General features: G+C 34.3%; 105 protein-coding genes, 8 pseudogenes and 4 other annotated features (2 of these 117 only partly in view). Of the genes and pseudogenes, 37 read left to right on the top strand and 76 right to left on the bottom strand.

What is annotated here, in order from left to right; all coding sequences use genetic code 11:
- The 6 genes in view from AC3WVZ_RS12840 to AC3WVZ_RS12865 are tightly spaced (at most 52 nt apart) and all read left to right on the top strand, a layout consistent with a single transcriptional unit that may run on beyond the window.
- Positions 1–30 carry the end of a YrzI family small protein gene (locus tag AC3WVZ_RS12840; RefSeq protein WP_000142712.1) on the top strand. 114 nt of this gene lie to the left of the window's left edge, so the window shows 30 of its 144 coding nt (coding positions 115–144); the start codon falls outside the window, past its left edge; it ends in the stop codon at positions 28–30.
- Between the two features lie 28 nt (positions 31–58).
- Positions 59–202 carry a YrzI family small protein gene (locus AC3WVZ_RS12845; RefSeq protein ID WP_000668963.1) on the top strand — a complete coding sequence of 48 codons (144 nt, stop codon included), beginning with the start codon at positions 59–61 and terminating at the stop codon, positions 200–202.
- A gap of 26 nt (positions 203–228) precedes the next feature.
- On the top strand, positions 229–369 hold the full coding sequence (locus AC3WVZ_RS12850) for a YrzI family small protein (RefSeq protein ID WP_000669805.1): 141 nt from the start codon (positions 229–231) through the stop codon (positions 367–369).
- A 52-nt stretch (positions 370–421) separates the two neighbouring features.
- The gene (locus tag AC3WVZ_RS12855; protein WP_000669805.1) at positions 422–562 is read left to right on the top strand and encodes a YrzI family small protein; all 141 of its coding nucleotides are present in this window, start codon (positions 422–424) and stop codon (positions 560–562) included.
- Between the two features lie 52 nt (positions 563–614).
- Positions 615–755, top strand: a complete 141-nt coding sequence (locus AC3WVZ_RS12860) for a YrzI family small protein (protein WP_000669806.1) — start codon at positions 615–617, stop codon at positions 753–755.
- Positions 756–782: 27 nt separating this feature from the next.
- Positions 783–923: a YrzI family small protein gene (locus AC3WVZ_RS12865; RefSeq protein ID WP_000668498.1), complete on the top strand. Its 141-nt coding sequence runs from the start codon at positions 783–785 to the stop codon at positions 921–923.
- A 238-nt stretch (positions 924–1,161) separates the two neighbouring features.
- Here AC3WVZ_RS12865 and AC3WVZ_RS12870 read toward each other — a convergent pair whose 3' ends face one another.
- Complete coding sequence (locus AC3WVZ_RS12870; protein WP_000837892.1) at positions 1,162–2,247, bottom strand: AI-2E family transporter; 1,086 nt, start codon at positions 2,245–2,247, stop codon at positions 1,162–1,164.
- Between the two features lie 149 nt (positions 2,248–2,396).
- Here AC3WVZ_RS12870 and AC3WVZ_RS12875 point away from each other — a divergent pair, with 149 nt between their 5' ends.
- On the top strand, positions 2,397–3,218 hold the full coding sequence (locus AC3WVZ_RS12875) for an HNH endonuclease (protein ID WP_000189709.1): 822 nt from the start codon (positions 2,397–2,399) through the stop codon (positions 3,216–3,218).
- A gap of 228 nt (positions 3,219–3,446) precedes the next feature.
- Here AC3WVZ_RS12875 and AC3WVZ_RS12880 read toward each other — a convergent pair whose 3' ends face one another.
- The 22 genes from AC3WVZ_RS12880 to AC3WVZ_RS12985 form a co-directional block, all read right to left on the bottom strand.
- A complete protein-coding gene (locus AC3WVZ_RS12880) occupies positions 3,447–3,539 on the bottom strand; it encodes a putative holin-like toxin (RefSeq protein WP_001289320.1) in 93 nt (30 codons plus the stop codon).
- Between the two features lie 195 nt (positions 3,540–3,734).
- On the bottom strand, positions 3,735–4,847 hold the full coding sequence (gene ssuD / locus AC3WVZ_RS12885; protein WP_233936433.1) for an FMNH2-dependent alkanesulfonate monooxygenase: 1,113 nt from the start codon (positions 4,845–4,847) through the stop codon (positions 3,735–3,737).
- Between the two features lie 76 nt (positions 4,848–4,923).
- Positions 4,924–5,772: an ABC transporter permease gene (locus AC3WVZ_RS12890; RefSeq protein WP_000432128.1), complete on the bottom strand. Its 849-nt coding sequence runs from the start codon at positions 5,770–5,772 to the stop codon at positions 4,924–4,926.
- A 16-nt stretch (positions 5,773–5,788) separates the two neighbouring features.
- Positions 5,789–6,775, bottom strand: a complete 987-nt coding sequence (locus AC3WVZ_RS12895; protein ID WP_065212606.1) for an aliphatic sulfonate ABC transporter substrate-binding protein — start codon at positions 6,773–6,775, stop codon at positions 5,789–5,791.
- A gap of 17 nt (positions 6,776–6,792) precedes the next feature.
- Positions 6,793–7,548: an ABC transporter ATP-binding protein gene (locus tag AC3WVZ_RS12900; RefSeq protein ID WP_065212605.1), complete on the bottom strand. Its 756-nt coding sequence runs from the start codon at positions 7,546–7,548 to the stop codon at positions 6,793–6,795.
- Positions 7,549–7,788: 240 nt separating this feature from the next.
- The gene (locus AC3WVZ_RS12905) at positions 7,789–8,517 is read right to left on the bottom strand and encodes a hypothetical protein (RefSeq protein WP_000691336.1); all 729 of its coding nucleotides are present in this window, start codon (positions 8,515–8,517) and stop codon (positions 7,789–7,791) included.
- Positions 8,514–9,104 carry a TetR/AcrR family transcriptional regulator gene (locus tag AC3WVZ_RS12910; protein ID WP_000822620.1) on the bottom strand — a complete coding sequence of 197 codons (591 nt, stop codon included), beginning with the start codon at positions 9,102–9,104 and terminating at the stop codon, positions 8,514–8,516. Before AC3WVZ_RS12910 ends, AC3WVZ_RS12905 begins: the two co-directional genes overlap by 4 nt.
- A 239-nt stretch (positions 9,105–9,343) precedes the next feature.
- Positions 9,344–9,853, bottom strand: a complete 510-nt coding sequence (locus AC3WVZ_RS12915) for a ribonuclease FAU-1 family protein (RefSeq protein ID WP_001037883.1) — start codon at positions 9,851–9,853, stop codon at positions 9,344–9,346.
- Between the two features lie 205 nt (positions 9,854–10,058).
- Entirely contained in the window at positions 10,059–11,114 is a 1,056-nt protein-coding gene (locus tag AC3WVZ_RS12920) for a hypothetical protein (protein ID WP_065212604.1), read from the bottom strand.
- A gap of 12 nt (positions 11,115–11,126) precedes the next feature.
- Positions 11,127–11,597 carry a tetratricopeptide repeat protein gene (locus AC3WVZ_RS12925; protein WP_233936434.1) on the bottom strand — a complete coding sequence of 157 codons (471 nt, stop codon included), beginning with the start codon at positions 11,595–11,597 and terminating at the stop codon, positions 11,127–11,129.
- A gap of 141 nt (positions 11,598–11,738) precedes the next feature.
- Positions 11,739–12,428 (bottom strand): phosphopantothenoylcysteine decarboxylase domain-containing protein, encoded by a 690-nt coding sequence (locus AC3WVZ_RS12930; protein WP_000676726.1) that lies wholly within the window; start codon positions 12,426–12,428, stop codon positions 11,739–11,741.
- Positions 12,429–12,443: 15 nt separating this feature from the next.
- On the bottom strand, positions 12,444–13,247 hold the full coding sequence (locus tag AC3WVZ_RS12935) for an AAC(3) family N-acetyltransferase (protein ID WP_167316384.1): 804 nt from the start codon (positions 13,245–13,247) through the stop codon (positions 12,444–12,446).
- A 230-nt stretch (positions 13,248–13,477) separates the two neighbouring features.
- A complete protein-coding gene (locus AC3WVZ_RS12940; protein ID WP_001053116.1) occupies positions 13,478–13,879 on the bottom strand; it encodes a GNAT family N-acetyltransferase in 402 nt (133 codons plus the stop codon).
- Between the two features lie 56 nt (positions 13,880–13,935).
- Entirely contained in the window at positions 13,936–14,874 is a 939-nt protein-coding gene (locus AC3WVZ_RS12945; protein WP_065212603.1) for a DMT family transporter, read from the bottom strand.
- A 402-nt stretch (positions 14,875–15,276) separates the two neighbouring features.
- Positions 15,277–15,801, bottom strand: coding sequence for a DinB family protein (locus tag AC3WVZ_RS12950; protein ID WP_167316385.1), 525 nt, complete (start codon positions 15,799–15,801; stop codon positions 15,277–15,279).
- A gap of 15 nt (positions 15,802–15,816) precedes the next feature.
- Entirely contained in the window at positions 15,817–16,317 is a 501-nt protein-coding gene (locus tag AC3WVZ_RS12955; protein ID WP_000620314.1) for a GNAT family N-acetyltransferase, read from the bottom strand.
- Between the two features lie 43 nt (positions 16,318–16,360).
- On the bottom strand, positions 16,361–16,897 hold the full coding sequence (locus AC3WVZ_RS12960) for a GNAT family N-acetyltransferase (protein WP_167316386.1): 537 nt from the start codon (positions 16,895–16,897) through the stop codon (positions 16,361–16,363).
- A 15-nt stretch (positions 16,898–16,912) separates the two neighbouring features.
- A complete protein-coding gene (locus tag AC3WVZ_RS12965; RefSeq protein WP_167316387.1) occupies positions 16,913–17,614 on the bottom strand; it encodes a nucleotidyltransferase domain-containing protein in 702 nt (233 codons plus the stop codon).
- 16 nt (positions 17,615–17,630) lie between these two features.
- Complete coding sequence (locus tag AC3WVZ_RS12970; protein WP_233936449.1) at positions 17,631–18,314, bottom strand: DNA alkylation repair protein; 684 nt, start codon at positions 18,312–18,314, stop codon at positions 17,631–17,633.
- A 232-nt stretch (positions 18,315–18,546) separates the two neighbouring features.
- Positions 18,547–19,500 carry a PLP-dependent cysteine synthase family protein gene (locus AC3WVZ_RS12975; protein ID WP_233936450.1) on the bottom strand — a complete coding sequence of 318 codons (954 nt, stop codon included), beginning with the start codon at positions 19,498–19,500 and terminating at the stop codon, positions 18,547–18,549.
- 175 nt (positions 19,501–19,675) lie between these two features.
- Positions 19,676–20,065, bottom strand: coding sequence for a VOC family protein (locus tag AC3WVZ_RS12980; RefSeq protein WP_000800667.1), 390 nt, complete (start codon positions 20,063–20,065; stop codon positions 19,676–19,678).
- Positions 20,066–20,253: 188 nt separating this feature from the next.
- Positions 20,254–21,075, bottom strand: coding sequence for an MBL fold metallo-hydrolase (locus tag AC3WVZ_RS12985; RefSeq protein WP_000371021.1), 822 nt, complete (start codon positions 21,073–21,075; stop codon positions 20,254–20,256).
- A 292-nt stretch (positions 21,076–21,367) separates the two neighbouring features.
- On the opposite strand from AC3WVZ_RS12985, the gene AC3WVZ_RS12990 reads away from it, so the two are divergent.
- The 3 genes from AC3WVZ_RS12990 to AC3WVZ_RS13000 all read left to right on the top strand — a co-directional run bounded on the left by AC3WVZ_RS12990 (position 21,368) and on the right by AC3WVZ_RS13000 (position 23,800).
- Complete coding sequence (locus AC3WVZ_RS12990) at positions 21,368–22,195, top strand: peptidoglycan-N-acetylglucosamine deacetylase (protein WP_000551452.1); 828 nt, start codon at positions 21,368–21,370, stop codon at positions 22,193–22,195.
- A 157-nt stretch (positions 22,196–22,352) separates the two neighbouring features.
- Complete coding sequence (locus AC3WVZ_RS12995; protein ID WP_063220330.1) at positions 22,353–23,015, top strand: DUF3841 domain-containing protein; 663 nt, start codon at positions 22,353–22,355, stop codon at positions 23,013–23,015.
- Between the two features lie 110 nt (positions 23,016–23,125).
- On the top strand, positions 23,126–23,800 hold the full coding sequence (locus AC3WVZ_RS13000) for a TerC family protein (protein ID WP_233936451.1): 675 nt from the start codon (positions 23,126–23,128) through the stop codon (positions 23,798–23,800).
- Positions 23,801–23,856: 56 nt separating this feature from the next.
- On the opposite strand, the gene ltaS is transcribed toward AC3WVZ_RS13000, so the two are convergent.
- From ltaS to AC3WVZ_RS13060, 12 genes are all read right to left on the bottom strand, one after another.
- A complete protein-coding gene (ltaS, locus tag AC3WVZ_RS13005) occupies positions 23,857–25,830 on the bottom strand; it encodes a lipoteichoic acid synthase (RefSeq protein WP_000808770.1) in 1,974 nt (657 codons plus the stop codon).
- Positions 25,831–26,357: 527 nt separating this feature from the next.
- Entirely contained in the window at positions 26,358–27,983 is a 1,626-nt protein-coding gene (locus AC3WVZ_RS13010; RefSeq protein WP_000633864.1) for an ABC-F family ATP-binding cassette domain-containing protein, read from the bottom strand.
- A 377-nt stretch (positions 27,984–28,360) separates the two neighbouring features.
- Positions 28,361–29,209: a P-loop NTPase family protein gene (locus AC3WVZ_RS13015; RefSeq protein WP_233936452.1), complete on the bottom strand. Its 849-nt coding sequence runs from the start codon at positions 29,207–29,209 to the stop codon at positions 28,361–28,363.
- A gap of 471 nt (positions 29,210–29,680) precedes the next feature.
- Positions 29,681–32,797, bottom strand: coding sequence for an MMPL family transporter (locus AC3WVZ_RS13020; RefSeq protein WP_233936453.1), 3,117 nt, complete (start codon positions 32,795–32,797; stop codon positions 29,681–29,683).
- Between the two features lie 210 nt (positions 32,798–33,007).
- Positions 33,008–33,574, bottom strand: a complete 567-nt coding sequence (locus AC3WVZ_RS13025; protein WP_001107309.1) for a TetR/AcrR family transcriptional regulator — start codon at positions 33,572–33,574, stop codon at positions 33,008–33,010.
- Positions 33,575–33,803: 229 nt separating this feature from the next.
- Entirely contained in the window at positions 33,804–34,961 is a 1,158-nt protein-coding gene (locus AC3WVZ_RS13030) for a GNAT family N-acetyltransferase (protein WP_063220327.1), read from the bottom strand.
- A gap of 124 nt (positions 34,962–35,085) precedes the next feature.
- On the bottom strand, positions 35,086–36,375 hold the full coding sequence (gene aroA, locus AC3WVZ_RS13035; RefSeq protein ID WP_000664630.1) for a 3-phosphoshikimate 1-carboxyvinyltransferase: 1,290 nt from the start codon (positions 36,373–36,375) through the stop codon (positions 35,086–35,088).
- Between the two features lie 17 nt (positions 36,376–36,392).
- Complete coding sequence (tyrA, locus tag AC3WVZ_RS13040) at positions 36,393–37,493, bottom strand: prephenate dehydrogenase (protein ID WP_233936454.1); 1,101 nt, start codon at positions 37,491–37,493, stop codon at positions 36,393–36,395.
- Positions 37,486–38,586 carry a histidinol-phosphate transaminase gene (gene hisC, locus AC3WVZ_RS13045; protein WP_001197280.1) on the bottom strand — a complete coding sequence of 367 codons (1,101 nt, stop codon included), beginning with the start codon at positions 38,584–38,586 and terminating at the stop codon, positions 37,486–37,488. Before hisC ends, tyrA begins: the two co-directional genes overlap by 8 nt.
- A gap of 18 nt (positions 38,587–38,604) precedes the next feature.
- Positions 38,605–39,777 (bottom strand): chorismate synthase, encoded by a 1,173-nt coding sequence (gene aroC / locus AC3WVZ_RS13050; protein ID WP_001269425.1) that lies wholly within the window; start codon positions 39,775–39,777, stop codon positions 38,605–38,607.
- Between the two features lie 53 nt (positions 39,778–39,830).
- Positions 39,831–40,050, bottom strand: a binding site (T-box leader).
- A gap of 9 nt (positions 40,051–40,059) precedes the next feature.
- On the bottom strand, positions 40,060–41,136 hold the full coding sequence (locus tag AC3WVZ_RS13055; protein ID WP_001273575.1) for a bifunctional 3-deoxy-7-phosphoheptulonate synthase/chorismate mutase: 1,077 nt from the start codon (positions 41,134–41,136) through the stop codon (positions 40,060–40,062).
- A gap of 193 nt (positions 41,137–41,329) precedes the next feature.
- Positions 41,330–41,565, bottom strand: a binding site (T-box leader).
- A 54-nt stretch (positions 41,566–41,619) separates the two neighbouring features.
- Positions 41,620–41,855, bottom strand: a binding site (T-box leader).
- A 107-nt stretch (positions 41,856–41,962) separates the two neighbouring features.
- A complete protein-coding gene (locus tag AC3WVZ_RS13060; RefSeq protein WP_016124738.1) occupies positions 41,963–45,445 on the bottom strand; it encodes a DUF4020 domain-containing protein in 3,483 nt (1,160 codons plus the stop codon).
- 181 nt (positions 45,446–45,626) lie between these two features.
- Between AC3WVZ_RS13060 and AC3WVZ_RS13065 the strand changes: the two genes are divergently transcribed.
- Positions 45,627–46,064: a YndM family protein gene (locus AC3WVZ_RS13065; RefSeq protein WP_000997702.1), complete on the top strand. Its 438-nt coding sequence runs from the start codon at positions 45,627–45,629 to the stop codon at positions 46,062–46,064.
- 150 nt (positions 46,065–46,214) lie between these two features.
- Here the strand turns inward: AC3WVZ_RS13065 and AC3WVZ_RS13070 are convergent, their stop codons facing one another.
- The 4 genes and pseudogenes from AC3WVZ_RS13070 to AC3WVZ_RS13085 all read right to left on the bottom strand — a co-directional run.
- Positions 46,215–46,745, bottom strand: a complete 531-nt coding sequence (locus tag AC3WVZ_RS13070) for a cysteine hydrolase family protein (RefSeq protein ID WP_000709538.1) — start codon at positions 46,743–46,745, stop codon at positions 46,215–46,217.
- 34 nt (positions 46,746–46,779) lie between these two features.
- Complete coding sequence (locus AC3WVZ_RS13075) at positions 46,780–47,316, bottom strand: GNAT family N-acetyltransferase (RefSeq protein WP_233936455.1); 537 nt, start codon at positions 47,314–47,316, stop codon at positions 46,780–46,782.
- Positions 47,317–47,328: 12 nt separating this feature from the next.
- Positions 47,329–47,547 (bottom strand): annotated as a pseudogene (locus tag AC3WVZ_RS13080) (YfzA family protein); the annotation flags it as partial.
- 155 nt (positions 47,548–47,702) lie between these two features.
- Positions 47,703–47,786 (bottom strand): annotated as a pseudogene (locus AC3WVZ_RS13085) (YfzA family protein); the annotation flags it as partial.
- Between the two features lie 101 nt (positions 47,787–47,887).
- Between AC3WVZ_RS13085 and AC3WVZ_RS13090 the strand changes: the two are divergent.
- Entirely contained in the window at positions 47,888–48,412 is a 525-nt protein-coding gene (locus tag AC3WVZ_RS13090; protein WP_233936456.1) for a kinase, read from the top strand.
- Positions 48,413–48,430: 18 nt separating this feature from the next.
- Here the strand turns inward: AC3WVZ_RS13090 and AC3WVZ_RS13095 are convergent, their stop codons facing one another.
- The 4 genes and pseudogenes from AC3WVZ_RS13095 to AC3WVZ_RS13110 form a co-directional block, all read right to left on the bottom strand.
- A complete protein-coding gene (locus AC3WVZ_RS13095; protein WP_016124740.1) occupies positions 48,431–49,105 on the bottom strand; it encodes a hypothetical protein in 675 nt (224 codons plus the stop codon).
- Between the two features lie 52 nt (positions 49,106–49,157).
- Positions 49,158–49,581, bottom strand: a pseudogene (locus AC3WVZ_RS13100) (SMI1/KNR4 family protein).
- A gap of 313 nt (positions 49,582–49,894) precedes the next feature.
- Positions 49,895–51,532, bottom strand: a complete 1,638-nt coding sequence (gene entB / locus AC3WVZ_RS13105) for a cell wall-binding protein EntB (protein ID WP_233936457.1) — start codon at positions 51,530–51,532, stop codon at positions 49,895–49,897.
- A gap of 213 nt (positions 51,533–51,745) precedes the next feature.
- On the bottom strand, positions 51,746–52,237 hold the full coding sequence (locus AC3WVZ_RS13110; protein WP_233936458.1) for a nitroreductase: 492 nt from the start codon (positions 52,235–52,237) through the stop codon (positions 51,746–51,748).
- Between the two features lie 180 nt (positions 52,238–52,417).
- Between AC3WVZ_RS13110 and AC3WVZ_RS13115 the strand changes: the two genes are divergently transcribed.
- From AC3WVZ_RS13115 to AC3WVZ_RS13130, 4 genes and pseudogenes are all read left to right on the top strand, one after another.
- On the top strand, positions 52,418–52,798 hold the full coding sequence (locus tag AC3WVZ_RS13115; RefSeq protein ID WP_000687535.1) for a VOC family protein: 381 nt from the start codon (positions 52,418–52,420) through the stop codon (positions 52,796–52,798).
- Between the two features lie 4 nt (positions 52,799–52,802).
- Positions 52,803–53,147 (top strand): annotated as a pseudogene (locus AC3WVZ_RS13120) (BBE domain-containing protein); the annotation flags it as partial.
- 335 nt (positions 53,148–53,482) lie between these two features.
- Positions 53,483–53,965 carry a hypothetical protein gene (locus AC3WVZ_RS13125; RefSeq protein WP_001090913.1) on the top strand — a complete coding sequence of 161 codons (483 nt, stop codon included), beginning with the start codon at positions 53,483–53,485 and terminating at the stop codon, positions 53,963–53,965.
- A 138-nt stretch (positions 53,966–54,103) separates the two neighbouring features.
- Entirely contained in the window at positions 54,104–54,454 is a 351-nt protein-coding gene (locus tag AC3WVZ_RS13130) for a hypothetical protein (protein WP_001999997.1), read from the top strand.
- A 133-nt stretch (positions 54,455–54,587) separates the two neighbouring features.
- Here the strand turns inward: AC3WVZ_RS13130 and AC3WVZ_RS13135 are convergent, their stop codons facing one another.
- A complete protein-coding gene (locus AC3WVZ_RS13135) occupies positions 54,588–55,634 on the bottom strand; it encodes a DUF2332 domain-containing protein (protein WP_000337432.1) in 1,047 nt (348 codons plus the stop codon).
- A gap of 380 nt (positions 55,635–56,014) precedes the next feature.
- Here AC3WVZ_RS13135 and AC3WVZ_RS13140 point away from each other — a divergent pair, with 380 nt between their 5' ends.
- Complete coding sequence (locus tag AC3WVZ_RS13140) at positions 56,015–57,517, top strand: malate:quinone oxidoreductase (RefSeq protein ID WP_000069138.1); 1,503 nt, start codon at positions 56,015–56,017, stop codon at positions 57,515–57,517.
- 47 nt (positions 57,518–57,564) lie between these two features.
- Here the strand turns inward: AC3WVZ_RS13140 and lsrB are convergent, their stop codons facing one another.
- Genes lsrB through AC3WVZ_RS13160 form a run of 4 tightly spaced genes read right to left on the bottom strand, consistent with a single transcriptional unit; the run spans position 57,565 to position 62,022 of the window.
- Positions 57,565–58,608 carry an autoinducer 2 ABC transporter substrate-binding protein LsrB gene (lsrB, locus tag AC3WVZ_RS13145; RefSeq protein WP_000823660.1) on the bottom strand — a complete coding sequence of 348 codons (1,044 nt, stop codon included), beginning with the start codon at positions 58,606–58,608 and terminating at the stop codon, positions 57,565–57,567.
- Complete coding sequence (locus tag AC3WVZ_RS13150; protein ID WP_000878529.1) at positions 58,605–59,594, bottom strand: ABC transporter permease; 990 nt, start codon at positions 59,592–59,594, stop codon at positions 58,605–58,607. Before AC3WVZ_RS13150 ends, lsrB begins: the two co-directional genes overlap by 4 nt.
- On the bottom strand, positions 59,591–60,544 hold the full coding sequence (locus tag AC3WVZ_RS13155) for an ABC transporter permease subunit (protein ID WP_000682148.1): 954 nt from the start codon (positions 60,542–60,544) through the stop codon (positions 59,591–59,593). The genes AC3WVZ_RS13150 and AC3WVZ_RS13155 overlap by 4 nt, the downstream gene beginning before the upstream one ends.
- Positions 60,541–62,022 (bottom strand): sugar ABC transporter ATP-binding protein, encoded by a 1,482-nt coding sequence (locus tag AC3WVZ_RS13160; RefSeq protein WP_000432617.1) that lies wholly within the window; start codon positions 62,020–62,022, stop codon positions 60,541–60,543. Before AC3WVZ_RS13160 ends, AC3WVZ_RS13155 begins: the two co-directional genes overlap by 4 nt.
- 197 nt (positions 62,023–62,219) lie before the next feature.
- Here AC3WVZ_RS13160 and AC3WVZ_RS13165 point away from each other — a divergent pair, with 197 nt between their 5' ends.
- From AC3WVZ_RS13165 to lsrF, 4 genes are read left to right on the top strand one after another with little or no spacing between them, the layout of a single operon-like run.
- Positions 62,220–63,152 (top strand): sugar-binding transcriptional regulator, encoded by a 933-nt coding sequence (locus AC3WVZ_RS13165; RefSeq protein ID WP_233936460.1) that lies wholly within the window; start codon positions 62,220–62,222, stop codon positions 63,150–63,152.
- Entirely contained in the window at positions 63,152–64,714 is a 1,563-nt protein-coding gene (lsrK, locus tag AC3WVZ_RS13170; protein WP_000018817.1) for an autoinducer-2 kinase, read from the top strand. The genes AC3WVZ_RS13165 and lsrK overlap by 1 nt, the downstream gene beginning before the upstream one ends.
- 25 nt (positions 64,715–64,739) lie before the next feature.
- The gene (locus tag AC3WVZ_RS13175) at positions 64,740–65,102 is read left to right on the top strand and encodes a cupin domain-containing protein (protein ID WP_000909986.1); all 363 of its coding nucleotides are present in this window, start codon (positions 64,740–64,742) and stop codon (positions 65,100–65,102) included.
- Between the two features lie 6 nt (positions 65,103–65,108).
- Positions 65,109–65,891 carry a 3-hydroxy-5-phosphonooxypentane-2,4-dione thiolase gene (gene lsrF, locus AC3WVZ_RS13180; protein WP_000219765.1) on the top strand — a complete coding sequence of 261 codons (783 nt, stop codon included), beginning with the start codon at positions 65,109–65,111 and terminating at the stop codon, positions 65,889–65,891.
- A gap of 40 nt (positions 65,892–65,931) precedes the next feature.
- Here lsrF and AC3WVZ_RS13185 read toward each other — a convergent pair whose 3' ends face one another.
- From AC3WVZ_RS13185 to AC3WVZ_RS13200, 4 genes and pseudogenes are all read right to left on the bottom strand, one after another.
- Entirely contained in the window at positions 65,932–66,330 is a 399-nt protein-coding gene (locus AC3WVZ_RS13185; protein WP_000773074.1) for a VOC family protein, read from the bottom strand.
- A gap of 235 nt (positions 66,331–66,565) precedes the next feature.
- Entirely contained in the window at positions 66,566–66,892 is a 327-nt protein-coding gene (gene hmoA / locus AC3WVZ_RS13190; protein ID WP_000469498.1) for a heme-degrading monooxygenase HmoA, read from the bottom strand.
- 96 nt (positions 66,893–66,988) lie between these two features.
- A pseudogene (locus tag AC3WVZ_RS13195) lies at positions 66,989–68,166 on the bottom strand (MFS transporter).
- A gap of 93 nt (positions 68,167–68,259) precedes the next feature.
- Positions 68,260–69,303 carry an ArsR/SmtB family transcription factor gene (locus AC3WVZ_RS13200; protein WP_000454561.1) on the bottom strand — a complete coding sequence of 348 codons (1,044 nt, stop codon included), beginning with the start codon at positions 69,301–69,303 and terminating at the stop codon, positions 68,260–68,262.
- A 303-nt stretch (positions 69,304–69,606) separates the two neighbouring features.
- Between AC3WVZ_RS13200 and AC3WVZ_RS13205 the strand changes: the two genes are divergently transcribed.
- Together AC3WVZ_RS13205 and AC3WVZ_RS13210 are read left to right on the top strand one after the other, a co-directional pair.
- Positions 69,607–70,098 carry a DinB family protein gene (locus AC3WVZ_RS13205; RefSeq protein ID WP_000532733.1) on the top strand — a complete coding sequence of 164 codons (492 nt, stop codon included), beginning with the start codon at positions 69,607–69,609 and terminating at the stop codon, positions 70,096–70,098.
- A 332-nt stretch (positions 70,099–70,430) separates the two neighbouring features.
- Positions 70,431–71,624: a NupC/NupG family nucleoside CNT transporter gene (locus AC3WVZ_RS13210; protein WP_000545478.1), complete on the top strand. Its 1,194-nt coding sequence runs from the start codon at positions 70,431–70,433 to the stop codon at positions 71,622–71,624.
- A gap of 49 nt (positions 71,625–71,673) precedes the next feature.
- On the opposite strand, the gene AC3WVZ_RS13215 is transcribed toward AC3WVZ_RS13210, so the two are convergent.
- Both AC3WVZ_RS13215 and proB read right to left on the bottom strand, forming a co-directional pair.
- Positions 71,674–72,921 (bottom strand): glutamate-5-semialdehyde dehydrogenase, encoded by a 1,248-nt coding sequence (locus tag AC3WVZ_RS13215; protein WP_001006612.1) that lies wholly within the window; start codon positions 72,919–72,921, stop codon positions 71,674–71,676.
- A 16-nt stretch (positions 72,922–72,937) separates the two neighbouring features.
- Complete coding sequence (gene proB / locus AC3WVZ_RS13220; protein ID WP_000744808.1) at positions 72,938–74,041, bottom strand: glutamate 5-kinase; 1,104 nt, start codon at positions 74,039–74,041, stop codon at positions 72,938–72,940.
- 139 nt (positions 74,042–74,180) lie between these two features.
- Positions 74,181–74,391: a binding site (T-box leader), on the bottom strand.
- 340 nt (positions 74,392–74,731) lie between these two features.
- Here proB and proC point away from each other — a divergent pair.
- Positions 74,732–75,550, top strand: coding sequence for a pyrroline-5-carboxylate reductase (proC, locus tag AC3WVZ_RS13225; protein WP_000360723.1), 819 nt, complete (start codon positions 74,732–74,734; stop codon positions 75,548–75,550).
- Positions 75,551–75,728: 178 nt separating this feature from the next.
- Here proC and AC3WVZ_RS13230 read toward each other — a convergent pair whose 3' ends face one another.
- Positions 75,729–77,369, bottom strand: coding sequence for a M20/M25/M40 family metallo-hydrolase (locus AC3WVZ_RS13230; protein WP_000049571.1), 1,641 nt, complete (start codon positions 77,367–77,369; stop codon positions 75,729–75,731).
- Between the two features lie 74 nt (positions 77,370–77,443).
- On the bottom strand, positions 77,444–78,193 hold the full coding sequence (locus tag AC3WVZ_RS13235) for an IclR family transcriptional regulator (RefSeq protein WP_000250758.1): 750 nt from the start codon (positions 78,191–78,193) through the stop codon (positions 77,444–77,446).
- Between the two features lie 267 nt (positions 78,194–78,460).
- On the opposite strand from AC3WVZ_RS13235, the gene AC3WVZ_RS13240 reads away from it, so the two are divergent.
- Positions 78,461–79,885 carry an amino acid permease gene (locus AC3WVZ_RS13240; protein WP_233936461.1) on the top strand — a complete coding sequence of 475 codons (1,425 nt, stop codon included), beginning with the start codon at positions 78,461–78,463 and terminating at the stop codon, positions 79,883–79,885.
- A 309-nt stretch (positions 79,886–80,194) separates the two neighbouring features.
- A complete protein-coding gene (locus tag AC3WVZ_RS13245) occupies positions 80,195–80,653 on the top strand; it encodes a VOC family protein (protein ID WP_233936571.1) in 459 nt (152 codons plus the stop codon).
- A gap of 253 nt (positions 80,654–80,906) precedes the next feature.
- Here the strand turns inward: AC3WVZ_RS13245 and desA are convergent, their stop codons facing one another.
- The 4 genes from desA to AC3WVZ_RS13265 form a co-directional block, all read right to left on the bottom strand.
- On the bottom strand, positions 80,907–81,938 hold the full coding sequence (desA, locus tag AC3WVZ_RS13250) for a Delta(5) desaturase DesA (RefSeq protein WP_000171504.1): 1,032 nt from the start codon (positions 81,936–81,938) through the stop codon (positions 80,907–80,909).
- A gap of 307 nt (positions 81,939–82,245) precedes the next feature.
- Positions 82,246–84,633 (bottom strand): immune inhibitor A domain-containing protein, encoded by a 2,388-nt coding sequence (locus tag AC3WVZ_RS13255; RefSeq protein ID WP_000727440.1) that lies wholly within the window; start codon positions 84,631–84,633, stop codon positions 82,246–82,248.
- 233 nt (positions 84,634–84,866) lie between these two features.
- A complete protein-coding gene (locus AC3WVZ_RS13260) occupies positions 84,867–85,694 on the bottom strand; it encodes a VanW family protein (RefSeq protein ID WP_233936462.1) in 828 nt (275 codons plus the stop codon).
- Between the two features lie 473 nt (positions 85,695–86,167).
- Positions 86,168–87,841 carry an alkaline phosphatase gene (locus tag AC3WVZ_RS13265; protein ID WP_233936463.1) on the bottom strand — a complete coding sequence of 558 codons (1,674 nt, stop codon included), beginning with the start codon at positions 87,839–87,841 and terminating at the stop codon, positions 86,168–86,170.
- Positions 87,842–88,139: 298 nt separating this feature from the next.
- Between AC3WVZ_RS13265 and AC3WVZ_RS13270 the strand changes: the two genes are divergently transcribed.
- Both AC3WVZ_RS13270 and AC3WVZ_RS13275 read left to right on the top strand, forming a co-directional pair.
- Entirely contained in the window at positions 88,140–88,622 is a 483-nt protein-coding gene (locus AC3WVZ_RS13270; RefSeq protein ID WP_000809113.1) for a DUF2975 domain-containing protein, read from the top strand.
- 10 nt (positions 88,623–88,632) lie between these two features.
- The gene (locus tag AC3WVZ_RS13275) at positions 88,633–88,848 is read left to right on the top strand and encodes a helix-turn-helix domain-containing protein (RefSeq protein ID WP_000974619.1); all 216 of its coding nucleotides are present in this window, start codon (positions 88,633–88,635) and stop codon (positions 88,846–88,848) included.
- Between the two features lie 40 nt (positions 88,849–88,888).
- Here the strand turns inward: AC3WVZ_RS13275 and AC3WVZ_RS13280 are convergent, their stop codons facing one another.
- The 5 genes from AC3WVZ_RS13280 to AC3WVZ_RS13300 all read right to left on the bottom strand — a co-directional run bounded on the left by AC3WVZ_RS13280 (position 88,889) and on the right by AC3WVZ_RS13300 (position 91,681).
- Positions 88,889–89,200 (bottom strand): hypothetical protein, encoded by a 312-nt coding sequence (locus AC3WVZ_RS13280; protein WP_233936464.1) that lies wholly within the window; start codon positions 89,198–89,200, stop codon positions 88,889–88,891.
- Between the two features lie 357 nt (positions 89,201–89,557).
- Complete coding sequence (locus tag AC3WVZ_RS13285) at positions 89,558–90,136, bottom strand: HAD-IA family hydrolase (RefSeq protein WP_233936465.1); 579 nt, start codon at positions 90,134–90,136, stop codon at positions 89,558–89,560.
- A gap of 23 nt (positions 90,137–90,159) precedes the next feature.
- Positions 90,160–90,741 carry a kinase gene (locus tag AC3WVZ_RS13290; RefSeq protein ID WP_098584382.1) on the bottom strand — a complete coding sequence of 194 codons (582 nt, stop codon included), beginning with the start codon at positions 90,739–90,741 and terminating at the stop codon, positions 90,160–90,162.
- Complete coding sequence (locus tag AC3WVZ_RS13295; RefSeq protein WP_233936466.1) at positions 90,741–91,283, bottom strand: GNAT family N-acetyltransferase; 543 nt, start codon at positions 91,281–91,283, stop codon at positions 90,741–90,743. The genes AC3WVZ_RS13290 and AC3WVZ_RS13295 overlap by 1 nt, the downstream gene beginning before the upstream one ends.
- Positions 91,284–91,297: 14 nt before the next feature.
- Positions 91,298–91,681, bottom strand: coding sequence for a glyoxalase/bleomycin resistance/dioxygenase family protein (locus AC3WVZ_RS13300; protein WP_001049849.1), 384 nt, complete (start codon positions 91,679–91,681; stop codon positions 91,298–91,300).
- A gap of 281 nt (positions 91,682–91,962) precedes the next feature.
- Here AC3WVZ_RS13300 and AC3WVZ_RS13305 point away from each other — a divergent pair, with 281 nt between their 5' ends.
- The gene (locus AC3WVZ_RS13305; RefSeq protein WP_000433602.1) at positions 91,963–92,208 is read left to right on the top strand and encodes a hypothetical protein; all 246 of its coding nucleotides are present in this window, start codon (positions 91,963–91,965) and stop codon (positions 92,206–92,208) included.
- A 336-nt stretch (positions 92,209–92,544) separates the two neighbouring features.
- Here AC3WVZ_RS13305 and AC3WVZ_RS13310 read toward each other — a convergent pair whose 3' ends face one another.
- Together AC3WVZ_RS13310 and AC3WVZ_RS13315 are read right to left on the bottom strand one after the other, a co-directional pair.
- A complete protein-coding gene (locus tag AC3WVZ_RS13310) occupies positions 92,545–93,081 on the bottom strand; it encodes a DUF2812 domain-containing protein (RefSeq protein ID WP_233936467.1) in 537 nt (178 codons plus the stop codon).
- A gap of 7 nt (positions 93,082–93,088) precedes the next feature.
- Positions 93,089–93,406: a PadR family transcriptional regulator gene (locus AC3WVZ_RS13315; protein ID WP_000991883.1), complete on the bottom strand. Its 318-nt coding sequence runs from the start codon at positions 93,404–93,406 to the stop codon at positions 93,089–93,091.
- A 206-nt stretch (positions 93,407–93,612) separates the two neighbouring features.
- On the opposite strand from AC3WVZ_RS13315, the gene AC3WVZ_RS13320 reads away from it, so the two are divergent.
- The 3 genes from AC3WVZ_RS13320 to AC3WVZ_RS13330 are packed head-to-tail and all read left to right on the top strand — an operon-like array spanning position 93,613 to position 96,786.
- The gene (locus AC3WVZ_RS13320; RefSeq protein WP_233936468.1) at positions 93,613–94,542 is read left to right on the top strand and encodes an AAA family ATPase; all 930 of its coding nucleotides are present in this window, start codon (positions 93,613–93,615) and stop codon (positions 94,540–94,542) included.
- The gene (locus AC3WVZ_RS13325) at positions 94,539–95,705 is read left to right on the top strand and encodes a DUF58 domain-containing protein (RefSeq protein ID WP_001014395.1); all 1,167 of its coding nucleotides are present in this window, start codon (positions 94,539–94,541) and stop codon (positions 95,703–95,705) included. Before AC3WVZ_RS13320 ends, AC3WVZ_RS13325 begins: the two co-directional genes overlap by 4 nt.
- Positions 95,677–96,786 carry a DUF4018 domain-containing protein gene (locus tag AC3WVZ_RS13330; RefSeq protein ID WP_000860489.1) on the top strand — a complete coding sequence of 370 codons (1,110 nt, stop codon included), beginning with the start codon at positions 95,677–95,679 and terminating at the stop codon, positions 96,784–96,786. Before AC3WVZ_RS13325 ends, AC3WVZ_RS13330 begins: the two co-directional genes overlap by 29 nt.
- A 56-nt stretch (positions 96,787–96,842) precedes the next feature.
- Here AC3WVZ_RS13330 and AC3WVZ_RS13335 read toward each other — a convergent pair whose 3' ends face one another.
- Positions 96,843–98,300: an MFS transporter gene (locus AC3WVZ_RS13335; protein WP_001186926.1), complete on the bottom strand. Its 1,458-nt coding sequence runs from the start codon at positions 98,298–98,300 to the stop codon at positions 96,843–96,845.
- Positions 98,301–98,702: 402 nt separating this feature from the next.
- On the opposite strand from AC3WVZ_RS13335, the gene AC3WVZ_RS13340 reads away from it, so the two are divergent.
- The 3 genes and pseudogenes from AC3WVZ_RS13340 to AC3WVZ_RS13350 form a co-directional block, all read left to right on the top strand.
- Positions 98,703–98,963, top strand: coding sequence for a hypothetical protein (locus tag AC3WVZ_RS13340; RefSeq protein WP_000889737.1), 261 nt, complete (start codon positions 98,703–98,705; stop codon positions 98,961–98,963).
- 83 nt (positions 98,964–99,046) lie between these two features.
- A complete protein-coding gene (locus AC3WVZ_RS13345) occupies positions 99,047–100,543 on the top strand; it encodes a glycosyltransferase (protein WP_000335242.1) in 1,497 nt (498 codons plus the stop codon).
- 184 nt (positions 100,544–100,727) lie between these two features.
- Positions 100,728–102,097 (top strand): annotated as a pseudogene (locus AC3WVZ_RS13350) (IS1182-like element ISBth7 family transposase); the annotation flags it as partial.
- A 179-nt stretch (positions 102,098–102,276) separates the two neighbouring features.
- Here the strand turns inward: AC3WVZ_RS13350 and AC3WVZ_RS13355 are convergent.
- The 5 genes and pseudogenes from AC3WVZ_RS13355 to AC3WVZ_RS13375 all read right to left on the bottom strand — a co-directional run.
- Complete coding sequence (locus tag AC3WVZ_RS13355) at positions 102,277–102,519, bottom strand: hypothetical protein (RefSeq protein ID WP_000752474.1); 243 nt, start codon at positions 102,517–102,519, stop codon at positions 102,277–102,279.
- A 110-nt stretch (positions 102,520–102,629) separates the two neighbouring features.
- Positions 102,630–102,830, bottom strand: coding sequence for a hypothetical protein (locus AC3WVZ_RS13360; RefSeq protein ID WP_074555161.1), 201 nt, complete (start codon positions 102,828–102,830; stop codon positions 102,630–102,632).
- A 305-nt stretch (positions 102,831–103,135) separates the two neighbouring features.
- Positions 103,136–105,457, bottom strand: a complete 2,322-nt coding sequence (locus AC3WVZ_RS13365) for a glycosyltransferase (RefSeq protein ID WP_233936573.1) — start codon at positions 105,455–105,457, stop codon at positions 103,136–103,138.
- A gap of 52 nt (positions 105,458–105,509) precedes the next feature.
- Entirely contained in the window at positions 105,510–107,027 is a 1,518-nt protein-coding gene (locus AC3WVZ_RS13370) for a glycosyltransferase family 2 protein (protein ID WP_000839298.1), read from the bottom strand.
- A gap of 223 nt (positions 107,028–107,250) precedes the next feature.
- A pseudogene (locus AC3WVZ_RS13375) lies at positions 107,251–107,559 on the bottom strand (WD40/YVTN/BNR-like repeat-containing protein); the annotation flags it as partial.
- A 357-nt stretch (positions 107,560–107,916) separates the two neighbouring features.
- Between AC3WVZ_RS13375 and AC3WVZ_RS13380 the strand changes: the two are divergent.
- Positions 107,917–109,146, top strand: a complete 1,230-nt coding sequence (locus tag AC3WVZ_RS13380) for an IS110 family RNA-guided transposase (protein WP_103655522.1) — start codon at positions 107,917–107,919, stop codon at positions 109,144–109,146.
- Positions 109,147–109,291: 145 nt separating this feature from the next.
- Here AC3WVZ_RS13380 and AC3WVZ_RS13385 read toward each other — a convergent pair.
- From AC3WVZ_RS13385 to AC3WVZ_RS13395, 3 genes and pseudogenes are all read right to left on the bottom strand, one after another.
- Positions 109,292–110,008, bottom strand: a pseudogene (locus AC3WVZ_RS13385) (hypothetical protein); the annotation flags it as partial.
- A 177-nt stretch (positions 110,009–110,185) separates the two neighbouring features.
- Positions 110,186–112,006, bottom strand: a complete 1,821-nt coding sequence (locus tag AC3WVZ_RS13390) for a reverse transcriptase/maturase family protein (RefSeq protein ID WP_078186893.1) — start codon at positions 112,004–112,006, stop codon at positions 110,186–110,188.
- A gap of 820 nt (positions 112,007–112,826) precedes the next feature.
- Entirely contained in the window at positions 112,827–114,044 is a 1,218-nt protein-coding gene (locus tag AC3WVZ_RS13395) for an aspartate aminotransferase family protein (RefSeq protein WP_233936469.1), read from the bottom strand.
- Between the two features lie 301 nt (positions 114,045–114,345).
- Between AC3WVZ_RS13395 and AC3WVZ_RS13400 the strand changes: the two genes are divergently transcribed.
- On the top strand, positions 114,346–115,343 hold the 5' portion of the coding sequence (locus tag AC3WVZ_RS13400) for a catalase (protein WP_233936470.1). Its footprint extends 382 nt past the window's final position; 998 of the gene's 1,380 nt are visible here — the first part of the coding sequence; its start codon is at positions 114,346–114,348; the stop codon falls past the right edge of the window.

A 115,343-nucleotide genomic window follows, 5' to 3' on the forward strand; every position in this document is an offset into this window, starting at 1 on the left:
AAAAGTTCATACTACACTCAAATGTATTAAAAATATATTTTAAAGGGGTAATATATTCATGAAATTTAAAGCATTCTTTTTAACAATCACCATTCAAAAACGTAAGCTTTCACAGAAAGAGATTTTACGTGAACAACACATTCAAAACATTATGGACGAAGTAAAAGAGCGCCAATCTTCTTATTACACTCGTCTTTTCTAAATCACTTATAAAGGGGTAATTATTTTATGAAATTTAAAGTATTCTTTTTAACCATTACCATTCAAAAAAATAAATTTTCCGAGTCTGAAATGCTTCATGAGCGACAAATTAATCAGGCTATGGATTCTGTAAAAGAAAGACAAAGTCATTACTGTAGTCACCTGTAATTTCTTATTACACTCGTCTTTTCTAAATCACTTATAAAGGGGTAATTATTTTATGAAATTTAAAGTATTCTTTTTAACCATTACCATTCAAAAAAATAAATTTTCCGAGTCTGAAATGCTTCATGAGCGACAAATTAATCAGGCTATGGATTCTGTAAAAGAAAGACAAAGTCATTACTGTAGTCACCTGTAATTTCTTATTACACTCGTTTTTTCTAAATCACTTATAAAGGGGCAATTATTTTATGAAATTTAAAGTATTCTTTTTAACCATTACCATTCAAAAAAATAAATTTTCTGAGTCTGAAATGCTTCATGAACGTCAAATTAATCAGGCTATGAATTCTGTAAAAGAAAGACAAAGTCATTACTGTAGTCATCTGTAATTCCAATTCGAAAGGAGGAATTCACATATGAAGTTTCACCTTTTCTTTTTAACGATTACGATTCAAAAAGAAACAATATCTCAAAATGAATTAAAACAAGAAAGACAATATAAACAAGTTATTAATGAAATTCGAGATCGTAGAAGCAAATACTACACTCACCTTTAATCGTTTAACTATATGGAATTGAAAGGAGTCGATTATGATGTTGATAGCACGCTGTAAGGAAATGATTTGGATAGTTCAGAGGGATTCCACATAGTTTTATAGAGCTTATACCACACAAGTTTATCACTGAATTTGATGTATAAAAAATATATAATAAAATCAAATCAACCCACTTTTAATTATTTATAAACAAAAGAGATACACCACTTAAAAAGCGGTGTATCTTCCTCAGTTTTTACTATTTTCGGTTACTTCTCTTCGTCTTAAACAATCTCACTAAGTTCGAAACAACTGTTTTTGTTACTGCATAAACTGGTACTGCTAAAATCATTCCGATAATTCCCGCAAAGTTACCTACCCCTAAAATTAAAATAATAATTGTTAGTGGATGAATATTTAATTTCGAGCTCATAATACGTGGTGAAATAATATTACTTTCAAACTGTTGTACAATTGTTACGATAATAATTACGTATAAGGCTTGCATCGGAGATACGAACAGTCCTACAATAACAGCTGGTGCTGCCCCGATAAATGGACCTAAGTTAGGAATGATGTTTGTAAATGCTGCGATAATTCCTAAAACGAAAGCGTACGGTAAATCGATAATTAAATAACCGATAAAAGTAAACGCACCTACAAATATACAAACGAGCGCTTGCCCTTGAATATATGCAGATAATGTTTCGTTCGTTTCCTTAATGATACGAAGCCCCTCTTCACGGTAAGACTCTGGTAATAAACTTACCGCTTTTCCTGGAAAGGCATGTCCATCTTTAAACATGTAAAATAAAATGAACGGTACAGTAAATACAACTAATGCAACGTTCGTGATAATACCAAATAAAGCCGTTGCACTCGACGTAATTGTATTTGGTATATCTTTTAAGTATTCAATCGCATTTTTTTCAATTGTTTCAATGGAAACGTAGTTTTGTGTAGATAACCATTCAAACAACCTATGATGTGATAATTCTTGTATGTATACTTTTCCCTCTTTTATGTAGCCTGGCATATTTTTTACTAAGTCCATTAGCTGTTGTGAAATCGTAGGAACAACTACTCCAACGCCAACCGCAGTTAATGTTATGATAAAAAGATATAACAGCAATATCGCTAAATTTCTAGGTACTTTTTTATTCTCCAAAAAGATTAATACAGGATTAAATATGAAGTATAAAAAAAGCGCTATTAAGATTGGGAAAAATAATGTTGATATGAAGATACCAATCGGTTGAAATAAAAATGATATTTTTGTGCAAATAAATATGATTCCTACAACCATTAGCACTTCTAATGTCCAAAAGTGCACTTTTGATTTCAAAAAAACGGCCTCCTTTAAACTAGCACTTCTCTTCATTGTACCAAAATAAGTATGAATTTCACATAATATTTTCCTTTACAATATTCCAAAATACCGATAAATACACTACAATGAGATTACATACAAATTTGCAGGTAAAGGTGATAAAAATGACACAATGCATCATATGCAGAAAAGATACGAAAGAACTTAGTGAACAATATGTCATTCCAGAAATATTATGTGGATATTATTTCACAAACTCAATTTGTGATACTTGTCATGAACAAATGACAACAAATATTGATCGTCCTTTAATTAGGCATAAATTGAGTCAATTTAAGATTGAACAAATGAAAAGACAAATTGATTCCCCACTCTATACGAATGAGCACGGTGAGGAACTTGCGGCTGCTGAGACTGATGTTGTCGAAGTAAGCGACGAAATTCTTTATTCTAATGCATTAATTATGAAACTATGTAAAAAGCACGATATTTCCTTACATAATGAAATTTGGAAAGAGGAACGTGTAACGAAAGTAGCGAGTTCTATTCAACGGGAATTACTATTAGATAACCGTAAATATAAAATGAGTATATTAAAAATGGCTTATACATTCGCTGTACAAGCAGTTGATGGCTACTTTGAAGATCAAGATGCGATTGATATTTCTACCATTCTCTCAAATGCAGATTTCGTGGAACTAAAAGAAAAAAGTATTGTACGTGATTTAAGCAAAAGTTCTTTATGGAATACGTTAAATACAAGTAGTGAAAATCATTACTTTATTTTACTTAGCGATAAAGACGGTCTGTTTTGCTTCATTCGTTTGTTTGACATCTTTGATGTTGTCGTTCATTTATCAGAAAAAAGATTTGACCTTCCATCACCCATTGTCGGTGTAAATAATGTGAATACACAGAAATTTTATGTCCAAAGTTTAAAACAGTATATGGATGGGCTGTTCAAAGAAAAAGCACCTACTATATAATAGATGCCAGAACATACGGTCTCCTTTCTTGATGAAAAGACACTGTGTTATAATGAGTATGAAAAGAACAATACAATCACATAAACCAATTATAAATTGTATATAAATAAAAAAGACTAGTGTGCGGCTACACACTAGTCCACGTAACTTAGCAGATTGGATTGTTCATTTATCCTATTTGTTTCTTACAAACAAAACAACCCACATTCTATAGGCATAGGTGGGTTGTTATTTTTTGAGCTTGTCTATTAAAACGACGACGAACGTTAACAATGCAACGAGAAACAGTCCACCCTGCAGTAGCAACGCTATTTCACTCACGTATTATCACCCCCCTCCTACTCGGAGAAGTGATAATTGAACAACCAACCGCACCTTAAGTTACCCTTTGATTTTACCATATTTTCTAATAATTTACGATGAAAACCCGCAAGCGAATAACTTGCGGATTTTTTATACCCTATTAACAGGCAGTAAACAAAATGAAGCAATAAATAAGTGAAACTTTATTTCTCACTATTTTTTTAATGCATATGCACCAGCAATCATTTCACCAACAATTTTATTTTCTTCTTTCTTCTTGTCTTTCAATAATGGGAATAACAATTCTGCCACTTCATACGCTTCTTCTAAATGCGGATATCCTGATAAAACAAACGTATCAATTCCTAACGATTCATATTCTTTTATCCTTTCTGCTACTGTATGCGGATCGCCTACAAGTGCAGTACCTGCCCCACCTCTTACAAGTCCGATACCAGCCCATAAATTAGGGCTTATCTCTAACGACTCTCTCGTACCTTTATTTAAATGTGTCATCCGTTTTTGACCAACCGAATCATATCTTGCAAATGTCTTTTGAGCAAGCTCAATTGTTTCATTATCCACATATTGAATTAAACGTTCGGCCTCTTCCCATGCTTCTTCTTCTGTCTCTCTTACAATTACGTGTAATCTAATGCCAAATCGGACTGTACGCCCCTTCTCTTCTGCAAGTTTTCTTACTTCTTCTACTTTTTCTTTTACTTGCTCTGGCGGCTCTCCCCACGTTAAATATACATCACTATGTTCAGCTGCTACTTCTTTTCCAGCAGCTGATGATCCTCCGAAATATATAGGAGGATATGGCGTTTGAACTGGTGGGAATACAACTTTACTATCTGTAACTTGAATATGTTTTCCTTCTAAAGAGATCGTTTCACCTTGCAATGTCGATTTCCAAACTTTTAAAAATTCATCCGCTGCTTCATACCTTTCATCATGATTAAGATATAATCCATCTCCTTGTAGTTCAACTGGATCTCCTCCAGCTACTACATTAATAAGCAGTCTCCCATCTGAAATTCTATCAAATGTAGATGCCATCCTCGCTGCAACTGTAGGGGACATTAGTCCTGGTCTTACTGCTACTAAAAATTTTAGTTTTTCTGTTTCAGCAGCAAGAGCTGAAGCTAACACCCAAGGGTCTTCACATCCTTGACCAGTTGGAAGTAAAACACCCGTATATCCTAAATAATCAGCTGCCGCAGCAACTTGCTTATAATAACCATATTCAGCTGCTCTTCCTCGTTTTGTCGTTCCTAAATATCGACCATCTCCATAAGCCGGAATAAACCATAATAATTCCATGCCTTTACACACCCCTTATTTATTTTGAATCGTATACTAACACATTCTATATAAATTACCCCTAATAATTTATATGTTAATTCCCAGTCTCACCTTTAAAATTATCTCGCCATCTTAAAAACTTCGCTTCTAGTAAACGTACTAGAGAGTCAGAAAACTTCCCAACAAATGCAAAGATAATTATGCCGACAAATACGATATCTGTATTTGAAAATTGCCTTGCATCCATAATCATATAACCAATACCTTCTGTAGATCCCATAAGTTCTGCTACTACTAAACTCACCCATGCAACACCTAACGATAACCTTGCTCCTAGTAAAAGGTTAGGCAATGCAGATGGTAAAATGAGTTTCGTAATTAGTTTTCTTTTGCTAAACTCTAACACTCTCGCAACATCAAATAACTTTGAATCCACACCTCTAATACCTAAAAATGCGTTTACGTATAAAGGAAAAAATGCACCATCTGCAATTAATAACACTTTCGATGTTTCACCAAAACCGAACCATAATACGAAAAGTGGCGCAACAGCTAGATGAGGTACAGTTCTTAACATTTGCACAGATGGATCTAAATATTGCTCACTTCTCGTTGAAAATCCAACAATCGTTCCTAAAATGATTCCTAAGCCCCCACCAATAAAGAAACCAGCCGCAGCCCTGAATACACTAATACTTAAATGGCCGAATAACTCTCCTGTTTTAATAAGCTCTTGGAAAGCTAAAAAAATATCTAATGGTGTTGGTAAAACTGTTTTAGAAACAAGGCCGAATACGCCAGCTAACTGCCAAATTATTAATATAATAACCGGTATAGTAATCGCCCTTACTAAAACTTTTACATTTAACTTTCGCACATTCTTAACTCTGTTTTTCTCAATCGTTATACTCGCTGGTTTCATAACAGCTTTCGTATTTTCCACTTTACAAAACCTCTTTTCACTTCGCTTTCAATGCTTTTTCTACGAAAAAATTATCTACAACTTTTTCCGCCTTAATTTCTTTCTTTATAGAACCGAGCTTATATTGAAAATCCGCTGTCTTTTGTTGTTCTGCTATTATTTCCTTCGTTACCGGAACTAAAATTGGTTTGTCGTGATTAAACACTTCTTTTACGATCTCCGCATCTATCTTTTTTACAGAAGTATATACTTTTATTGCTTCATCTAAGTTAGCATCTTGCCATACACGTGCTTTCTCATAAACTTTGAGGAATTTCTCAACTAATTCTGGATGTTCTTTCGCAAATTTTGTTCTCGTAATTAAAAATTCTGGTGAAGAGACATTTAATGTTTCACCGTCTGCAATCACCTTCGCACCTTTATTTAACGTATGTAATGATATGAAAGGGTCCCAAATCGCCCATGCATCTACTGATCCTGATTCGAATGCAGGCTGCGCTTCATCTGGTTGTAATTGAATGACATTTACCTCTTTTGCATCAATCCCTTCTTTATCAAGTGCTCGATACAATAAATTAAAGGCACTACTTCCTTTTGCTACTGCAATTTTTTTACCTTTTAACTCTTTTACACTCGCAATCTTGCTATCTTTTTGAACGAGAATTCCAGTTCCTTTTCTCGCATAACTTGTATTGGCGATTTCGGTAAATCCAATACCTGCTGCTTGCGCTGAAATGACTGGAGAATTCCCTACTTCACCAAAGTCTAATCGGTTTGATGCGATTGCTTCAAAATAAGGAGGTCCACTTTGGAACTCTATCCATTTCACTTTAACTCCTTCTTTTTTAAACTCCTCTTCAAACCACCCCTTTTTCTTTGCTAGTAATAGCGGGCTTAACCCTTGCTGTATACCAATTTGTATTGTTACATCTTCTTTCTTACTACTTGCTGTACTTTTTTCACATCCTAATAAACATACTGATATAGCTAAAGCAAAAGAAAGAATTTTTAATTTTTTATACATATAAAATCACCCTTTTCCTATATACTTGTTTGAATCAACCCTCCATATTCAAACTGCTGTAATACTTTCGTTCGAAGTTGTTGGAACGATTGAGAAGTTTTATTTCGCGGATAAGGCAAATTATTTTCAATCACTTTATGTATTTTCCCTGGTTTTGCACTCATAATGATGATTCGGTTTGAAAGATATATCGCTTCGTCTATATCATGTGTAACGAATATCATTGTTGTTTTCTTCTGCTCCCAAATATTTAGCAATACTTCTTGTAAATGACTTCGAGTAAAAGCATCCAGCGCTCCAAAAGGTTCATCAAGTAATAATACATTTGGATCTCTTAATAACGCTCTCGCTATCGCAACACGTTGTGACATCCCGCCTGAAATTTCTTTCGGATACGATTTTTCAAAGCCATCTAACCGAACGATTTCAACCCATTCTCTCACCTTATCTTTCACATACTTATCTTTTAACGACAAATCTGCCGCTATATTTTCTTCAACTGTTAACCATGGAAAAAGCCTATGTTCTTGAAAAATAAAACCTTGTTTCTTGCTCGTTTTTAAGATAGGCTCCCCGTCAATAACAACTTCACCTTCAAAATCATTATCTAGACCTGCAACAATTTTTAGTAATGTACTTTTTCCGCACCCACTCGGACCAATTACTGTAACAAAATCCCCTTCCTCTAATTGAAAATTAATATTCTCTAGCACTTGAACCATACCAGTTTGTTTCAAAAAATATTTTGATACCCCATCAATTGAAACAGTCATTTCTTCCCCTCCTTAAAATGATTCATATAAATGAACAGATTCAGTATTTGTGCAATAAAAAAACCAAAGGCATTTTATCTGTTGATAAAATGCCTTTGGTTTCTCCAATCAGCAATACGTTATGGAATTAAGTACATATTATACAAATATTTCCGATAAGTCAACTAGGTTTTATTAAAACATACATATGATTTGTTTGAACATTTTACTTTTGTTTATTTAAACGATATCGTTTACTTACTATTTTTTCTGATCTTTAATCCACTGTAACCAATAAGAAAACTCACACGCTAAATGCATTTGATGGGATTTAATTAGACTATTAGGACAAAGGGCTGGGAACTCAACAACTAGACTTACTTCTATCCCTGTATCAGTATCTTTAAATTGATGTCGAACTCCACCAATAGTAGTACCATCTTTCATACGTGCAACACCTGTTGATTGGTATTGATAAGATTTATCTCTCGGTGTTTTCAATCCGGTTTCGTCACCAAAAACAATGAAAAATTGAACTGGAAACGGAGAATTACCAGTAGTTTCGATAACCTCTAATTCATTTTCCCCAAAGGGTCTTAGTACATAGTGATCAGGACAAGCAGATAAATTCACTTTGTTATTTTCACGTGATTGTTCAAGCATCAAACTATCAATTCCATGTATAGCTACTTCTGCTGTAATCCCGTCTAAATAAATACTAGTTTTTGAAAATTTTCGTCTATCGCCAGATAAAAGAGTACAGATACGCATACCTAATGCACTTAATCTAAGTTTTGATTTCAACTTTTCGTACATTTCATTGTATGTATATCGCAACTTTATTTCCGTTAGCTGTTTTATCATGACGTCTGTATCATTTATTTCAAGCTCTTTATGTCCTAATGTATATAATACTTTTTTTATCCGTTCTCTTTTCCATTTTATAAGTTGCTCTTGTGAGATATTATTTCCATCGATAATAATTTTCATAAACTTTCTCCTTCCTTTTGATTGTATCGTAGTGTAGTTAATACTAAATTAACCATTTCATGTTTTGTATCTAGATTCAACTTTACTTCTGAATGAGCAATACTGTTAAGACCGTATAAAATAAATCCAGAAGCTAATAATGAGTTATCAGTATAAAAAATCCCTGTTTTCACTCCCTCTTCAATTACTTGTCTAATTAACGGTTGCATACGTGCGAATAATTTCTGTTCCAGTTGAAAATGTTGTTCCGTCTGAAACGAACTCACATTTTTATAAGGTGCTAACTTTTCAATAAATGTCCAAAATATATCTAGTGAATCTTTCATCTTTTGCATGACAGACCGTTCATTTGAAACAAGTATTTCTTCAATTAACTCCATATTTTTCACAATACAGTCATTTAAAACTTCATCAACAAAATTCTCTTTAGACTTGAAGTAATAATAAAATAAGCCCGTTGCTACACCTGCATGATTCACAACATCTTTTATGCCAAATCCTTTCATACCATTTTTCATATATAGTTCAAAACCAATATCCATTAACTCTTGGCGTCTTACATCTGGTTCTTTTGATATTCTTTTCATACGTCATCTCCTACACTGTTTTCACCACGACTGAATCTGATTCAATCATAAACGACTGAACTTGATTCAGTCAATATTGTTTCATAAATTTAAAATCGATTTAATAACTAAGCGACGAAATTTCTACAAAAAAAGAGTAATCTCAAGAGATATGCTACTAACCTTAGATTGATCAAAAAAGTTAGATCATATAACTTGAGACTACTCATTTCCATTCAAAATATTTATGTAATTAAATTTTATTTCCTCCGCACCCTGGCTGTCTCCAAAACTATTGGTGGAAGCTCTTTTTGAATGATTTCTTTTAATTCATAAAGAGCTTTCTTCACATAACCACCTTCGAAATTTCCTAATGGTTCTGGTAATTCATCCTCATCCAATATGAAGTATTCTCCATTTGGAAGTACCATAATATCGATGATTAAATCTTCAAAGGAAACCACTTCATCTTTTATTTGTGTGTTTTTTACGATATTAAAATAGGAACCTAAATACTTTCCTTTTATATCTCTCCATACGTATAAATTGTACGGACGATCTCTCCAGTAATATGCGATTGTATAACTCCCTTTTGGGATTGTTAACTTAGTATCATTTGCAGTCATTGTAAATGAATACTGCACCTCGTGAAATAAAACGATACTTTGTGATTGCTTTTCAAGTAATAAGCAATTGTGATCTACTATTGTTGAGTTATACCGGATTTTTCTTTCTATAATTTCAATTTTCGATGTAAGTAACTTATTCATTATTTTGTTTCCCCTTATGCTAGTTCTATCCTCAATTATATCTATTTATGTAGTGATAAAGAAGTGTATAGTTTTTTATATAATGATTTATACAAGTACATAATAAAAACTCCTTCTTATTTAGAAAGAGTTTTTCACTATCCATGTTTCATATTTTTTCACTTCTAACGGAAACTCATTTGTTTTCATGCAACTAACAGTACTATTACTCATGTTTTAACTTTTCCTTAACCGCATCATAAAATTTTCGTTCTTCATCAACATTTAAGTAAACACGACTTACTGTTTTAGAAAAGCCGTATAACAACTGCGCTTTCACTGGCTCTTTTAATGTTATTTCAAAAGTAGCAGGTTCTTTTATGAACCCCATAACAGTTGCATCCAATACCTGCTTCCCTTCTTTTGCCGTTAGCAATTCACCCTTGTAGAACGCAATATTATCAATTTGTGTAAATGGCATAACAATTTTCTTTCCTAATCCGATTTGAATGATTACTTGTTCTTCTGTTACGACAAGTGGATTTTTGCGCATCGCTTGTATTTCAGCTATAAAATAAATCATCGCGTATACATTTAAAATAAGTAAAATCCATGCTATTACTGGATTCCACTGATGTAGTAAATAATGAAAACCAATGCTTTCAATTGCTGTTGCGTGAATAATCATGATATACACGCCTATAGCACCAGTCTTTTTATGATATGAGTATACAGATTTACCTGTTGGTACTTTTTCACGCCACGATAAAAACGCATAATAGATTAACTTACACTCTGTTAGAATGACATCTATTAACTTACCTCTTTTCATAGTAGTGTCAAACGCTGCATCAATTGCATAAGAAAAGGAATAATTTTCTCTTCTATATTCTTTATATTTTTTTATTATTTTAGGAAGCACTCTAACAATTTTATAGAGAAGGAATAATTCTAGACCTACAAATGCAATTTCAGCCGCAACAATAATATAAGAGATGAATGAAAAAGCTTGTAAATAATCACTTGGAATAATAAATCTTGCAAAAATATAACCAGCTATTACAACAGGAACTATATATGTTAACGAGTATCTTTTTCGAATAATGAAGAAATATGTGATGATTGGAATGACAAACAAGCAATCTAATAATGACCCAAGCACAACTTCTTTCGGCGCAACTGGTACAATTGGAAGGGCATACAATAAATAGTTTGATAGCATAATTAAAGAGACGAGTCCAATCCAAATACCTTTTCGCCTTCGTGATAGTGTAACCTTCATACGTTCACTCCTTTATTTAAAAACCTCATTTAAATGGTCTTTATAAAATGAAATGGCACGTTCAAATTCTTTTACTTCCTCTACTTTCACGACAGTTTCAAGTAATAATTTCATCGCTGATTCGTAATCGTTTACGTTATATTTTGCTAATGATAAAAATACTTTCATCGGAGCGTTCTCTGGAAATTTTTTCACCCCAGCTTCTAATACTGTAATTGCCTTTTCATATTCCCCTATACAACGATATGTACTTCCTAAACCAATATAAGCACCGCAAAGCGATTCGCCATCAAGTCCATTTGCGATTGCCTGCTCATAATACGGAACTGCTTCTGTTTCTAGCCCCATTACATCATGTATCCACGCACACTGATACAGTACTTCTGCATCCTTAAAGTTTGTTAATCCTATAAGCATCTCTTTAGACTGCGCATATTTCTTTTCATTTCTAAGTTTAATAGCTTGCTTTAATAAATGTTCCATAGAATCCACTCCTCACCAATTATTCTGTGTATAGCTCTTGATTGGTATACGCTTCACATTCGTGTAAAAGTAAAATTCCCACCAATTAAAGTTTCGCTTACTTATTACTATGCGGATTCATTCTCATCTAAAAACTTAATTTTAAAAAGCAGTGACACGATTACATAATACCTCTAAGCTTTTGACAATTTCTTTCGCTGTTTCATCTTTCCCATTACACAACTTCCCTTTACCATCCTGTCCAATTACATAATGCACAGCCCCGCGCGAATATAAAGAATGTGGTGAATTCGCAATCATTACATTCGCCCTTGCTTCTTTCATTCTATTTTTTGCTCTTTCAAACAGTTCTTCTTCATTTAAATCACTTTCAAGTTTAAAACCAACAAGTACTGTTTCTGGGTCCCATTCTTTTATTTGTTTTAATACCTTTGGAGCCTTTTGAAAGTGAATAATCGGTGCTATATCACTTGAAATTTTTCCGTTCATATTAAGAACATTACCATCTTGATCACAAATTTTCTCTACAATCCAATCTGATCCAGCCGCTGCCATAATGACTGCATCAACCTTTTCATGTGATATGATACTTTTCATTTTATCTTGTAAATCAACGATTCCTTCAAATGGATGTAATTCTAACCCTCTATGTACATCACTCGGTTTCTCCGCAAAATAACCGTGTAAATATATAACATGTGCCCCTTTAGCTAGAAGTTCTTCTGCGATTATCCTTCCGATTGTACCTTTGGCCATATTCGTATGCCCGCGTACTTGATCCCATTTTTCTAGACAACCACCGCTCGTAATTAATACCTTTTTCCCCTTCATTGTAACCATCCCTTACTAATTTTTCTTACGAAACCATTCTGTTCCAAAGTCAACTATATCACGCTGTTTCATTAGACGACACGTTGCATTCCCTATCTTCCCATTTTTTACAGTTCCTTTTCGCTCAAACTCCACACCAATTTCTACAAACTTCTCAGATTCGTAATCCATTTCAACAAACTCTTTCCACACTCTTTCACCGTTTTCTATAATAGGTGCTCCTACTTGTATTAACTCACATGCACCAGAACGCACCTCGGATAAATGAACAGACGTATTGGAATCATATCCAACACCAATTAATAATACGTACCCGTCTAAATCATATATTTTTCTTAATGGAGATTCTTCTCCAAAGCTCATTGATAACGAATGGTTCATTGTTATTTCTACTGCATGTTTTCCCCATGCAGCAAAACTTCCTAACGGATGATTACTACGTACTACATTCGGATATGTACGAAAACATTCAACTATTTCACCCATTCCCCTTGTTGGGGTTATACATGAATCAAATGCTGGGACGTTATCTCGGATAATTTGCCACCAGTCTTCCGGTACAGGTGGTCTTGACCAATGTTTCGGATCGGACAAATCCGAAGATTGCGTTGGCATTATTATCGTTCCTTCTTCCGTAACAACTTTCATTAATGCTTCTACTACAGCAACGGCACCACCAGATATCCACCCGATAGAACTTAGTGATGAATGAACGATAATTGTCATTCCTTTTTCGACTCCTAATGCTTTTAAATCTTTTGTTATTGTTTCGATTGTATTTGGAAATTGTGTACTTGCTACTATTTCATTCATTTTCATATTGGTTCCCCCACTAGCCACGTAAATTTAAACTTTTATATAAATATATTATCATATTTTTCTTAATTTTTAACTTAATCATATTCATTACTACAAAAATATGTATATTATTATACTGAAGCCTCAAAACTCTATTAAAATCGTAGATAATGATGAGCGAGAGTTTTTTTGAAATGAAGAAAAATGTAAATCCTATTTTTTCAAACTATACTCCATATGCATATTTTATACTATTTTTCCATGTAACAATGAAGTCTTTCTATCCCTGGATATTTTTCTCCTAAACTTTTAACTTGAAAACCAATTCTTTTATAAAATTCTACCGCCCCATCGTCTGTCTCCGCTTCTATATAAGTCAATTGATATATCCTTACCACTTCTTTAATCATTTGCAGTGCAATTCCTTTTTGACGATAATCTGGAGCCACTGCTATATGACATATGCGTGCTTTAGTTTCTCCGATTATTTCAATACCTAGACAAGCTTTTTCTTCATATTTGTACAAAGTCCCTTTATTACTTTGATAAAATATTACTGCCTTCTTTAAGCTTATTTCATTTGGACCGACGGCATATTGTAGCACATTTAATATTGAATCTTTCTCAATTTGTTTAACACACTGTAAATTCATACTTTCATCCCTTTCTATGAAAAAAGACTAGCTCTTAATAAAAAGAGCTAATCTCATTACGCCGTTATTTTTTCTTCTTTTTTTACAACGACAGCCACATAACTATGAAGTATCATTCCAATAATAACGAGACTCATACCAATCCAAGATAATGATGATGGGATTGGTGCAGATAACCAGATCAACTCTCCTACTAGCGCAAATAAAACTTCACCAGACTGCGTCGCTTCCACTGTTGCTAATTTTTGCGGATCATCTTTCACAAGATCTGTTGCAAAGAAAAATAATACTGTCGCGATTAACCCAGAGCTAACTGCTACAATAAAACATTGAAAAACTTGGCTATTTGACGGTAATCCGCCTGTTGATACTTCGTAACCAGATAATAAAAACCAAAATGGTAAACTTGCTAATGTCATACCGAGTACTCGCTGAAATACATCTAATTCCCCTTTACAAACTTGCATCATTTTTCTATTTCCAAGAGGATACGCAAATGCTGCAATAAGTACAGGAACTACACATAAAACGGTTTCACGAATACCTAATGAAGAAGCATGTTCTACTTGCATGAGAACGACACCGAATAAAATAATGCCCGACATTACTAATTCCTTCATCGGAAGTTTTTTATGTAGTGGATCCACCGCAAAAAATGGTGTTAACAAAATCCCTGCAACGATTGTAATTTGCCATGTTGATGCAACGAGCCAACCTGGTCCGAACGCTCCAGCAAAACTAAGCGGTGCATAAAAGAGACCAAATCCAACGATACTCCACACTAACCATTCTTTCGGATTGTTTTTCATATATTGAAAGAGTTGCTTTAAGTTCCCTCTATACATAACAATAAGTAATAGCATTGGAACCATAAAATAATACCGTAATGATGCACTCCAAATCCAGCTTCCACCTTCTAAGTCCATTGCCCTGTTTAAAACAAAAGTAAAGGCAAAGAAAAATGATGCCAGTATCCCTATAACAATTGCTTTCATTGTAAAACCCCTTGTATTTAATTTTTTATCTCTATGACCTATATTTTAGTATACGCGATGAAAAATCTACATTCAAACTTACATTTCACTTTAGGATGATGAAGGAATTGTAGTAGATTTACATGGGAATAAAGTGCATTGGTATGAAATCGAGGCCATTACATATCAAAACTTTCAAGGGTCAAAATCTACTTTAATCTCGACCCACTATACTCACCATGAAAATATACGCATCCGCTATAAAAGATGGCTACCAACTATTTCACATTCAATTTACTGGTTTTCTATTGAGAAACCAAAAGATTATCATAAAAATTTAATGATAGCTTGGGAAGAAAAGCGAACGAATAAAAACAAACGCCTCCTTTAATTATTATTTAGGGGCGTTCGTTCATTCAAAAATTAAAGAATATGTAGTTTATATTCTCTGTATAATTTCCTCAATCGACTTATATGAGCTTGATGATACCGATTATGATCTGCTATATGCCATATTCCCCATCTTATTGTCGCGTTTTCCCCTTTTTCATACAAAACTTCCCGCGTTAAATCAGTTTCTGTTAGTTTCATACATTCTTCATAAAACAATTTTTGCACTGCTTCATAATCTTGCATTAACTCTTGCAATGTGTTTTTTCTTAAACTTGGTAATTCTCCTACTTCATTTAACATAGGACCATATTTATTTTCAAATGCTGGCGGAACATCTTCTCCCTTGAAACGATACAACCAATGTAAATCAACAACTGCTAAATGCTGAAGTAACTGCCCAATACTATTTTCATTATTTTCAGACCCTTTATAGGATAGTTCGTTCTCTTCAGTACCTTCGACTAACCTTTGCAATCTATTAAACGTATCAGCAACCGTCGCATACAAAATCGCTACTTGAGGGTCCATTTTTCTTTCTAAATGGAGATCTTTCATACAAAACTTCCTCTCTTAGAAGAACAACACCATATGTTCATCATCACTATACACACCATTCATTTTTATAGCCCTTTTTTCAATTCCGTATGTTTTAAATCCCATTGACTCATATAATCGTTTGGCTGGTTCGTTCGTTGACACAACCCCTAAATTCAATTGCTCTAGCTTCATCTCTTTTGCCCTTTCAATTGCTTTACGTATTAAATCACGTGCAAGACCACTTCTTCGATTTTCAGTATCCACATACATTGCAACGATATGTCCTTTATGCTTATATGCGTCTTTTTCTTCTGTTAATAAAGTAACAACCCCAACTAAACGATTTTCATTATTAAAAGCACCAAATGTAAAACTACTGTTGGATGAAAGATTACTAGCAACTCGTTCAAGAGGGTTTTCTTGACGTACTGCTTCTTCATAAGTCGTTATAAATGCTTCTGGATTTACTTGTAGTGCTTGTAAACGCAACTCCCAATATTTTTTTGCATCCGCTTTTGTAAGTAATCGAATCATTTTATTTTCCCCTTTTTAATTTACATAATATTTTTATAGGTTATTATTTTTTTGATTCATACTCTTCTTTTAATATACTGTAACGATAGCGATGAATGAACTTTCCCTGTCTCAATCGATCATTTCTCATTAACCCTTCGCATACAAATCCGGCACTTTCATAACTCTTTTTAGCTTTTGTATTATCTTCATCTACACGTAACCAAATTTTCTCCAATTCAAACTGAGAAAAACCTATTTGTAACATGCTGTTTAGAGCTGCCATTCCAAATCCTTTACCCCAATAGTCTTTATTTCCAATCGCAATTCCTAGTTCAGCATTTTTATTTGTTTTATCAAAATTTTTAAGGTCTACCCATCCAATATGTATACCTGTCTCAGTAACGATTGCCCTTTGTTCATAACCATTTTTTCGGCTTATACAAGCTTCAATCCAGTTTCTCGTATCTCCACGAGTGAACGGAGGATATTGATCTGGTAAAACTAAATGCTTTGTTACATCTCTATCTAATGACCATTGATAGCGATCTTCTACATCATCTATTGTCAATTCTCTTAATTGAACATATGGTACATTCATTTTTTTCTCCTCTCTTTATTTACCAATAGAAAATCCTTCGAACACTCTTCCACCATACTGTTCTAACGTCTTTTCTATAAAATGAATTAATTCATTTTTCCCTCCCGTTTTATAAAAATGATCAAAAGCGGCTACAAATTTGTTTGCATATTGCTCATCATATCTTTTTAGCACTCTAATAAACCATTTTGAACTCCCAAGCCACTTACCATTTACTCTTAATACATATTCATGTACTAAATCGGCTAATAAATTAGCGATAAACAATTCTTCTTCTCTTTTTGTTGCACCAATAAAGTCATCTAAAGTATCCGTAATAAAATATCGCTTCTGCTTAATCGTTTCTTCGGTCCATTTAGCTGGTCCTTTATGTAGTAAATCATTCGCTTCTTTTTTTAATTTCCCAACAATTTCCTGTTCCCCTTTTAAGGCAATCCCTTCTGAAACTAATTGTGGTAACGACGGCCTCCCTCGATCACAATCCATTTTGAAAAAGGTTTTATATGTTTCGAAATTATGAACAAACACCTCAACAGGCCATCCATTACTATAGAAAGATTCTCTATAGCAAGAAGTTAAACTTTGATCGACTATTACAATGTCAAGGTCAGATGTTTTCGTCGCTTCTCCTCGTGCAACGCTTCCGCCGAGTAAAGCTACATCACAATTCGGAAATTGTAATGTAATTATGTTTTGTGCTGCTTCAATTGGTTTCATAACCGATCCTCTTTTCTTATTTCACTTTCTTTTTTTCAGCTCTTTCTCTCGCTTTTTTTATATAGCTTTCTGCATCTGGTGTTTTACATGATGTTGCACCATGATCAACCTCTATTTTTCCAATTTCACTTGCAATTTCAATCGCTTGTCGCTCTAAGTCTTCATTACGAATTCCTATTGCGATTAAAGCACTATTCATCGCTTCTTTTTTTCTATTTTTTTCATTATGTATATTTTCTTTAATCTCTTCTAAGTACGGAGAGAAGAAATCATAATGTAACGTTTTATTTTTAATCACTATATTTGCTAATAAAGACCAGCCAGCTCTTCCAATCCATTCATCATTAGACTTTATCCACTCTTCCATTCTTTCTATTGCAATTGGCGAAGTACATATAGATGTCATCAGAACATCCATTAAACAGTAATAATCAACATCCTGAATCCAACTATTAAGCTGTTCTGTCGTTATTTTTTTCGGGTCTAAAATATAAGTTGCTAATGTCATTGCGTCCATATTTTTCGTTTCCCACAATTCAACTGCTAAATCGTGATCTTTTTTTATCTTCTTTTTTAACAATTTTAAATTCGCAAAACTAACTCCAAATAACGGCTCTTTCGCTCCGTGGTTTTTATACGTTTTTCGATTTTGTTCTGTTCCATATTCCTCTAGTTGCTGCATTACTTCCTCAAGTAACATATACCCACCTCTTTATCTTTTATGTTGACTGTATATATGTATGTACGATATATTCTACATTACTTTTTGTTTTTCCTATATTTATTTTTAAAATACGGTATGTGAAATTTCTAAGCATTGCACAGCTATACCATCAAAAAACTGTACATGTTAAACATACAGTTTTTTGATGGTATCAATTTTGCGTAGAATAAAATATAAACTACGAAAGAACTTTTAATGGTCCTCTCAATCACCTATTTTTTTCAACTGAATTTTTTACATCTGCCCACTCTTCTATTGACCCTGCGTCCGGAAAAACTGTAACTACATTAAAATTCGCACCTTTTTCTTTCCCAATTTGTTTAGCTGCTAATAAATTCGCTGCCGCAGAAGTTCCTATTTTTATACCAGTATCTTTGTAAAAACGTGCCATTTCATACAGGGTATCTTCATATGAATAAGTCCATTGTTTTTCTATCAAATTTTCTTCCTGTTCTATGAAATGTTGTTTCCTTCCTAAGCCGAACCCACCTGATCCAGCATATTTCTTTAAATCATTTGGTGGTTGTTCCGAACCATAAGGCAATTCAGCAGGCATTACTAAATGTAGTTCAACATTTTTTGTATAATTCTTTATTGCTGTATAGACTCCCATTAGAGTTCCACCAGTACCAGCAGATGCTACCCATGCATGTATTGGTTTTCCAATCATTTGTGCAATAATTTCTCGCCCTGTACCTTCTATATGACTTACTAGATTTGCATTATTATAATGTTGGAATAAAAAATATAATTCTGGCTTTTGTTTGCTAATCTCTATTGTTTTCTCAATTACTGCGTAGAACCCTTTACATTTATCAACTAAGATTACGTTAGCACCATAACGATCAAGTTCATTTAATAGAGATTTATCGGTTCCAGAACTTAAAACTAACGTGCATTGAATCCCTAAATAATTACAAATACACCCAATTGGCCTCGCTAAGCTTCCACCACTATACTCTAAAATATTTTGTTTTTTGTCCGCTTCTTGTAAATATTTATTAATCATTCCAAGTGCTGCCCTATCCTTAATCGATCCTGTAGGGTTATGCCATTCACATTTAGCATAGATAGAAAGATCCTTCGTTTCTTTGCATTCTAATTTCACGAGCGGTGTATTTCCAACATGTTTAGAAAACGCTTCAAAATGGTTTACTATCATACTTTTATACCTCCTTCATAAATTATGTTTACTACATTTGTTCTTAGCCAAAATACTTTCTACATTTTAATAACTCTCTCAATAAAAATTTCTTATATAAAAATCCCTACAAACACTGTAGGGATTTATGTCTAAATCATTTTGTTACACTCTATTTCATATGAAAATAGTTTTCTTATTCAGATGCATTCATAAGCACAATTCTCCAACCGTCTGGATCCTCTATTGTGGTTCCTTTCTCTATCCAATACGGGTTTTCAGGTTCTACCTCATGATAGCCCATATTACTTAATCGATTCACTATCTTTTCAATTTCATCTTTAATAGGCATATAAAAAACTAGTAAATTATCTTTTGTCGGTGCCGGACATGGACTTCCATTAACATGTGTAGTAAACTCCAAATGATACTCTTCATCTGGTAAGCCAAACATAACCCCATCATATCCTTCATGATTGTGAAATTCCCCTATACGTTTTAAACCTAATCCTGTTTCATAAAAACTTATCACTTCTTCAAATTTATCTGTTGGTCTTGCAATTCTAAATTGAACCCAATTCTTCATGCAAATCTCCTCCTTTTCATTTTCCAAAGCTTTATAGTAATTAGTATAGGTTACATATATTCCCTTTAACATCCCTCATTAGTGTGAACTTCCTAAGTTGAAAGACCTATTAGTTAATAAACAATAGGACTTTAGTATAAAATTCATATAAAATTAGTTATATAAATATAGAGATGAATTACAAGCTATTACGTATGAAATAGTTCTCCTTGCAGGGCCTTTATATACCGATCAGCAGATCTTTGTACAGCTTTATTCGCATCTTCCACCACACCATGAAATGCATTATATAGTCGACTAAATTGGATATCTTTTACCTTCTCTGCCATATCTCTAACTTTATTCGCTGGTAATGGAATGAGATTGGGATAACTATACATAAAACTTACCCATTTCCGATCCGAAACTACTTGTATAATATCACCTGATAACAAAATACCTTTCCCTTCATTACCGTCTTTCCAATGTATAACAGTTCCACCCTTAAAATGGCCTCCTAAGCGATGCAATGTAAGTTCTTCCGATAATATCAGATGCTCCCCAGACCAAAATTTAATTTGCTTACTCGGACGAACCACCCACTCTTTATCATCTTCATGAATATAAATAGGTACATTGAATGTTTCCGCCCATTTAACTTGTGTAGAGTAATAATGTGGATGAGAAAGTGCTATTGCTTGAATACCACCTAAATCATATATACGTTGTATCGTTTTATCATCTAAATAACTAATGCAATCCCACATAACATTTAGAGTTTTACTTTGTATTAAAAATGCTGTTTGTCCAATCGCAAATTTAGGTTTAGTAGTAATGCTATACAAACCGCTTTCTTCTTTTATTATTTCGTTTTTGTATAAATTGCTATTTTGCATCGTTTCTAATGTTGTCCATGACTGCCCAATTGGATTAACATATTGTCTTTCCTCATTACAAATTTTACAGCGAGAAGGTGCTTCTTCATTTTCGGGATACTGTACTCCACATGTAGTGCAAATATAATTATCCATATTCCCACTCCTTTTTTCATGTAATTGTTTCTTTACCAATATTTTAATAAAAAACAAAAATATTCGAATCAATAATTGGAACGAAAATGAAATGATACGAAAGTATGATTTGGTGATTGAAAGTTTAAATAATAAAGTTTAAATTCACCCTATTTTTCAAAACTGCAATTGATATAAAATCTTGCATACTTTTGAATAAACTTTTTTACACTTGTAAAAAAGTTTTTTTGCATTTCCCTACCTATAATTGCTAATATAGTAGAGTAGAACTTTTATAGAGAGAAGGAAAATTATGCACAATGGAATTCGAATGACAACTTTAGTAAAAAGGGCTATGTTAGTTTGTGCGGGGGTATTATTCACATACGAAGTGGCTTTTGGATCAGTACATACTGCTCTAGCTAGTACAGAGGATGAAGCAAAATCTGTTCAACTTGTAAGTGAGATTCAAACATCTCTTGCTCCGAAAGAAGCTCCAAAACATTATAACGGGCAAGTTAGAAAAGTCGCTTATTTAACATTTGATGACGGTCCTGGAAAATACACAGCTGAGCTTTTAGATATGTTAAAGAAAGAAAATGCAAAAGCAACATTCTTCCTAATTGGTTCAAACGTAAAAGCTTTCCCTGATCTTGTAAAACGCGAAGATGCTGAAGGTCACTACGTTGGGATGCACAGTATGACTCATAACTACAAGAAACTTTACACTGAAGGTCATTACGTAGATGAAATGAAGGAAGACCAAGGCTTAATCGCTGGTGTTTTAGGTAAATCACCAGTATTAACTCGTCCATCTTACGGCTCTATGCCAGGATTAAACGAAGCTCTTCGCAACAAAGTTGTAGAAAATGGCTTAAAAGTTTGGGATTGGACAATTGATTCTTTAGACTGGAAATATAACAAAATGCAAGTTGATGCTGCATCTGCTAAAATTGTAGAAAACGTGTTACATGGTGCTACAAATCCAACAGAAGTTATCCTTATGCATGATATTCATCCACAATCAGTAAAAGCAGTTCCTGGAATTATTAAAGGACTGAAAGAAAAAGGATATGAATTAGAAGCATATAATGAGAACGAACACTTCCCATTAAACTTCTGGCATGATAATCGTATGTAATGAAAAGACTTGATTTCCTTTAGCTGGGAATCAAGTCTTTTTATCATTTTGGGAATTACTCCTCGTATATTCGACTCAAACTCCCCCTTCTCTAATATCAATAAAAATTCAAAATCACATGTTATACTATAATTTAGTTTAAATAAGTAGGTGCCATATGATCGTATATACAGTACAAACTGAAGAAGCATGGAAACAATTTAAGAAACTTGGTTATTTAGAAGGTAATAAAGAATTCATCGATCCAGACGATGTATATTCATATGACTGGATGGTGCGCGTCGCTAAAACAAGATTGCCTCATTACGAAGGTAACTATCCTATTTGGGTCTGGGAAGCAAATAATTACCCAAATCGAAATCATAAAGCTTGGGGTAGAACAAATTCAAAAATGGTAATTTTAACACTAGATGTACCGAAAGAATGGGTACTATGGAGCTATTTTGACTATTGGTGCTGTGCTATGACTGATGGATCAACATATTTACATACAAAAAATAAGTGTACTTTAGATGAATGGTATACATATATGGATAAAGAATACGGGATAATATTTGATTTCGACTATTTATTATCTCATCCTGATTGGTGTCTAGGTAAAGAGGATTCGTTAGAAAAACAAGGTGTTATCGGCAAAACACCCCTTTCCTTCGTGAAAAAAGTAAGACGTTTTCGTGCTAAGACAGATAAGTCTATTAGTAAAATTCGAAGTGATAACTGGGATAATAGAAAAGAAAACCGCATTAAAAAGATGAATCGAAAATTAAGAAAGCGAACCGATAAACAAAAAAGAATACAAAAGCGACTTATACGAAATTAAAACATATATCAAAATACAGTAAGAAATTATGGATTGAATATACAAATTCAATCCTATTTTTTATATTATCAACACTTTAGCACATATTACTCTTAAGGAGTGATGTGTATATGGATTTTCTTTCAGCCGAATATTTGTCCGCCCTACTTGCCATCATTGTAATTGATTTAGTGTTAGCCGGTGATAATGCCATTGTAATTGGATTAGCAGCAAGAAGATTACCGAAAGATCAGCAAAAGAAAGTTATTATATGGGGAACTATCGGGGCAATCGCGATTAGAGCCCTCGCTACCTTAGTTGTTGTTTGGTTGTTAAAAATACCAGGGCTACTTCTAATTAGTGGTGTACTCCTTATATGGATTGCTTATAAATTAATTGCTGAAGGCAAAGATCATGATATTAAGGCCGAAGAAGGATTTTGGTCTGCTATTAAAACCATTATTATTGCTGATGCGTTAATGGGCATCGATAATGTACTCGCTGTTGCAGGAGCTGCCCATGGTAACTTTTCTTTAGTAATCATCGGATTATTAGTGTCTATTCCAGTAGTCGTATGGGGCAGTACATTGATTTTAAAATGGGTAGATCGTTTTCCTGTCATCATTACGATTGGAGCAGCCGTTTTAGCTTATACTGCCGCGAAAATGATTGTAGATGAGAAATGGTTCGCTGGATTTTTCGAAAGTAACCCTTTCGTTAAATGGGCATTTATCATTATTATCATCATCGGTGTAGTTTTCTTCGGAAAGGCTAAACAAAAAGCAACAGCTGGTTCTGTCTCATAATGATGGTATATTTACAAATAAAAGGCGCTATCCATATGAATAGCGCCTTTTATTATTTATTTAGCTTCCCCTTCCGGAGTCGTTTTTACCTTCGTTTTGTTTTTATCGCGGTTGTTATAGTTATACTTCGAACGATCTACTGGAGTGAATCCTTCCGGTGTGTAGAATCGTAATAAGTCACCATTCACGACTTGGTCAGAGTATTTTAGTGAGTTTTGAACCATTTGTTCATTTTTCTTTATTTCATCTGTAAATTCTACAGGTTTTCCAGTAGTTGTATCATAGTATTTGCCGTTTAGTGCAGTAACTGTTGGGCTTACGTAGTTACCGTTACGGAACGCAACGACTTGTTTATGATCTGGTGATAATAAATCAGAACCGAATTGAACATAATTCTTTGTATCTGTACCTAGTAAGTGTAATAGCGTTGGAAGAACGTCAATTTCACCACCGTATTGATGTTGTACGCCACCTTTCACTCCTGGTACACGAACGATTAATGGTACACGTTGTAACTGTGCATTTTCAAATGAGTTCATTTCTTTACCCATTACTTTTGACATTGCTGCGTTATGATTATCTGAAATACCGTAATGGTCTCCGTACATAACAATAATTGAGTTATCATATAAACCAGATTGTTTCAAGTAATCGATGAAGCCTTTTACAGATTCATCTAAATAGCGTGCTGTTTGGAAGTACGTATCTACTGATGAATCACCTGTTGTTGCTGGTTCAATCGTTGCTTCTGCCTTATCGATTGGATAAGGGAAATGGTTCGATAACGTAATAAACTTCGTATAGAACGGTTGTTTCAACGTTTGTAATAACGGAATAGATTCATTAAAGAACGGTTTATCTTTTAACCCGTAGTTTACTACGTCTTTTTCATTCATATCGTAGTATGACGCATCAAAGAATTTATTAAAACCAAATGATTTATAAATATCGTCACGGTTCCAGAATGTTTTGTAGTTACCGTGGAATACTGCTGATGTGTATCCTTGTTGTCCTAAAATAGCTGGTGCTGATTGATACGTATTATGAGATTTCGTTGTAAAGACAGAACCTTGCGGTAAACCAAACATTGAATTCTCTAACATAAACTCCGCATCAGATGTTTTCCCTTGTCCTGTTTGATGGAAGAAGTTATCAAAATAAAGTGTATTCGCATCTTTTGTAAATGAGTTTAAGAACGGTGTAACTTCTTGACCATTTAATTTGTAATCAATTAAGAAGTTTTGGAATGACTCTAAATGAATGTAAATTACGTTCATTCCCTTTCCTTTACCGAAATACTCAGGATTTGGACTTGCATAAGTTGATGTTAAATAATTTCGTACTTCTGTCATATTATCGCCATCAGCTAATGCTCGTTCTGTCGATGCTTTCGCACTTTGAATTCCATCATAAATTGTGTAGTTGTATGCACCTAAATATTTCACAATATAATTACGGTCAAACGTTCTTGTTAATAATTCAGGACGGTCAGACTCTGCAAGACCTAAGTTAACACTGAATAATAAAATACCTGCTACAAATACTAGAGATAATTTATGCTTCGCAACACGAATTGGTTTTGGATTTGCAAATTTTGTTGCGACTAACACAATTAATATAATCGTGTCTAAGAAGTATAATGGATCATAAAGATGTAGCAACGCAAGAATACTACCACCTAAATCTCCAAAGTTATTCGTTTGTGTTAATGTCGGGAACGTAATAAAGTCACTGAAAAAGCGATAGTATACTACGTTTGCGTATAAAAGAATCGACAATAACAAATTAATGATAATTAACCAAATATAAGATCGTTTCCCTTTTGCAAATAATGCAAGTCCTAAAAATAGAACTGCTGAACTAAGCGGGTTAAAAAACAGCAAGAATTTTTGAATTGTGTTTGAAATTCCTAAATTGAATTCCGTTACATAAGCTGCATATGTTTTGAGCCACAATAAAATAACGGCAAACAGAAAGAATCCAAAATGATTGCTTAACACGCTTTTGCTCTTTAATAAGAACTGTTTCATTTCTCCACCTCTTTTGATCATCCAAGGCTTATTTTTTTATAAGTCTGTCTCTCTATTCAAATTTTCTTCTTCAAATAGATTATCTTTATTTAACTATATGAAGAATATTAGTAATTATAATTTGAAGCTAGTATTTATTCAACTATTTCTTTCTAGACATTTTGACCTTGGTTTCTATTTAACAAAATAAATTTGTAACATTTCCTGTTTTCCCCCAAGATTCATCCACTAATTATGACACCCCATACTATATACCTTTATAAACTCATTCGCAAACTATTCTATCTCCAAATTTGGTACATATTTCACATGACAAAATAATACGATTTGATTATATTACTCCACTTACATTTCCCTTCTTCAACTAACTCTTTAAATCTTAAAGTCATTACATCCCTTCATACATGAAAAAATTCTCCTGTTCATTAATATTATATTTGAATAATTATTCATTTGACCGACCAGCGATGTTACGTTTTCTCGACAAAAAAACTCGCTCTAAAAAGAGCGAGTTTTTTCATTATATATTATTGACCTTTGTACATTGCATCTACTTGTTTTTGAAGTTCCTCATTTTCTAAGAACTCATCATAAGTAGCCTCTTTATCGATTACGCCGTTTGGTGTTACTTCGATAATGCGGTTTGCAATTGTTTGCACGAACTGATGGTCATGAGATGTGAATAAGATTGTACCTTTGAATGCAATTAAACCGTTATTTAATGCTGTGATTGACTCAAGGTCTAAGTGGTTCGTTGGATCGTCAAGTGTGATTACGTTCGCACCACTTAACATCATTTTAGATAACATACAACGAACTTTTTCGCCTCCAGATAATACAGAAACGTTCTTCTTAACTTCTTCACCTGAGAATAACATACGGCCTAAGAAACCACGTAAGAAGCTTTCAGACTCATCTTGTGGAGAGAATTGACGTAACCATTCAACTAAGTTGTAATCACTGTTCTCAAAGTACTTAGAGTTATCTCTTGGGAAGTAAGATTGAGAGGTTGTAACACCCCATTTGAATGAACCGCTATCCGGCTCCATTTCACCCATAAGAATTTTAAATAATGTTGTCATCGCAATATCGTTACGGCCGATAAATGCAACTTTATCACCTTTATTTAAAGTGAAGTACACATTATCTAACACTTTTTCACCATCAATTGTTTTAGAAAGACCTTCAACAGTTAATAAGTCATTTCCTACTTCACGCTCAGGTGTGAAGCCAACGAATGGGTAACGACGTGATGACGGTCTAATATCATCTAATGTAATTTTGTCTAATAATTTTTTACGAGAAGTTGCTTGTTTCGCTTTAGAAGCGTTTGAACTAAAGCGTGCAATGAAGTTTTGTAACTCTTTTACTTTCTCTTCTTTTTTCTTATTAGCATCTTGTGTTAATTTTAAAGCTAATTGGCTTGACTCATACCAGAAGTCATAGTTACCAACATAAAGTTGAATTTTACCGAAATCAAGGTCAGCCATGTGCGTACATACTTTATTTAAGAAGTGACGGTCATGGGATACTACGATAACTGTGTTTTCAAAGTTCATTAAGAAGTTTTCTAACCATTGAATCGCTTTTAAGTCCAAGTGGTTGGTAGGCTCATCTAATAATAGAATGTCAGGTTGACCGAATAAAGCTTGAGCAAGTAATACTTTTACTTTCTCTGCCCCAGTTAATTCTGACAATTTCTTATCATGAAGATCTTCACCAATACCTAAACCTTTAAGAAGAATTGCAGCTTCTGACTCAGCTTCCCAACCGTTAAGCTCAGCGAACTCACCTTCAAGTTCAGCAGCGCGCATTCCATCTTCATCACTAAAGTCTTCTTTCATGTAAATAGCATTTTTCTCTTGCATTACTTTGTAAAGTTGCGTGTGACCCATAATTACTGTTTCTAATACTGGGAACTCTTCATATTCGAAATGGTTCTGTTTTAATACTGCTAGACGCTCACCTGGCGTAATATGTATGTCACCTGTTGATGGTTCAATTTCCCCAGATAAAATCTTTAGAAATGTAGATTTACCAGCACCGTTTGCTCCGATTAAACCGTAGCAGTTACCTGGCGTGAATTTTATGTTAACATCTTCAAATAATTTGCGATCCGCGAAACGCAAACTAACGTTACTTACTGTAATCATTTGTGTCCTCCTACTAATACCGCTTATTTCAGCGTTTTCTCACCGATTGTCTTAAAAAATCGCATATTACGACTCAATTATTATAGACTATAGCTATTATATAGTAGAAGCTGGATGAATAGCAACGGTTGATTGCTATTCCTTTCTTTCCAAACTCGAATAAAACCTTTGTTTTTAATTAGATTAAAGTTACATACACGTTTTAAAGAGGATTCATTTTGAAAAAACATTTATAATTGGAGCATTATGTTTATCAATTGAAATAACACAATAATTTGTATGCATTTCGCATTATAAATAGCAAACTAAAACGCTCAGAAAATATTCTGAGCGTTTTCATTTCCTTCTCCAACTAAAGCACCAGGTAGTGTAAAAAGCTATTTCACCATTTGTATTGTTAACTTATCTTTTAACATTGACCTATATGAGTCAATTTCATATTTTGTATTATTGATTTTTTCTTTTTTCATTTTTAACATATCGAATATTTCTAACTCTAAATTCCTTCTAGCTTCAAGAACTTTTATCGCTCCTTCTACCCCTGAATGGTTATGTTCTTTCCCATAGCCTTGGTTCGTGTAATAGTCGACAATTCCTGTGGACCATTCTGGATTTCTTTCTTTTAATGCCTTCCTAAATGAAAATTCAAGATCATCTTGTTCTACATAAAATAACATTGGATTTAAATTCTCTATGATTTTTGCAACTTTCATTACATAATTTATTATTTTTTCTTTTTGTTCACCGTATTTAATCATCCCAATTGTTAATGGATTTTGTATGAAACAACATTCAAAAATATAAACCTTATTATCTTCTAGAGCAATTTCAGCAAAGTCATTCCATTTGTCAGCAATTAATTCAACATTTTTATCGAATGGCAATTCATATATATCGTTTTTAAAAATATCATTACATAATTCGTCCGAAAACTGGTCACCAAACTCATTTTTTATCTTTCTGTATGGTAATAAATAATTGCTTCCTTTTTTTAAAACTCTTTTAAGAAGCACTTCTTTAAAATCTCCACTGTTAGATACTAATCTATCGAATTCAAATTTATTAAAACAAGATACACCATCATAGTCGGCGGGGTGATTCAAATTCCCCTCTAAAAATAGTTCAACTTCAATTTTATTTTGGCTTAGAATTTCATTTATTAGCTTTGCAGCGGTCGATTTTCCAAATCCAGGTAAACCTTCTACTATTATTAGTTTTGTATTCATATTTATAAATCCCTTCCTTCAAAGTATTTAACCAAGATTTAAAAAATTACTTACTCCACTGCAATCACTCCTTCAAAATACGATATTCAACATTTCCTTTGAAAAATCCTTCTTAAAGTAACCTGACCGTTAGTTTAAGAACATTTTTTTCACAATCTCTATCATTATTTCAACATAAATTCCCATTTACCTTTTAAAAAAGATAGTCCACCATTATTTGAGTGAACTATCTAAAGTAAATTATATCTTTTAAATCAAATACTTTGTCAGTAATCCCCAATCGTTGCGCTGGTGTTTTTACTGTTTTCTTTTTCTCTTCCTTTGCAATTTAACTAGATAAAAGTACTTAAACAATGCAATAACAATTAAAAAAGGGATGCTAAATCATATGTGATTTACATTCCTAATTTGTGTGTTATTTTATATGTTCTCTCCCATAACTGAAACAGTTACTTTTAAAAGGGGATTCTTTTATTTTCTTTCACTTAATTTCTTTGCATAATTCTTCATTTTACTCGTTAAACCTATTAAAGCAGGTAACAATATTGGCATCACAATGATAGCTAATAGTAACAACGCAACGCCAACTACGGATGCTACTTGTATAAGCGTTAATACACCTGAAGGGATTAATGCAGCAAATGTACCACCTAAAATAAGTGCCGCTGATAATACGACTCCTCCGATATGACGAGAAGCAGTTACAATTTTCGTCGCTGGGTCCCCTTCTAACTCATTGTATCTCATCATTACAAAAATACTATAATCCACTCCTAAAGCGACAATCATTATGAAACTAAAGAATGGAACATTCCAGCTTAATGAATCTACATGTAAAATATGCGTACTAATTTGTTCACTTATCCCTAATGATGCAAAGTAAGCTAATAGTAACGATCCAATAATAAAGATGGTGTTTAATAATGAACGTGTAATCACAATTAATACAATCGCGATTCCAATTAACATAATTGTAGCTGTACGTAAGAAATCTTGCCCAGTTACTTCTTTTAAATCAACGTTTCTAGCTGTCGTTCCTCCGATTGCTGTTTTCGCATGATTTAATTCCGACCCCTTCAAAGTACCATCTATTGTGTTATTGATTTCTTGAATAATTGGCATCGCTTCTTTTGAATACGGATTTACGTCTAAAATGATTGTCATTTTAGCAGTCTTTCTATCATGTGACATGTACGTATTCAAAGCTTTTTGGAAATCTTCTCTCTCCAAAACTTCTTTTGGAATATAGAATTTCTCAGAGCTTTTTGATTCGTTCAGTTCTCCTAAATATTTCTGAGCATCCCCTAGGCCATTACTTACCTTTTCAAGGCCTTCTGTACTTTTAGTTAGTCCGGATTGTAATTGACCCATCTGTTCTTGCAAGTCTTTCAGTCCGGTTAATAGCTGACCTTGCCCATCGTTTATTTTCGTTAATCCGGTTTGTAACTCAGATGACTTGTTCGCAATTTGTTTTGAACCTGAAGCACCTTCATTTAATCCATTTTTAAGATCAGCTGCTCCTTTTTGTAACTTAGTAACTCCATTGTTCATTTCTTTTAAGCCATTATCCACTTTCAATAACGATTGATTCGCTTCTTTAAATGATCCCATCGCCGCATTATGCTGCGCTTTCAATTTATTTAATTCATTTGAAAGCCCACCTAATTGCTTTTGAGCCTCTTTAGCAATTCCTATCGTCTGCAGAATGTTAGGATCATTTGCTAATTCTGGTTTCGTTTGAATGAAATTGGTCATTAACATTTCAATTTGTTCATAACCTTTCTTCGCACCGTCAATCGCTTGAGAAATACTTCCGAAGTATTGATCGTAAGAACTTAAACCTTTTTCTAACTGTGTATAGCCAGCATGAAGTTGTGAAGTTGCTTGAGATAATACACTTATATTTTCATTTACTGAAGTTAACCCACTCTCAATTTGCCGCGCACCTTGTGCTCCGTCATTTATGCCATTGGATAGTTGATTTAAAGCTGTTCCTAATGCTGATACACCACTTTTCGCTTCATTTGTTCCATCAATTAACTTTTGAACGTTCGCAAGACTATTTGAGTCCTTATTACCCATCTTATCTTTCGCAGTAGTTAATCCATCATTAATTTCCTTTATACCACCATTGGCATCTCCTAAACCTGTATTTAGTTCACCCGCTTGTTTATTTATATATAGTTCTTTAATCCTATCACCAGTTGGACGTGTCGGTGAATATACTTCTGAAACACCTTTTACTTTCAAAATCTTATCAGTTAGTTCATCTAAAGCTTGAAGCGAACTCGCCTCATCTAACTTGTTATTCGATTGAATGACTAACGTACTTGGTGAAGAAAAACCAGGTGGAAAATGTTCTTCTATTACGTTAATCCCCATTTTCGACTCATATTTATTGTCTACTTCAAATAAATCGTTGTAATTAAGTGTATTAGAATACTTTAATATGAAAGGAATTGATATCACGAATACAATAATTAAAGCTACAAATGGTCTCACTACTGAGTTTTTCGCAAAGAATCCCCATAGACGACTGTCTTCATGACCTTTAAATGTTTTAACGGGATAAAACATCCCTTTTCCTAAAAGCACCATAAAAAACGGATTTAACGTAGTTAATACTAGTAATAAAACTGCGACACCAATTGCTACCGCTGAAGTAGATTGATATAGTTTAAAACTCGCTAAAGCAAGAGATGCAAAACCAATTAGTACTGCTATCCCGCTATATAAAACGGTTTTCCCTGCCGATTTAAATGTTTCTTTCGTAGCCAAAAATGCGTTTTCTTGTTTACTTAATTCTTCTTTAAATCTCGTAAATAATAAAATGTTATAGTCTGTTCCAACCCCAAACAGGACAACAACGACAAACACTTGTGTAAAGTTAGAAAATGGAAAATTAAATTGATCTACTAAATGAGCAATAATCCCCATTGAAACTAAATATGATACCCCAACAGTAAGAAGAGAAACAATTGGAACAATAGGTGAACGGAATACAATGATTAATATTACAAGAATGAAAATGATTGAAATAACTTCAGTCTTTTTCACTCCCTCTTGAGAAGATGTAAGGAAATCTCCTGCTATTAAATCACTTCCTGTTAAGTACGTTGTTACCCCTTTCGTTTTCACTTTATTATGAAGCTTATTAGTAACTTTCGATATTTCACCATGCTTTTTATCTATCGATATTTGCGTTAAAATAGTCGTATTATCTTTAGAAACTAATTGTTTCTCTAATTCTTTATTATCTAAATGTGAAACAACTTCTTTAATTCCTAATTGTTCTTTTTCATTTTGCAAAGCGTTGATTGTTTTTATTATTTCCTCTTTTTGCTCAGTCGTTAAAGCTGTTTTACTGTCACTATTAAAAACAACTATAATGTCATACTTTTCTGTCCCGTCTTTATCCATTTCTTTTATCATTTTGTCAGCAATACTACTTTGTTCTGTATTAGGAATCGTAATGTGCCCTTTTTCTTTCACTAATTTATCCATATTAGGCATCGTTACGATCATTGTAATGGTAATAACTATCCATAATAGAAAAGATAAACTTCTCCAATTTTTCAGCTTACTCATTTGCATCATCTCCCGCGATTAAAATTTACGTTAGTTACGGAATGAATATTCATTCCTATTATTCTATTACATTATTTTGTACACTCTATTAAACCAGTCTTTCCGGAATGAATATTCATTCCTTTAGTTGCACAAATACCCTCTCCTACTCTCATTTTTTAATTCTATTTAGGAATGAATATTCATTCCTGTCCTTATAAAGCTATAGAATCAAATGATTCTAATAGCGTTCCAAGAGCTTTCTTCCAATTCTTTTACTAACTCTTTCGAGTATTCTAATTGCCCTGTTGCAATTACTTTCGTTAATTTTTCTAACGGTTGATATACAATAATAATTAAAGCAACTGGAGGCAATGGACGAAGCAAACCTTTTGCGATTCCATCTTCAATAATATTCATAAAGAAGCCTATAAAATCGTCAAATATTTTCTTACTCTGCTCATCAAGAAAATAACTATCACAGTGAGAATTTGTAAATAAAAAAGCATCCACATTGTTTCTCGCAAATTCAAATAAACGGTTATACGTATGACTAAACTGTTCACGAATATTTGCTTCAACAGGAAAATCCGTTTTTATCATTTCAGAAAGCTGTAACATACTTTTTGAAAATAATGAGTTAACAAGCGCCTCTTTATTTTCAAAATAGCGATAAATAGTACCCGCACCGACATTTGCTTTTTCAGCGATCATTGGAATTGTCGTACCATCGTAACCACGCTCTGCAAAAAGTTGCATCGCAGCATCAAAAATATCCTCTTGTTTGTTTTTAGCCATTTTTTCCACCTCTATTTTCAGGAATGAAAATTCATTCCGTTTTTAATTATAAATTACAGGGAATAAAAGTCAAGTGCGTGACAACGTATAGTTGCGATTCTATTCTCTTGTATGTGAATAAAATTATATCAGCGATTTTCAGGATATATCAACTTACCGACAAAAATTAATACAATGAGATGGAGCTATCCCAAAATTTTGTTCGAAACAACTCCATCTTATATGCAAATTAAAAGAAATCATAAATAAACGACTTGCGCACTGGTACTACATTCTCAAATGCCCGTATTTCCTCTTCGCTTCCGCTAATTAATTCTAATTCATTTAGTTCTAATGGGCGTTTGTATCCAAGCAGTATTGTAGATAGTGCATTTATATCTAGGTTGATCCCTTTATCCATTGGTTTTTCTATAATTGCTATTTCATAATTTGCAAGTCTCACCGATACATTATTCCACGGTGCAAATGAATCTGTAATATGTAAAATGACTTCTTGTTGTACATTGTTCCAGTTTAACTCATACTGTTTTAAGAACTGCTCTACATCTACAATTCTTCCCATAAAATATGGTTTTATTTCTGTTTTCACACGTGGTTCTTGCAATGTATATAACAACTGTTCGTTTTCACTTACTGTCATTTCAAGCTCTTTAATCATAGAATCATGCTGGCAAATAAAATTCCATAGACCATTTCGTGCTTCATTATGCAGTGGAACAAATTCATCTACTGTCATTTTATAGTTTTCTATTTTATATAACATATAGCCGGCTGCAGTTTTATTTTCATCGTAATAAATTGCTAATGTTAAATCCTCATAAACAGCTTGTAACCACCATTTTTCATTGCGAACTAGCATACCAGAAAAACGTTCTGCAAATGTTTCATAAAGCTTCTCGACCTCTTCTGGGTGATTTTCTTTATTGAAACGTTTCACAGTACCATTCACTTGTTTTTTCATAACTAAATCACTCTTTGTCAAATGACATACGAGAAGATTCGCACAAAGTTCCCAGCCGTATTTACGGTAAAATGTAACAGCAAATGGGTGTAACATAGAGACTGTAAAGCCATCTTTTTTCATTCTTTGAAGTGAATGTTGAAGTAGCTCTTTTACATACCCACTTCTTCTGTACTCTGGATACGTCGCTACTCCTGCAACGCCACCCATTTTAAATTTTTCTTTACCTATGTAAATATGAAACGGGATGAGGTGTAGTTTTGCAGCTAAGTCTTTCCCTTCCATAATGCCGTATATTTCATGACTTTCCTTCATTTTTGTAAGTTGCTGCTGTAATCGTTCCTCATCTACTTTATATTGAAAAGCGTATTCTGATAAACGTAATGCTTCTCTGAATTTATCTTCTTTTAATTGTATGACATTCATATAATTCTCCTCCATTCCCTTTTTGAATTGTATCATAATTCTCACTATTATAGTTCGGTAAGTGAAATTACAAGGACGTTTTAACAAAAAAGCAGATACATCACGTATCTGCTTTCCACCCTTTTTATTTAGCTAACTTTTGAAGTTCGTCAAAGAATGTAGGATATGATACACCTACTGCTTCTGCATCTTCAATAATTGTTTTTCCTTCTGCTAGGCAGCCAGCAATTGCAAGCATCATTCCGATACGGTGATCACCATAACTATTTACTGTATTGCCTTTTAGAGCTGATTTTCCGTAAATGATCATACCGTCATCAGTTGCTTCTATTCGAGCTCCTAGTTTCGTTAACTCAGCAACGACTGTATCAATACGGTTTGTTTCTTTTACTTTTAATTCGTGTGCATCTTTAATTACTGTAATTCCTTCTGCTTGCGTTGCCGCTAATGCGATTACAGGAATCTCATCGATTAATCTAGGGATAATATCTCCGCCAATTTCAATTCCTTTTAATGAAGATGTTTCGATTGTAATATTTGCAGCTGGTTCTGATGCCCCTTCGTTAATTAGGTCTACAGTGAACGTAGCACCCATTTTTTCTAAAACATCAATAATACCTGTACGGGTTGGATTCATTCCTACATTTTGTAATACTAGTTTACTATTTGGGATGATTGCACCTGCTACTAAGAAAAATGCTGCGGATGATACGTCACCGGGCACTTGAATGTCTGTTGCTGTTAATTTTTGTCCACCTGACAGCTTCACTGTTTTCCCTTCGCGAGTTACTTTAACACCAAATGCTTCGAGCATTCTTTCCGTATGGTCGCGTGAAATATGTGGTTCTGTAACAGCTGTTACACCTTCTGCACGAAGACCTGCAAGTAAAATAGCTGACTTTACTTGTGCACTTGCAACAGGAGAAATATATTCAATTGCTTTTAAATCTCCGCCACGTATTGTTAACGGTGTAAATGTTCCTTCTTCTCGGCCGTCTATGTTTGCGCCCATTTGTTTTAATGGGTTTGTTACACGCTTCATCGGTCTTTTTGCGATAGATTCATCACCTTGTACGCAAGAGAAAAATGGTGTGTTAGCTAATATACCTGACATTAATCGGATTGTTGTACCAGAATTACCAACATCTAATACAGCTTTCGGTTCTTGTAAACCTTCTAATCCTTTACCAACTACAGTAACCTCATCACCGTTTTGCGTAATTTCTACTCCCATTTCTTTAAAACATGAAATCGTACTTAAACAGTCTGCACCGGGCAAGAAACCTTTAATTGTTGTTTTCCCTTCTGCAATAGAACCGAACATAACAGCACGGTGTGAAATGGATTTATCACCTGGGATTGTAATATTGCCATTCAATCCGTTATTAACAGGTTGTATTGTTCTTTCTTTCACGTTTTTCACCTTCTCATTTAAATTGTTTCATAAGTTTGGTATTCTTCTTCTCCAAGCGCTAGTTTTGCTTTCATACGATCTTCTTCCCTTTGGAAGCTAATACGTAATACCCCAAGCAGTCCTTCACGCGCTTCTAATATTTGCAAGTTCGTAATACTAATTTCCTCGCGCGCCAAAATACTCGTAATATGAGCCAATGCCCCCACCTTATCTAATACATCGACGTATAAGTCGTGATAGGCAGGAATTGCCCCTCTCTTTCTTACTGGTAAAGAATCACGGTATTCTTTCGCATCTGCAAAATAGTTTTGAATCTCGCCTGCATCTCCGGTAGAAACTGTTTTATATAAATCTTCCATTTCAGAGATCCACTCTTTTAATAATACCATTAAATGCTCACGATTTTGCTTTACAATATCACTCCACATTTTCGGACTACTAGATGCGATACGTGTAATGTCTTTAAACCCTCCAGCAGCTAGCTGATGAATGAGCGGATTATCTCCTACATGTTTCTCTACTTGCTTCACTAAACCTGCTGCGATAAGGTGCGGGAAATGACTAACGATCCCTGTTACATAATCATGTTCTTCTGTATTTAAAACAAGGAAATGTGATCCCGTTCCTTTTAACCAATCTTTTAACTCTTCCACATGTTCATTTGGCACATGATGCATCGGTGTTAAAATGTAAAATGCATTTTCAAATAAATGCGCTTTTGCACTTTCAACTCCCGTTTTATGAGAACCTGCCATTGGATGTCCACCAATGAAAGATACTTCCTTTGAAAATAAAGTTTCTGCTTCATTCATAATCGTGCCTTTTGTACTACCAACATCAGTCACTATAACATCTTCTCGTAAACGGAATGACGCAAGTTTGTGTAATAGCTTCTTCGTTTCTTCAACTGGAGAAGCAAAAACAATTAAATGTGCCTTTTCACATGCAAGCTGTAAATCAACTGCTATTTCATCTACTACGTGTAATTCTTTTGCACGCTCTACTTGTTCTTGAAATATATCATAACCTGTTATCGTTACATCGTGCTCTTTCTTAATTGCTAATGCGAGAGAGCCTCCGATTAAACCAGTTCCAATTAATACTACCTTTTTACGCATTTTCCTCATCTCGAGACTTTCTTTTTTTATTTTCAAAGTGTTGTTGTAACACTGAAATCACCCCTTCATTTTGCTCCCTTGTTCCGACTGTAATACGGATACCATTCGGGAACGGACGAATAATAAATCCTGCGTGTGCACAAGCTTCATAAATCTCTCCAGCATTCTCAACTGGCAAGAAGATGAAATTTGTTTGCGATGGATAAAATGGAATATCATTTTCCCTACAAAAGCTCTCGTATTGTTGTAATCCTTCTGTATTCACACGAACTATTTCTTCAATAAACTCGTCATCACCAAAAGCAATCGTCGCTGCTTTTTGCGCTAATGAAGATACGTTAAATGGCAAACGAACGACATTTAATTTTTCGATTAACTCTTCCTGTCCAACCGCATATCCAACGCGGAAAGAAGCTAATCCGTACGCTTTAGAAAATGTTCTAAGTACAAGAATATTTTTATGTTTTTCTAAAAGCGGTAATGTCTCTGGGAAATCTTTTGCTGTTACGTATTCATAGTACGCTTCATCAATGACAATTAACGTATTTTCACTAATACCTTCAATGAATTGAGTCAATTTTCGGTCATTCACATATGTGCCTGTTGGATTGTTCGGGTTACAAATCCATACAATTTTTGTATCGTTATCTACTACTGAAGAAATTTCTTCTAAGTCGTATACACCGTTATTTAACGCAATTTCCTTCACTTCGCAACCTTCTATAATGGCATGATGACGATACTGTGGGAATGTTGCACCTGCTGTTACAATGTTATCTCCCGCTCGTAATACGGCGCGGCTTATTATTTGAATGATTTCATCTAAACCACTACCACAAAGTACTTGTTCCATTTTCACATGTAACTTATCTGCGATTGTTTGACGGAGCGTTGTAGCACCTCCGTCAGGATATAAAGCATGTTCCAACCACGATTTTTGCAACTCATCTAAAACACGTGACGAACAGCCGAATGGATTTTCATTCGATGCTAATTTCACAAACGAATGATCTCCGTACACTTCTTTCATTTGTTCTGGTGATTTACCTGGTTTATATGGTTGTAATGATGATAGTTGATCTTTTACTTGCACGTTAAACCCACCTTTTTATTAAAATTCTTTTGCGTAGTTATTGTGTTGCATAATGTTTTGTTTTAATAATTCCATACGATCTTTTCCGAATTGTTCGACTAGTGCATCTGCAAGTTCCCATGCCACAACAGATTCAGCTACTACACCCGCCGCTGGTACTGCGCAACTATCAGATCTTTCAATACTCGCTTGGAATGCTTCTTTCGTATCAATATCAACGCTTGCTAACGGTTTGTATAAAGTAGGAATTGGCTTCATCACGCCTCTTACGATAATTGGCATACCTGTTGTCATACCGCCTTCTAAACCGCCGGCATTATTCGTTCTTCTCGTGTATCCTTTTTCTTCATCCCACAGAATTTCATCATGCACTTTGCTTCCTGGTTGTCGTGCCGCTTCAAAACCTACGCCGATTTCAGCACCTTTAAATGCATTTATACTCATAATTGCACCAGCAAGTTTTGCATCTAATTTACGATCGTAATGGACGTAACTACCGACGCCAATCGGCATACCTTCTGCAATGACTTCCACAATACCACCGATTGAATCTCCACTACTTTTTGCGTTGTCAATCGCATTCATCATTTCTTGCTCTACTTCTTTATCTAAACATCGAACTGGTGAGTTTTCAGTAATTGTTTGAATTTCTTCAATTGATAAGTTTGAAATATGTTTTGCTTTTACTCCACCAATTTCAAGAACATGTCCTGCAATTTCCACGCCTAATTCGCTTAAAATTTGTTTTGCAACTGCACCAGCAGCTACACGAACTGTCGTTTCTCTTGCAGATGACCGCTCTAATACGTTTCTTATATCACGATGACCATATTTAATTGCTCCATTTAAATCTGCATGTCCGGGACGTGGTTTTGTAATTGTACGTTTCATGTCTTTACTTTCTTTTTCCGAAATTGGCTCTGCACCCATTACTTTCGTCCAATGTTTGAAATCATCATTTTTTACAATTAACGTAATCGGTGATCCAAGTGTCATCCCGTGACGAACACCACTTACAATTTCAACTGTATCTGTTTCAATTTGCATACGTCTTCCGCGTCCATGACCTTTTTGTCTTCTTAATAATTCTTTATTAATATGTTCCGCCGTAAGTGTCAAACCTGCTGGTACACCTTCTAAAATAACTGTTAACTGCGGTCCATGTGATTCTCCAGCTGTAATGTATCTCATTTCTCTTGCCCCTTTACTATTTTTTTGTACAAAAAAGTCCCTACTGAGCGCTCAGTAGGGACGATGTTTATCGCGGTACCACCCTAGTTGTAGACTTCTTTCGTCTACCTCTCTTCTTCTTTAACGATCGTTTGACCGTCTTCCCCTCCAAAAGTTGTCGGGAAAGATGCTCCAAGGCTGTAATTCATGCTTACCTTTGTACTGATTCACACCGACCATCAGCTCTCTTTAACAGTGAGATAAGCACTACTGTTTCCTCTTCAACGCATATATGATATGGAATTAAGATAATTTATTTTTGAAACCTTTTAACTCATCCATGAATCTATGGAATTCTGGAATGTCCATTTGTTGTGCAGAATCTGATAATGCAACTGCTGGATCTGGATGAACTTCAGCCATTACTGCATCTGCGCCAATTGCAAGTGCCGCTTTCGCTGTGGGTAATAATAAATCTCTGCGTCCAGTTGAATGTGTTACATCAACGATAACTGGTAAATGTGTTTCTTTCTTTAAAATTGGTACTGCAGAAATGTCTAATGTGTTACGTGTTGCTCTTTCGTATGTGCGGATACCGCGCTCACAAAGAATAATTTGATCGTTACCTTGCGCAATAATGTATTCCGCTGCGTTAATGAACTCATCAATTGTTGCTGCTAATCCACGTTTTAATAATACTGGTTTGTTAACTTTACCTACAGCTCGTAATAAATCGAAGTTTTGCATGTTACGTGCGCCAACTTGAATTACATCAACGTAGTCTAATGCCATTTCAACATCGTTCGGATTTAAAATTTCACTAATAATTGCTAAGTCAAACTCGTCTGCTACTTGACGTAAAATTTGAAGTCCTTCTACTCCTAAACCTTGGAAATCATATGGAGAAGTTCTCGGTTTGAATGCACCACCGCGCATTAATTTTAAGCCTTGGTCTTTCATCGCTTGCCCTACTTGACGAACTTGTTCTAAACTTTCTACTGCACAAGGTCCCATGATGAACGTTTGTGTTCCGTTTCCAATCAATTCACCTTTTACATCAACGATTGTATTTTCTTGTTTCTTTTTACGTGATACTAGTAACGCTTTACGGTTATCATCTTCTTGTAACTCTAAGCTTGCTTTGAAAATCGTTTTGAAAATATGTTGAACTGTTGATGTTTCGAATGGTCCTTCGTTATGCTCTGCGATCATATCAAGTACTTCACGCTCACGTACTGGATCAAAGCGTTTCGTGCCTTGTACTTGCTTTTGCTCTCCAATTTTTTGAACAATTTCACCACGTTTGTTTAAAAGGTGTAATAGTTGTAAATTAATTTCATCTACCTGTTTACGTAATTGATCTAATTCATGATTTGCCATTTGGAAATCCTCCTCTAATGTTTTAAAAGTATAGTAAGAGAATAAAAATTCTCTATTTTCTGAACTGACTAATTATACAAATTTATAGTGGAATCGATACCTCTTCTTATTTTAAACTAATAATTCTTACACAGACATAAACTACTAGTTAAAAATCCACTTTTTTGTACAAAAAAGCCCTACTGATCCAATCAGTAGGGACGATATTTATCGCGGTACCACCCTAGTTGTAGACTTCTTTCGTCTACCTCTCTTCATTGTTAACGATCATCTGACCGTCTTTCCCTTCATAAAGACAATACTATCTTTACTACGAAAAAGATGCTCTAGGACTGTAATTCGCTCTTGTTTATGTACTGGTTCGCACCAACCACCAGCTCTCTGTTACAGGGAAACAATAACTACTGCTTTTCCTTTCAATGCATGACTATTTAATTTTCAAGTTGGACCACTAAAATACAAAAAGTCCCTACTGAATAAATCAGTAGGGACGATATTTATCGCGGTACCACCCTAGTTGTAGACTAACTTTCCGTCTACCTCTCTTCACTGTTAACGATCAATTGACCGCTTTTTCCTCATAAAGAAAAACTATCTTTATTACGAAAAAGATGCTCCAAGACTGTAATTCATGATTATCCCTGTACTGGTTCACACCAACCACCAGCTCTCTGTTACAGTAAGACTAACCACTACTGTGATCTCTTCATTGCACTTTGTTTATTCAAATGTTTTTGAAATTGAATAAGTATGATTCGTATTATAGAACGCTTTTCAAAACACTGTCAACAACTTTTTATATATTTTTTAAAATTCCACTTTCGTCCTATAATTCTTTTTGTAAATCACCCATTACAATTCCTATGCGAATTATTTCATTTTCTAGTAAATGTAAAACATATTCCTCTACTTCATACTGAACTAATAATTCTTTTATTTGTATGATTTCTTTTTCGAATAACACGGCTTCGTGACATGTTTGTAGTAAAATAAAAAACACATTTGCAAACATTTCTTTATGCGCTTTCATACTTTCTTTTTTATGAAGCATTTCAATCAATAACCGCTTCATTTCCTCACCTGTACATTTACCATGTACACTTGAAAATGTACGAGACATAATACATAATCCTTTTTCTAATATTTCATCCATGTATAAAATAATACGTAAAAGCATTACATATTCTCTCGCAGTTATCTCACCCATTTTTGGTCGTTCTCGCAAAAATACACTGAGCCAAGCTGTCCAAAATTTTTGTTGTTCTTTTACGCTTAATGTTTTGACGTAATAGCATAAAAACTGCATAAACTTAATTTTATTTTCTTCATTTTCTAGTATGAGTAACGGGTATAACCAATCTGTTTTTTGCTCCCAATATAGTACACATTTAATAAATACAAAGCTAAGCCACTTCAAGAAAGCTTCTCTCGTATGCGGATGTAATACTTCCAAATGTTCTACCGCATACTTAATAAATCGCTTCATTTCTGTAAATAAAGGTAAATTTATTTGCGTGTAACATAAGCCGGCCCATGCATATTCCGTAATCTCATTTTGTTTTTTTAAATCTAAGTATGGTAACAAATATTTTCGGCACCATTGTTTTTCAATATGATATAGAAATGTAATATCTGCTATTAAACGAGCAAACATAAAGTTTGTTCGTTCCGAATTAACTCTTACTTGTTCTTCAAATAAAAATAAATATTCATATACATTACGATCGTATAAATGATCATATGATAACAACTTTAATAATACAGCTGTCATTTTTCCAACTGGATGCTGAATTGATTCATTGTAAAAATCTTGTTTCCCAAGCTTAAAGTCTGTATCACTCTTCATAACTTGAGGAAACACTGAAAAAGCAAATCGTTTTACAACACGTATACTATTCTCTTCTAACTCTTCTAGTCGATTACTAATTTCATATAGAAAACTACTAATTAGCCAATGAAAAGCAGTATTTCTAACAAATTTCTGCAATAGCGGAATAATTTTTTGGATTTGATCATTTGTCAATCCTCGATTATTTCGCCATTCTCTAATACAAACAAACCATACTTCATTACTTATTTCTTGCACTCCTACTAATTGGTATGCAAATGAAATACTCCACTCTGTGTTTAATTTACATGCTTTTGATAACATCTCTAAAAAATGGCGTTGTTCCAAAACACGATCTTGCGAAAATTGCTGAACTTGCTTCATAATTTCAACATCTTTCAGTTGCAATAATCCGTCAGCAGTTACATTACAAGTAATACTTTGCTCTGTATCCTCTTTCTTTTGTACACTGTATCGTTCGGAATGAAAATGAGGATGCTTTTGCTTCATTAACTCATACCCATTTGCCGTAGATGGACTATTTGAATCACACTTGAATAATAAGTCTAATACGAGACATGCATCAAATACCCTCTCTTCTGTAAGATGCTTTATTACAGTTCGAGTGACTTCTTCTTTTGTTTTTTCTAAACAATGTGCATAATGCCTTTTTAAAAGTTGAAAAACTTCGTGTTTATAAGTGAAATCTAAAAGAAGTCCTTCATGTAACAACCATTTCATTTTGTCATCTACACGAACAAAAATATTTTTATTCATCGCATCAATTGCAATTTGCTTTTGAAGTACACTATTTGCTTCTATCATTTCTGTAATATAATAATCCGCTTTTTTCTCATTGTTTTCGCATAAATAAGTTAGACACTCTTTTACAATTCGTATTAAAAATACAAGATCATTTTGATGAAACTCTTTCTCTATATTTTCCTTATTTCTTTTTTTCAGTGCCGTTTGTCTTAACGACAACATTCTCAATTTTTCTAATCCAATCATCATAATTGGAACAGCATAATAAGCGATATAAGGCCTCATCTTTTCGTTCCAAATTTGCTCCACATGAGAGAATGTAGATACTGGTAAGCGACTCGATTCCTCGAGTTCTATTGATTCTTGCGTATCATTTCCCCATTTTCTTACACGTTTTAACTTCAGTTTTCCGTCTAAAATAAAAGTTAGTATCAATAAGGCAATTTCCTTATGCTCAGGAAAAGAACATTTTTGCAGTAACTTAGAAATCTTTTCTATAGAGCTACTATCTTTTTCAGCTGTTTCTAATAAAAGGAGTGTCCACCTTGCAAACAACAACGGGTCCATCTTACTCTTCGTTTCGGTTAAGTAGTTACAAATTGTTCTCCATAATAACGGTGATATTTTAGAATAGTTTTTATAAATTAATTGAAATAATTCTTTCTGATGACTAAAAAGAAATTGTTCGACTAACCATTCTGCAAGTAATTCATCTACTTCATTATAGTTTGGCGTAAGCATAAACAAATTTTGTAATTTACCTTCTACTTCTAACCATTCGACCCATTCATAATCATGAGCAAATTCCACAAAGTAACGAACTGTTTCAATTTTTTTAATTGATTGCTTTATGTATGATAATTGTTCCTGTTCTACTGACGGGGGAACCGTTACAATATCCCGAATACGCATTCTTTTCGTAATATAATTATCACCCATTAATTCCGCCCAGCGTTTTACCGCTTTTACGAGAGATTGATGATTATTTACTTTATTCGGATACACAATTGGTCTTATCCCTAAATGTTCCCAGTGGTACGTATTTTCTCCTTGTGCGACAAAAGCAAATCGTCTTGTACTTGGTGGTAAACCAGTTGCTAAATATTTCATTACTGGGTCATTATGACTATATCCAACGAATAAAACGGTGTAATTTGAGAATAGATCAACTAAAAATCTTCTTGCCCACCCTTCTGTTAAGTAAGCCCTTCCAAAATCACCGTCTGTTAAAATTAAAGCCTCTTTCTCCTGTTCTACATTACCATGTATGTAAGCAAGACCTTTAAAAGCTCTCCCAGTCGGTAAAGCTGGAGCGTAATAAACATTGATATCTCTATTTATTTCTTTAATTGCAGTTGTAAAATGTTGATCAAAATTTGTTGTTACAATGCGGATATCTGTATCTAAAGGAAATAACCTTGGAATTGCATAATGCAATGGATTCGGTTTTGATTTCTCTATATGAACGAGATCTCTTGCGACTTGATGTACATCTTTTGTTTTCGCAATTTTACCAAGATAATAATCATGTGGCTCTGTTATTTCACGTTTTTCGACATATAACGTTTTTGCAATTTCATCAACTAAATCATCAAAATTCGGTAAGTTTGATTTCCCTTTCATAGAAACTCCCGCTCCAACAAATAACACTAACTTTCCTTGCTCAAGGTGATCAATTAACTCATCTGGAATTTCTACTTCTGAAGTAATCCACATTTTGGATTCCCCCTTACCTAAAAATGTCATACACTCTCATTTTACTATAACATTTTTTCGTTGTTTTTATAATATTTAGACTAAATTCCGAACATGAAAAAGTTTTATGTAAATAAATCCGTTACAATGTATGAACTCCAGAATTTATTGAAAAACTATGTATAAATCGGAGGTGTAAATTTTGAATGATTTCACAGTAGTGCTTATCAAGTTTATATCGTGCATTATCGCATTTAGTATTGGGCTTGCTTTATTTTTCCCTGCAACGTTTGTTCAAATTATTTCATTCAGTCTCTTTGTTACAATCGTATCCTACATGTTCGTTGATAAAATTATTTTAAATCGAATTGGCAATACTGGTGCCATTATGTCGGATTTCTTATTAACATATTTAAGCGTATGGATTTTCGGTAATATTTTATTAGACAACTATATGCAAATTGCATGGGGCAGTATCCTTTCTGCCATCGTCTTCACTTTATCTGAAGTAATCGTTCATCGCTTCTCTAACTCTCATACAAGGCACAACAATGATAACATTCGTATTAATCGCCGCTTTGCATATGGTACAGAGTTTGCTGAAGAACAAAATATATTGGATAAAGATAAGAAAAAGTAACGTTTTAATGCAGGAGCGCCCTTTTTAATTATGTGGTGCTCCTTTTTTGTATTTTTTCATTATGGTACGTGAAATTATATAAGTGATTATTTCAAAATACCGACTTACTAACAATATTTGACGCTATTTTTTCTAATAAAAAACTGCCTCTTATTTAGAGGCAGCCACTTTTAAGTCTTTTACTGCAACAACATCCGCAAACGCTCCCAATACTGCGTTATGATGTTTCACAATATCTTCAGCACGTAACACTTCTGTATTAAATGTACTATGCGCATCACTCACTAACGTTACTTTATACCCTTCACTACATGCTCTGCGCGTTGTCGTATCTACACAATACTCTGTTTGCATTCCCGAAAGAATAACGTGTTCAATTTCTTTCTCTTGTAACACTTCGCTTAAGTTTGTATTATGGAATGAATCTGGAGTCGTCTTTTCAACTATATTATCTCCTTCTTGCGGAGCGATGGCCGCATGGATTCGCCATCCATCCGTACCTTTTTCTAACGGATGGTCTTTAGGACCGTTATGTTGGATATAAATAACTGGAATATCATTTGAACGACATTCCCTAATAAGCTCTTGCAATGTTTGTAAAAACTTTCCCCCATTATGTACTGGCATTCCAGCTGTATACATACCCGCTTGCACATCAATTACGATTAATGCTTTTTTCATTTCACACATCCCCCTTTATTTGTATAAGCCATTATTATTGTTTATATTCCATCATCCAACAATCTTCTAATTTCCCCTCATGCAACTCATGTTCCTTTAAAATCTTTACTTTTTTAAATCCACTTTTTTCATAACACTTTATTGCTCGTTCATTATTTACTTTCGGATCCATTGCAATTGCTTCTGCTCCCATTTCACCCATAATATATGTAATTGCTGCCTGAACGAGTTTTGTTCCAATTCCCTTTCCCCAATAGGCTGGTTCACCGATAAATTGGTCCATACCCCATACATTTTGCGATTCTTTATAGCCATATAACGCTTTCCACTCTGAATCCACTGGGTACATTTGTATGTAACCAATCGGAATGGTATCAAATTCTATTAAATATCTTTTTTCATTACTGTTTGGACTATGTATAAAATGATCAAGCACCTTTTCTACAGATTGCGGATTATCTCGTCCTTCGTAATACCGCAGGACTGCTGGGTCCGTTAACCATTTAGAAATGATAGATGCATCATCTTCCATTACGTATCTAATCAATAAACCTTCTTTTTGAAAAAGCATATTATACCTCTATTATTTCTTTATATTTTTTCTTGCTGTTACATCTTTCATTGCACCTACTAATGCATATGGTAGTAATGTAATCGCAAAAAATGCTGTAAATACGTTAAATTGCGGGATTGTATAGAGTGTGAACCATTCAGTGAAAAATTGAGAATTTAATATTCTATTAAAAAACTCTCCGCCTGGCCTAAAGTTTGGCGCCCACGCAGTGATTTCACACAAAATAAAGTGAAACTTTAATCAGTAGGGGTTTTGTTCATCCCCCACTGATTATTAGTTGAACCAATCGGGCTTTTACGGGCAGTTGATCCCCCACCTAACTTCTTCGCTTTCGCTGAATTTTGAGGTGGGGGTCTTACTGCCCTTTAATGCGGGGTAAACAGTAACTGAACAATAAAAAATGCCCCTAGATAACGAAACCAAGTCCGTTTCCATATAGGTTGTGCATTTTTTAATATATCTCCCATCTTACCCCCTCCTTAAATATCCATCATATTAATTATACACTTTCCTCACTTTATTTGTTAAAATTTTCTATATAATTAATACTGTTGGGGGGAAATACATTATGTCTAATCCTATACTTACATCCACTTTAATCATTCTTAGAGGAAACTCCTCAAGTGGTAAAACAACGATTGCAAAACAACTACAAGAATATTTCGGACAAGGAACACTTTTAGTATCACAGGATGTTGTACGTAGAGATATGCTTAGAGTACACGACACAATGGGTAATTTATCACATGATTTACTATTTGAAATTACGAAGTACGGAAAAGGAAAATGTGAATTTGTTATTTTAGAAGGTATATTGAACAGTCATAGGTATGGTGAGATGTTAAAAGAATTAATTCGTTATTTTGATGAAAATGCATTTGCATATTACTTTGATTTATCATTAGAGGAAACTATTAGACGACATAACACAAGAGACAAACGACATGAATTTGGTGAGGATTCCCTACAAAAATGGTATAATCCGCACGATACTATTAAGGTTGCCACAGAAACTATTTTTACAGATAACTTTACGCAAAAAGATATATTTGATGCAATTCTTAATGATGTTGCGATACAAAAACAAGACTAATATAATATGTTAGTCTTGTTATGTACTTTGTGTTTCCGTTTTTATAATTGAACAATCTTTACATAAATAATAGTATATATTCATTTCCCCAAACTGGAAATCAACTACTGAAATAAGTTCACGTTCCTCGATATCTTGTGTAATTGTAGCAACATACTTCATCTCTTTAGAACAAGTTGGACACGCCAAATGCTCTGGAAGATCCGCATATAATGGTGCCCCTAATAATCTACATACATATTCAGAACCGAACAAGTCAAAAGCTTCCCAGTAACTATCTTCATCTGTAGGTATATCTTCATTTTTCATATTTATAAGCTTTACCGTTGTTTTTGGTAATGAAGCTGGTAACTTATCTTCCTCTTCCATTATCCATTCTTCTGTATTTTGCTGCTTTATGATTTGAACTGTTTTACCTCCATCACTTAACTGAAAATATTGCGGTTCCCACACCATCGCACAGTTCAAGCATGAAACGAATGGTAAAATATTTAGTTCATTACTTTTAAGTTCAGCAAGTCTCCCATCTTTTAAATCAAAACAGAGAATTTGATGCATCTTCTCACCGCATAACTTACATACTGGCAAATTACAATCTTGACCGCCAAAGTAATGATTATATGAACCTCTTCCTTCAATTACTCTATACCCTTTCCGCTCATTACAATGTGCGCCATATAATTCTATTGTCATATTCTATCCTCGCCTTTTATAAGAATGATTCACAAAATGATAATAATTAAGACTAAAAAACATCGTCTTCCTGAATAGTTTCCATAATAAATTCTTTTAAACTCGGAGATATTTCTTCCATTTCGTCATCCGCGTGATACCAAATATATATTTTATCATCCATTTTTCCATTATTTATTTTAAAGCACAATTTATCCCCTGAACCATCGTCACCAATTATGATAAGATTTTCTGGTATAGACTCATCTCTCATGTCAATATTTTGTCTAACAATATCATCCCAAGTTTTCGTTACATTTCTATTATCTTTTAATCGGATATAGTATCCATTCCCCTATTTCAGCATTATTAACTAATTTAATAAGATCCCTATATTGATTTGGGAAAGCAGCACCTAGCTTTTCTTCCGTTTCTTTTATTTGCAACTCCAATACACCTTGTTTCTTTGTTTCAATATATTCTCTTACTTCTTTCATGAAATACACCTATCCTTTGAACTTAATTACACTATTATGAGTGAAAGTGTTTAGTAAACGATTTGATCCGATTTATATATTTCATTATACGTTAACCCTTCGTTTTCAACATACTATTCTTCTCTACTTCTCAATAACCTTCTGTTCTACTTCCTTACCTCATTCTTAATAGTTTTTCTAAACATGAGACAATTTTTATGTTTTATTACAGGTTTATTAATAAGTCATTTAAAAATCCTATTATCCTTCTACTAAAAAAATAAAAGCCAGCCTCAATAAAGAGAACTGACTTCTATTTGGATAATTATTGTTATTATAAAATTTTCACTTTAACAGTTTGTCTTCCCCAATTCATAGCTTTACTTTTTGAACCCATTAAAACATCAATACGATTACCTTTAATTGCACTTCCAGTATCACCAGCGATCGCTTCTCCATAGCCTTCTACCCATACTTTAGATCCTAATGGGATTACTTTCGGGTCAACTGCGATAATTCTCATATTCGGATTTGCCGTTAAATCATGCCCCATCGCAGTTAAAACGCGTCCACCATATGTACCATTTTCACTTGGATCAGCAGTATACGCTGTCGCTACTACCGTTAATTCACGTTTAGCAGACTGTATGTTGTTTTTAGATGCTTCTTTCGCTCTCTCTTCTTCTTTAGCCTTTGCTATTTCTTGCGCTTTCTCTTCTTCTTTAGCTTTTGCTATTTCTCTTGCTTTCTCTTCTTCTTTAGCTTTTGCTATTTCTTGCGCTTTCTCTTCTTCTTTAGCTTTTGCTATTTCTTGCGCTTTCTCTTCTTCTTTAGCTTTTGCTATTTCTTGCGCTTTCTCTTCTTCTTTAGCTTTTGCTATTTCTTGCGCTTTCTCTTCTTCTTTAACTTTTGCTATTTCTTGCGCTTTCTCTTCTTCTTTAGCTTTTGCTATTTCTTGCGCTTTCTCTTCTTCTTTAGCTTTTGCTATTTCTTGCGCTTTCTCTTCTTCTTTAGCTTTTACTATTTCTCTTGCTTTCTCTTCTTCTTTAGCTTTTGCTATTTCTTGCGCTTTCTCTTCTTCTTTAGCTTTTACTATTTCTCTTGCTTTCTCTTCTTCTTTAGCTTTTGCTATTTCTTGCGCTTTTTCTTCTTCTTTAGCCTTTGCTATTTCTTGCACTTTCTCTTCTTCTTTAACTTTTACTTCTTCTTTGATTTTTGCCTCTTCTTTAGGCTTTACTATTTCTTGCGCTTTTTCTTCTTCTTTAACTTTTACTTCTTCTTTGACTTTTGCCTCTTCTTTAGGTTTTACTATTTCTTGCGCTTTCCCTTCTTCTTTAGGTTTTACTATTTCTTGCGCTTTCCCTTCTTCTTTAACTTTTACTACTTTTGCCTCTTCTTTAGGCTTTACTATTTCTTGTGCTTTCGTTGTTTCTTTTGCTTTTGCTACTTTCTGCGTCTTTACTTCTTTCTTTTCTTTAACTGATTTTTGTACTTTCGCTACTTGCTTCGTTTTCTCTTCAGTTTTCTTTTCAGTTGGTGCTGTACTTGATAGGAAAGAAACGTTTGCATAAGCAGTTTTTCCTTTATACTCAAATTGCAACCATCCGTCTTTTACTTGATGCGTTGATTCAATTACATCATCTTTTTTTAGTCTACCAAGAATTTCTGAATCTGTGTTTGCTTCAGTACGTACATTTAACAAATTCGCCGTTACATGATATACATCTTTTGTAAACTCCGAACTTACAAACACTTCTTTACCATTCAACTCAATTTTTGACCAGCCATCTTCGGTATTTATGACTTTTAACTCTTGCCCATTCTTTACTTTTTCGACCACTTTTGATTCTGTAGTCGGTTTTTCACGTACGTTAAGTACATCTGCTGTTACGATTGTTTCTGCGGTAGCAGTTGTGGTAAACGCTCCCAATCCAAAAACAGTTGCTGTTGCTGCGCCAATTACTTTTTTCATATTAGCCTCCATTAAATTTTTTTGAATTTTATCAAATGCCTCCGTAAAATTATATAATTTTACATAATATCAAAACATTTGCAACAGTATATTAATATTGTTTAATATACTGTTATTAAAACTCCTTACTCCAATACTATCAAATTCTCATTTCTAATTCTATATATTATAAATCTCCTTATCTTTTATAAAAGCTCCATGCCCTTCTTCACACTAAATAGTTGTGGCAATTCCCACCAAAAATAAACTTACGATTGCTAAAATTTGAGTAGCGACAATAGCCCCTCTTAAATGAAACTTATAATCTTTATATCCTTTCATACCTTCCGTACTAGGAATCACAACAAACCTTGGAGTAATCCAGCAAAAAATTAGCCAATCAATTATAAGTAAATCTACTAAATTGAAAATCATTAAAATACCAAAAGTGTGTAAATAGGCATCCATATACATTAACTTTTCATGCTTATGTAGTATATATGTAGAAACGGAAGGAGTACCGAAAAGAATAGTATTATATACAATATTAAAATAAATGGTTTGCTTTTTTTCATGAATCGATTTTGGAAAAACTACTTTTTGAATATCTTTCGGATAATCAGTTAACGAAAGTCGAGGATTATAATATAAGGACCCTAAAATCATTACGGATAGTACAATAGACATGATGACACCAACGTACATCATTTGCTCAAATTGATTCATATGCTTCATTCACCCTTTTCTGTAATTACTATGATGGTCATTCACTTAATTACATATTGTATGTACGTACATAATCAAAAATTAACAACTAGCTTTAATAGCGAAGCAAAATTGTTGCAATGCAAATGCAAATTTAATACAGTGGAAGCCTAATTGATACAGATAGGATTGGTGAAACCTATGAAAATTGAACATATTGCAATTTGGGTAAATGACTTAGAATGTATGCGTGATTTTTATATGAAATACTTTAATGGTAAAGCAAACTCTTTATATCATAATAAAACGAAACAATTTGAATCTTATTTTATTACGTTCGAATCTGGAGCAAGACTTGAACTTATGCGTAAAAAAGGGATTGAAAATAAGCCTAATTTAAACATAACCGGCTATACTCATATGGCTTTTTCTGTCGGTAGTGAAGAACGTGTGAATGAACTAACAAAGGTGATAAAAGATGCTGGTTATCCTTTATTAAATGGACCACGTTTTACTGGAGATGGCTATTATGAAAGTGTAATAGGCGATCCAGAAGGCAATCAAATAGAAATTACGATTTAACTTACCCTTTTCCACCACCTCCGTATTTTTCCACAGATTAGGCGGTGCTGTTGTTGAGGTGCCAAATGAGGCAACTGCTTACTTTTACCGAAAAGCACTATCAAACATGCCAATATTCGCTACTTGGGAACAGCCAGAAGGTGCTGGTGGAAGTATTCGATGAGTTGAAGACTTCCGCTTAGCAATGCTTCCATTTACAAAAGGTGTCTATGTTAATACTCCTGACCTATCCATTAAAAATTGGCCAGATGCATACTTCAGTTGCAACTTTGACCGATTAATGGAAGTAAAAGCGGAATACTTTGCGAAAAATGTCTTTAACTTTCCGCAAAGTATTCCGCTTTTTTAAACTATATACTCCACCTAATCTATCTAAATGCAAAACATCCATTTTAAAAAATGGATGTTTTGTAAAAGTAAGTTTACATAATATAATTATCAATTACTTATACCGAATAACTATTCAATCACCGAAAGTAAAACTTTCTCAAGCTCTTTTTTGGATAACATACTTTCGTTTATATAGCCATTCTTTTAATTGTACTTCATCCAAAGTTTCATTCCCCTCTCGTGATCTTTCACACTATATTCGCTCGTTTTTCACAAAAGGTTCATTTTACATGAAAATTTATTTATTACAATAAAAATATAAGGTGTATTTTTATGAAAAGGAGGAATTCAATAATGAATACAGAGGATAAAATTCACGCTGAAAAAGTGTTAAAAAATCTATTCATCGGATCCCAAGTTGATGGATTACAATTTGGTATTTCTCCAGGCGCTATAAAGATTCATTTCACAAACTTTCACGACTCAGTTGATTATGACGGACAATTATATATCAATATCGAATCCAAATGGTGTTTATTTAATAAACCTCAAAAAAGCTACCCATTAAATGAAGATGAATTTGAAGTTTATTCTGAGAAAGAAGAATATGAAAGAATATGTAAGATAAGAAGACAAAAAGTTACCGATATACAACTTGGCTTAGAAAGCCCTCATTTAATTATTACATTAGAGAGTGGACAAATTATTTTTTTAAATGGTTTTCATGATTATTATGAATGTTGGCAAGCTGGTGTCCTATGTGAGCAATGGCTTGTAGTCGCTGCACCTGGGAATGAAATCGCCACTTGGGCTCCCGATGAGTTTACCGATAAGTAAACTGTCTTCACGAAGAAGAAACGAAGATATTTTATGAAGTACTATACTAATGAACTACATAATCATTTCTATTACACGTAAACAAAATGACGATTTTACTTTAATAGAACTCACTTTATTAAAGTTGAAAGGATGATAATGATGGCATGTGTCCATGATTTTGGAATAATTGACGATTTTACTTCTCAAAAAAATTACGAAGATTATACACCAGAGAAATATCATTGTATATCTGTTGATGATGATATTATCAGTAGTTTAAATCAAAATTTATCAATTATGAAAACCTACTTCCATACAGTCAAAAATCAGAAATACGGTTTAGCTTATTGTGGTATTACAATTATCCCGCCTGAATCATTAGCAATTTTCTATGAAACAGTTACATCCTCAAAGTTCTTCAGAAAATCTGATGAGCTGAATGAGTTAGCTTCAAAAATTGTACAAGCTGCAGCAGAACAGAAGTACATGATCCATTATGGGGTTTAAATGTAATTCAAAAAATGCTTAGGATTTCTCCGAAGCATTTTTTGTATGTTACTAATACATTTATTCCTTAACCATTTAGTCAATGCTTGAGCCTATGGCCCCATCTTTTACAAGTGAGGGCGCCCCTATTAATCTAAATAAGCGTCTCATTTCCAATCTTCCAGCTAAACCATCTCCCGTGCCCTTCTGTTTCTCCAACCGTTTCACGATATTCGTTTCCGTTAATATAATAATCAATATGAAGGTCACGATCCCACATGTTGTTATACAGGTGGAATACATCACGTTTTGCTCCAATTTCTTGTATTTGTTTTTCTAACTTATGTTTTACTTGTTCTGGTATTTGATTTGCAACATGTGTATGGAAAATACAAATAATAGCTTCTTCACTTATTTGTTCAATAATAGATGATAATAGCTCTACACCGTCTCCTTCTATTAATTGGACAGATTCATTTTTCACTAAAGATGCAGCTTGATCAAACATCTCAAGCCTTTCTTTATGTTCTGGCCAAATTAAAGCACGTAACCATAAATAATCTTCCTCATTATGTAAATCATTCACATGTAAGTCCAGTCCGATTCTTTCTACGACAGATGGGCTTTCTTTTAGAAAATGCGGCACATTTTCCCCTCTTATTTCAGAAGTTACATGCACATTTGAATTTATATTCCCGTACATTTCATCCGTTCCGTACGAATAACGATATTGGTCCCAGAACAATTGCAACCCAGAACTTGTCCCAATTTCAATTAACGCTAACGGCTTCTTCACTTTCTTAAATATGTAGCAGAAACTTGGGTATAAGTATGCGCACCGTCTTACTTCATTCGTTTGAACAAGTTTTGTTTGTAACAAAGTAATGATTTCTTCTCGGTACTCTTTACAGAAATCTTTAAAATGATTAAAAGCTTTATCTAAATTTGTATCAGCATCTTCAACTAAACTACTATAATACGTTTTTAAATGATGTTCTTTCCCTGCTAACAATAAATAATGTACTGCACCTAATAGTAAGTTTGGGACTGGTTGACCTACCTGAGCATAGGACGATAGTGTAAGTACTTCCTCATCTTCAGCAATTTTCATTGATAAATATTCATATAAATCACTTGACCCTTTACATTCCTTTATTGAAAAGTTTCGAAATAAGTTTGAAATTTGTTCTTTTGTACACATTAGAGTCCCTCCTTTTTATTTTTCAGAATAATCTTACCATTACAGAAAGAATAATTCCATAAAAAGGTACTCGATTTAGTCCCTTAAGGATACGTAAGCTTTTTCGAGATAATTTCAAACTGTAATTTTTTTCTATTTATCACCTTAAAAGAGCTTGTTAAATAAGATTTTTAGCGAATAAAACGTTAAATAGTTTAAAATTATCAGATAACACTAGATATTTTAGTCTATTAATTATTATAATAGAGTATGAGATGGTTATATAATTGAGACAAAAAAGGTATACACCTAGGTGGGGCCTAGGCGGTGTTTCTCTTTTACGGCTTAGACATAGAAAACACCTACACTTTTTTGCCAATATAGGGGATGGAGAGATTATCATGAGCAACATGCAGCAAAAAACAGACGTTATCTTAATTGGTGCAGGAATTATGAGTGCAACGTTAGGCTCATTACTAAAAGAATTAGCACCAGAATGGGAAATTAAAGTTTTTGAAAAACTCGCAAGTGCCGGGGAAGAAAGCTCTAACGAATGGAATAATGCAGGTACAGGGCATTCTGCGCTATGCGAACTGAACTATACTTCCGAAAAAGCTGACGGATCTATAGATATTAGTAAGGCTGTAAAAGTGAATGAGCAATTCCAGCTTTCAAGACAATTTTGGGCATATCTTGTAAAGAGCAAATTAATTCGTAATCCACAAGATTTTATTATGCCACTACCTCATATGAGTTTAGTACAAGGGGAAAAAAATGTTGAGTTTCTAAAAAACCGTTTTGAAGCGCTTTCAAAAAATCCACTGTTTCAAGGAATGGAATTTTCTGATGCTCCTGAAACATTAAAAAAATGGCTTCCACTCATTATGGAAGGCCGCACATCTAATGAACCGATGGCGGCAACGAAGATTGACTCTGGAACAGATGTTAACTTCGGTGCATTAACACGTATGTTGTTTGATTACTTAAAAACAAAAAATGTCGAGCTAAACTACAAGCATAGTGTCGAAAATATTAAGCGCACGAAAAATGGTTTGTGGGAAGTAAAAGTACACGATATGAATAGTGGTAAAATTGAGCATCATACTGCTAAATTCGTCTTTATTGGCGGCGGTGGCGGTAGCCTACCTCTACTTCAAAAGACTGGTATCCCTGAATCAAAACATATCGGTGGATTCCCGGTAAGTGGACTATTTATGGTATGTAAAAACCAAAAAGTTGTAGAGCAACATCATGCGAAAGTGTACGGTAAAGCTAAGGTTGGTGCTCCGCCAATGTCTGTACCTCATCTAGATACGAGATATATAGACAATAAAAAAGCTTTACTGTTTGGACCATTCGCAGGCTTCTCACCTAAATTCTTAAAAACAGGTTCAAATCTTGACTTAATCGGTTCTGTAAAACCGAATAACGTCTTAACGATGTTAGCCGCTGGTGTAAAAGAAATGGGACTTACAAAATACTTAATTCAGCAAGTTATGTTATCACATGAAAAACGTATGGAAGAATTACGCGAATTCATTCCGAACGCGAAAAGTGAAGATTGGGATATTGTAGTTGCTGGGCAACGTGTACAAGTAATTAAAGATACTGATGCTGGTGGTAAAGGGACACTTCAATTTGGTACAGAAGTAGTAAGTGCAGCTGACGGCTCAATCGCCGCATTACTAGGCGCATCACCAGGTGCTTCTACTGCTGTTCACGTCATGCTTGAAGTATTAGAAAAATGTTTCCCAAGCCGCATGGTAGAATGGGAAGAAAAAATAAAAGAAATGATTCCTTCATATGGCATTTCACTAACTGAAAATCCAAGATTGTTCCAAGATCTTCACACTTCTACTGGTCGTACACTTGGATTAAACGAAAAAGAAACTGTTCATAATTAATGAAGAAATAAAAAAGCGTCCGATATATTCGGACGTTTTTTTGTCTACTAAAAATTATACTTATCAATATTATCTTTCGTAAATACAACTCGTTCTGGTAATACGATAATTCCATTCCCTTCTGCCTCATAATCATATCCTTGAATGGAGTTTGGCTCTACCTTCACTTTTCCAATTCCTTTTACTTCGAAGCTATCCCCTACTTTTAACTTCTTCCCTTTTACAACAATTTCATTTGCTACATACGTTGCGAGAGCACCTTGTTGTTTTACATCCCATAAACCAAATTGTGCTACTGTTCCTCGTTTTACGTAATCACGCATAACGTTTGGTGTAGAGAAGCCAGTTACGACAACCTTTTTATCCATTTTTAAATTTTCAGCTGCTTGTGCCATTGCCGGAAGTGCCGTTGCATCTGGACAAATGACTGCATTAATATCAGGATACGTTTTTAAAATATTCTCTCCTACTGACAAAGACTTTTGCGCATTATTTTCACCGTACTGCGTCGTTACAATTTCCCAGTTCGGATATTTCTTTTTAATAATTTCTTTCGCTTTCGTTACCCATTGGTTTTGATCCGTTACTGTCGGGCTAGAATAAAAGAAGGCTACTTTTCCTTTATCTCCAATTTGCTTTGAAGTCATTTCTATTAATAAATTAGCAAGTTGGTCTGGTGTTCCTTGGCTGATATAAAAGGAACGGTCTTTCGGATTCACATCAGAATCCCATGTTAACACCGTCATCCCTTTTTTCTTAGCACGTTGCAGTGATTGCGATAACCCATCCACTGACGTAGATGAAACCATAATCGCATCATAGTTTTGATTAATGAAATTGTTTATATATTTAACTTGCCCTGAAACACTCGCTTCAGACGGTCCATCATACTTCACTTGCACGCCTAACTTATCTCCCATCTCTTTTGCCCCTTCACCACCCGATGTGAAGAAACCAACTCCTGTTAATTTCGGAATAAATGCAAATTTCACATCATCAACCTTTTTCTTATCTGCCGTTTGGCTAGAACACGCAATTAAACCGATTAAACAAATACATACAATCAATACAATCCCCAGTTTTCTCTTCATGACATTTCCCCCTTATGCAAATTCTTTCTTTTCTCCGCTAAGAATTGATGTAATTTGAAATGTCTCATAATAATTGAAAGAATAAGGATAATACCTATTACTACATTGGATTGTTCATTTGTTAAACCCGTCATTTGCAAGCCATACTGCATGAGCCCAATGAAAATACTCGCCAGTACAGTACCAATAATACTTCCTTTTCCCCCCGTAATAAGTGTCCCGCCTAATACGACTGCTGTAATGATTGGTAAAATTGTTTCACTTCCCATATCAGCACGTGCGGAACCAAAATATGCGGTTAAGAAAGCACCTCCTAATCCACCTCCTAACCCGGAAAGTATGTAAGCGATAATGACTACTTTTTTCGTTTTAATCCCGGTGTATTTTGCTGTATTTTCGTTCGCACCTGTTAATTTTACATGGCGCCCGTATATAGTTCGGTGAAATAATACAGTACATAAAACTGTTAATACGATCAGTAGCCATAATAAATTCGGTATTCCTATAAAACTACCGTTTGCCAGTTGTACAAATGTGTCAGGTAAACCGCTTATTCCTTCGTACCCAGAAGCACCTGCCCCTCCTGAAATGACGAGGGCAATTCCCCCGTATAAAAACATCGTTCCGAGTGTAACGACGAGTGGTTCTACATCCGTCATTTTTATAATGAGTCCGTTTAAAGCGCCTGCTAAACAACTAATTATTAGGGCGATTATAACAGCAAACAAAATAGGTATTCCGTTCATCCAAAGTACACCGATTAAGATTGAAGTGAGCCCCATTATTGAGCCGATCGATACATCAATTCCTCCTGTTACTATAACAAAAGTCATTGGTATCGCCGCAATTGCGATAAATAGGAAATCATTTGTACTAAAAAGGAGATTACTAATATTTAAGAAATCACTATTCATTAAACTAAAAAGGATGAATTCTACAAGAAGTAATACAATTAGAACCCCTTCCCATCTATATACATACTTCATAGATTCATCCTCCTTTCTGCCTTCCACTTTTTCATAACACTATCTAATATGATGATAAGTAATAATAAAAAACCTGAAATAGCATTATTCCAAAATGCTGGTATTTTTAAAAAGACGAGTGAGCTACTTATTGTTTCTAAAAATAACGCTCCTAATGCAGCTCCAAATAAAGATCCTGTTCCTCCTTTTAAATGAATTCCTCCTAGTACAGCGGCTGCGATTACTTGTAATTCTAATCCTGTACCTGTTTGATTTGGCACGAAACCGATATTCATAACAAATATGCAACCAGCGAGCGCAGCGCTTATGCCTGAAATCATAAACGCATATATCTTCACTTTATTTACAGGTATACCAATAAGCCTCGCGCCATCTTCATTATCACCTACCGCATAAAAGTATCTTCCCAATGGCACTTTTCTTAAAAAGAAGTATAGTAGTAGTAAAATAATAAGAACGAACCATACAGTTATAGGTAAACCAAGAATGATGATAGATGACAGCTGCTTAAAATCGTTTGGAATATCTTCAATCCACTTCCCGCCTGTGAAAATTAACATTGTACCTCTAATAATTCCTAACATGCCTAATGTCATAATAATGGCTGGTACCCGAAACTTCGCAACTCCAATACCATTTACGAAACCAATAATGGCCCCAAGTATAATAGCTACAAATATCGACAAGAATGCACTATACCCATTCGTTAACATCATTCCGCAAACTGCTGCACTTAACCCCATGCTTGAACCAACTGATACATCTATATTTTTCGTAAATAAGACGAACGATTGACCGATTGCTAGCACGACTAAAATAACGCTTGATTTCATCAGTAAAGATAACGAGTTAAATTGAATAAAACTAGGGTTTATCATTCCTACAATAGCTATATACATTAGTAGTAACAGTATGATAGACGTTTCATGCATTTTTAACATATGTTTCATTCCGCTACACCTCCGTATGCAAGGCGTGTAACTTCATTCACACTCAGTTGTTCTTTTTCCATATGAGAAACAAATCGCCCATTTCTCATTACATATACACGGTTTACTAATTGGACAATTTCTTCAACATCTGAAGAGATTAATAAAATTGCGAGTCCTTCCCTTTTCATTTTTTTTATCGTCTCATACACTTCAAGCCTTGCTTTCGCATCAATTCCGCGAGTCGGCTCATCAAGAATAATAATTTTAGGATTACATGCAAGATACTTCGCAAGCACGACCTTCTGCTGATTACCTCCTGATAAAGATGCCAGTTCTTTATTCATATTCTGTACAACAATTCGGAACTGTTCTATAAATGAATTAACTAAAGCGCTTTCTTTTTCTTGATTTATAAAAAAGCGATTATTTTGATATAAACTTGCTGCTGCAATATTTTCTTTAACAGAAGCAATTGAGAAAATTCCATTCCTCGCCCTATCCTCTGGCACATAAACTAGTCCTTCGTCTAGCCTTTTATGCAAAGAACACGTATCAATTGATTTTCCACCCAATAAGATAGACCCTGATTTTATAGTTTTCAATCCAAATATTGCTTCTGCTAATTCCGTTCTGCCAGATCCTATAATGCCAGCAACACCTACAACCTCACCCGCATGTACAGTGAATGATATATTTTCGAATGCGTGACCATTTATATCAACCACTTCTAATATTTTTTTCGTCTTTACTGTCTCTTGAACTACTTCTATTTTCTCTTTCTGTTTATATCCTTTTGGCAATAGTCCCTCCATCAGCATGTCATATGTATAGTCACATACATCACCTTGGCTTACAACCATTCCATCACGTAGTATTGCTACTTTGTTGGCAATTTCAAAGATTTCTGGAAAACGATGCGTAATATAAATCATCCCAATTCCTTTTTCTTGTAAACTTTTCATCAACACAAAAAGACTCTTAATTTCGTGTGTTGTTAATGTCGATGTTGGCTCATCTAGAATAAGAATCTCAGCTTCTCTTATTAATCCTCTAACGATTTCTACTAACTGTTGTTGCGCAATCGATAATGTTCCTCCTAGTTTATTAAGGTCAATATCCCATCCTAAGCTGCTAATCAATTGCTGAATCTGTACTTTTAGTTTCTTTTTCTTTTCTTTTAACCCGATACATATATTTTCTTCAATAGTCATATGCGGAAAAATGAGTGGTTCTTGCGGTATTAAATAAATACCTTTTCGGTGTGCTTCTGATGGATTTGAAAACTGTTGCTTCCTTCCTTTTACATACATCTCTCCATCATCATACGAATATAACCCCGTTAATATTTTCATTAATGTTGATTTCCCGGCGCCATTTCCCCCCACTAAAGCGTATATATCTCCGCGCTCTACTTGTAAGTTCACTTCTTTTAATACAAGTTGATTTAAAAACGCCTTACTCATTTTCTTTACTTGTAATAAAGGTACGTTCTCCACATGATGTCACCTGCCTTTATCCAGAACATTTTTTGAGAAAATGATTATTTGTTCTACTTGTTTTGTAGCATTGTATATTCCTTTTTTTATATCTAGAACACTTTTTTCTACGTACTATTAATCGTTTCAACTGGAATAAACAAAATATATGGTACATATGTTTAAGCTGTGGTCAATTGTTGAAAGGGATGAAGAGTATGACTCAGCTGAACTTTGAAGAAAATTTATTAACTAAAGTAGCTTGGTACTATTATAAAGACCAATTAACACAACAGGAGATCGCGTCACTTCTTCATATTTCAAGAAATAAAGTCGTCCGGTTATTAGATAAAGCGCGAAGCGAAGGTATCGTTACATTTCACGTAAAAGGGACTGGTTTGCACTGTTTAAGTATTGAGCGTGACCTAATGAAAAAATTCCACTTAAAAGATGCTTTTATTATCCCTACCCCAGTAAACAATTATCACGCTTCTCTCGGAAAAGCTGCTGCACAATATTTAGAAACTCATCTCCAGCAAGGCGATTTACTCGGTATTGGCTGGGGAGAAACAATTAGCAAAATGCTAGAAAACATTCATTTTGAAAGTTCTATCAACCTTTCAATCGTAACGCTCACAGGCGGGGTAAATCACTATCTCCCGAGAAAACAAAACTATTTACACTACATGCAAGGCGAACTTCACATTATCCCTACGCCGTTTCTAGCGTCTACAACCGAAATGGCACAAAGTATTCTATCAGAACCGAGTGTAAAAGATATGCTTCAAGTCGCTTCACTTGCTCATACGGCTGTTGTCGGTATTGGGGGATTATCTCAAGACGCTACGATTGTAAAAGAAGAAAAATTAACACTACGTGAGATGGCATATATTCGTAGTCAAAACGGTGCTGGCGATATTTTAGGACAGTTTTATAATACAAATGGCGATTTATTAGAACTCTCGCATCACAATCGTCTAATTGGCACGCCCCTCTCTATTTTGCGCAATATGAAGCATGTCGTCGGTGTTGCTGGAGGTACTGAAAAGATAGATGCAATTTATGGTGCCTTAAAAGGAAAGTTTATTCATTCATTAATTACCGATGAGGAAACTGCCCTCTCCTTATTACGAAAGGATGGTGATTGTTAATGTCCCATTTATTAGCTTTCGATGCTGGTACAGGGAGCATTCGAGCAGTTCTTTTTGATTTACATGGTAATCAAATTGCAGTAAGTCAAAAAGAATGGATTCACAAATCTGACCTTCGTTATCCAGGCTCTATGAACTTTGATGTAGTAGAAAATTGGAAGCTAGTACAAGAATGTACGAAAGAGGTGCTTCAAAAAAGCAACACTCCTGCCTCTTCTATTCTTGCTATTAGCGCTACAAGTATGCGAGAAGGATTTGTTTTATATGATCAAGATGGGCAAGAAATATGGGCGTGTGCAAATGTTGATGGGCGCGCATCCGTCGAAGTTAGTGAATTAAAAGAAATTCGGTCACATCTTGAAAAAGATTTATATACAAAGTCTGGTCAAACTTTTTCATTAGGTGCTTTACCACGCCTACTCTGGATAAAAAAACATGAACCCGACGTCTATAATACTATTCACTCTTTTACAATGTTAAACGATTGGATCTTATATAAATTAAGCGGAGTGCTGCAAATCGATCCTTCAAACGGATGTACGTCAGGTATTTTTGACTTACAAAATAGAGTGTGGGATAACGATGTCGCTAAGGAGTGCGGTCTATCTTTGCCATTTTCACCAACAGTAAATGAAGCTGGTACAGTAATTGGCAACGTTACAAAAGAGTGTGCAGCATTAACTGGATTACGTGAAGGGATTCCTGTCGTCGCCGGGGGTGGAGATGCTCAAATGGCATCGCTCGGAACAGGAATCGTGAAACCAAATCAAACGTTAATATGCGGGGGTAGCTTTTGGCAACAAGAAGTGAATGTTACTGAGCCAATAACAGATCCACATGCTGCGATTCGAGTAAATTGTCACGTCGTTCCGAACCTATGGCAATATGAAACAATCGCCTTTTTCCCAGGTCTCGTTATGCGCTGGTTTCGAGACGCTTTTTGCCAAGAAGAAAAGAAACTTGCTGATAAACTTGGTGTAGATGCTTATGAATTACTAGAAGAACAAGCGAAAGACGTACCTGTCGGTTCACATGGCATTATCCCTACTTTTTCAAACGTTATGAACTACATTTCTTGGCGTCATGCCGCACCTTCATTCTTAAATTTAAGTTTAGACGCTGACAAATGCGGAAAAAAAGAACTGTTTCGTGCTATTGAAGAAAATGCAGCCTTCATTACACTTGGAAACTTAAAATTAATAAAAAATCTAACTGGCACATTCCCTTCTGAAGTTATTTTTGCTGGCGGTGCCGCTAAAGGAAAACTATGGCCACAAATTCTATCAGACGTACTCGGTATTCCTGTAAAAGTACCTGTTGTGAAAGAAGCAGCTGCTTTAGGAACTGCGATTGCTGCTGGAGTTGGTGCTGGCATATATTCATCTATGGAAGAAACTGCCGAAGAGTTTGTACAGTGGGAGCAAACATTCGAACCAGTTACTGAAAATCACGAACTATATAAAGAGTTCTATGAAACATGGAAAACTGTATATGACAGTCAGCTCGCTTTAGCTGATAAAGGGCTCACCTCACATATGTGGATTGCGCCTGGTGCACTGTAACACATTACATAAAGGAGTGAACTGTATGTTAAAAGCGAATGAAAATGACTTCTCCTATCGCTTCGGTGATAACGGGCCGAAATATTTAATACAAGGGCCAAATATTGATCTTGGCCTTGTTGTCATTCAACCGGGCCAGGAGTTTCAAAACCATTATCATACGACGTGCGAAGAGGTCTTTTATGCATTAGAAGGTGAAATAGACTTCTATGTAAATAACGAAAGAGTTCCGATTAAACAAGGTGATGTCCTGCAAGTTCGCCCTCATGAATCTCACTATCTGATTAACCATTCTGACAAACCTTTTAAAGCTGTTTTTATAAAGTCACCACATTTACCAAATAAAGATACGGTACAAACGGAAAATCCAACATTAACGAAGGAGTGATTTTGAATGACTTGGGGATTTAAAAATCGATTAAATACAATTTTACCTGATGGTAGAGCGGTTATGTTAGCAATAGATCACGGTTATTTCTTAGGACCAATTCACGGATTAGAACAACCACTTGAAACAGTTAAAAACTTACTTCCTTATACAGACTCCCTCTTTTTAACACGCGGTGTACTTAGCTCCTGCATTCCTGAAAACTGCAACACACCGATGGTTATGCGTGTATCTGGTGGCGCTACTGTCGTCGGTAAAGATTTAGCGAATGAAACAATTGTTACACCTGTGAAGGAAGCAGTGAAGCAAAACGCAATTGGCGTTGGCGTTTCTGTTTTTGTCGGATCAGACTATGAAACACAAACTGTTACAAATCTCGCAAATGTAGTTTCTGAAGCTCATGATTACGGCCTACCAGTACTCGGCATTACCGCAGTCGCAAAGGAATTACAAAAACGTGAAGCTCGCTTTCTAGCACTTGCTTCCCGCGTATGTGTTGAAATGGGTGCTGATATTATTAAAACGTATTACTGCGAAGGATTCGAAAAAATAACGAGCACATGCCCTGCCCCAGTCGTCATCGCGGGCGGCCCAAAACTAGATTCAATTGAAGACGCATTAAACATTACGTACAATGCATTGCAAGAAGGAGCAATTGGAGTAGACATGGGCCGAAACATATGGCAATCCGAGCACCCAGCTGCGATGATCCAAGCAATACATGGCATTGTGAAAAATGGATTGAATGTGAAAGAGGCACTTGAACTTTATGATGATGTGAAGAATTAATGTGAAAAGACAGACTATTTATTAGTCTGTCTTTTTTACTTTACAGTGAAACTTTCATACCTTCTCTATAATCAAGACAAGACACTTCAATTAATAAGCCATTAAATACTGTAAAATAAAAACCATAACTACTACCTCGCATCGAATAAGGTTCCTTATCTATTTCAATGCCGCCTGCTACTAAACGATTATACGCTTGATCAACTTCATTTGAAGTATCCACTAAAAAACCAATATGAAAAGCTTCAGGATACATCACTTCCTTATTCCCCTTAAATGCTTTGGGGTCGCTTAGCACCAGTATAAATCCACTCTCATCACTCATTACTAATAATGCCTTTCCCTTTTGCTCTAAAAATTGAAAATCAAAAAATGTTTCAAAGAAATGTCTCGCTTCTGATAAGTCATCAACACATAAATTTAAATGATTCAGCTTCATGTACTCATCTCCTTTTAAAAAGAAGGGATATAGACTCATTTTCATAACCCTTAAATATGTAAGGCAAGATATTCAAGCGTTCCATCTAAGACTATGCTTTATAAGTCTAATACTTTTCTCCATAGCCTAGAACGTTTTTTTAAATGAATGAAAGATTTCCTATCATTCCCATCCCCCCAGTCATAAAAAAGAGGATACATGATTGCTTCTACAACATGTATCCTCTACTTATATATTACGACTGTTGATAAGCCGATTTCGATGATTTCACATAATAAACTGCATGATCCACATTAATAATATGATCTGGCTTTGGTTTACCACGGCCCGCTCTATGTCCAGCTAAGTGTTCTTCACTTGTTTCCCAGTTTTTCCATGCTTCTTCAGATTCCCAGCGAATCATTACGACAACTTCTTCGTCGCCGCGTCTTACTTTTTTCACGAGAACACTTAAATCGATGAAGCCTTCAAATTTTTCAATAATACCTTCTCCAGTGAAACGTTCTACAACTATATTTGATGTACCTTCTTTTACTGTAAATGTTTTCGTTTCGATAAACATATATCCCACTCCCTCTTTGTTATACGAATACTAGTATTCTTCTATTATAATTGATTATGATAATTATTTTCAATTGTAAAGTTTTAATTTTTTGAATTATGCTGATTTCTTTTCTATCGCCTCATCTAAAAATTTGAAATATGGAAGTAACATCCCTATTAAAGATGTAACACATATAATTGCACCGATGATTACATATAGCGCTCTACTCCCCACATTTCACTCAATATCCCCCCTACTAACACACCTAATGGCATAGCGGATCGTATAAAAAATAAACGCACTGAAAATACTTGTCCTATCATATTATTTGGGACGGTTTGTTGGCATATTGTCGTGTTATGAACATTGAAAAATGCAATACAAATCCCTGCTATTACTTCAATTATTATTGCAATGATAATACTATGATTGAATCCTAATGAAATGTATGTGAGTCCCCCTATAAACAATCCTCCAAGCATCAGTATACGCCGGCTTTTATATGTTACTTTTCCGACTAATACTGAGCCAATTACGTAGCCAAGTGGAAAACCTGCCATGAAATAACCGTACTCTGCATATCCCGCTGACAGCTCGTCTTTTATATAAGGAAGATTTGTGACCATCGTTACCCCTACTCCAAACTGCACGAAAGTAAGAAATATACCGAGCCAAACGATGATTGGTTTTGTGAAAAAATATGTAAAACCGTGAAAAAACTGTTCTAGCCACGTTTTCCGAATAGGTTGCGACGTTCTATTTTCTTTTATATAAAATAAGAAAGTGCCACTAACAAATAAACATATGCATACGAAAGATAATGTAAGTTCTGTTCCAATCAAATGAATGACTACTCCGCCTAATACTGGCGCAAGAAACATCATAAGGCGAGTCATTCCATCAATGTACGCATTTGCATCTTGAAGTTGTTCTTTCCCTACAATGCTCGGTGTAATTGCTTGACTTGCAGGTGTATAAAGTGGTGTAATAAGTCCCACTACAATTTGAACAACATAAATGTGCCAAACTTCTATACTACCCGAAACTAGCATCACCAAAGGTAATAAAAATACGGACGCTCGTATCCATTGTGAAAATATCATAATCCACTTCCGGCTCCATTTATCAATAAATGGGCCACTTATTAATTGCAATATGAGTGATGGGATGAAATATAATAACCACATACTACTTAAAGCCATTTCTGATCCTGTTAACTCATATACTAGAATTGAATTACATAACGTTCCGAAAGCCCCTCCTAATTCAGAGATTGCACTACCAATCCACATAAAAAAGAACAAACGATTTTTCAATATATTTTTCAATTTCACACACCAACTTTTCTTTTATATTCCTCCCTTTATGTACATTCTCGTTGTTAATTATCTATTCAAAAACATATCTAATTCTTTCGCTAAAGACTGTACTGCTTTCTTTCTTAATACATATTTTCCGTCATGTATATCAACTAACTTCGCTGCACGTAACAATTTCAAATGATGGTGTACAGTCGATTTACCGAGTTGCAATCTTTCCGTTATTTCCTGTAATGTACGTTCTTTTTCAAACAACATTTTTACAATTCGCAATCTCGCTTCATCTCCAAGAGCCTTATGTTTTTGAACTAAAAAATAATTCGGTTCATACGGATCTTCAGGATGAATACTTTCATTCGCAACTGGATAATGAAATACTTTCGTATCATCAATATCTGCTTCAATATTCCACGGTCTGTACGTCATTTGCGGAATAAGAAGTACGTGATGAACACTTGGCTCTGGCATATAGTTCACTCCGCCAGTCGCCCACTCGACAAACTCTTCCGGCTTCATCTTTTTATTCATTTCATTTTTTGCTTCATAATCTCGTTTTAATATAGAAAGTATTTCTTCTTCCTCACTCTTAATTACACTCTCATACCACCCTGTCATTACAGCGATTAAATGAGATTTCAGCACTTGTACATCTACATCACATATAAAGCGAATGTACGTAGAGAAAAACTGATGATCATGTGTTAATTCCTTTAGTTCATGTATTGCAGTTCCATCTCTACTTGCGGCTAAACGTCTTTTTTTCTCATATTTCTCCCCTAAAAACGGTAAACATATATACTTCAAATCTTCTTCTAAAAGTGAATCGATTTTAACATGAAACTGTGATACATCCTGTATGTCTTCTTCATACAACAACTGAAGCAATGCTTTCCACGTATTATTTTCTTCGACAAATTGTAAGTGCTCTCTCATTTCTTCTGTTAATGATTTCTTAATTTCTTCCCATTCATTTTGACTCTTTTCAAGTGTATCAATTAACCTCTTATGAGTAATTGCTGCAATGCCAAGCGCACATTCGAAAAGTATCGAATATTTCACTTGAACGTTATACGTTTCCCTCTTTCTACTCGTTATGTGATAGACCTCCATTTTTATCCCCTCCTTGTTTGCTATATATCAAATTCTATTTTTATCGAATTTAACCTTCTATATTTTTAGAATTATTTTGCAACTTCAAAAAAACTCTAATCCATGAGCAAATAGAGAAAAGTTTATACTCTTTTTCATTCTGACTCAATTAAAGCCTTGATTATTAAGTATCATATTAAAAAGAAGTTTTTTAATGGCTCTGTTATAAGTTGTCTTTCACCCTCTTGTGCAACTATAGAAAAGGTTTATTGAAGAGAAAAGAGAATTGGTTTTATTAAGAAAAATGAACAGGAGGCTATACGAATGGGAAGAAAAGAAATGTTGCAAAATGGAGTCCAACAAGTTTTTTACGAAGAAGAATGGTACCCACCAATATCAGAAGCGTTAAAGAATCTTACGGTTGAACAAGCATGTTGGCAACCAGAAGGTGCTGCCAGTAATACGATTTGGGAAAATGTGAACCATTTATTAATCTTTAAAGAACGCCTACTTTCCCGTTTACATGAAGACGACACATTTGTTGCTCCACAAAATAATGATGAGACGTTTATCCAAGGTGGACCTAATGATGATGCCGCTTGGCAGCAAACCGTAAAGCGAACGCTTCAAGTACATGATGCCTTACAATCTTCATTAACCGCCCTTCAAGAAGCAGAACTAGATCAACTAAGTCCTTCTCTACCAGTTTGGCAACAATATATGAATATCCTTTTGCATGATGCTTATCATACAGGACAAATTATACAGCTTCGGAAACTTCAAGGTTCATGGCCAACTCACCGTTCTTATTTATAAAGTGAAATTTTAATCAGCTCTTACCAATCGGGATTTTGCGGGCAGCCCATCCCCACCTCACTTCTTTGTTTTCCTTGAATTTTGAGGTAAAAATCTTACTGTCCGTTAATCCGGAATAAACGATGTTTAAAATCGCATACGTTTAATATCCAACAAAACAATTGAAAACAGCTAATTGTTCGATAATTACTGCGATTGCTCAAAATAAAGCAAATTAAAATACATTGATTCCTAACATAACTTACATGCTTCATAACTTCTAATCATAATCCAAATTTGGAAGAATAGATGCTTTTTTATATACAAATAATAACTCTCAAGGAGTTGTTGACATGCATTTCATATTGAATATGTTAGGGATTTTCGTTGTCATATTAATCATTTTCTTATGTTCGCCTAATAAAAAACATATAAAATGGAGACCAATTGTAATTCTCATCCTATTGGAGCTTTTTATTACGTGGTTTATGTTAGGCACAAAGCTCGGCAGTATTATCATTAATAAAATTGCGTCATTTTTCAGTTGGCTACTAGCATGTGCGAATGAAGGTATTCGATTTGCATTTCCTTCAGCTATGGAAAGTCAGCACATTGATTTCTTCTTTAGTGCGTTACTTCCTATCATTTTTGTTATTACTTTTTTCGATATTCTTTCTTATTTCGGAATCTTAACTTGGATTATTGATAAAGTAGGTGCAGTTATTTCAAAGATTTCTCGTTTACCAAAGTTAGAAAGTTTCTTTTCGATTCAAATGATGTTTTTAGGAAACACCGAAGCACTTGCGGTTGTTCGTGATCAATTATCTGTTTTAAAAGAAAATCGATTATTAACTTTTGGAATTATGAGTATGAGTAGCGTTAGCGGATCCATTCTTGGTGCTTATTTATCAATGGTTCCAGCAACATATATTTTCAGCGCAATCCCATTAAACTGTATTAACGCATTAATTTTAGCCAATGTATTAAATCCTGTGGAAGTTTCGAAAGAAGAAGACATTGTTTACACACCTTCAAAACATGAAAAAAAGGATTTCTTTTCTACTATTTCAAACAGTATGTTAGTTGGGATGAATATGGTTATCGTTATTTTAGCTATGGTAATTGGTTATGTAGCTTTAACAGCATGTTTAAATGGGATTTTAGGATTTTTTGTAACGGGGTTAACAATTCAAAAAATCTTCTCCATTATCTTTAGTCCTTTTGCATTTTTACTCGGTTTATCAGGCAGTGATGCTATGTATGTAGCTGAATTAATGGGGATCAAAATAACGACGAATGAATTTGTTGCAATGATGGATTTAAAATCAAACTTAAAGTCGCTACAACCGCATACGGTTGCGGTTGCAACGACATTTCTAGCTTCTTTTGCTAACTTTAGTACAGTAGGTATGATTTACGGAACTTACAATTCATTATTTGGCGGAGAAAAATCATCAGTCATCGGTAAAAATGTTTGGAAGCTTCTTGTTAGCGGGATGGCTGTTTCTTTATTAAGTGCTATGCTCGTTGGGCTATTTGTATGGTAATTAATTTTAATAATAAAAGACACCCAAGCCAATTGAGTGTCTTTTATTATTATTTTCGAATTTGTCCATTTCCACGAATCACATATTTTGTAGAAGTTAATGCTGGAAGCCCCATTGGTCCTCTTACGTGTAACTTTTGTGTACTGATACCAATTTCCGCTCCGAATCCAAATTCGGATCCATCTGTAAAACGAGTCGATGCATTATGATAAAGTGCCGCGGCATCTACAGAAGTAAAAAACTTGCTGACGTTTTCCTCGTTTTCAGTAATAATTGCTTCAGAATGCATAGATCCATACGTATTTATATGATGAATCGCTTCTTCAACAGTGGAAACCACTTTCACTGCTAGTGTGAGAGATAAAAACTCAGTTTCCCAGTCTTCTTCTGTCGCAAGTAAGATAGAAGAATCAATCGCCACTGCTTTATTATCACCACGTAGCTCCACTCCTCTTTCATTCAAGGAAGAAAACAACTCGCTACCATATTGCTCTACCCAATTCTCATGAAGTACAATCGTCTCAATTGCATTACATACAGATGGACGCTGTGTTTTTGCATTTATAATAATATTAAACGCCATTTGTTTATCTGCTGTTTCATCAATGAATATATGACAATTTCCCGCACCTGTTTCAAGTACTGGAACAGACGCTTCTCTCACTACTGTATCAATTAATTGTTTACCGCCTCTTGGTATAAGAACATCCAAGTACTCGTTCAATGTAAACAACTGTTTTGCACTATCTCTCGTTGTATCTTCTATGAGCTGTACACTTTCTGAAGGCAAGCTAGTTTGCTTAAGCGCCCGGTGAATAACGCTAACGATGGCTTTGTTAGAATGGATAGCAGAAGAACTACCACGTAGTATTACTGCGTTTCCTGTTTTTAAACAAATTGTAGCAGCATCAACAGTTACATTCGGTCTTGCCTCATAAATCATCCCGACAACACCAAGTGGTACGCGCATCTCCTGAATAGATAGTCCATTTGGCCTTTCCCATGCACTTACACATTCTCCTACAGGATCACGTAATTCAATTAGCTGCTTAATCCCCTCTGTCATATCAATAATACGATTTTCAGTTAGCAGAAGACGATCAAGGAGTGAATCAGAAAATCCTTTTGCCTTACCTTCTTCAATATCCCTCTTGTTTTCTTCTAAAATATAAGCTGTTTCTAATATTAACTGATCAGCTATTGCGGAAAGTGCTTCGTTTTTTTGCTCTGTAGATTTAAGCACAAGCTCTCTAGCAACCTCTTTTGCTTTTATCCCCTTTGCCAACACTTCATTCATTTTTATTTCCTCCTTTTTAAAGTGAAACCCAATGATCCCTATGGATGACTTCATAACTATGTCTCTCGCCTCTTACTTGAATATCTTGGCTTTGCATACCTTTTACATCTATTAGTTCCTCTGCACTATATGTGCATTGTCCTTTTCCTATTACGCGCCCTTGTTGCGTTACAACCTCTACAACTTCACCCACTTGGAAAAATCCTGATACATTCGTAACACCAGCTGGAAGTAAACTCTTACCATGCTGAATGATGGCAGTAGCTGCCCCAGCATCTACTTCAATTTGTCCGCTAACAAGCGAATGTAAGGCAATCCATTGCTTGTTCATCTTCATTTCTTTTTGAGGAGCATTACCAACATACGTTCCATCACCCTTACCCTTCAAAACATCTACAAACTTTTCCTGTCCACGTCCTGTTCCGATAAATACACTCACACCAAGAGAGAGCGCTGTCTTTGCAGCGTCGATTTTTGATTTCATACCGCCAGTCCCAAGTTTTGAGCCAGCATCTCCTGCAAGAGAAGAAATTTCTTCCGTAACTTCAGGAAGAAAATAATATTTTTTTGCATCCGGATTTTTCTGAGGATTTTTGTCATATAACCCGTTCACATCCGTAAAGATCATAAGCATATCCGCCGAAACAAGCCCGCTTACTAAAGCTGACAGCATATCATTATCACCGAACGTCAGCTCCTCTAAAGAGATGGAATCATTTTCATTAATAATTGGAAGAGCGGAGCGGTTTAATAATTCTCCTAACGTAGCGTAAGCATTACTATATTGTTCTTTTCTAGAAAAATCACTCCTCGTCAGCAAAAGTTGCGCAGTAACGATGCCATATTTACGGAATTCCTCCGTGTACGCCTGCATTAACAAACTTTGTCCGACAGCTGCTGCAGCCTGTTTCCCTTTAATCGTTACAGGTCTGCTAGGATATCCTAGCGCTGAAAAACCTGCAGCGACGGCTCCAGATGTAATTAACACAACCTCGTGCCCCTCTTCTTTCAACCGAGCCAATGCGGCAACGTGATCTGAAAGCTGTTCTGTAGAGATGCCTCCGTGACTATCTGCCAAGGAACTACTCCCAATCTTTACAACAACTCGTTGTTTTTTCACTTTTTTATCCCCCAAGTCTAAAATCATAGTTTTTTATAAATTACACTTCATTCACTTTGTAACTATATCTATTCTCATCAATGCTGCAATGAGGTATTTAAGAGCAAAATAAAAATGACCGCTTCGCCCTTAATAAAATAAAAAGGACGAAACGGTCATTGTTCCGCGGTACCACCTTAATTGATATACATAGATATCCACTTGGTGCCTATAACGCAGGCGAACGCCTAAACTTTCATTTAAGACTCAGGGATAGGTTCGATATATTCTATACGAGGAATCTTTCAGCCGGTGAATTCCACTCTCTTTCGCAAGAAGACATATGTACTAATTCCCTTCAACGATTTTCAATCTAATTTTTTTATATTATGCGATATAGTTCGATTCGGTGTCAAGAGGTATTTTTAAAAATAAATAGAGCCGCAAGTTATTTGTATGAAATTATCGCCCTACTGAATGAAAATACAAAATGATATAAGTTTAACTCATATTCATAAACATAAAACCTTACATTATAGTGTATATATTTACATAATGTCGAATATAATTAATTTTTATCTTTTAGTGTTGCAAAAAGGAATATATTCTCTTAGAATGTTTCTTTATATTGCACAGGGATGTTATTCTTATTCTAAGAAAATAATATCAAACCGATATAATTGATTATAAAAGGAGCAAGATTGAGTTATTATGGATAAACAAATTGGATTCATCGGTTGCGGAAATATGGGAATGGCTATGATTGGCGGAATGATAAACAAAAATATAGTGTCTTCAAATCAAATTATTTGTTCAGATTTAAACACTGCTAATTTAAAAAATGCTAGTGAAAAATATGGGCTAACTACAACTACCGACAACAATGAAGTAGCTAAAAATGCTGATATTTTAATTTTATCAATCAAACCAGACCTATACGCGTCAATAATTAATGAAATAAAAGAAATAATCAAAAACGATGCTATCATCGTTACGATCGCTGCTGGGAAAAGTATTGAAAGTACTGAAAATGCCTTTAATAAAAAAGTAAAGGTTGTAAGGGTAATGCCTAATACTCCTGCTCTTGTTGGAGAAGGAATGTCTGCATTATGCCCGAATGAAATGGTGACAGAAAAAGATTTAGAAGATGTACTAAACATTTTCAATAGTTTTGGTCAAACAGAGATCGTAAGTGAAAAATTAATGGATGTTGTCACATCCGTAAGTGGTTCTTCACCAGCTTATGTATATATGATTATAGAAGCGATGGCAGATGCTGCTGTACTAGATGGTATGCCAAGAAATCAAGCATATAAATTCGCTGCTCAAGCTGTGTTAGGCTCTGCAAAAATGGTACTAGAAACAGGAATACATCCAGGTGAATTGAAAGATATGGTTTGTTCTCCTGGCGGAACGACAATAGAAGCTGTAGCAACATTGGAGGAAAAAGGACTGAGAACAGCGATTATTTCAGCTATGCAGCGTTGTACGCAAAAGTCTGTTGAACTATCTGGTCAAACTAAAAAGTAAAACTGTAAAAGAGATCGCGTTAGCTATGAATTCATATGAATTTAATTAGAAATTCACTACATGATAAACGGCCAAACTCATATATAATTGAGTTTGGCCGTTTCAGTTTTAATTATATTAAAATAATTTCATTCAAATCTTCTTTACAGGTTCTGTTTTATCCCTTACCTATTCCCTACTATGATTGTGTAATTTTATTAGAAACTAATAATTTTTCAATGCACTTCGGTAACATATCTAATAGCGTTTCAAATGCGTAGTTTACATCTAGACGTTCTGTCCATTGATGTGCATCTTTTCCTACCGGCCCCATATTTAATACTGGAACATCAAACTCTTCTAATTCCTGAAGCGGAATTGAATAACCTTTATCCCATAATGGCATATTGTCTACAAGCGAACTCATTGAATCCAGTGGATACTGCAAGCCTACATAACTTAAATCTGAAATCCCCCCAAAATAATTTTGGTTTTCAAATGTAATTTTATGATTGTAGTGTGCATACTTTTCCATTTCTACAACTACCTCTTTTATTAAAGGATTGTTGCGTGAACTCACAGCTGGATAGTACGGCGGAGCGAAGAAAAGTACAATCATCGGTGCCTTTTCTTTACATAAAATCGCTAATTTATCTACTAAATCAATGGTTACCGCACGATCATCTTTATCTCCTCTATTTTTTATAATATTAGATTGAATATGATTTATTTTTTCTCGTCCATGTTGCTCAATTGCATATGTGATAAGCTCTTCATAAGTTAATACATTTACTTTGAGATTAGGTGGTATAAATGGATTATATTTAGAAAAACGATATGCATGTTTTTCATACGACTCTTCTATTTTCTCTGCTACTTTCGTTACTTTTTGACGTAACAATGAAACTACATCTGTCATTGATTTTTCTAATAAAAACAAATTAAATAATGTAACTGCACGATGCGGAATTTGTACAGAATAATCCTCTTTTAAGTCCCTTTGAAGTAAGTTAGTTGGCGGAGGACTCGCTTCCCCTTCTACAATATCACAAAGGTCTGTGTTTAACTCTAATTCTGCTGTTATTAATGAAGCCATATAACTCCCATTTAACCCTGCAAAAGGTTCACCTACATGTGTCTCTTTTCCGTAGCAAAGAAAACCAGGTAACACTTTACCAATAGAGCCAGTGTAAATATACTTATTTTGGTCACCAGGATGTCTTGAAAACATAGGCTCTGAGTTTAGTACCGTTTTATACTCTAAATCATGTTCTCTTGCTAACTCTAGTAATCTTGGAACAGCAGCTCTCATCCCTACAGAGTTTACTTCTTCATCTGGTACAGCCAATAAAAGAACATTCCCATCAAATCTTTCTTCGCAAGCTTGCTCAATCATTGCCATTTGTAATGCGAGGCCGCATTTCATATCCATTGTTCCTCTACCAAACAGCCATTCTCCATGTTCTATATCTTCACGTACATGGTCTGGAAGTTCATCTTTATGAGAATAAAACATAGATGTTAACTTTTTAGGATTAAATGCATCTTCTTTCCACATTCCGTAATCTTGTACATCTACAACATCAAAGTGACTTACTAGAATTACAGTATTTTTTGTACTATCGCTTTTCTTTACTAGTGCTGTAACAAAATATCGTCCGTCCCCTGTCGGATTTTTTTGCAAATGGTGCGGGTTTTGTTTGAAATACTGTAAGTCAGATAATTGTTCCACAACAAAGTCTGGCAATATTACTTCAGCTTCTGAACCGGTAATACTAGGAATTTCAACAAGACTGCTTAATAATTGAACCAATTGTTCTTTTGATTGCCACTTTGACATATAAATCCCCCTATTTTCCGCATTATGAAAACTAATTCCAGTATATGAATAAAAAATGACGACAGCTATCAAAATTATAGTTCTGATGTACTGCCGATTTTTATTGATATTTCATGAGCCGCTTGTTTTACCTTGCTAATAAGAAAAGATAGTCGATCATCATTAATACGATGACTAATTAACCCAACACTTAATGCTCCTACTACTTTATGATTAAATCCGATAATAGGTGCAGCTACTGAAGCTGTCCCTTCTGTTTTTTCACCATAACTGACAGCATATCCTTCATTTTTTATTTGCTTTATTTGATTAAGAAGAATTTGCTTTTGTTCTGGTAATGAAGGAAGTAAATACTCTACAATATGTTCCATTTCATTCGTTTTCATATTGGCAAGCATCGTTTTATTTGCAGCACCAATTGAAAGTGGAATTTGTTCTCCTAGATTATCGATAACTCGAATTTTTAAAGGACTATCAATTCTTTCAATGATAATAGAATGTGTTCCGTTTGGAATATTCAAATAGACACTTTCTTCCACTTCAGAAGCCAAACGTTTCATCACTTCTCTTGCAACAGATCTATAGTCTACCTTCTCCAATTGACGCAACCCTATTTCCATCCACATTGGTCCAATTTTGTACTGTTTTGTCTCTGTAATTTGTGTAACTAACCCATGCTCCATTAGAGAGTTAAGTAATCTATGTACTGTACTAACCGGGAGATGTGTTCCATCAGCTATATCAGAAATAGCCCAATACTCTTTTTCATTTGTAGAATTCAATAATTTAATAATACTTATCGCTCGATCAATGGACTGTACCATAACTCGCCTCAACTTTACTCGTAATATGTTAGTACGCTTAATTAACTATCAATTTAGCAAACATTCGAAATGAAATCAATCTATTTATTTAATTTTCTAACAATAAAAACATATCACTAACAACGAATTGAAAACGCAAACAAAAAAATATTGACTTTTCTTTTTAATTATCTGAAAATTATAACAAGATTTCACATCACGGAATACATTCCATAATACGGAAAAACATCAAACGTTATTCTATCAACTACGAAAGTGAGGAAAACAATGGCGCAAATAAGCAATACAAACAATGAATTAAAACGTACGATGAAAAGTAGACACTTATTCATGATTGCACTCGGTGGTGTGATTGGAACCGGGTTATTTAACGGATCTGGCTTTATTATAAGTCAGGCTGGACCTGGTGGATCCGTACTTGCCTTTATTGCTGGTGGATTATTAATGTATTTCGTTATGCTATGTCTTGGTGAACTTGCTGTAGCCATGCCTGTTTCAGGTTCTTTTCAGGAATATGCTACTAAATTCATCAATCCTGCAACTGGCTTTACAATCGGATGGTTGTATTGGTTAAGCTGGGCGAATACGACCGGTCTTGAATTTACAACTGCCGGTATTACAATGCAGCGCTGGTTTCCTGATATTCCTGTTTGGGTTTGGTGTTTAATATTTGGCGTTACCATCTTCACTATTAACGCATTATCTGCTCGTAGTTATGCAGAAACAGAATTTTGGTTTTCAAGTATAAAAGTATCTGCCATTATAGCTTTTATAATTCTTGGTGGCGCCGCTATGTTCGGTTTTATTGATTTAAAAGGCGATGAACCAGCTCCACTTCTTTCAAATTTCGTAAATCATGGTGGTTTATTTCCGAATGGACTTGCAGCTATTCTATTAACAATGGTTACAGTCAATTATTCCTTCCAAGGTACAGAGCTTGTCGGAATCGCAGCAGGTGAAAGTGAAGATCCAGCAAAAACTTTACCTCGTTCTATTAGAAATATTATATGGCACACAATGTTTTTCTTCGTCTTAGCAATCTTTGTTCTTGTTGCTTTAATTCCTTGGGAAGAAGCTGGATTAACAAAGAGTCCATTCGTTGCTGTTTTTGATAATATCGGTATTCCATATGCAGCTGATATTATGAACTTTGTTATTCTTACTGCTGTTCTTTCTGTCGCAAACTCAGGACTATACGCTGCTACTCGAATGCTTTGGTCTTTATCAAAAAACGAAATGGCTCCAGCATTTTTAAAGAAATTATCATCACGTGGGATTCCTCTCAACGCTTTAATCATGACAATAGCTATTTCTGCTTTTTCTCTTTTGACAAGTGTAGTAGCTGCTGAAACTGTTTACTTGTGGCTCATTTCAATTTCCGGAGTCATTACCATTATTGTTTGGATGTCAATTTGTGTTTCTCAATTCTTTTTCCGCAAACATTATTTAGCAGACGGCGGAAAATTAGAAGACTTAAAATTTAAAACGCCACTTTATCCACTCGTACCAATTCTTGGTTTTGGATTGTATGGCATTATATTAATCAGTCTTATTTTTATCCCAGAACAACGACTTGGAATCTATTGCACTGTCCCATTTATCATCTTTTGCTACACTTACTATCACTTTAAAGTTAAGAAAAGAAATTCTACTAACACTCATAGTGAAACTAAAATTAGCGAGACTTCGTAATATTTGACTATACATAAAAGACTACACATGGCGTTTCACTTCATGTGTGGTCTTTTTTTATCATTTTTATATGATTTCATCCGAATTTAATGAATATATCCCCTTTCCTACAAAAGTAGTAGAGTGTTCATTTAAACACTTACTACCTCAGTGGGATTTATCACATTCCAATTTCAATATAATAGTAAATAGGAATATCGGATATAGATGTACATTACTAGGCTTATACATATTTCAACTTTAGAATTATATTCACTATTGAATTGGTAATTACCAATAAAGAAAGAAAGAAAGAAAGGAATGATCATAATAATACAGAACATATACGAAACTCATTTACATGTAAGAAATTTAGAGAAGGCAATAAATTTCTATCAAAACAAGCTAGGATTAACGTTAGCAAGAAAACTCTCCAAAAGAAGAGTGGCTTTCTTTTGGGTCGGAGAAAATAAACAACAAATGCTTGGACTATGGGAAGTACATAACATTGAAGACTTTGAGCCGAGACATTTTGCTTTTGGTGTAAATTTAGAGTTTTTAATGACTTCTAAAGCGTGGCTAGAGGAACGTGGAATAGCAGTGATAGGAAGTCAAGGAAAAGGAAATCAAAAGCCAATTGTCCAAAGGTGGATGCCTGCTGCAAGTGTATACTTTCTAGATTGTGATGGAAACAAATTAGAATTCATTTCTATATTACATGAGAATCCAGATGAATTAGAATATGCGTCCTATTTAAGTGTATGGAATGCGGAACACCAAGAAAAATGAATGGAATTTTCGTTCAAGTCTTTTCTTATTTTTGGATATAATGTTGTACGATCCCCCCTTTTACTATGAATTTGTTAACATAATGCATTTACTGTCATCTTATATTTGTACTTACGTACGAGCAATTCCTAATCTGCTTCAATTACAATTTGAATTATGTAAATTTCCCTCTTATCTGGTCTGGCATCTACTCTTTAAACACAAACTCCCCTTAAATCGAAAATGATTAAGGGGAGTTTTATATACGATGCAATTATAGTTCAGATTTCACTCGAACAGAAACATTATTTTTAATTATATTTTTGACATCTTTAAAGCTAACAAAATTGTTACTTTTCTCATCCCAAAGACGGAAACGTAGTGATTGTAAGCTTGTAGCAAGCGTAATCGTTGGTACATTTTTTAACGGAAGCGTATTATTGTGTGCCTCTTCTAGTTTATAGTTAGGTACCCTTGGGCTTAAATGGTGAACATGATGGAATCCAATATTACCAGTTAAGAATTGCAAAATTTTAGGAAGCTTATAAAAAGAACTTCCTTCCACTGCCGCTTTCACATATTCCCAATCTTTATCCTCTTCAAAATAAGAATCTTCAAATGTGTGCTGTACGTAAAACAGCCAAATCCCTACTGAACCTGCTATTAAGAATATAGTACCATGTACTAACAGAAACGATTGCCACCCAATTGCCCAGCAAAGTATAGCTACTACAGCAACAATTATAATATTCGTCAAATAAGTATTCATACGTTCTTTCTGCCTTGCACCTTTTCGGTTAAATCTATTTTTAAGCAAGAAAACATAAATCGGACCTAATCCAAACATAACGAATGGATTGCGATATAAGCGATATGCTAAACGAAGTCTAAATGGTGCAGCTACATATTCATCAACTGTAAGCGTCCAAATATCCCCTGTACCCCTCTTATCCAAATTACCACTCGTAGCGTGGTGAATAGAATGTTCATGCCCCCACTGATCAAATGGGAATAATGTTAAAACACCCATACACGTTCCAACTATTCTATTTGCACGTCGACTTTTAAAGAACGAATAATGGGTGCAATCATGAAAAATAATGAAAATTCTTGTCATAAATCCAGCGGCTAACAGTGCTGGAACTAATGTTAACCAATAAGAAACTGACAAACTTTTATAAGCAAGGTACCATAAAATAATAAATGGCACGATTGTGTTGATCAGTTGCCAAACACTTTTTTTAATCGTTGATTTTTCAAAAGGAGCAACTTGTTTTTTTAAATTTTTAGTATTTTCTAAGGTCATTGTTCTAATTCCTTTCCTTTTTGTTGCTAATTCATATTATAGCACACTATTAGTATCAGGTGTTAAAAGTAGCTATAATAAATATTATATACTATGAAAATCTCTTTTTTCTTACTCATTACTTACAAATTACTTACGCCCAAAATAGCTTCTATAATTGGACAGGCGGAGTATTTTATTTATAAAAGAAACTTCGAATTTTTCCAATAAGTACATAAAAAAACAGCAAGTTTTTTCACAAGAAGAAAAAAGCTGCGATAAGTCAGTTTCACCGACTTATCGCAGCTCCTCTTCGTTTTACCTTATTTTATCGATGAAGCCACACTGCACCTGCAGACTTGTCTTCAGCTTGGCCTACCACTTCAAACTTCAGTCCTAGTTTCGGTAACTTACGTCCTGCATCAGGAATAATGCTGTTGATGTATTGCTTAGAATCATCAAATTTTGCCACTCCTGGTAATCCTTTATAATCGAAGATACCGCGAGTTGGTGAATTTACTTTCCATGCTGGTGTTTGATCAAATGAGAATGCCGCATCGGCAATTTGGTAACGCGTACTGCTCTTCACAGTAGGTTGTCCGTTTAATGTCCCTACAATTGCCTCTGGATGAGAATCTACTACTCCTAAGAACCCTTCACCTGGATGAACGCCTACCCAGTTATCTGTAAAGCTTTGATCCGCATACCATACAACCATTCCCGTATTAAATACTGGGCCACGTGCATGTTGTAACGCAGTGTCAGAACCAGCGTAATTTCTCCACTCTACATAGTAATTATGTTTTTTCTGTTCAAATCCGTTAGACACAGTAAAGCCTTTTAACGTCATTGCTGGCTGACCTTCTGCATCATCAGAGAAAACAACTTTTCCATCTACAGTTAATGCTGCATTATCTAACGCAAACCCTTTATAAGCTACTGCAATATCTGTTAAGTACTCAAATTGCAGTTTTACTTTTTTTCCTTTGAATTGGCTTAAATCGTATGATTTATCAACCCACTTACCATCAGTTGTATCCGCGCCGCCTTTTACATCTTTTTCGCCCATTCTATCAATGCGTGTCTTCGTTCCATCTTCTGCAATCGCATATACGTCAAGGAAATCATACTTCGCTTCAAGTTCGTAAAATGCCTTATAATCGAACTTAGCATCCTTTGCATTTGTTAAGTCAAATACTGGTGTCTCAAGTGTTGTATGAATGTCATTTCCTTTTGTACTGTAATAGAACTTCTTACCAAACGCTGATTCGATATTTTTTATATCTTTGTCCGGCAAGTTAACACGAACGATTCCAGGTCGTTTAGATTTTGTAGTACTTTGATCTACATATGTCGCAACACCGATTCCTTTGCTAAGTTTGTCATAATCTACTTCAAGGATATTCGCCCAGTTCCCCTTCATATTCTTTTGGAAAAATTCTTTATTTTGTGGTGAGAAACTCGTTGGCTCTGTTCCTGCAATTTTTCCAGCCCAGCTACCACCACTCATAATAGACCATGACTCAACAGGTTCACCTTGTCCTGAGTACTTTGTATCATATTCATCTGGTAAGCCTAAATCATGGCCATACTCATGTGCAAACACACCAACTGCCCCGTCTTCAGGCTCGATTGTATAATCATATGCAGCCATCTTTCCGCCCCAGTTCGAAACAGAAGATTTCGTGCCATCAATTGCATATGGTTTTGAACCTAGTTTTGAACGATGTGACCAAATCGCATCATCTTTCAATTTACCGCCGCCAGCTTCTTGACCAACGCCAGCATGTACAACCATTAAATGATCAATAATGCCATCTGGCTCATTTTTATTTCCATCACCATCTTGATCGTATTGATCAAATTGGTCATAGTCTGCTAAATTGATTCCTTTTGCTACCGCTGCTTTTAATGCTTCTTTCACAAAATCTTTTGGTCCTAAAGGCCCCTTGTTATCATGCCCAGTACCCGCATCAGCACCATAATCTGATGCTTTTCCTGGAACAGTAAGCCATTCTGTTACAGTCCCATCAACTGTGTAGCTACCACCAGATTGTTCTTCATAATATTGCTTAAATGTGTTAATCTTCGATCCATCAAATAAAGTAAATGGTTCATCACCAAATAACATTTTTTGATAATGTTCACGATTAAAGTCTTTAGAATACATGTATCCTGGCTCTTGATCAATATTGTTATGCTTAAAATCGCTAAATTCTACAAGTAAAACAAGTACTTTATCTTTTCGAACAGCTCCATTGTATTCTTCTTGCTTCGCTGATGTAGTAGGTACTTTTCCATTTAATTTCCCAGGGTTCAATGCTGCACCTTGTCCAGCTACTGGGCCTACTTCAGGCTGCTGCGCCTGCTCATTTTCCTTCATTTTTGCATCTTTTACTTTTTTCATAAAATCAGAAGCTTCTTGCGTAAGACTATCTCCTGTTAAAATTTCTTTCCCAGGGTTTTCCCCTTTCTTTTTCTCAACATATTTTTCGACAGCCTTTGACGTCTCAGCTTGCGATGCAGATTGATCAATTACCCCCCGTTGTTTTAGCGCTTCAGCCAAGCGCTCCTCCGGTATTAAGTGCTCATCTATTGGTAGAGATGATGTTGGTGTCTCAGCATGCGCTGCGTGACCTCCAAAAGCAAACGTACTACTTAGTACTGCTGCTGTTGTTAATACCGCTAATGGTTTTAATTTCTTTTTCTTTTTCAATGTATTTCCTCCCCAGTGTCTGCAAATTATCGTTTTTTGCCGATAACAACATAATATTCGTTATAATACGAATATTCAATCTTTTTCAACAAATAAAATGTTGAGAAATATTTTTTATGAAGGGTGAAATACATACGATAGAAAAACAAACTCACCTATAAATAACAGTGAACTTTTTTAGTAAAAATAAGAATTAAATATTCTCTATACTATTTAATCTATGGGTTACCATATTACTCACTATTCTCATTATTACAAGCTAATAGTGGTTCGTACATCATTATAGCGTGATTCTCTGTTACATATTGATCTTCTATTAACTGTTTCTGTAGATTATATACTTTACGTTGAATCACATTATGTCGTATATAACCGCCCCAGTATGCAGGTTGAATTGAGTGTTCTTTCTCATACACTTCATATTGATAAAGTTGCGGATAGACTGTTCTCCATTCACCAACTAAATGTTCATCTGTCATATAAAGGTGAAGTTGATACGGTTGGTCCGTTTCATTTTTAATTTGTAAATCCAAATAGTTATAGGAACAAGTCGCCCCACTCCCAAACGGTTGAGTTCGCCTAGAATCAGGAAAGACATCAAAGCTATGACGATATCGTTCGGTTACTGTCAGTGGTGTATGTAAAGTCATCCAATATATTAAATTCGAAAGCTGACAAAGACCTCCAATACCTGTTTGAAAAGATCCGTAGTGTAATACCATACCTTCTACATACCCTTTTTTCTTCGTTGGCTTACCTATTAAACGCCAGTAAGAAAATGTTTCTCCCGGTCTAATGACGATATCATTTAGTTTTTTAACAGCAATTTTCAAATTAACAACCTTATTCTGTTGATACCACATATCTACATCTTTAAGCTTACGAAGTAATATCGTTTGGTGCTGAATTGCTGTACAAGGTAGCTTTTCTTGTTGGAACCTTTTTGCATATGTTTTTCCGTCTGCTAACCACTGAATGTACCTCTTTGTAGAGTAATACCACTTCCCTAGCATAATGCGATACTTAGACCGCTGTTTAGGACGTAAGTGCACTATATTCATTTTATTCCCTCTCTCTTTCTTCAACTAAATTCTAATATATTTCTAATTCAATAAACTACAGTTTTCTTAGCTGCATAATAATTTTCGCAAAAAAAATAATAAATTTACTCTAGTGGAGATTTTATTTTGATGATTGCTTTATAATTATATAAAACTGCGCTGAAATACAATAAATTGAAATAAATACATTATAAATATAACGGATAACCTTAAATAAAAAATAATGAAAATTAAAGAAATTCTAAAGTATTAATATATTTTTCGTAAATATTAATTGATAACACATTAGACTTTACTATATGTATAAATTCTCTATTCTACAAAACGAAATTTTTTAATGTAAGAAAAAATATAACTCCCCTTTCACATTTATACAAGTCTCATATGGAAAACTTTCCAAAACAATCCGAACCCTTATATTTAGAATAAACACAAAAAATTGCCACCAGTTAGCTTAACTGGTTGGCAATTTTTTAACGAGAATGCTTTACAAATAGTTGAATTGCTTCTTCTGGTACATAGCGCTTTCCATTACTCTCTACAATAATACTTCTTAATTCATGTCCTTTACCATTGATACGAATTATATTTTTGTTACCAAATAATTGTGCTTCTACTTTATTACGTTTTACTACGAGTAACGGGTTTGCTCCTTCGGTTTTGTCGGCTGTTACAGTTGCACCGATTTTCTTAAAGACTTGTTCACTCTCTAAAAATATTTTATTCGTTACTTCTTCTAAGTTAAAGCCCATCGCTTTCGCCATCGTCTTCGCAATGTCTGTATTTTGGATTAAGCCTTCTGGTTTTTGAGGTCCATAAGAATGTAAGAATACATCCTCACCTGTATGTCCTCCTGTCGTAAAGCCGATATTTGCACGATTAGCCAATAATGTAGTAAGAATTCGTCCTACATCCATTTTCTTTTTTGCCGCTTTTAATTTTTCTTTTTCATCATGAGTTAGATTATCCAAACCATATAGTTTAGCTACATCTTCTACATTTGATAAATCAGATTTCAGTTTATTTATAGTTCCTTCAAGTGTCATTTTCGCCTTTTTCAATGGATCAATGTATGCAGAAACCGGTGTAGTATTATATCCTTTTGTCGTATTCCTATTCCCTATAGAGATGCCGCTGTTACCATGATCAGTTAAAGCGATGAGCATCGTATCCCCATCTTTCTTCGCAAATTGTAACGCCTTTGCTACCGCTTCATCAAATGCCAATATATCACTAATCATCCCAATTGGATCATTAGCATGGGCTGCCCAATCAGGCTTACTACCTTCTATGAATAAAAAGAAGCCATCTTTATCTTTTGATAATGTTTGAATTGCTTTTTCTGTCATTTGAGAAAGTGTTGGTTGTTCTGGGTTTGTTGCTATACGATCCATATCAAACGCAAGAGCATGATGTGAGAAAGAGCCCCAAATTTTATTAGATTTGGAGTTCAATAACGCATCTTTCGTTTCAACGAAATCGTATCCTTTGTCTTGAATCACCTTCACTAAATTTTCACCATCTTTTCGGATTCCATTACTTTGCATAGGTAGCAGCGCTGCTTTTCCCCCGCCTAATACGACATCTATATTTTGATATACTTGCTGCTTCGCAATTACGTCAAATTGCTTGCGATTGACATGGTGAGCCGAGAATCCCGCCGGAGTAGCATGCTGAATTTCAGATGTAGCAACAATTCCAGTTGCACGACCAGTACGTTTTGCACCTTCTAATACGTTTGCGACCGGCCGTAACTTGTCCTCTTCTTTTATTGGCTCTAAGCTAGGCGAACTTACAATAGAAGGTAATACACCTACATATCCTGAATTTGATTTATTTCCAGTTGCTAATGCTGTTGCTGCTGGCGCTGAGTCTGTAATAGCTGATTCCGCCGAAAACGTACGAACTCCTCCTGTTACAATTTGATCTAACGTAAGCGGTGCCCCTTTATACCAGCGAGCCAATGTTGTCGCCGTTGAACTCGTTCCGTCCATAACCATTATAATTATATTTTTAGGCTGATGTTCTACTTTTTTCACCTTAGCTTTGGCCGCATGATAATTCATCATACTTTCCGTACTTAATACGCTTACTATTATAGCTGCCACTAATAGCAACTTTTTCATCTTCACACCATAATTCAACATGATTGTTCCTCCATAAACTTTGCATTCATTTTAAATACACACTATTTCCTTTTCCATACCAAAACCTACATATGTTTTATTAGTTCCCAATTCTCATAAAGCTAACAATAGTTACTTTCCCTTTCTTTCCTTTATTAAATATCGGTATGTATCATCTATCTTATAAAAAAGATTTAACATCCTTTTCATTAATTACTTGTTTAACAATAAATCCTCGATCAAAAGAAATAAAAATTTATTGTTAAACAATAAATTTCGTGTTAAATTAATAAGATATTAAATAAATGAGGTGCTTTTTATGAAACAAGGATCCACACTCTTTTTAAAGACCGTTGTGATTCTGATCGGAATCCCCGTTCTTGCTATGTGCATTTTTTTAGTCCCTAAAATAGGAGCTTTCGCTGCAGAATTATATCCAGATATTGCATATATTAAATATCTTGTATTTATCAATTTATATGCAACAGCAATACCTTATTACTTCGCACTGTACCAAACATTTAAGCTTTTAAACTATATTGATAAAAATAACGCATTCTCAGAGTTATCTGTTCAAGCTTTAAAAAATATTAAGTACAGCGCATTGGCAATTAGTGTATTATATGTATTAGGTATGCCACTTTTCTATCTCGTGGCAGAGAGAGATGACGCCCCTGGCATTATTATTATCGGAATGATTATGATTTTTGCTTCAATGGTAATCGCGGTCTTTGCTGCCGTTCTCCAAAGACTATTAAAAGATGCTATAGATATAAAATCAGAAAATGATTTAACGGTCTGAGGTGAATAATATGGCAATTATTATTAATATTGATGTAATGTTAGCAAAAAGAAAAATGAGTGTAACAGAGCTTTCGGAGAAGGTTGGAATTACAATGGCTAACCTTTCTATCTTGAAAAATGGAAAAGCAAAAGCAGTCCGTTTTTCAACTTTAGAAGCAATATGTAAAGCATTAGAATGCCAACCGGGGGATATTTTAGAATATCAACCTGAAGATACCGAGTAAAAAGAGTCCTTCATACGAGAAGGACTCTTTTTATTACACATTACGGTGCAAAACTAATTTGACCAGTAAACAATAGGATAATTGCTATGATCCAAAATACAAAAAATGATGAGGACAGTATTAATGAAAGAATAGCAATTCCCTTCTTCTCTGTTCTTTTCGTCATTGTGATTATTGAAAGTATGATACCTACACCTGTCAGAGCAATTGTAATATAATCTCCAACTATATTACCTGCATTGGCTATCCTTGTTGGCGTTATAAAAACGAATAGAAAACACAAAATGCCGATGAGTAAAGATACATAGCTTATTATACTGTACTTCTTTTTAGGAACTATTTCAGTTTTCATACTAACCCCACCCCTTCTATATAGCTATGAGTTTATATTAGCATGAATAACCATAATTTGGTTAAAATATAAAAAAGATAAAGTAGACGCTATCACTTTATCTTTCGGTTTATTTCTATCTAACAATTAACCTGGCTACTTCCTTAATAAAGATGGACGATCATTCTTTAACCTCTAGTAATTATTATATACAGAAAATAAAGTGAAACTTTAATCAGTGGAGGTTTTGTTCACCCTCCACTGATTATTAGTTGAACCAATCGGGCTACCCGTTAATGCGGAATAAAATGAAAGAGTTCTAAAAAATAAAGACTGTACCTTTAAAATGAAAGATACAGTCTTTATTAATAACTTTTTTTATAAAGAAAACTCTCTATCAATCACTACCTTAAAAAACTCCGAGTATTGTAATAAAGAATAATCCGCTACATCACAATTACCTTGAAACATACATGTTGAAATACCTAATTCTTTTGCGGGTATTAAATCTAACTCTCTATCTCCAATAGCTAAATCAATATTATGTTTTTTATGTAAATGATTATAAGCTAAAGAGTTGGGCTTTCGGGGAAAGCCATCGTCAATTGCAACCATATCTACAAAGTACTTTTCCCAGCCGTAATATTTTAAAATGTCCATAACCCCAGCCCTATGTTTATGGGTCATAATCACATTTTTATCTGCAAATTTCAAAACCTCTTCGACACCTGCAAAAGGTTTCATATCTTTTGGCGTGAATTTCCCCTTCAAAACTTTAATCTTTTCTTCCTGCTCACATGAAATATTATAATACTGAATTGCATGAGAGTATGATATTTTTAAGTTTTTGTATATTTCTTGTTTTTCTACTGAATCACCTAATATTTCAGAAAGCATCATTGTATATGCAGGATACGTATCAAATAACGTCCCATCAAAATCCCATAAAATATTCATTCTATTCACCTTCTATTTTCAAATCATTCAATGACTAAATCCGCCCTATCCCTCGGCAATTCCGTTTTTAAGTAATAATCCTCTGCTTTCCAATACCTATTTTCAAACTTTGAAAGGTTTTTCTGCGTTTTTTCACTCTCACGTAGAAACCTTGTCTCTCTTGGACAGTCCAAATAGACCATATAATGAAAAAAATCTCTCCATTCTTTTCGCTGCAGAAAAACTCCTTCAATAACAATTACGCCTACAATAGGAATCTGTACTTTTTCCATTTCACATATATCTGTTTCTTCATGAAAGAAAGGTAATTTCAATTTTGTTTCATGTTGTAGCTTTTGAAAAAATTTCCGCCTTAGCCATTCAATGTCCCATTGTAAATAATAATACTCATACCATTCTTCATATCCAGTATGATATCGTTTATTACGCTCCACTATATGATCATCAATATGGAAAATACGAAACGGAATGCCTTCTTGTTTCATATTTTCTTTTAAATTGGCTACGAATGTTGTTTTTCCAGATCGACTTAAACCATCTATCCCTAAAATAAAGCGGTTTTCTTTATGCTTCTTCATAACATTTATAAGCTCATTTGTACTCATTACTTCTTCCACTCTTCTTTTAATAACGAGTATAGAATGGTATCATGAGCGACACCATTTTGAATCATATGTTTTCGAAGTAATCCTTCTTCTTGAAATCCTGCTTTTATTAACAATTTTTGAGAAGCTTTATTTTCTACATATACAACCGCTGCGATTCTTATTAGTTGCAGCATTTCAAATCCGTAAGCTAAAATCGCTTGTAATGCTTCCGATGCATATCCTTGTCCCCAATATGTATCATCTAATTCATAACCAATTTCAGCTCGTTTATGATGATTATTAATTAAATGAAATCCGCACGTTCCGATTAATTGGCCCGTCCCTTTTTTCTCGATTCCCCAGCGAAATACACTGCCCTCTTCATAACGATTTTTAAACGTTTGAATCATTGTTTTCGCTTGCTCAATATTTTCGAAAGAATCCATTCCGAAATAACGTATAACTGATTCTTTCGAAAAATATTGGAATATCGTTTCTGCATCTAATAGTGTAAGTTCTCTTAAGAATAAACGTTCTGTTTCTAGTTTCGGAAATCCCATTTCTCTTTCTCCCTCTATTCTAATGAACTGCAAATTTCAATATAATTTCCATCTGGATCAGCAATGTAGGCAATTGTTTGTCCCCACGGTTTTACAATTGGCTCCACTAAAATTTTAATACCTTGCTCTCTAAATTGCTCAATCGTTTCTTGTACATTCTCAACAACGAATCCTAACTCGAAATGAGAAGACTGTAATTCACCTTCTGTAAGCGGTAGTCCTGTTAATTCTTTCACATCTTGCCGCGTATTCATCGCTAAAATGGTAGTTCCAGTATTAAATTCAATATATGTGCCGTGCTCTGCTTTTATAGGTAACTGTAAAATATCTTTATAGAACTTTAAACATTCCTCAAACTTTTCTACATATAAAATGATGTACTTCATTTTCAAATTCATTTTACATCCCCCTTTGTATCTATCCCTAAAATTTCGACAAAAGTCTCATAAAAACCTTGTTCCTTGTAGTAATGAGCAAAAAAAATGAGGCCGATTTCTCGGCCCCCCAGCTTATTGGCATAAAACAGGAGGTTTGGTTTGGACATAACCAGTTCGTACTTTTATTATATTTTATTTTTTCTGAATTTTAAATACATTAAACACCTATTTATATTGAGAAAGTTTTTTGCTTGCATAAAATTAAAGATTTTAAGAAATGATACAAATGGAGGTGTATACATATGGAACCAATGCTATGTCCAAGTTGTAAAACGAACCGTACTCGCTTTAATATTCTTGAGCAACAAGTAAAACCAGTCAAAATAAATCCACAAACTGGTCAAGTGGAAGAAGAATACACAAATGAAACGATGAATGCTTTTCATATGGCCTATCAAGGACCTACATACCGTGTCCAATGTGCTGTATGCGGACTTGTTGAAAACCCTGAACAATTTATTAAACCTGCGCAAAATCAGTCTTTCTAATAAAAACATGATTATCCCTTGTAGAAATAGATTTTTCTATAAGGGATTTTTTCGTTTTATACTTTAATAAAAAACGTGTTTCTTCCTTATTATAAGTTACACCCCACATCTTTTTAGTCATCTTTTATTTTTTGATCCTCAATATGAATCTTTTTTCTTCATTTATTATTTTCAGGTTAAATTGCGGCTTTGATATTGTTAATTTTATGCCTTCATATAGATTTTTATTATATAAAAAAGAGTGAGCAAAAATACGATTATATAGAAACAAAAGAAGTTGATTCCCATATTAATTACCTCTTTACAAAATCAACTTCTTTTAAACTCCACTTTTTATTATAATATTTCACTTTTTAATTTCTTGATTTTCCAAGAAAGTCTTATAAAGAAGTACATCCACATACCACCTGTAAGACCGGTCATAACTTTCGCCCACATTGGCACTCTTGATTCCATCGGGCTTAAAAACAGATTATACATTGATGGTAATAAACTTGCTGATATAATAACAAGGAATAACAATAATTCATTTAGTTTTTGTATCCTCGTCTCCTTTTCTGAGTAAATATCAGGCAATTCATTTACTTCTTCTACTTCTTTACAAAAATAATTCCATCTTGTGAAACTTGTTACGCGTTTCCAACCTGACATTTCGTATATTTCGAAATATTCTTGTTGTTGTTCTTTCGAATCTCTATAAACCAATCTAAAATCAGCTTTGTACATTACATCTTTTGGCTCCGTTTTCTGAAACGTATACATTAAATTATATTTTTGTAATGCCCAACCTTGCTGATGTATCTTTCGTAAAAAAGCTTCTTCTTTTTCTAAATTCCATGCCATAAAAAATTTGAATACCCTTTTTGTCTCCATCTTCCATTCACTCCCCTAATATACTATTCCCATTCCTTACAGATCGTTGCAACCTGTTATACTCTAGCTCTAACACTTCTTTACCAAGTGGCGTTAACTCATAGCACTTCTTTCTGTCTGTAGAGGCAACTTCAACAATTAACTTCTCTTTTAGTAATTTCGTCGTATTTCCATATAAAGTACCAGGGCCGAGCTTTACTTCCCCATTTGTCATCTCTTCTACCATTTGCATAATTCCGTAGCCATGCAACGGCTTCACGAGTGACAATAATATGTAATATGTCGCCTCAGTTAACGGAATATATTTTTGCGCCTTCGCATTCATTATAACTACCTCCGATACATCGGTATATGATATATCGACTCACGATACATCGTATATCGATATTGTATAATTATATTCCAAAATATGCAAGAGTAATTTAATAATTAAATATCCATTTCTTTGAATTGAAAAATCATACCAATTTTCTGAATAATTTGTTAAAATATAGAAATATTAGCTCTTTTATAATGAAAGGAATGGTACATATGATAAATAAATTGAAAGAAAACATCGGATCTGTGTTTGTTGGTAAAGAAAATGTTATTGATCTACTGCTCGTTTCACTTCTTGCTGATGGACATGTACTACTCGAAGACGTGCCTGGTACTGGGAAAACGTTACTGGCGAAAACCATTTCAAAAAGTATTGGTGGTAGTTTTTCTCGCGTTCAATTTACCCCTGATGTACTTCCAAGTGATGTGACAGGTATTGAATATTTCAATCCAAAAACGAGCGAATTTGAGTTAAGACTCGGACCAGTCGTGGCAAACATTCTACTGGCAGATGAAATTAACCGTGCAATGCCGAGAACACAGTCTAGTTTATTAGAAGCGATGGAAGAACGACAAGTGACGCTTGAAAAGCAGTCAACTCCTCTTCCAAAACCGTTCTTTGTTATTGCGACGCAAAATCCAATTGAATCACAAGGAACGTTCCCTCTTCCAGATGCACAGCTTGATCGCTTTTTAATGACAATTTCTATAGGTTATCCGAATCCTGAAGATGAACTACAAATGATGCGACGTTTTCGTAACGATGCACCACTAGAAAGTGTCACATCTGTTATTACTTTAGATGATATTTTAGATGCACAGAAACGAGTAAAAGAGATTTTCGTATCCGAACCGTTAGAACATTACATTATTAAACTTGCTCATGCTACAAGAAATCATGATTATATCGCTAACGGTGTAAGTCCACGTGCCACATTAGCTTTAGTACGTGCTGTTCAAGCTTTAGCCTTTTTACACGGGAGAGAATATTGCACACCAGAAGATATACAATTGTTAGTTCCTTCTGTTTGGAATCACCGTATCGTCTTATCAATGGAAGGTGCCCTGCGTACGACAAAGAATGATATTATGCAAAGTATTTTAAAAGAAGTTGACGTACCTGTGGAGATTGAACAAGCATGAATGGACAGCGTGTTGTAACTGTGCCTTTATTTTTTCAACTCCATATTATTCAACTAACCGTTCCAATCGCATTACTTTTCACATTCTTTTTCCCGCAACGAATGCTTATGTTTCTCTTTTTCTTCTATTATTTATTTGCGATTTTTATTTATAAATATGTCGCTTTCATAGAGAAGAAGTTTCAAATCATAAATGAGAAACAAACTACACGGATTTTTCCTGAGGAATCTGGACAGTTTTTTATTCATTTAAAAAATGGAGCCAGCATACCAATCGTTAATGGTGTTTGTTACTTTCATTTAAATTCGTCCCTTATACCGCATAAAGAGCAAGGCATTGAACAAATATCAAAAACGTTATTCTCTTTCCCATTTTCACAACTTGCACATTCGGCACAAAAATGGGGGTTAACATTAACCGCCACGAAGCGTGGCGTGTTTCAAATTGAACAATTTGAATGTGTATTAAAAGATCCATTTCATCTATTAACTGTACATTTACCTGTTTTTGATAAATTAAGGACTGAAATTATTGTGTATCCTTCTCCTAAAGAAGTAGCAGGTTTGCAAGAACTTCAGCAACTTTTGAATGGATCTTATCGAACGAATTTTTCTTTTTACAATGATGAAACATCTATTATCGGTGTAAAGCGATATGAGCGTGAGTCTTTCCGCTCTATTCATTGGAAGGCATCTGCTAAAATGCAACAATTACAGGCGAAGCAATATGAACCTGTAAAAAATTATAGTTGGACGATTTGTCTTTCTTTAGCTGCCGATCGTGGATTTGGTTGGAAAGATAATGTAGAAGAACTTATTTCATATGCAACATACATTTTCCAGTATGCAACGAAGCACCACATTCCGTTTGAATTGTTTATTAGTGTATTAGCAGAAGGCGGTGCATTACATGTACCGTTAAATGAAGGACAAACACAATATGCAAAAGCTTTAGAAGAATTAGCCCGTATTTCAGATGATAGTACGTTACTTCCGAAACAAGGATTCCTTCATTATGTAAAGAGAAAAAGAGAACGATCGTCTACAATGATATACATTGGTTTACAAAGAAATGAACTCCCTCTTCTCTCGCAACCAACGTTTCTCATTACTAGTGAAGGGATGGTGGAACCAGTTGAAAACTTGGCTATATCACATTCATGATTTCATTCTGCTCCTTCTGCTTTCATTATTAACAGAAAGAGATGAACTAATTAGTATTGCAATATTTTTAACAACAGGCTATATTGGAGTATTTCTTATTCATAAATTTATGCAGAAAAAAACAACAGGATTTGTAATACTTTTAGTTCTTCAAATCGTTCTTTTCTCTTTATTTTTACCTTTTTCTCTATTTGGCACAATCATATTACCACTATTTTTCTTTATCGTACATGTGGTCGGACCTGGATATCCAGTTCAAAAATCTTTAGGTGGTATTGTATGGTTTGTCGTTTCAGCTATATTTTATGCACCCTTTCCACCGTTGTGGAAACTATTAATGTTAGCCTTGCATCTTATGATTACATTTTGGTTAACCGGGGCCAATCGCAAACAACAACTATTACGTTTTTCTTCTATCATTACGATTGGCTTAATGAGTATATTAATTGTTCAAGTATTTCCTTTCATTCGACTTATTTTTGGTTTTATAACGGAAGTAGTCGCATTAGGCTTCGGCTATGCTTTAATGCCATTAATTAAAGCAGCGGAATTAAAAGATACTGAAGATGTTTGGGCAAATAAAGGACATCTCTTAAAACCAAAAATTGAAGACGGAAAAAAAATTCCTGATTTTGATCCAATACTCATAAATAGCACTACAATAATAGTCTGTACAGCTATCGCTATTTATGTCGTTTGGAAAATAGTAAAAAAACGAAAACATTTAAGTTTACCAAATATGCCCGCCTTCGAATCTACTATCATTACTGATAAAGAAGGAATGAGCCAAAATCGTTTTAAACGAAATAAACCGCCACATAACGAAATTCGGAAGGAAATTTTTAAGCTAGAGAGTAAGTTAACCCCTCCTTTAAATAGAAAACGGGGAGAAACTGTTGAGGCTTGGCTAGAAAGAATAAACGATGAAGAAGATGTAAATATTCAAAGTGATATTATTATAGATACTTATAATACGGTGCGTTATTCAAATAGTGCAAACACTGTACTTCTACATGAATTTAAGGAAGAGATTCATAAGCTTTATGCATATCAAAAAAGTTTGAAGAAACGAAAGAAATAACGTAACAAAAAGACTCCTATATTCATAGGAGTCTTTTTGTACTTCTACGTTGCTTTTTAAATTGAAGCATTCTTCCCTGCTTCAATTTCTAATGACTCTTCATGCCACCAAAGTGTTTCTTCAGGGTCTTCTTTAGCGATTTGGTGTGCTTCTTTTTTCGTTTCTACTGTAGGATATGAACCTTTTAGCGCACGCCCTGAAGTTGTAACGAATAGTACACTAAATACAACTAATCCAATAATACTTACACCTGCTAAATAAAATGCCGGTGCGAGCGGGTTACCAGTTGCATGAACTAAGTATGAACATACAAGCGGTGTTGTTCCACCGAATATCGATACAGAAATATTAAATGAGATCGAAAGTGCTCGATAACGTACATCAGTGAAAAAGAGTGATGGTAATAATGAAGGTAATGTTCCTTCATATACACTTAAGAAGAAACCTAGTACGAAAATACCTGCAAATATAGCTGCAATATGTCCGTTACCTATTAGTAAAAATGCTGGAATTGCAAATACAGTTAAACCAAGTAAACCAATTTGCACAACGCGTTTATTACCAATTTTATCACTTAATTTACCGAAATATAGTGCTAGTGGAATCATAAGTGCCATCGTAATAGAAATAATTAATAAGCCTGTTGTTTCTTCGACTTTAAGTACTTGAGTTAGATAAGAAGGAATATACGAAAGAATCATATAATTTGTAATATTAAAGAAGGCGACAATTACTGTGCTTAATAAGAAGTCTTTTTTGTGATATTTAATAATATCCATGAATGAAAATTGTTCATTGTCTTCAGATTCCTCTTGTGCTTTTTCCATCTCTTCAAAGATTGGAGATTCATCTAGATGACGGCGTAAGTATAAACCGACCAAACCAATTGGTGCAGCTATTAAGAACGGAATACGCCATCCCCAGCTGAGCATTTGCTCATCTGTTAACAATAACGTCAAAATGGTAACAATTACCGATGCAGCAATGTAACCTGAGAGTGTTCCAATTTCAAGACCACTACCGAGTATACCACGCTTTTTATCTGGAGAAGATTCTGCGATATAAACCATTGCTCCTGAATATTCGCCGCCTGTAGAGAAGCCTTGAATCATTCGGGCAACTAAAAGTAGTATTGGTGCCCATACACCAATTTGTTCATAGGTTGGTAGTAATGCGATGAATAATGTAGAAAGTGCCATTAAAATAATAGTAGTACTTAACACGATTTTTCGGCCGTACTTATCCCCTATTCTACCAAAGAATACACCTCCGATTGGTCGAACGAGAAAGGCTGCTGCAAATGTACCGAATGTAAGTACAAGTTGCAATCCACTATTATCAACACCAGAGAAGAATAATTGACTTAAAATTACCGCTAAATACGCGTATAATCCGAAGTCAAACCACTCCATTGCGTTCCCTATACCAGTAGCAATTACTGCTTTCCTGGCTTGTTTAGGATTAACAATATTAACGTCTTGAGGTTCAAAATTTAAATCATTATTTTGTTGCATATAATAAAACAGCTCCTTATTTAATTTAACTTCTTTAAGCACACCTTCTCTTATTGAATAAAATTAATTCGAAGCACTTAAGGAAAAGCAACGTCTCCTTATCTGTTATTATTATTTCATATAATTAATTATTTGTCCAATTAAATGCTCTTTTTATATAAAATTAAACCCTGTTTAACTTGTTATAGAATGACGTTCAGCTTATATAACACATACCTTTACACTACAAATGAAATTTTAATTTATTTATATCTATACATTTCTGTAATTGCTTCCTTTAACCTAGAAATTAGTAACTTTTACTAAAGATTTGCATATATTTAAAAAGTGAACTCATTAGCTCGAATTTTGTCTTATTACATTCAAATATAGTATTATTATAGATTTAAAGGAGGGTGTTTTATGTTGGAAATAATACTTTTACTTGCTACTATTTCTTTTCTCTTCATTATTTCTGGATTTTTCATTACCTTAAAACAATATAAAGAAATAAAAAATATAAAGACTATATTAACTACCAAAAAAGAAAATGAGAAAACTACATCCGAAAACTCAATCCCTATGCAATTAGACCTGAGCGTTCTCAATAATTTACTGGCTTCTGGAATAAATAAAGGTACTAATTCAGGTAATGAAAATTCTAAGTCTGAGAAAACTAAATAGTCGTTACGTATTTAATAAAATATATATCTCCTATTTTATCTAATCTTATTAATAACTACCTCTGATTAAAAAGGAGACTACTTATGTGTAAAAATCCGATTTCTATTATTATTCGTATACAGCATAACATAAAAGTTTTACCTGAAATTTTGAAAGCCTGTGAACAACTACACCCTTTAGAAATCATCCTTACTATTAACGGATATATCGATGATTCCATTGATATTGCACAATCTTACAATTGTAAAATTATCACATTAGAAGAACCGTCAGAATTAAATAATTGTTATGTAATTGGTGCCACAAAAGCAAAGGGTAAGTACCTCTTATTTTTAGATGCAAATTACATTATCCAATCTTCCTTACTTACACAATTTCTTCAACCATTACTAGACGAATCAGCTGACATAGTATTAAACAATTTAGATGACTTTTTTTATCAAAAGCAAAAGCCAACTATAGAAATGATTTGGCAGCAGGTTACGAATCATTTTTTTCATCGTCCAGATTTACATGTTAACTCACTATTATTTCCTCCCTATGCAATAACAAAAGAGATTCTTGATGCAATTACTCCAGAAAGTTTATTAAATCCGATATTGGCACAAATGAAAATTATTAAAAATAAATTTCGCATTAGCAATCATTTTAAAATTTCTATACCGCAAATTCCCTCCTTCCCCTCAAAACAACTCATTCGTTATCACCTAGAAGCAATTGAAAATTGGGTAAATATATTACAAAATTCAAGAGGAAACTATACTGATAATAATCGAAGGCGAGATATTATTTTAGAACTTCAAAACGGCGAACAAAGAGCTATACCCAAAATAATTACAGGTAAAAAGTTTTATTCAAATACTTATGGAAATAAACAATTATCCATCATTATCCCTGTTCAAAATGAAGAAAAAACGATAGAATCTATCATTTTTGAGGTGCAGAAATTAAAACCTTTAGAAATCATCATTATTGTTAATGGATCAACAGATAAAACAGAGGAATTGGCGAAGAATTGCGGTGCAACAGTTATTACTTACAAAGAAGCACTCGGCATTGATACCGGACGTGCCGTTGGTGCATATTTTGCAAAAGGTGATATATTATTATTTATTGATGGTGATTTCTTAATTCCTAGTTCTGATTTATTACCATTTGTACAATCTGTTCAAAATGGAACCGATTTAGCTTTAAATAAATTAGAGCACTACTACATGTATCGTGTTCCTTATACTATCGTAACTGCATGTAAGCATGTTGTTAATTTAGCATGTAATCGAAAAGATTTAGGTATGGGCTCCACAACTGCTGTCCCTCATGCTTTTAGTCGAAAATGCATTGATACAATTGGGTTTGATTCTCTTCTTTCACCAACCTTAAGTCAAGTTAAAACAATTTTAGCAGGATTGCATGTACAAAATGTTCATTCTATCGACGTTGACAAGATAAATCGAGTTCGACCAGAAAAACACTTCTCGCAGGAAGGCTACCTTTCATTAGCAACGCAACAAATCATTGGTGATCATATAGAAGCAATTTCTTACCTCATTGAACAAAAAAGAAACACTGAATACTTTTAATTGTATATTCTTACCACCAAATAATATATAAATTCATTTTAAATATATAGCAAAATAAAAAAAGATGGTTGTAACCATCTTTTTTCCAGGCTGTGGAGAAAGTCTTCTCCACAGCCTGTTTTTGTGTCTGAACCTCTTTTTATGTGTCAACACTGATAAAAAAGAGGAAAAGGAGAGATTTTTTATGATGGGTGCTTTAAAAAATCATCGTGATGAGCGTGTATCTGTTTCTGTAGAAGAGTTGGTTCCACAAGATCATTTCCTTCGTGCAATTGAAGCGACAATTAGTTTTGATTTTATTGAAGAGAAGTTACGCCCTTATTACTGTGAAAACAATGGACGCCCGTCCATTCATCCTATTGTTTTATTTAAGATGATGTTTATTGGATATTTTTACGGTATTCGTTCTGAGCGTCAATTGGAAAAGGAAATTAAAACGAATATTGCCTACCGTTGGTTTTTAGGGTTTTCTCTATCGGATACTATTCCGGATCACTCTACAATCAGTTGGAATCGTCGTACTCGTTTTATTCATACAAATATTTTCGAAGAAATTTTTGATGAGATTGTGAGACAAGCGACGGAGCACCGGATGGTAGGAGGACGTGCACTGATGACAGATTCTACACATATTAAGGCCAATGCCAATAAAAATAAATTTGTACATAAATATAAAAAAGAAAAAGCAAAGTTTTATATAGACGAGCTAGAAGCTGCGGTAATCGAAGATCGTGAGGTACATGGAAAAAAGAATTAAAACCTAGAAAGGAAAGTGATACCCCTACCAAAAAAACTCGTATAAGTACAACGGATCCAGATAGTGGATTTTTAATGAGAGATGGAAAACCAAATGGTTTTCATTTCTTGGATCATCGTACGACTGATGCGAAGTACAATATTATTACAGATACCTATGTAACGGCTGGAAATATGGCAGATTCCGAGCCGTATTTAGCACGCCTCCAAGCTCAGATTGATAAATTCGACTTCAAAGTAGAAGCTGTTGCCCTTGATGCTGGCTATTTTACAGGATATATCTGTAAGAAACTATCAGAACGGAATATATTTATGGTGATGGGGTATCGCCGATTTGGAAAACGGAATAAAGAAGTACCGAAAAGCCAATTTAAATATGTAGAAGAAATGAATGTTTTCGCTTGTCCGATGGGATGTATTCTAGAATATGTAACAACTGATCGTGAAGGATACCGTCAATACAAATCGAATCCAGAAGACTGCGCTGTTTGTCCGTTACGTGAGGTGTGCTTTTCAAAGAAACAAAAACAAAAAGTTATCACTCATCATGTGTGGGAGAAATATAAGGATATTGCTAGAAAAAACAAGCTAACAGCTACAGGGAAAAGGTTGTATAAAGTACGCTGTTCCACTATAGAGCGAAGCTTTGCAGACGCCAAAGAACTACATGGCTACCGCTATGCCCGGTTTCGAGGGCTGAAGTCTGTCCAAATGCAAGCTTATCTCACCGCAGCTTGTCAAAACATGAAAAAAATAGCCCTCCACCTGACCAAAAAGGGTCAGGTGGAGGGCTATTTTTTAAAATTCTATTATTTTATGTTGTTTTTATTCGCTAAAATCAAAAAAGATTCCAGAGTGTTGGGAACCCTAAAGGGTTTCCCAACACTCTGAAAAAAAGATGGTTGTAACCATCTTTTTTATTTTTACATTAGATCAAAAGAAAAGTAGCAGGCAGGCTTTTCATTTCTGTATCTTTCTTAAGAAGTTTGAAAATAGAGGCTTGTTAATGAAGAGTCAACACTTAAATCATCTTTTAGTGCAATTGAGAAACATGCAACTAATGGTAAAGTAATAACAATTGATCCACTAGGACTAATTACAATAGTAGGACTTGTCCCACATGTGCCTCCACAATCGACTACTGCATCAATTCCACTACCAGGGGTAATTGTAATTTTAAGACACACATCTAAACAAACATTATTCGTAGTACATGCCATAACTCTCCCTCCTTTCTTTTAACAATATATACAGTTAATTAAATTCGGACACGATTCTCTTACTAAGTCTTATAAATTAGATGTTATTTTATTATTAACTGCATAGAAAATTAACGTTTTATTAAACTATCTAAATCAACTAAAAAACTCAAATCATCCTTTACTGAAATAGGAACACATGCAATAAACGGTATTACATTAAAATTAGATAAACATTCATCATTGCACCTTACGAATATTTCTGCCCCACCATTTGGATTGACTTTAGTTTCTAAAGAAATATGAAAACAACTTTTATTGATGCAAGACAAGATATTCCCTCCTTTCTTATATCTAATATCAATTTATCCAAAAATAAAAATACCGTTACAACTTTATTTACTCTTTACCTTCCATACTTAAAATAAAAAAGATAAAAGCTTCTTCATATATATAAAGAAGCCTTTACCTTTTAGTTACTTGTTCATTTACTATCAGTCAGTGAAACATGCTCTTCACTTGTACCTGAGCTAAAAATAATAAAAATTTTTGATTTTAGTTTCATTGCAATACTAAATATCGTCAAGTTGCATAAATGAAATGTTTAAGTTACTCATTCAATAGACAAATTTACCTTTTAAAATAAATCTTTAAAATCCTTATTCTTCAATAAATATGAAAGTCCTTCTAAATGATCCCCAGTAATTCTCAATACAGCTGGTGGATGTCCTATCGTCGCAAAATGCTCTTGTGGCCGAATACGATTTGGTTTCATTACATCTACAAAATGGACACATTCGACTTTATACCCTTCTAATATTGCCTTTACTTGTGCAACACACGCTGTGTGAAGAGTGTCCCAGCCAATTCCCTCTAAACATTTTCTACTAATAGCATGGGGAACAGCAATTGTAGATCCTACCCCTAAATCTTTACGGTTACAAGCAATATTCAACATATATTTATATAAACTTACAATATATAGAGGAAATCTAAGATTTAAATTTAAATCATTTAAAACCATATCAACACCATCCGCAACAGCTTGCGTTAACGGATGAAGATCTTTTGCTGGAATAGCAAAATCAGCATCAATAAAGAGAAGTATATCTCCTGTCGCTTCTTGTGCACCAATTGCCCGTCCTACATCATGCCCTAATCTTTCTTCATAAACAATTACTGTTGCCCCTGATTGCTTAGCAATTGCTTCTGTTTGATCTGTTGACCCATTAATGACAACAATTATTTCTTTCGGTTCAATTTTTCTTGCCTCAAGAATAACTTCTTTAATCGTTGATTCTTCATTTTGTGCTGGTATAATAATTGATAACTGTTTTCCATTATAAATAGAGGAATTCATTCCCCATCCTTTATGGAAACGTGAATAATTCTTTTGTTTTTTTAACTGCTCTATAATTTCTCTTTTTCTTCCTCCATCTGTATAATTACCTCTATCATCTTTTCGTTGTAACCAACTCTCCAAAGCTTTTATATTTTCTTTAATCTCATATACTTCTAATTTAGTTAATCCATTTTTATAGAAAGAGGTTTTGTTTGCAGGCATATTATTCAAGGAGGTGTTAGTGATGGCTGACGAGGATTGTAGTCGCCACCCTTTCTCAATAAGAGTTACTTGGGACAGAATAGGGTTCTGCAAGATATCATATCCAATGTCTTCAATTGCTTTTTTAGTAATAGCATATGGCATAGATAACATCGAATCATATTTTAAATCCATACGCCCCAATACATCGTTTACTATTTTTCTATACACCATAGCAATGCTTAGCCATTCTACTCTCATCTTTTCAAAACAAACCGAGTCTATATTATTTAAAATTACATCCTGTTCCTTTTTTAGTAGCGGTTCTATAAATCGTTCTAATTCTACCGAAAAAATAACATCTTCTCCATTTAAAAATAAGACTACATCACCATTGGCGACTTTTGCCCCATGAACTGGTGCTTTCCATTTACTTTTCTCCTCAATCACAACAACGTTACTTTCAACAAATGTTGGTATAGATTGTATCGCACTCATTCTATCATCAGCTACAATAATAATTTCTAGTGGTTTTATATGCTGCACTTTATTTAAAATTTGATTCAATTTTGATTTTTCTTCTCCTAAAACTATAACAACTGATAGGTCCACTTCTTTTTGTTCTTCTTTTACAGTCTGATTAGGTTTTACTTTTTTTATATATTCAATTGTTTCACTCTTCCCTACAGCTGCATGCCCTGCTTTTTTATCAAAATATAAGTCAATTATAATTTGATTTACTTCCGTGTCTTTATCAAGTTGCTCTAATTCGGAAATAAATGGTAGCAAATGATTTTGCACATCAAATTCACACGCGAAATTTTGCAAAAAATAAATATTCGGTACATATTTAATGTGATTAAAAAATTTCACAACATTAATTCTTTCACCAAATTTCTCTTCAACTTCTTCTCTTGATAAACTTGGATAAGACAAATCGAAAACTAGATTTATTGGTACAGGTATCCATTTTAATAAATTTGTTTGAGGATTATTAATGAAAGCTGTGGAGCCCTTAACGAATCCAGCTAAAATTAAAGACATAAATCCTCCCCCAGAACTGCCATAAAACAACACATTTTTCGAATCAACTTTTAACTTTACAAATACTATTTCTAAAATATTTGCTATATCTTGTAAATAAAATCTATTTAACTCTCCCTGTCCCCAACCTAAAGATAATTTTCCAAGATATAACGTAGGGTCATTATAATATATAACAGTATCTTCAAATTCATCCATCCAAGAATGTCGATGAAAAATAGGTGGACCAATTGGCTGTTCTTGAAACCCACCTGCTCCGGATCCAAAAACAATAGTGTTAGAAGCATCGGGCTTAATACGAATTAAAAATTCATACGTTACTTTATCCCAATCAACCTTGAGTATAAATGGTTCTGTAATTTGAAAATCCATTTGCCATAATTGTTCATATGAAATGTTAATTATTTTATACTGGTCTAACAGTTTAATCACCCTTTCCATCCATTTCAAGTTGTTCTATCAAGTAAGAGAGAGCTTCAACGTGATCACCAATGATTCTTAATACTGCCGGAGGATGCCCATTGTGACTTACATTCTCCATTAAACGAATTCTATTCGGTTTTACAACATCAACGTAATGTACACATTCTACTCTATACCCTTGTAATATTGCTTTTACTTGTGCAAGACTAGGGCATAGTAAGCTTTCCCAGCCTATTGCATCTAAACATGATCTACTCATAGCATGTGGAATTGCTACTAATGAGCCATTGCTTAATTCTGGACGATTATATGCTAAATTAAGCATATATTTTACGACGTCTACAACATAAAACGGAGGGTGTAACATCGGATTCAAATCATTTAATGCTATGTCTACACCAGCTGAAACTGCTTTTGTAAAATGATGCAAATTACTTCCTGAAACACTAAAATCACCATCAATAAATAAAAGAATATCTCCTGTAGCTTCAAGCGCTCCAATAGCACGCCCAACATTATGACCAAGTCGTTCGTTATATTCAATAATAGTAACACCAAGTCTTTTAGCAATATTAGCCGTTTGATCTGTCGAACCATTTACAACGACGATGATTTCTAGTGGTTCTATTTTTCTCGCCTCAAGTATTACTTGTTCTATAGTCTCTTCTTCATTTTGTACCGGTATAATGACAGAAAGTTGCTTCCCATCATAAATTGAAGAATGCATTCCCCACCCTTGATGATAGGAAGGATATCGCTTACATTCACCTAGTTTTTGAACAATATCTCTTCTTTTTCCTGCATCAGTAAACCCTACTCTTCTTCCTTTTTTCTCTATCCATTTAGCTATACCTCGTAAATATCTTTCTACTTTCTCTTTTTCATTTTTGGATAACTCTTTTTTTATTAAATATCCTCCTTCCTCTATAGTCTCATCTTTAGATAACGTATTGATTGCATATTGATCGTTAATCCGCCACCCTTGATTCACAATCTTCATATGAGATAGAACGATATCTTCCATATAATTAAAGCCGATATTTTCCACTACTTCTTTCGTAAGCGCATATGGTAACGAAAGTATTGAATTGCTTTTTAAATCTGGTCGACTTAAAATTTCATTTAACATTTTTCTCCATACAATATCCATATTTGGACATTTACCTATTTCTATCAATTTATCTATTTTATTTAAAACTACATCGGCTTGATTTGTAACAATTGGCTCAATAAATCTCTGCATTTCATTTGTGGATAACGAAAAATTGCCATCTAAAAATAATAAAACTTCTCCTTTTGCTGCCTTTATACAAGCTCCATATCCATCATAATGCTTATTATATTTGTCCATAAAAACAATATGACATTTATGTTTCTTTGCTATTTCATACAAATTACTTCTATCGTTAGGAACGAAAATTATAATTTCAAGAGGATTTAGCTTCCATATAGATTGAATTGACTCTTCTAATATTTGCTCTCTTTCACTGTACAAAATAATAACCGTTAACGATTTCATTACACGCCCCCTTTACACATCATGTGACATAAAATATTAAGTATTACCATTTCCTATGAATTTGCTACTTTATTAACATATTCAAAAGTGAATTATACTGTGTGAAAACAAACGTCTATTTTTGAAAATATAATCTCTACACTTGTATCCCTCCTCTTATCGTTGTCTGTTACAACTCTCACCATTTAAAAATAAAAAAAGTCCTAATTTCTTTAGGACTCTTTTACACTAATTTATAAATATCATTAATTTTATATACAACCTTTTTCCATGTTATACCGCGATCTTTTGTAGTAAATATTTCTTTTTTATTACAAGCCCAACCTTTACGCCGATTAAAAAAATGTAAACAAAATACATTTTTCAGCAATGGATTACTTGATACCTTTATCCATTTTGCTCCTTTTTTTATTATTTGATACACACTTCCATTTTCACTATTTATAACCCAGCCATAATAGGAACTAAAAAACGAAACAGCCACTTTACTAGTATTTATTGTTTTATTTGAAATATGCCACGAATTCCCCTCGTATATTATATTTAAGCTCTATCTCGAGCTTAGATTTGCCACTTATATTAATGAGAGACCAGTAAAAAACACTTGGACGTCTCAAGATATTTCTAGATAATGATCTTAGGATCATTTGGGACAATTCTTCCCTCTCCTGTGGATGTACCACATAAAAAGAGTGTTTCTCAGTGAACGTGCGGGACTCCCTACGCGCAGGCTGAGCAGCCTGACCTTCGAACCTAGATGTTAGTAGCTCTAGGGCGGCTTTCGATATTCAGGACAAGCTCTCATACACGAGGTTGTTGGTCGGCGTACACACTAGAGATATCTCGAGACGTCCAAGAAATGATTCTAAATCGAAAGGAGGTCTCTTACGTGAGATTATTTGCTGGTCTAGATGTAAGTTCGTTTGATATAAAAGTTTGTATTCTAAATGGTGAAGGAGAAAAGGTAGACTCCTTTTCAGTCAATAATGATTTACCAGGTGCCACAACGCTCAAAGAGCGATTATTAAAGCACATAGCCAATCAAAAGGTAGAAATCTTTAAAATTGGCTTAGAATCCACATCTGTTTATAGTTTTCATCCATCCATGTTTCTTCACTATGATGAAGACTTACAAAGCTTTGGAGCAAAGGTATTTCTTATGAATCCTAAGCAAATTGCTAACTTCAAGAAAAGCTATTCTGACATGGATAAAACGGACGAGATTGATGCCTTTGTCATCGCTGATTACTTACGCTTTGGCCGAAATCAAATGTCCATCGTAAAAGAGAGTCAGTATGTGGCACTCCAGCAATTAACAAGATCTCGTTATCAACTCGTTAGAATGTTGACAAAAGAAAAACAACATTTTTTACAATACCTAAGTTATAAATGTAATACATTCTCACAAGAAGTGGATTCTTCTATATTTGGTAACGCCATGATGGAATTATTCCTTGAAAAATTCAGTCTAGAAGAATTAGCTGATATGCCTTTAGAGGAACTCGTTGAGTTCCTACAAGTAAAAGGGAAAAATCGATTTGGTGACCCGACATGTATCGCATCAACTATTCAAAAGGCTGTTCGCTCTTCCTATCGTTTGGATAAGGTCGTAGAAGACTCAATCGATGTCCTTCTCGGAACATCAATCGCGGTGATTCGTACCTATCAACAGCAAATCAAAGAAATAGAAAAGTCCATTAAGCGAATCATGGCTGGATTAACGCAAACACTCGAATCTATTCCCGGAATTGGCCCTGTATTCGCCGCCGGTATTATCGCTGAGATTGGTCAAATCGAAAGATTTGATGATGAAACCAAGGTAGCAAAATATGCCGGATTATATTGGCGTACGCACCAGTCTGGTCGATTCACCGCAGAAAACACTTCATTATCCCGTAATGGAAATCATTACTTGCGGTATTACTTAGTTGAAGCCGCCAACTCTGTAAGAAAGCATGTATCTGATTATCAAGAATATTACGTAAAAAAATATAATGAAGTACCAAAACATCAACACAAACGTGCACTCGTTCTAACCGCAAGAAAACTTGTGCGATTGGTGGATGCGCTACTACGCAGTCACCAACTCTTTACGCCAGAAAGGTGCGTGAAAGTGTGACATAAAACTTGTCATCGCTACCTTTCAATCATTTTCCAGTAAATTACATATATTACTGGTTTAGTTTCGTGATGTCTTTTTTAAGCAAATAGGCCTTTGATAACTAAAAGTTCTTTTGTTTTTCAGTTGACATACTACCGCAGGTCTTATCAAATGAGTAATTCATTAAAAATACATCATCATTCTTTTTAGTTGGTATTACTAATAAGTTATTTTTATAGATTGCTTTATAAGCCATAGCAGTCCCATTGTTAATTCCTTCAATACTTGGAATATCTTTTATAGGATGCCAACTTTCCCCACCATTTATTGTTTTAAATACCGTTGATGTTTCATAATGTTTTTGTAATGAAATAAACCCAATTAGATCGTTTATAAATGTTATCCCTGAAATACTATCACTAATACTTATATTTTTTATTACTTTCCAAACTTTCCCTTTCGTTTTCAAATAGTATAAATTATGTTCAAATTTATTTGATGCAAGCTTTCTAGATAATACAATCCATATACTATCCATATTCGTAGCATGCAATTGTACTTGAACATCAGTCGATTTCTCCCAATCTTCTTCAACCGGTAAAATAAACTCACTCCACCTTTCTCCTCTATTAACTGTATAAAATATAGCTGGCAATAAATCGTCATTCTTTTTTGTTAAACCATATGCCCAAGAGCTTCGAGCGTTTATTGGATACCCAAATAATACAATTGAATTAAGAGGATTGACAACATCCCATTCTACTCCTCTATTTTGAGTATATAAGATAGCCTGCTTTTTATTTGTATATTGAATACTAGCCCAACCATATTTATCCGTTCTCATTTGTAAAGAAGTAAATTGAATATCATTATTTTCCAATATATCACCTCATTCTTATTATTTATATATTCGTATGCTATTATTTTCAAAACGTTCTATCATTAGTTATTTAAACCGTAAGGTAAGCACCCAGCGCCTTTTTGTATTTCTACAATAGGTTTCCAAATACTCCCTCCCAAACCGTACGTACCCCTCTCGAGGTATACGGCTTTCCACCTATCCATCTAATCTTCCTGCGTGTAGGTCTCGATGGCATTTTTCACATAGAGCTAACGTTTTTCGCTGTCTGGCTATCATTTGTTGTTCCCATAGCTTTTTCCCCTTTAAGTCTTTTAACTTTCTTATGTGATGAATATGAATTTTAATTCCTTTTGACTCACACCATTCACATTTTTCAGCCAAAAGTCTTTCAGTTAGGCTAGTTCGCCATGTGTATGTTAATGTATTGGGAATTTCATCAATATTTATATTTTTATCTTTAATACTCTTGACCCACTGAAATCCCTCATGATATAAGAATCGTGTTTTCATTCCATTTTTAGTTTTATATGTAACAGCGAATTTTCCATTAATGTTATATTTTTTACGTATTTTACCGATTGATGTTTTATATTTGGCCGCGAAAGTTTTATACATGCTATATTCCATAATGTATTTAAAGTTATTGAGAGTACTTACATTACAGGCTAGTTTGAAATAGTTATACAGTCCTCTAATTTCAGCATTATATATACTTAAAATTTCAAGGTCGTCTTTAGTGATTAAGTAAGCCCTATGTTTAGGTTTCCATGTATTCTCTTTTGTAATAAAAAGAACATCTAAAGCTAGTAACTTCTCAAACCATATGTCTTTAGATAGTTGTAAATGACATACTCCTAGCTGCGTTCTTCTAAGATAACCTCTTTTCGTTTTCTTTACTTGTAAGGAGCGATTTATTTTAATATCATAACTGAGAAATTTAGCTGCTTTACTACTATGCGTGATAAGAGTTTTATCTAGGGATAGCTCAAGACCGAGGTGATTTCGAAGAAATTTATGTATATCTTCTTTGAGTCGTATAGCCTCTTCTTTACTCCCTATTACTCCTAGAATAAAATCATCTGCGTATCTGACGTACTGTAGCCTTTTATAGTTTTCATCCATTGGTTCGCCCTGAGATATAGCTCTTTTCATACTTGATATTTCTTTACATTTTTTCTTAATTTCTTGTTTCTTTTTCTCATCTAATGTATGCCAATGTTCTCTACATTTCCTTTTCAATGTCATTTCTCTGGCATGCAACGTCCCATACTGCTTTGTTTGTCGTCTTTTCTGTCCCCTATCAAAATTAAGTTTATATTTTTCAATATATGTATCTAATTCATTTAGATATATATTGGCAAGAATAGGGCTGATAATTCCACCTTGCGGAGTTCCACTATATGTATTGTGAAATACCCAATTTTCCATATACCCAGCTCTCAGAAACTTCCAGATTAGGTTAATAAATTTTTCATCCTTAATATTTCTACGCAATAGTTTAATGAGTATATGGTGATGAATATGGTCGAAAAAACTTTTGATATCTCCTTCAATAAACCATTTGACTCCATTGAAGGTATTTTTACACTGCATTAAAGCAGTGTGGCAGCTTTTATTTGGACGAAATCCGTGAGAAGATGTAGAGAAATGCTTCTCGTAAATAGCTTCAAGTATGTTTTTTACTATTTCTTGTATGAGCTTATCCTCAAATGAAGGTATTCCCAATGGCCGTTTATTTCCATTTCTTTTAGGAATATATACTCGTTTAACCGGTGTAGGCTGATACGTTTGTGCTTTAAGCTGGCTAATTAACTCAGCAATTCGGTCCACATTCATTCCATCTATCGTTTTGTCATTTACTCCCGCTGTAAGATTCCCTTCTTTCGCATACATCTTCTGATAGGCCAAATAATAAAATTCTGGGTTATAGAGATTGCGATATAACTTTTCAAATACGTAATGCTCTTTTGTTGCATGGGAAGATAGATTATCTAAAACTATTTTTGGATTTCTCATAGCGTCTCACACACTTTCCAATTTTGTTTTAAGATAGAATAGGCTGTTTCCCTTCGCCATGTATTAGGCTTTCCCCAACTCAGACTACTACGAAAACTCCGTTACCTTGTCAATTTTTCATGAGTCACACTTCTTGGCAGTGCCTTGAAGTCATTCTCAATAGCCTGTAATAATATTAGGCATTTTGATTTAGGTAATCCCCGTTTATCACTTTAACAACTGGCTTTCTACAATATCGGGTGTGACTTTCGCCTTTTTCCTCTTATGGAGGATGGGTGGTCCTGGATCACTAGGATTAAGAACGCGGACGGTATTCTTTTCCCTGCATAGAGTTTGGTTCCAACTCTATTGGGACCATGTAACGTTTCTAACTATCTTTCGCTACTAGCGACATTATACTCCCTCAGGCTATCATTCAAGCAGTTTAGCTTTCATCCTTGTTTGTAGTATTTCACCTTGCTCTTCAGTCTTGACGGGATAGTTCGCCAACTTAGAGCTTTATCAACATGCTATTGTCCCCTTCCGATTTCTCTTTCAGGTTAGTTGATTGATGATAGGGTATACATGTGATCTTTCCCTACATTAGTGCCACCTAATGATTTGTTAAAGCGACCCTACGGGCGCACACCCGCTTTATCTACTATCTTTATACTTACTTTCCCTTTTCTTCACCACTCAAATATAACGAAATTCCTTCTATTTTTCCGTTATCATATACAAACGACTGTATTTTACAAAATTCAACTATAAAAAATGCACCCCAATTGTAAACTATCCCCAACAATTAGAGTGCACTTTATATAAAATATAGCTTTAATTTTTAAGCACTTACTACAGCAGCAACTTTATCTAAACAAATAATAAACTGATTCATAAATGCGTCAATTTCCTCTTTCGTAATAATATACGGCGGAAGTAATCGAATAATATTCCCTTTTGTTACATCGACTAACATTCCTTTATTCATTAGCTCAACCTGTAATTTCTTCACATTTTCATTCGTATCATTCAGACTAATTCCAAACATCATGCCAGCATGACGCACTTCCTGTATATAATAAGAATTTTCTTTCTGAATGTCTTGCAGTTTGCCATTCAAATATAGTGACGTTTCATAAGCTTCTTGCATTAACCCATCATCAAGTAATGTATTTAATACCGTTAAACCTAAAGCTGTTCCCATTGATGAATGAGCAAACGTTGTCCCGTGATCTCCTGGTGAAAATACATCACATAACTTTTCACCTACAATAATCCCTCCTAGCGGTATCCCGCCTCCTGCTCCTTTACCAATTTGAATAATGTCCGGTGTGATATTAAAATTTTGATAAGCAAATAGTTTTCCCGTTCGACCCATACCACTTTGAACTTCATCAACGACAAGAAGTACATTATATTTTTCACATAAATTTTGAACACCATGCAAATATTTACTTGATAAAGGATAAATTCCCCCACTGCCTAAAACAGGCTCTAGCATAATCGCAATTGGTTTTTCTTTAATAATGGTCTCCTCTAATTGGTCTATATTCTCACGCTCTACTTCGTATACAGGAATAGATGTTTTAGGGAAATTTTGATATACCTTTTCTTGTCTCGTAAAATGTAGTGCCCCTAACGTCCTCCCGTGAAAACTATCTTTTAACACAACTACTCCGTCACGCTCTTCATTCGCAATAGATCTATATTTATCAATTAATTTTAATGTCGTTTCTGTCGCTTCCGTACCAGAGTTTGTAAAAAAGACTTTTCCGCTTTTTAAAGTACACTCTACTAATTTCTTTGCATACTCAATTGCAACTGGGTTTAAGAAATGAAACGGTAAATGCAACGATTTCACAACTTGCTCCATTGTCGTTTGTACAATTTTAGGATGATTGTATCCTAGTACATTTACTCCTACGCCAGAAAATAAATCTAAATACTCTTTACCATCTACATCATATAGTTTACATCCTTCTCCTCTTTCCATTGCAACCTCTGTCCGACAATATGTAGACACCATATATTCTTTATCTAATTGAAACCAATCCGACATGTTAAATTCCTCCTAGTTATTTTTCCTTTTTTAACGTTTATTCTCTATATAATCGTTTATAAATTAAGTTTTAAGATTGAAATTTTAATAGTTGTTTTCTTCCACATTTTTTATTAAAACGTGTGCTTTCTCTTCCCGATATTCATTTTTCCATAATTTCTTCTATTTCAACAGGTCCACTACATATGTGTTTTTTTCATCTAGCGGTATGTTACTGCTTTGAACTTTGTATGTCATACATAATCGAGACTATAAAATCATATTTAGTAACAATCGACGAAAAAATTTGGAGGCTATATCGATGAATGAAAAATATGATAAACATAGGAAAGAATTATTAGAAGAAGACTTTAATAAACATCGAGAACTTACTGAACCAGCTAAATTTCACTCTCAAACAGTTGGTTCACGTGGACCTGTACTAGAGCAAGATTGTGTACTGCATGAGTCATTACAACAATTTATTCATGAAAAAATTTTAGAAAGACCTGTTCATGTAAAAGGATTTGGTGCGTTCGGTTATTTTCAAACGATATATTCGATGTCTGAACATACTAAATTAAGTTTTTTACAAAATTCTAATGAGAAAGTTCCTGTTATGGTTCGATTTTCGTTAGCTGTTAGTACGAAAGGAACACCGGATACTGCTAGAAATGTACGCGGTTTTTCCACAAAATTTTATTCAAAAGAAGGCATTTTTGACCTTTTATGTAATCACATTCCTGTTTTTTCTGTCCGTGATCCAATGCGTTTCCCTGAAACGATTCAAGCATTATTGCCTTCACCTAAAAATAACTTAATAGACCCTAATAGATTTTGGAGTTTTGTCGCTAAAGCACCTGAATCTATTCATTTTGTTGTCCGTTTATACTCTAATAATGGTACGGCCAAAAGTCTTCGCCACATTCCAGGACATAGTGTTAATACATATGTATGGAGAAATGCGGAAGGTAATCGAAAGTATGTAAAGTATCATTGGTACCCATTTGAAGGTGTACAGTACATTACTAGTAAAGAAGCAATTAAATTAGCTGCTGAAAATCCTGATTATAGCGGGAAAGATTTATATGATGCTATTGAAAATGGTAAACCAGTGGAGTATGGTTTATACGTCCAGCTCATGGATCCGAAAGATGAAGCGCATCTTTCTTATGATCCTTTAGATGACACAAAAGTATGGGATGAACAGACGTATCCTCTCATACCAGTCGGGAAAATGGTATTAAATAAAAATCCTGAAAATTTTATGGAACAAGTAGAAAAAGTCGCCTTCTCTCCTTCTAATTTGCTAGAAGGCGC

This window comes from Bacillus sp. CPT56D-587-MTF (assembly GCF_058792335.1).

Excerpts from the sequence above, each read along its gene's own strand:
- AC3WVZ_RS13135 (WP_000337432.1), bottom strand. The coding sequence starts at position 55,634 with ATGTGTACAAAAGAACAAATTTCAAACTTATTTCGAAACTTTTCAATA.
- AC3WVZ_RS13055 (WP_001273575.1), bottom strand. The coding sequence starts at position 41,136 with ATGGCAAATCATGAATTAGATCAATTACGTAAACAGGTAGATGAAATT.
- AC3WVZ_RS12960 (WP_167316386.1), bottom strand. The coding sequence starts at position 16,897 with ATGAATGTACCATATGTTCAATTAAGAGAATTGACAATAGATGATGTA.
- AC3WVZ_RS13165 (WP_233936460.1), top strand. The coding sequence starts at position 62,220 with ATGACTCAGCTGAACTTTGAAGAAAATTTATTAACTAAAGTAGCTTGG.
- AC3WVZ_RS13205 (WP_000532733.1), top strand. The coding sequence starts at position 69,607 with ATGGGAAGAAAAGAAATGTTGCAAAATGGAGTCCAACAAGTTTTTTAC.
- AC3WVZ_RS13095 (WP_016124740.1), bottom strand. The coding sequence starts at position 49,105 with ATGACAATAGAATTATATGGCGCACATTGTAATGAGCGGAAAGGGTAT.
- AC3WVZ_RS13140 (WP_000069138.1), top strand. The coding sequence starts at position 56,015 with ATGAGCAACATGCAGCAAAAAACAGACGTTATCTTAATTGGTGCAGGA.
- AC3WVZ_RS13000 (WP_233936451.1), top strand. The coding sequence starts at position 23,126 with ATGGATTTTCTTTCAGCCGAATATTTGTCCGCCCTACTTGCCATCATT.
- AC3WVZ_RS12860 (WP_000669806.1), top strand. The coding sequence starts at position 615 with ATGAAATTTAAAGTATTCTTTTTAACCATTACCATTCAAAAAAATAAA.
- ltaS (WP_000808770.1), bottom strand. The coding sequence starts at position 25,830 with ATGAAACAGTTCTTATTAAAGAGCAAAAGCGTGTTAAGCAATCATTTT.
- AC3WVZ_RS13060 (WP_016124738.1), bottom strand. The coding sequence starts at position 45,445 with ATGTGGATTACTTCAGAAGTAGAAATTCCAGATGAGTTAATTGATCAC.
- AC3WVZ_RS13285 (WP_233936465.1), bottom strand. The coding sequence starts at position 90,136 with ATGAATATTTTATGGGATTTTGATGGGACGTTATTTGATACGTATCCT.
- AC3WVZ_RS13075 (WP_233936455.1), bottom strand. The coding sequence starts at position 47,316 with ATGCTTTTTCAAAAAGAAGGTTTATTGATTAGATACGTAATGGAAGAT.
- AC3WVZ_RS13030 (WP_063220327.1), bottom strand. The coding sequence starts at position 34,961 with ATGAATGTCATACAATTAAAAGAAGATAAATTCAGAGAAGCATTACGT.
- AC3WVZ_RS12975 (WP_233936450.1), bottom strand. The coding sequence starts at position 19,500 with ATGATAGTAAACCATTTTGAAGCGTTTTCTAAACATGTTGGAAATACA.
- AC3WVZ_RS12915 (WP_001037883.1), bottom strand. The coding sequence starts at position 9,853 with ATGAATAAGTTACTTACATCGAAAATTGAAATTATAGAAAGAAAAATC.
- AC3WVZ_RS12990 (WP_000551452.1), top strand. The coding sequence starts at position 21,368 with ATGCACAATGGAATTCGAATGACAACTTTAGTAAAAAGGGCTATGTTA.
- AC3WVZ_RS13355 (WP_000752474.1), bottom strand. The coding sequence starts at position 102,519 with ATGGCATGTACTACGAATAATGTTTGTTTAGATGTGTGTCTTAAAATT.
- ssuD (WP_233936433.1), bottom strand. The coding sequence starts at position 4,847 with ATGGAATTATTATGGTTTATTCCGGCTTATGGAGATGGTCGATATTTA.
- lsrB (WP_000823660.1), bottom strand. The coding sequence starts at position 58,608 with ATGAAGAGAAAACTGGGGATTGTATTGATTGTATGTATTTGTTTAATC.
- AC3WVZ_RS13270 (WP_000809113.1), top strand. The coding sequence starts at position 88,140 with ATGAAACAAGGATCCACACTCTTTTTAAAGACCGTTGTGATTCTGATC.
- AC3WVZ_RS13070 (WP_000709538.1), bottom strand. The coding sequence starts at position 46,745 with ATGAAAAAAGCATTAATCGTAATTGATGTGCAAGCGGGTATGTATACA.
- AC3WVZ_RS13260 (WP_233936462.1), bottom strand. The coding sequence starts at position 85,694 with ATGAATATAGTGCACTTACGTCCTAAACAGCGGTCTAAGTATCGCATT.
- AC3WVZ_RS13395 (WP_233936469.1), bottom strand. The coding sequence starts at position 114,044 with ATGTCGGATTGGTTTCAATTAGATAAAGAATATATGGTGTCTACATAT.
- AC3WVZ_RS13315 (WP_000991883.1), bottom strand. The coding sequence starts at position 93,406 with ATGAATGCGAAGGCGCAAAAATATATTCCGTTAACTGAGGCGACATAT.
- AC3WVZ_RS12920 (WP_065212604.1), bottom strand. The coding sequence starts at position 11,114 with ATGAAGGTTACACTATCACGAAGGCGAAAAGGTATTTGGATTGGACTC.
- AC3WVZ_RS12850 (WP_000669805.1), top strand. The coding sequence starts at position 229 with ATGAAATTTAAAGTATTCTTTTTAACCATTACCATTCAAAAAAATAAA.
- aroC (WP_001269425.1), bottom strand. The coding sequence starts at position 39,777 with ATGAGATACATTACAGCTGGAGAATCACATGGACCGCAGTTAACAGTT.
- AC3WVZ_RS13275 (WP_000974619.1), top strand. The coding sequence starts at position 88,633 with ATGGCAATTATTATTAATATTGATGTAATGTTAGCAAAAAGAAAAATG.
- AC3WVZ_RS12905 (WP_000691336.1), bottom strand. The coding sequence starts at position 8,517 with ATGAAAATTATTATCGATGGAAATAATATCTCACAAGAGCAACTTATA.
- AC3WVZ_RS13345 (WP_000335242.1), top strand. The coding sequence starts at position 99,047 with ATGTGTAAAAATCCGATTTCTATTATTATTCGTATACAGCATAACATA.
- AC3WVZ_RS13305 (WP_000433602.1), top strand. The coding sequence starts at position 91,963 with ATGGAACCAATGCTATGTCCAAGTTGTAAAACGAACCGTACTCGCTTT.
- AC3WVZ_RS13125 (WP_001090913.1), top strand. The coding sequence starts at position 53,483 with ATGAATACAGAGGATAAAATTCACGCTGAAAAAGTGTTAAAAAATCTA.
- AC3WVZ_RS12865 (WP_000668498.1), top strand. The coding sequence starts at position 783 with ATGAAGTTTCACCTTTTCTTTTTAACGATTACGATTCAAAAAGAAACA.
- AC3WVZ_RS12910 (WP_000822620.1), bottom strand. The coding sequence starts at position 9,104 with ATGAAAAGAATATCAAAAGAACCAGATGTAAGACGCCAAGAGTTAATG.
- AC3WVZ_RS12955 (WP_000620314.1), bottom strand. The coding sequence starts at position 16,317 with ATGATTCGATTACTTACAAAAGCGGATGCAAAAAAATATTGGGAGTTG.
- lsrK (WP_000018817.1), top strand. The coding sequence starts at position 63,152 with ATGTCCCATTTATTAGCTTTCGATGCTGGTACAGGGAGCATTCGAGCA.
- AC3WVZ_RS13175 (WP_000909986.1), top strand. The coding sequence starts at position 64,740 with ATGTTAAAAGCGAATGAAAATGACTTCTCCTATCGCTTCGGTGATAAC.
- AC3WVZ_RS13240 (WP_233936461.1), top strand. The coding sequence starts at position 78,461 with ATGGCGCAAATAAGCAATACAAACAATGAATTAAAACGTACGATGAAA.
- AC3WVZ_RS13010 (WP_000633864.1), bottom strand. The coding sequence starts at position 27,983 with ATGATTACAGTAAGTAACGTTAGTTTGCGTTTCGCGGATCGCAAATTA.
- AC3WVZ_RS12855 (WP_000669805.1), top strand. The coding sequence starts at position 422 with ATGAAATTTAAAGTATTCTTTTTAACCATTACCATTCAAAAAAATAAA.
- AC3WVZ_RS12945 (WP_065212603.1), bottom strand. The coding sequence starts at position 14,874 with ATGAAAGCAATTGTTATAGGGATACTGGCATCATTTTTCTTTGCCTTT.
- AC3WVZ_RS13340 (WP_000889737.1), top strand. The coding sequence starts at position 98,703 with ATGTTGGAAATAATACTTTTACTTGCTACTATTTCTTTTCTCTTCATT.
- AC3WVZ_RS13310 (WP_233936467.1), bottom strand. The coding sequence starts at position 93,081 with ATGGAGACAAAAAGGGTATTCAAATTTTTTATGGCATGGAATTTAGAA.
- AC3WVZ_RS13325 (WP_001014395.1), top strand. The coding sequence starts at position 94,539 with ATGAATGGACAGCGTGTTGTAACTGTGCCTTTATTTTTTCAACTCCAT.
- desA (WP_000171504.1), bottom strand. The coding sequence starts at position 81,938 with ATGACCTTAGAAAATACTAAAAATTTAAAAAAACAAGTTGCTCCTTTT.
- AC3WVZ_RS12895 (WP_065212606.1), bottom strand. The coding sequence starts at position 6,775 with ATGTATAAAAAATTAAAAATTCTTTCTTTTGCTTTAGCTATATCAGTA.
- AC3WVZ_RS13365 (WP_233936573.1), bottom strand. The coding sequence starts at position 105,457 with ATGGATTTTCAAATTACAGAACCATTTATACTCAAGGTTGATTGGGAT.
- AC3WVZ_RS13185 (WP_000773074.1), bottom strand. The coding sequence starts at position 66,330 with ATGAAGCTGAATCATTTAAATTTATGTGTTGATGACTTATCAGAAGCG.
- AC3WVZ_RS13015 (WP_233936452.1), bottom strand. The coding sequence starts at position 29,209 with ATGAATACAAAACTAATAATAGTAGAAGGTTTACCTGGATTTGGAAAA.
- AC3WVZ_RS13235 (WP_000250758.1), bottom strand. The coding sequence starts at position 78,193 with ATGGTACAGTCCATTGATCGAGCGATAAGTATTATTAAATTATTGAAT.
- AC3WVZ_RS13155 (WP_000682148.1), bottom strand. The coding sequence starts at position 60,544 with ATGAAACATATGTTAAAAATGCATGAAACGTCTATCATACTGTTACTA.
- lsrF (WP_000219765.1), top strand. The coding sequence starts at position 65,109 with ATGACTTGGGGATTTAAAAATCGATTAAATACAATTTTACCTGATGGT.
- AC3WVZ_RS12900 (WP_065212605.1), bottom strand. The coding sequence starts at position 7,548 with ATGACTGTTTCAATTGATGGGGTATCAAAATATTTTTTGAAACAAACT.
- AC3WVZ_RS13090 (WP_233936456.1), top strand. The coding sequence starts at position 47,888 with ATGTCTAATCCTATACTTACATCCACTTTAATCATTCTTAGAGGAAAC.
- AC3WVZ_RS12995 (WP_063220330.1), top strand. The coding sequence starts at position 22,353 with ATGATCGTATATACAGTACAAACTGAAGAAGCATGGAAACAATTTAAG.
- AC3WVZ_RS13290 (WP_098584382.1), bottom strand. The coding sequence starts at position 90,741 with ATGAGTACAAATGAGCTTATAAATGTTATGAAGAAGCATAAAGAAAAC.
- proC (WP_000360723.1), top strand. The coding sequence starts at position 74,732 with ATGGATAAACAAATTGGATTCATCGGTTGCGGAAATATGGGAATGGCT.
- AC3WVZ_RS13295 (WP_233936466.1), bottom strand. The coding sequence starts at position 91,283 with ATGGGATTTCCGAAACTAGAAACAGAACGTTTATTCTTAAGAGAACTT.
- entB (WP_233936457.1), bottom strand. The coding sequence starts at position 51,532 with ATGAAAAAAGTAATTGGCGCAGCAACAGCAACTGTTTTTGGATTGGGA.
- AC3WVZ_RS13320 (WP_233936468.1), top strand. The coding sequence starts at position 93,613 with ATGATAAATAAATTGAAAGAAAACATCGGATCTGTGTTTGTTGGTAAA.
- AC3WVZ_RS13020 (WP_233936453.1), bottom strand. The coding sequence starts at position 32,797 with ATGAGTAAGCTGAAAAATTGGAGAAGTTTATCTTTTCTATTATGGATA.
- AC3WVZ_RS13025 (WP_001107309.1), bottom strand. The coding sequence starts at position 33,574 with ATGGCTAAAAACAAACAAGAGGATATTTTTGATGCTGCGATGCAACTT.
- AC3WVZ_RS12845 (WP_000668963.1), top strand. The coding sequence starts at position 59 with ATGAAATTTAAAGCATTCTTTTTAACAATCACCATTCAAAAACGTAAG.
- AC3WVZ_RS13390 (WP_078186893.1), bottom strand. The coding sequence starts at position 112,006 with ATGAGAAATCCAAAAATAGTTTTAGATAATCTATCTTCCCATGCAACA.
- AC3WVZ_RS13210 (WP_000545478.1), top strand. The coding sequence starts at position 70,431 with ATGCATTTCATATTGAATATGTTAGGGATTTTCGTTGTCATATTAATC.
- AC3WVZ_RS12970 (WP_233936449.1), bottom strand. The coding sequence starts at position 18,314 with ATGTTACTTGAGGAAGTAATGCAGCAACTAGAGGAATATGGAACAGAA.
- AC3WVZ_RS12940 (WP_001053116.1), bottom strand. The coding sequence starts at position 13,879 with ATGAATTTACAGTGTGTTAAACAAATTGAGAAAGATTCAATATTAAAT.
- AC3WVZ_RS13115 (WP_000687535.1), top strand. The coding sequence starts at position 52,418 with ATGAAAATTGAACATATTGCAATTTGGGTAAATGACTTAGAATGTATG.
- AC3WVZ_RS13130 (WP_001999997.1), top strand. The coding sequence starts at position 54,104 with ATGATGGCATGTGTCCATGATTTTGGAATAATTGACGATTTTACTTCT.
- AC3WVZ_RS12985 (WP_000371021.1), bottom strand. The coding sequence starts at position 21,075 with ATGGATAATTATATTTGCACTACATGTGGAGTACAGTATCCCGAAAAT.
- AC3WVZ_RS12950 (WP_167316385.1), bottom strand. The coding sequence starts at position 15,801 with ATGAAAGATCTCCATTTAGAAAGAAAAATGGACCCTCAAGTAGCGATT.
- AC3WVZ_RS13370 (WP_000839298.1), bottom strand. The coding sequence starts at position 107,027 with ATGAAATCGTTAACGGTTATTATTTTGTACAGTGAAAGAGAGCAAATA.
- AC3WVZ_RS12875 (WP_000189709.1), top strand. The coding sequence starts at position 2,397 with ATGACACAATGCATCATATGCAGAAAAGATACGAAAGAACTTAGTGAA.
- AC3WVZ_RS13200 (WP_000454561.1), bottom strand. The coding sequence starts at position 69,303 with ATGGAGGTCTATCACATAACGAGTAGAAAGAGGGAAACGTATAACGTT.
- AC3WVZ_RS13300 (WP_001049849.1), bottom strand. The coding sequence starts at position 91,681 with ATGAATTTGAAAATGAAGTACATCATTTTATATGTAGAAAAGTTTGAG.
- AC3WVZ_RS13335 (WP_001186926.1), bottom strand. The coding sequence starts at position 98,300 with ATGCAACAAAATAATGATTTAAATTTTGAACCTCAAGACGTTAATATT.
- tyrA (WP_233936454.1), bottom strand. The coding sequence starts at position 37,493 with ATGCGTAAAAAGGTAGTATTAATTGGAACTGGTTTAATCGGAGGCTCT.
- AC3WVZ_RS12935 (WP_167316384.1), bottom strand. The coding sequence starts at position 13,247 with ATGAAAATGAATGAAATAGTAGCAAGTACACAATTTCCAAATACAATC.
- AC3WVZ_RS12925 (WP_233936434.1), bottom strand. The coding sequence starts at position 11,597 with ATGGAACATTTATTAAAGCAAGCTATTAAACTTAGAAATGAAAAGAAA.
- AC3WVZ_RS12980 (WP_000800667.1), bottom strand. The coding sequence starts at position 20,065 with ATGAAGAATTGGGTTCAATTTAGAATTGCAAGACCAACAGATAAATTT.
- AC3WVZ_RS12930 (WP_000676726.1), bottom strand. The coding sequence starts at position 12,428 with ATGAAGGGGAAAAAGGTATTAATTACGAGCGGTGGTTGTCTAGAAAAA.
- AC3WVZ_RS13230 (WP_000049571.1), bottom strand. The coding sequence starts at position 77,369 with ATGTCAAAGTGGCAATCAAAAGAACAATTGGTTCAATTATTAAGCAGT.
- AC3WVZ_RS12965 (WP_167316387.1), bottom strand. The coding sequence starts at position 17,614 with ATGAAACCAATTGAAGCAGCACAAAACATAATTACATTACAATTTCCG.
- AC3WVZ_RS13110 (WP_233936458.1), bottom strand. The coding sequence starts at position 52,237 with ATGAATCAATTTGAGCAAATGATGTACGTTGGTGTCATCATGTCTATT.
- AC3WVZ_RS13280 (WP_233936464.1), bottom strand. The coding sequence starts at position 89,200 with ATGAAAACTGAAATAGTTCCTAAAAAGAAGTACAGTATAATAAGCTAT.
- AC3WVZ_RS13215 (WP_001006612.1), bottom strand. The coding sequence starts at position 72,921 with ATGAATGAAGTGTTGGCAAAGGGGATAAAAGCAAAAGAGGTTGCTAGA.
- AC3WVZ_RS13150 (WP_000878529.1), bottom strand. The coding sequence starts at position 59,594 with ATGAAGTATGTATATAGATGGGAAGGGGTTCTAATTGTATTACTTCTT.
- hmoA (WP_000469498.1), bottom strand. The coding sequence starts at position 66,892 with ATGTTTATCGAAACGAAAACATTTACAGTAAAAGAAGGTACATCAAAT.
- AC3WVZ_RS13265 (WP_233936463.1), bottom strand. The coding sequence starts at position 87,841 with ATGTTGAATTATGGTGTGAAGATGAAAAAGTTGCTATTAGTGGCAGCT.